We start from the raw sequence: 112,778 nt of genomic DNA, 5'->3' as shown, positions 1-112,778 counted from the left end.
GCGTACTTCGCTGCGCGGCCTCTATTTCCAGTACCTCGGCTATGGCCGTGGCCGGGCCAAGAATGTGCTGAAACACCGGGTGATCCCGAAGGTTCGGCAGATGGTGCCGTTGGCGGTCTTCCCGGTGGTTCTGTTGGCGGCCTTCTCCTTCGTGCACTGGATTGCGGCGCTGCCGCTGTTGCTGTGGGTGGCGGTGTGCTTGGGCTACGGCCTGGTGACGGCCATCAGTCAGCGCAATGCCGATATCGCGCTTGCAGGCGTCTCGGCGATGGTCATGCATTTCGGCTGGTCCGTCGGCTTCTGGCTGCAGCTTCTCGGCCTCGGCGCGTGGCGGAGGGCGGCGTGATGGCGGTTGGGGCCAGGAACCGCAGCATCGACATCGGCGTGTGCACGTTCCGGCGGCCGGAACTGGCCGACACGCTGCGCTCGCTCGCCGCGCTTGCCATGCCTGACGGCTTCGAGGTCGGCGTCATCGTCGCCGACAATGACGACACGCCAAGCGCCAGGGCGTTGGTGACGGCGCTGTCGCAGGAATTGAAGCTGCCGGTCCGCTACCGGCATTGCCCGGCGCGCAACATCTCGATTGCCCGCAACGCTTGCCTCGACGCCAGCGAGGCGGATTTCCTGGCCTTCATCGACGACGATGAGACCGCCACCGCCCACTGGCTCGCCGAACTGGTGACAATGGCTGAACAGAGCGGCGCCGCCGCGGTTCTCGGCCCGGTGCGCGCGCTCTATCGCCCGGATGCGCCGGACTGGATGCGCCGCGGCGATTTCCATTCCACCTTGCCGGTTCGCGTGCGCGGCGAAATCCGCACCGGCTACACCTGCAACGTCCTGCTGCGCATGGGATCGGACAGCCTGCGCGACCGCCGCTTCAGCCTGGCGCGCGGCCAGACCGGCGGTGAGGACACCGAATTCTTCGACCAGATGCACAAGGCAGGCGGCCGGATCGCCTTTGCGCCGGAAGCATGGGTGGACGAGGCGGTGCCGAGGGCCAGAGCCGCTTTCGACTGGCTCAGCCGCCGCCGTTTCCGGGTCGGCCAGACGCACGGCCATCTCCTGGGCCGCAATGCCAGCGGCATCGCGCGGGTGAAGCAGGCGGGCCTTGCCGCGGCAAAGGCCGCTTATTGCTTTGCCGCCGCACTTCCGGTTGCCGCCAGCCCGATGCGCAGGAACCGCAGCGTACTGCGCGGCATCATGCATGTCGGCGTCGTCAGCGGCCTTGTCGGTGTGCGCGAACTGCGCCTCTACGGCCAGCCTTCACCAGGGGAAGGGGGCAAGCATGCAGCCTGATGGTGCCTTCGTCCCCGACGTTTCTTTTGTGATTGCGGCCTTCAACGCCGAGGCAACCCTTGATCGGGCGATCGCCAGCGCCATCGCCCAGAAGGGTGTCAGCCTCGAAATCATCGTCGTCGACGACAAATCGCGTGACGGCACACTCGATGTGGCGCGAGCCTATCCCGAGCACATCGTACGCGTCGTGGCGCTCGAAAAGAACAAGGGCCCCGGTGGGGCCAGGAATGCTGGGCTCGACGCCGCGCGCGGCAGGTGGATCGCGGTTCTCGATTCCGACGACGCCGTCTTTCCCGGCCGCATCGCCGCCATGACAGGCCGCGCCGAAAAGGCGGACGCCGAGATCGCCGTCGACAATCTCCAGGTCGTCCGTGAGGACGGTGTGGTCGAGGACGCGATGTTCCCGCACCAGTATCTGGAAGGTCTGCGCGAGATAACGCTCGCCACCTACATCGCCGGCAACGTCGTCTTCGAATCGAAATTCAATTTCGGCTACCTCAAGCCGATCTTCCTGCGCAGTTTCCTCGACGAGAACCAGCTGCGCTATGATGAGAAACTGAGGATCGGCGAGGACTACATCCTGTTTGCCGACGCCCTGGCCAAGGGCGGCAGATGCGTGGTCGAGCCTACTATCGGCTATGCCTATCACATTCGCAGCGGCTCCATCTCCCGTGTGCTCGAGCTTCATCACGTCGAAGCGATGCGCAAAGCAGATGCGGTATTCGCTCAAACCCACCAGATGGATGAGGCTGCGCAGGCGGCGTTCGCCCGGCGCGGCCGTAGCCTGCGCAAGGCAGCCTCGTTCCTGGCGATGGTTCAGCACATCAAGGCGCGGTCCCCGCTCAAGGCGATACGGACTGCGCTCAGCGACCCCGCGGCGGTCGGGCATATGGGCATGCCGATCGCCGTGCGGTTGCGAAGAGTAGCGGCACAGTTTGCCGTTGGGGTGGGGAGGTGAAGATGCAGGCACATGGAGGGATTTTTCGTGGCCTGTGAATGGACTGAAGTCGATCTCCTCAGAAGGAATTTGCGATGAAGAAAATCAGGAAGGCCGTGATACCGGTGGCGGGGCTTGGAACAAGGTTCCTGCCGGCGACCAAGTCGATGCCGAAGGAAATGCTTCCCGTCGTCGACAGGCCCGTCGTGCAATATGCGGTGGACGAGGCCTTCGAGGCCGGCATCGAGCACATCGTGTTCGTGACGGGCCGCAACAAGGCGGTCATCGAGGACTATTTCGACCTCCATCCGGAATTGATCGGGACCCTGGAGCAGACCGGCAAGAAGGCGCAATTGCAGTCGCTGGAAAGCCTGCTTCCGGTGGCTGGCGCCACCTCCTTCATCCGCCAGCAATCGCCGCAAGGCCTCGGCCATGCCGTCTGGTGCGCGCGCGAGGTCATCGGCAACGAGCCCTTCGCCCTGCTTTTGCCTGACATGGTCTCCTTCGGAGGGCGCGGATGCCTGGCCGAGATCACCGATCTCTATGCCGAGACCGGCGGCAACGTCATCGCCGTCGAGCGCTGCGATCCGACCGAGACCAACAAATATGGCATCGTCGGCCGTGGCGCCGACATTGGCGGCGGCTTCGAGGTGACGGCCATGGTCGAAAAGCCGGCGCCAGCCAACGCGCCGTCGAACTTCTACATCAACGGCCGCTACATCCTGCAGCCCGAGATCTTCCAGCTTCTGGGCAACCAGCAACGCGGCGCCGGCAATGAGATCCAGCTGACCGACGCCATGGTCCGCCTGTCGCAGGAGCAGCCATTCTTTGCCCAGCCCTTCAAGGGCCGCATGTTCGACTGCGGTTCCAAGGAAGGGTTCATCCAGGCCAATATCGCCTTCGCGCTGGCGCGCGACGACATGAAGGGCCCGGTTTTCGAGATGCTCCGGGAGTTCGTCCGGACGCATGAACGCCAGGAAGAAGCCGCATAATGCCCATCTTTCGGGAGCATTGTCGGATGGCTGACGGCGGAGGGGCCGGTTGGCTCCTCGCTGTCCGGCACCAAGCGTGTGTCGCGTCCGCCAATGCTCCCGATCTTTCTGGGGCCCGCGAGCGAGACAAGCCAGAATTGGACCGAAGATGAATTATGCCAATTTTCCTCTCGACAAGAGGATGCCATTGCCGAATTCGGACGCAGGAGACGGCGACGACTTCATCGATATCGAGCGGCTGCTTGGCATGGCCGCACGGCAGGCCAAGGTGGTTGGCGTGTGCGCCATCATCGGTCTTTTCCTGGGCTTGCTCTATCTGCAGACGACGCCGCCAAAATTTGTGTCGGTCTCCAGCGTGCTGATCGATGAGGGCCTGAACAAGATCGTCGACGACATCTCGGCGACATCGACAACCATGCAGACCGATTCGGCCATCCTGAGCCAGATCGAGATCCTGACCTCGACCCGGCTCGCCGCCGTGGTCGTCGACAAGCTCAAGCTCGACCAGAACGACGCGTTCATGAACCCGCCCCAGTCGGCGCTTGCCCAGGGCGTCGGCATGATCCGCGGTCTGATCCAGTATGTCCATCCGAGCCAGTCCACGCCGGGCGCCGGCGATATCTCCAAGCTCGACCCCGCCGCGCGCGATGCGTTGATCGCCACGTCGCGACGCGACTATGCCATCCTCAAGCTGCAGAACGAGATCCGGGCCGATCGCGTCGGGCGAAGCTACGTCATCGCGCTCGGCTATCAGGCGACGGATCCGGGTTTGGCGAAAGCCATCACCAAGGCCTATGCCGACGCCTATCTCGCCGATCAGCTCGATGCCAGCTTCGACGCCACCGAGCGCGCGGCGGTCTGGCTGCAGGGCCGGCTGACCGAACTGCGCGAAAGCTCGCAGCAGGCATCGCTGGCGGTCGAGAAATTCAGGGCCGAACATGGCCTGTCCGCCAACAGCGACGGCCAGCTGATGAGCGACAAGCAGCTCGCCGACCTGAACGCCCAGCTCATCGTGGCGCAGGCCGACACGGCACGTGCCAGCGCCCGCTACCAGCAATACAAGTCGATCGTCGACAGCGGTTCGGACAACGCTTTCAAGGACGCCGCCATATCCAGCGACCAGCCAAGCAGCGCAGTCATCGCGGCGCTGAAGACGCGCTACCTCACCGTCGCCAAGCGGCAGCAGGATGTGGAGGCGAATTTCGGCCCGCAGCATCCGCAGGCGGTGGCGCTCGCCAAGGAGAAGGCCGACATATCGGCGCAGATCTTCGGCGAACTGAAGCAGCTGACCCAAAACTATCGCAACGAGTATGAGGTGGCGCTGGCGCGCGAGACCGCGCTCAGGGCCAATGTCGCCGCCGCGCAAGGCAAGAGCTCCATCGACAACCAGTCGCAGGTGAAGCTGCGCGACCTCGACCAGAAGGCGACGGCGCTGACCACACTCTACCAGACGTTCCTCGGCCGCTACGAGGAAGCCGCGCAGCAGCAATCCTTCCCGGTCGGCAAGATCCGCATCATCTCGGATGCGTCGACGCCGCTTGCCGCCTCGAGCCCGCGCACGGTCATCGTGCTCGGCCTTTCGCTGGTGCTCGGCGTTCTGATGGGCGCCGGCTTCGGCGGGCTCAACGAGTTCAACGAGCGGTTCTTCAGGACCGGCGAGGAGGTGCGCGACCGCGTTGGCCTCAAATTCCTCGGTTACCTGCCTACCATCGGCAGCAAGCCGACGAAGGAAGACAAACCGGACGAGCCCGATCTCAAGGTCGCCAGATCGCCGGCCGCCATTGAAAGGCGCGCGCGAATGCGGGTGAGCATCGACGCTCCGGCGTCGATGTTCTCCGAAACGCTGCGCAGCGCCAAGATCGCTTTCGATGTCGTCATGGAAGGGCAGGCCAGCCGCGTCATCGGCGTGGTCTCGGTCCTGCCCGGCGAAGGCAAGTCGACGGTCGCGGCCAATCTCGCAGGTCTGCTCGCCGCCAACGGCGCCAGGACGCTGCTCATCGACGGCGACCTGCGCAATCCGGGCCTCAGCCGCAGCCTCGGCATGGAAGCCGAGCAAGGGTTGATGGAAGCCGTGGTGAGCGGCCAAACCTGGCAGTCCGTCGGCAAGATCGACAGGCAGACCAAGCTGGCGATCATTCCGGCGGTGTCGCGTGGGCATTTCTCGCACACCAGCGAGCTTCTCTCCTCGGCCGGCATGCGGCGCTTCATCGAGAACGCCAAGGAGACGTTCGAATACATCGTCGTCGATCTGCCGCCGCTGGGGCCGGTGGTCGACGCCAAGGCCTTCGCGCCGCTCGTCGACGGCTTCGTTCTGGTCGCCGAATGGGGCCGCACGCCGCGCGCCATGGTGCGCTCGATGCTGGAATCCGAACCCTATGTCGCCAACAAGATCGTCGGCGCGGTGCTGAACAAGGTCGATCTGAAGAAGCTGGCCAAATACGGATCGTTCGGCGCGTCGGAGAAATTCTTCGACAAGTACTCGAGCTACTATCTCGACAAGTCGGAAGTGCGGTCGAAGACAGCGGCCTGAGATAGGCCGCCGCTCCCATTTCGAGATTGCGCAGAGTTTCGGCCGTCCCGCCCTGCGGCCGTCAGAAAGTTCGCGGCGCCGCGACATCGCGGAACGGCAGCGCCACCCAGATGCCGGCAGTGCTCCCTACACGCCGATGCCACGCGCCTTCAGCGCCGCCGTGATTTCCTCGAGGATGGCGGGGTCGTCGATGGTCGCCGGCATCGTCCACGCTTCCTTGTCGGCGATCTTCTGCATGGTGCCGCGCAGGATCTTGCCGGACCGCGTCTTGGGCAGCCGCTTGATGGTCACCACCGTCTTGAAGGCGGCGACCGGGCCGATACGCTCGCGCACCAGCGCGACGACCTCTTTCTCGATGGCGCCGCCTTCGCGCGCGACACCGGCGTTCAGCACCACGAAGCCCAGCGGAATCTGGCCCTTCATCGCATCGGCGATGCCGACGACGGCGCATTCGGCGACGTCGGGATGGGCGGCCAGCACTTCTTCCATCGCGCCGGTCGACAGCCGATGCCCGGCGACGTTGATGATGTCGTCGGTGCGGGCCATCACGTAGAGATAGCCGTCCTCGTCGATCATGCCGGCATCGGCCGTCTTGTAGAAGCCGGGGAACTCATTGAGATAGGCCTGGCGGAAGCGGGCATCGGCGTTCCACAGCGTCGGCAGGCAGCCCGCCGGAAGCGGCAGCTTGACCACGACATTGCCCAGTGTGCCGCGCGGCACCTCATCGCCGGCATCGTCGAGCACGCGGATGTCGTAGCCCGGCATCGGCACACCGGGCGAGCCGTATTTCACCGGCAACAGGCCGAGCCCGGCGGGATTGATCGTCATCGGCGAGCCGGTCTCGGTCTGCCACCAATGATCGATCACCGGCACGTTGAGCTTCTGTTCCGCCCATTTGATGGTTTCGGGGTCGGCGCGCTCGCCGGCGAGGAACAGCGTGCGGAATTTGGACAGATCGTATTTCGGCACGAACTCGCCCTTGGGGTCCTGCCCCTTGATGGCGCGGAAGGCGGTCGGCGCGGTGAACAACGCGACCACGCCATGCTCCGAGATCACCCGCCAGTAGGTGCCGGCATCGGGCGTTCCGATCGGCTTGCCTTCGAACAGCACGCTGGTACAGCCATGCAGCAGCGGTCCGTAGACGATGTAGGAATGGCCGACCACCCAGCCGACGTCGGACGCCGCCCAGAACACTTCTCCCGGCTTGACGCCGAACTCGTTGTCCATCGTCCATTTCAGCGCGACCATGTGGCCGCCATTGTCGCGCACGATGCCCTTGGGCTGGCCGGTCGTGCCCGACGTGTAGATGATGTAGAGCGGGTCGGTCGCCAGCACCGGCACGCAGTCGACATTGGCGCCGGCCGCCCGTTCTCGGGCGACGGCGTCGGCATAGTCGATGTCCAAATGGTCCTTCAAATCGCAGCGCAACTGGTCGCGCTGCAGGATCAGGCAGGCGTCCGGCTTGTGGCGGGACATCTCGATCGCCTTGTCGAGCAGCGGCTTGTAGGCGACCACCCGGCCCGGCTCCAGGCCGCAGGAGGCCGAGATGATCAGTTTCGGTTTTGCGTCGTCGATGCGGGTGGCAAGCTCATGCGAGGCAAAGCCGCCGAACACGACCGAATGCACGGCGCCGATGCGGGCGCAGGCGAGCATGGCGATGGCCGCTTCGGCCACCATCGGCATGTAGATGATGACGCGGTCGCCTTTGCCGACGCCGCGGTTCTTGAGCACCGAGGTCAGCGCCACCACGTCGCGTTTCAACTCGGCATAGGTGAACTTCTTCACCGTTCCGGTGATGGCGCTGTCATGGATCAGTGCGATCTGGTCGGCCCGCCCGCCGGCGACATGCCGGTCAAGGGCGTTGTAGCAGGTGTTGCAGGTCGCGCCGGTGAACCAGCGGCCATAGACGCCGGCGGCGGCATCGAACACCTTGTCCCAGGGCGAATACCAGTCGATGGCCTCGGCCGCCTCCGCCCAGAATTTTTCCGGGTCGCGTTTCCAGCCGTCATAGACCTCGTGATAGCGTGAAGCCATCCGTAACCTCCCCAGGAACGATTTGCGGTCCTCGGCAATAGCCTATGTTGTTTCTTCGGGCGATGTCTCCCTGCATTTTCGTCTCAGTCGGCCGCGTCTTGACCTGACACGCGCGGTGTCGTGAAGTGGCGGCTATCGAGGGGGGTGAACGAATGCACCATCGGTGGTCTATCGCGGCAAGGCCGGCGATTGGGCTGGCAATTGGCGTGGCACTGGCGGTTTCAGCCGGGACCGCCCATGCCGGAGATGCCGCGGCACGGCGTATCATCGGCTTCTCGCCCGATGGCGTCTATTTCGCCTTCGAACAATATGGAACGCTCGACGCCGGTGCCTCGGCCTCCGGCTATTCCGAGATTGATATCATTGATATCAGAACCGACGAGTTCGTCGGTGGCAAGCCGATCCTGATCGTCGACGAATCCGAGGAGTCGACGCTGACCCTCGATCAGGCAAGGGCGCAAGCGACCGCCAAGGCAGGACCCACTCTTGCCAAATATGCCATCGCATCGCGCGGCAAGCAGACGGCTTCCGACAAGTTCACCTTTCCCGGTGAGATGGTCGCCTACAACGACATTCCCCGCCTTGAGCAGGTGTCACAGAAATGGCTTTCGCCGCTCTATGACGAAACCGGGGCTTCGACGATCCAGTTGGAACAGATTCTGGCCGGCAGCACGGCCGATTGTTCGGCGAGCTTCGATGACACCCAGCAAGGCGACTCATCGGGCAAGGCGCTCGGTTTCCGGCTGACGCTGCAAGGCCAGGACGGCAAGCCTTTCAGGACCTTGCATGAGGACAAGGCCGTGCCGGGCTCGAGGAACTGCCCGAGCTCCTACAGCCTGTCGGAATCCTATGAATACACACCGGCTGGCAATCCGGCGGTGATCGTCGTGCTGGTGCAGCGCTTCAGCCAAGGCTTTGAAGGGCGTGATCGCCGCTTCATCGCCGTGACCGGACAGCTCCGCTGAGCTATCCATCGATAGCCGTCTAACGAACCGGATTCGCTGGACAAATGTGGATTGCACTAGATCGGCAAGGCCATCAGCATGAGGCCGACACCGCCGAAGATCAAAATGGCTGTCGCAAGAGCTTTTCGATGACGTTCGAAAGTCGTTGGAGCCCGCTCCCAATTGTAACGCATACGCTTATCCCCCAAGTCCCGGGAGTTCTTACCTTACCCAAGGGAAGAAAAGCAACGGTCTTGCCGGTCAACGCACTCGCCTGCCGCGTCATTCCGACGACTATTTCTGGGACGATTTCGGCAGTGGATGGACGTTGCGGCCTGACGAGAGCCTGTCGCAAACACAGAGCTGCGCGGGCCATCCCCCGGACGGCCGATAGACAGCGCCCTACCACCGCGCTATCTCATTTCGGGGTTTTGCTTGGCTTTTGGGGCTCGCGATGGAAATTGCCTCTGGAACGGTTCTGCGGCTGGCGGACGATGCCTCGGTTCAGCATGTCGGCGACGGCGCGGTCGTGCTTTTGGCGCGCAGCGGCCAGCTCTATACCTGCAACGGCACGACCGAAGCTTTTCTCGACAAGGTGGATGGCGCGCGCAGCCTCGGCCAGATCGTCGGCCTGCTTTGCGAGGAGTTCGAGGTCGACAAAGGCACGCTTGACGAGGACATGGCGGCGCTGGCGACCGATCTGGTCTCGGAAGGCATCCTCGCCGCTCCAGATAGCTGAAGGGCTGCTTGATGGCGGACAGTCCCCTCCTGCGCGCCTTGTTCCGCTGCCATCTCTGGGCAAGCGCGCGGCTGATGCCGGTCCTCATTGCCAACCGCAGCTTCGAGGAGGTGCTGAAATGGGCGCCGCTCGCCTCGCCGACGCCCTATCGCGGCTTGCCAGCCGCCTACATTATCGCCCGCGTCAACCGTGCCGTGCGCCGTCCCTGGCTGATGCGCGACCGCAGATGCCTGCGGGAAGGACTGCTCGGCCATCGTTTCCTGCGCCTTGCCGGCTTCGATCCGGAGTTGCGCTTCGGCGTCGATCCGAAGTCGCTGCAAACGTCGCGGCTGTCGGCGCATTGCTGGGTCTGCCTCGACGGCAGGCCGGTGGTCAGCTACAGCCTTCCTGGCATGGTCGAGATCTATCGCCACCATGACCGCGCCTCGAAAGTGCGCGCCGCTTGACCAGACCTTGCGCCTTCTATGATCTCAACGGCCATGTCCTCGGCATTTCGGCCGACCGTGCCGAGCTATGGCGGGACTTCGACAGGATGCTCGCCAGCCTGCGCGTCGAAGGTTCGACCGAAGCGGATTTTCATCTCGACATCGTCGAGGCGGAAGCATTGGACGAGACACCCGCCGGATCCCTGGTCTTCGACGGGGAGATCCCGGACGACGGCTACTGCCGGATGATCACGGACGGCGCCAGCGTGCATCTCGTCCTGCCGGGACGCCAGACCGTCGAGATCAACGAGAAGGGCTGGGCTCGACTCCGCATCGTGCCCGACAGCAAGGCCGCCTGGACGCCATCGATGCTGATGCTGGACGCAGCACTTGATGCCGGCGGCCAACATATGCTGCACACCGCGGGCCTGACGCTGCCGGGCCGCGACGCCGTCGTGCTGGTCCATGCCCCGAGCGGTACCGGCAAGACCACCACATCGCTGGCCTTGGCCACGCAAGGATTCGGCCTGTGCTCCGACGATGCCATGATCCTGAATGTCGCTTCCGCCACGCCTGTTGCCTGGGGTTTGCCCCGCCTCGTCAAGATCCATGAGAAGACAGCGCGGATGATCCCGCTTGTGGCGCCATGTCTCGGGCCGTCCTGGGACCGTAACGGCGAACAGGCTGTTTCGCTGGAAAAGCTGGGCCGGATCATAAAAATCGAAAACCCGACCGCCCGTCCGGTAGCAGCACTCCTGCACCTCGCGCGATCGGCCGACGAAGAAACCCGGCTCGCGCCCATGGCCCGGACCGACGCGATGGTGGCGCTGGCGATGGACAATGTCCGCACCGGCATGACCGGCCTGCTGCCGCTGCAGAAGCGCCGGCTGGCGACGATCGGCAAGCTGGTCTCCTCGGTGCCGACCTTCACCCTGGAAGTGGGCGCGCGTCCGGCCGATGCGGCGGCGCTGATAAGCGCCACATTGACGTCACGGGGCTGACGGCCACTTCAAGCCGCGTATGGCCTGGCTTTGGCCAGCCGCTGGATCCAGCGGAACGCATCGCGACGCAGGCGCGAGCCGATCTTCTCCCGGGAATTGACCCTGAGCAGCGTGTTCGTCGTGATCAGCTTTTTGGCCAGCCGTATCGACAGGTCGGGCTTGATCCGCTCTGCCAGTTCGAACGCATGCGGTTCGTCGAACAACTGGCCGGTCACGTTGAGCACGATCGCCAGTTCGAGTTCGGTGCCGGTCATGCGGGCGGCATCGAGCAGGCGTTGCTCTGCTTTCGGCGACTGTAGCGCCCGTACGCCTTGCAGCACGTCGACACAAAGCTGCAGCCGGTGGAATTTATGCCCCCCTGCCGCATGCACGATGGCGATCGTCAAAAGGGCTGCCGGCGTGTCCGTCGCCTCGCCGTCAATGATGCCCAACTCGTGAAAGCCCAGGGACAGGCGCCGCCGCATGCCGGTATCGTGCACAAGGTCGCCATGCAGCTCGACCAGCAGGCTGGAGTTCTCCTTCTCCTGCCATTTGAACTCCTGCAGCTGGTAGGATTCGGCTTCGTTGCTGCCAAGCTCGAAGCCTGACGCCGCGATCACCTGGTTTGCTCGCGCAAGGTTGGCGGGCTCGACGAGGATGTCGATGTCGGTGAACGGCCGGTCGGAAATGTTGCGGTAGAGTTTTCGCGCGAAGACCGGTCCCTTGACGATCCGTGCCGGAATGCCTTCCGCCGCCATCCCCTTCATGATGCGGTCGCCATGATACTGCAGCAGCATCGACTGGCCGGTGGCGATCGTCGCCTTCTGGCGCAGATCATCCAGCTTGGATTGCAGGCCTGAATCTTCAGGCAGGCCCGCGTCGCCGCGCTCCCTGAGCTTACGCAGCATGATCGGCAGAACGCCGTGGAATTCGGCATTGTCGAGCAGCGCCGACAGTGCCTTCGCCGACAAATTGTCCTCGACCGCCGCGGCCTCCGGATCGGCCAAGCGCAGCAGCAGTCTTTCTTCTGCGAAGGTGAGGGAGGGCAGCATCAACCCGGGCAAATCCATGGCTAAGTGGATTGTCCAGAATGGTTGCAGAAAAGCGCGGCCGAAGCCAGCCTTATAGGCCCCAGCGCAGCGCGGCCGTGTGGACAGGTGCGTCCCACCAGCCCGTCAGTTCGTCGTCGAGCAGGGCCAGCGTGATCGAGCAGCCGGCCATGTCGAGCGAGGTGACATAGGTGCCGACCAGCGAGCGGGTTACCGTCACGCCATGTTTCTCGAAAATCCGGCGAGCGCTGTTGTACATCAAGTAGAGCTCCATCAGCGGCGTGCCGCCGAAACCGTTGACGAACAGCAGCGCCGGGCCTTTCGCCTTGCCATCCAGATCCCCAAGGATCGCGGCACAGATCTCCTGCGCGATCGCATCGGCGCTCTTCAAGGTGTCGCGGCGGCGGCCGGGCTCGCCATGGATACCGACGCCGAATTCCATCTCGCCATCGCCGATATCGAAGGTCGGTTTGCCGGCCGCCGGCACGGTGCCGCTGGTCAACGCCACACCCATCGAGCGGGTCGCGTCGTTGACGCGCTCGCCCAGCGCCTTCAACGCCGGCAACCCCAGCCCGTGCTCGGCGGCCGCGCCGACGATCTTCTCAACCACCAGCGTGCCGGCGACGCCGCGCCGTCCGGTCGTGTAGGACGAATTCTCGACAGCGACATCGTCATTGGTCACCACCTGAAGCACGCCTTCCGACATTTCCGCTGCCATGTCGAAGTTCATCACGTCGCCCTCATAGTTCTTGACGATGAACAGGCAGCCGGCGCCGGTGTCGACAGCTTGCGCGGCGGCCAGCATCTGGTCCGGCGTCGGCGAGGTGAACACCTGGCCGGGGCAGGCGGCGTCCAGCATGCCATGGCCGACAAAGCCGCCATGCAGCGGCTCGTGGCCGGAGCCGCCGCCGGAGATCAGCGCCACCTTGCCCGGCTTGAGCATCTTGCGGCGGATGAATTTGTGCTCCTCGCCAAGCACCAGGATGTCGGCATGAGCGGCCACGAAACCGTCGAGGCTCTCGGTCAGCACCGTGTCCACCGAGTTCATGAATTTCTTCATGGCCGTCTCCTCCCGAAATAGCCTGACATCAAGGGGCAATCAGCCACTCTTGCCGGTGATGCTGGTGACCTTCTGGATGAATTCGTTGATCGCGCGGTCGAGCGCCGCATTCTGCTTGTCGTCGCCGAAATCCGGCACGATGAGCGAAACATGCCTTGTCTTGCGCGCGCCCGCGGCGACCGAGATCTTCCCTGGATGCGCCTGATGATAGGCAGCAAGGAACTGGTCCCGCTCGGCCTGGCTGAAATGGCAGACGGAAAAGATGGCGGGCAGATGCTTGGACGGGATCGGGATCGAATAGGTGGGGCTCGAAATCTGCGTGACGAAACTGCGGTGCTTGCCAAGCGCGTCGGCAAGGCGCTGGCGCATGCCGGACGGGCGCTGGTCGATGACCTGTGACAGGATCGTCTTGTAGGCGCGGATCGCTTCTTCGGAACCGGGTTCGAGTTTGATATCGATCATGCCTACCGCCTAGACCGGGACGTCCGCGATGGCCGCCTTGGCCATGGCGAGTTGCGCCGGCGCGACCGAGAGATCGCGCAGGCCGACCTCCAGCAGCGACGGGATCGAGGCGGGGTCGCCGCCGGCATCCCCGCACAGGCTGACCGGAATCCCGTTTTCCCGTCCGAAGGCCGAGACCGAACCGATCAGCCTCAGCACCGCGGGATGACGAACAGAATTCAGGTGGGCCACAGCGGCATTGTCGCGCGCGGCCGCCATCACATATTGCGTCAGATCGTTGGAACCGATCGACAGGAAGGCGACGCCGGCGAACGCCTCCGGCGCGATGGCCACCGAAGGCACTTCGACCATGATGCCGAGCGGCGGCATTTCTTGCGCGATGCCGCGCGCGGCAAGGGCTGCCCGTTCCTCGGCGAACAGGGCGGCGGCGCGTTCATACTCTTCTGACGTGGCGATCATCGGAAACATGACTTTGAGATTGCCGTGTGGTGCGGCGCGCAGCAATGCCCTGATTTGAACACGGAATATGTCGAGCCTGGCCAGCGACAGCCTGATGCCGCGCAGGCCAAGGAACGGATTGCCTTCCTCGACGGTGAAGCCCGGCACCGGCTTGTCGCCTCCGGCATCGACGGTACGGATCGTCACTGGTTTTTCGCCGGCCCATTCCAGCACTTTGCGATAGGCGCGATACTGGGTCTCTTCATCCGGCAGCGTCTTGCCGAACAGGAATTCCGTGCGCATCAGGCCGACACCGTCGCAGGTTTCGATATCGATGGCGTCGACATCCCTGGGGTCGGCGATGTTGACCTGCACGCGCACGGCGGTACCGTACTTCGTCGCCGCCGGTCGTGCCAGAAAGGTCCGCGCGTCGCCTTGGCGGGCGGTGAAGGCGGAGGATGCCTGCCGGAACGAGCCGATCTCCGCGGGCGAGGGCGCCAGAACGATATTGCCGTGCTCCGCGTCGAGCAGCGCGATGCCGGCAACAGCGGTGAGCGGCTCGCGCAGACCCACGACCATCGGCACGCCACGCGAGCGCGCCAGCATGGCGACATGACTGGCGGTGCTGCCTGCCTTCAGCGCGATGCCGCCGCCATGGCTCCAGTCGGTTTCGAGAAACCGCGTCGGCGCGATGTCCTCGCCGTGGAGGATGGCGCCGGCCGGTGCCGTGCTGCCACCGTCCTCGGTCAGGGCGCGCAGCACCTGGTCCCTGATGTCGCGCAGGTCCGTGGCGCGGGCGCGGAAATAATCCTGGTCCGAGGCGTCGTAGCCGGCGATCTCGGCATCGAGTGCCTGCCGCCAAGCCGCGTCGGCGGGTTCTCCGGAAGCGATCGACGCGAAGGCCGGTCCGCTCAGCGCGTCGTCTTCCAGCATGGCGAGGTGGAATTCGAGTATGCCGGCGGCATCGCTGTCGGCGGTTTCGATCATGGCCACGAGCCGGTTCGCCGCCGTGCTGATCGCGGCCTCCAACGATGTCTTCTCTTCCGCGGCGCTTGCCTTGCTCGCGTAGATGCTTGCAGGCCGGCCGAGGTCGAACAGAGGCCCCTCGGCATAGCCGGCCGAGGCTGGAACACCCTCAATGCGCATGGCCCGCATTCCCAGCGGGTAGGCCACGGCATGGATCGACCTCAAGCCGAGCGGACATGGCCGGCATCCTCGTCGAAATCGCGCTGCACCAGTTCGATCAGCGAGCGGACAGCATCATCGGCACCATCGCCATTGGCCCTGATGTGCAGCACCGTGCCCTTCGGCGCCTTGGCCGCCATCACCTTGACGATGCTCTTGGCATCGAACCATGGGCCGTTGGCGGCGAGTGCAATTTCCACGTCGGCGGCAAAGCTCTTGGCCAGCTTGGTCAACTTCACCGAAGGACGCGCATGCAGGCCCACATCATGGGTGATCAGGACGGTCGCTTCGGCGGTTTCTGACATGTCTTCAAAAATCCCGTTCACTCACGACGGCGACAGTTCGTGCGCCGTCGCGACCACTTCCCGCAGCGAGGCGCCGCCGGATGCCTCGGTCGCCGCCATCACCGCGCCCTCGACGATCGGCGCGTTGCAGACGATGATTTTGTGCGCCCGCGGCTCGCCGATCATCTCGACCGCCATTTCACTGTTGGTCTCGGCGCCGCCGAGATCGACAAGGACGGCAACGCCGGCTTCCGACCAGGCCCTGTCGATGGCGCCCATGATCGCCTCGACATTGGTGCCGAGCCCGCCATGGCCATTTCCACCGCACCACGCAAGCGGCACTTCGTCGCCCACCATCTGGCGTACCATGTCGGCCGTGCCCTCCGCGACCAGCGGTGAATGCGACACGATCACGATCCCGACATTGCTCATGCTTTGTCCCCGATGATTTGCGCGACCGTGCGCACCAGCAGCGCTGTCGAGCGCGCGCCGGCATCCATATGGCCGATGGAGCGGTCGCCGAGGAACGAGGCACGGCCGCGCAGCGCCTTCATCGGCACGGTCGCTTCGGCGGCGGCGTCCGCGATGTCGGCTATTTCAGCCGCCGTCTTTCCCCCGGCCAACGCGTCATGCACCGGCTGCAGCACATCGAGCATGGTTTTCTGGCCGACTTGTGACTTGCCGCGCGCGGCCACCGCTTCGATCGCCTTGCCGAAGGCAGCCGTCAAATTGGCATGGTCGGGCTCCGCCGAAATCTCCTTGCCGAGCGCCATGAACAGCGTGCCGAAGAGCGGGCCGGAGGCACCGCCCACCGTCATCACCAGCTTGGTGCCGATCGCCTTCAGGGCGTCGGGCAGCGGCTTTGCCGCGAACGCATCGGCCTCGGCGCGCACGGCTTCGAAGCCGCGCTTCATGTTCAGCCCATGGTCGCCGTCGCCGATCGCCTGGTCGAGCGCCGTCAATTCCTCGGCGTGAGCGGCAATCGTGTCCGCGGCCGCGGTGATCAGCCTCGAAAGGTCCAGCGCCGTCATGTCGCCCGAATTCCCGGTTTCCACCTTGCCCGCAGTAGCGAAAGAACGGTCGTTCGACAACTGGTGCATGCGTCAGGCCGTGACAAGCAGCGTAGCAGCAGCCGCGAACACTTCGGCCACGGCATGGGCGCCGGGGTCGATTACGCCGTGCAATTTGGCGCCGACATAGGCGGACCGGCCGGCCTTCGCCTTCTCCATCTCGGCCGTTGCCTCGGCGCCGCGCTGGGCCGCTATCGCGGCTTCCTCCAGGCCCTGGCCGTCGAGCGCCTTCAAGGCCGGCTCCAGCGCGTCGACCATGGTGCGATCGCCCGGTCTGGCTCCGCCGTAGAAGGTCATTCGTTCAAGGCCGGCGAGCAGCCCATTGGATAGCTTCGCACCGCTGTCCATTGCCTGCGCAGCCGCCGTGAAGAAGATCGACAGCAGCACGCCGCTGGAGCCGCCCATCGAGGCGCTCAGGATATCGCCCATCGCGCCAAGGGTCGCGGCCGGCCCGGCAAGCGGCAGCGTATCGAGCCGTTCGAGGATGCTGCGCGCGCCGGTCGCCACGGTCGAGCCGGTGTCACCGTCGCCCGCCTTGGCGTCCAGCCCGTTCAATGTCGCTTCGAGCGAAATCAGCCTTTCGCAGACAGTGGCGATCAAGCGCCTGGTGCCTGCATCCTGGCTGGCCTTGCGCGCCGCGCCTTGTCCGGCTGCCTTGGTCATAGGTACGACAGCAGGCGCAACGACCGGCTTTGCCGGCATCCAGGCATGCGGGCCGACCGGTGCCAGCAAGGCAGCCTTTCGCGCCGCATCGAGCTTGATCAGCGACAGTGAGAAACCGTTCATGTTGAGCGCCGTCATCAGCGGCCCGGGGCCGATCGTCAGCTTGACGGTCTTGGCGAGCGGCGAGGCAAGCACCGCATTGGCAACCAGCGACATTTCGAGCGGAGGCACCGAGCCCAGATTGTTGATCAGCAAGGCATAGGTGGCCTTCGGGTCGAGCCGCTCCGCAAGGCGCTCCGCCATAATGGCTACCAGCCGGTCGGCGCTTTGCACCGCGATGCGCTCGACGCCGGGCTCGCCATGGATGCCAAGGCCGAGCTCGCCATCGTCGGCGCCGAACCTGTCTTCATGCGGCTGGCCTGGGATCGAACAGGACGACAGCGACATGCCGAGCGAGACGATATCCTTCGCAGCAGCACGCGCGGTTGACGCGATCTCGGCCAGATCGCGGCCGGCTTCCGACAGATGGCCTGATATCTTGTGCACGAACAATGTGCCGGCAACACCCCGCGGCTGGGCGATATCGGGCAGCGCGATGTCGTCGGCGACGATCACCATATCGACCCGGAAACCTTCGGCGCGCGCCTTCTCGGCCGCCAGGCCGAAATTGAGCCGGTCGCCGGTGTAGTTCTTGACGATCAGCAGGCAACCCGCAGGACCGGTGACCGCGCGAATGGCCGCCATCACGGCCTCGACGCTCGGCGAGGCAAAGATTTCGCCCGAGACGGCAGCCGTCAGCATGCCCTTGCCGACAAAGCCGGCATGCGACGGCTCGTGCCCGGCGCCGCCACCGGAGACGACGGCAACCTTGGACTTGTCCCAATCGGCGCGCAGCACGACCTTGATCTCGGGATAGCCGTCGAGGCGCGCGAGGTCGCCTGAGCCAATGGTGCGCAACAATCCGTCCAGCGCCTCGGTGACGATCGTTTCCCTGCGGTTGAAAAAGTGCTTCATCGAATTCGTCCCGTATTTCGCAATCGTCAATCAGAAGCCGGCATAACCTTGGCGGGGATGCCGAAAATCATTCACATCAGTCGTTGTCCGTCGGCGCCGAAATAGAGCGGCGACCGGTAACGGATTATCACTTTGTCGCCCTGCGCGAGATCGGTGTCGGGATCGGTCAGCGTCACCAGTTTCTTCGGCCCTACCGTCACATGCAGATGGTTCTGGTCGCCGAGATGCTCGACCCAGTCGACAACGCCGTCGGCATGGCCGTTCATGGCTTTCTCGATCGCCAGATGCTCGGTGCGGGCGCCGATCGTCCTGGTGCCGACCGGCGCGCCGCCGTCAGGCAGCAGCCCCGTCGGCAGGAGATTGATCGCGGGCTGGCCGAGCCGTGCCGCCACATGCAGGTTTGCCGGTTCGGAATAGATGGTTCGTGGTGAGCCGATCTGCACCAGCACGCCGTCGGCGAGAATGCCGATCCGATCGGCCATGGTCATGGCCTCGATCTGGTCGTGCGTGACGTAGAGCATGGTGGCGCCGAGTTCGGACTGGATGCGCTTCAGTTCGAGCCTGAGATCCGCGCGCAGCTTGGCGTCCAGCGACGACAGCGGCTCGTCCATCAGATAGATGGACGGCTTGCGCACCAGCGCGCGGCCGATGGCGACGCGCTGCATCTCGCCGCCCGACAATTTCGTCGAACGGTTGGCGAGCTTGTGATGGATGCGCACCATCTTCGCCACCTCCTCGATCCGCCGGCGGATCTGGTCTTCCGGTATTTTCCGCGCCGGCGAGCGCAGGGGGAAGGCGAGGTTGTCGAACACCGACAAATGCGGATAGAGCGAATATTGCTGGAAGACGAAAGCGGTGTCGCGCTCGGCCGGCGACAGGTTCGTGGCATTGTGGCCGCCGATCTCGATCGTTCCGGCATCCGGCCGCTCCAGCCCAGCGATCAGCCGCAGCGTCGTCGTCTTGCCGGCGCCGGTCGGTCCCAGCAGCACGACGAATTCGCCGTCAGCTATATGCAGGTCGAGACCGTTGACGGCGACATGCTCGCCAAAATTCTTGGTCACGCCCTTGATGCGCACATCAGCCATGCTGCACTCTCCGCTCCGAGGCAGTATCGTGGATCGCGGTTCTCACCGCGCGCCCGGAGCCCTTGTCGAACAGGGACAGCCGCGCGCTGTTCAGCGTCAGGCCGACATGGTCGCCGGTGTTGAGCCGAATTTCGGCCGGCACCCGCGCCTTGATGATGCCGTCCGCCGTCTCCACCGCCACGATCTGCGTGGTGCCAAGATATTCGGTGCCGTAGATGGCGCCGCGCAGCTTGGAGGCATCGTCGAAGCGGATGTGCTCGGGCCGGATGCCGAGCGCCATGTCGGCCGGCGCGATGTCCTCGCGCACTTCCGGTACCGCGACCCTGGCACCCTGGACGACGATCTCCTTTACACCCTTGGCGAGCCCGCCGCCGAAGCCCAGAAAATTCATCGGCGGCGAGCCGATGAAGTCGGCGACGAACATGGTAGCGGGGCGGTCGTAGATCTCGCGCGGTGTGCCGAACTGCTCGATGACGCCATGGTTCATGACGGCGATCTTGTCGGCCATCGACATCGCTTCCATCTGGTCATGTGTGACGTACACAGTCGTCGCGTGGATACGGTTGTGCAGCTCGCGCAACTCATGGACCATCAAATCGCGGAATTCGGTGTCGAGGGTCCCCAGGGGTTCGTCCATCAGGAAGCATTTCGGCCGCCGCACGATGGCGCGGCCAAGCGCGACGCGCTGGCGGTCACCGCCCGCCAGTCCCGAGACCGATTTGTTGAGCAGATGGTCGATGCGCAGAAGCTTCGCGGTCTGCTCGACGCGGGTGCGGATCTCGGCCGACGGCATGCCTTGCGCCAGCAGCGGAAAACCGATGTTCTTGCGCACATTCATGTGCGGATAGAGCGCGAACAGCTGGAAGACGAAGGCAATGTCGCGCTCGCGTGCCCTGAGCATGGTGACATCGTCGCCGCCGAGCAGGATCTGGCCACCGGTCGGCAATTCCAGCCCGGCGATCATGCGCAAGGTGGTGGTCTTGCCGCAGCCCGATGGCCCGAGCATGACGAAGAACTCGCCGTCCTCGACGACGAAGTTGGAGTCCTGCACCGCGACGAAATCGCCGAAGGCCTTTCTCAGATGTTGGACGCGGATCTCGGCCATGATTATTCCGGGAACTTCGAGACAATGATGAACATCACCGTGCCGGCGAGCATGGTGATGAAGGAATAGGTGTAGAGCGACAGCGCGAAGGGCTGGAACAGCATCAGGAAGCCGATGGCGATCAGTGCGGTCGCGATGTTTTCCATCAGCCCGCGCCTTGCCCAGCGTGGCCAGCGAGACTTGCGTTTGATGGGCTTGGTCATGCTCATTTGCGCACCGCGCCGAAGGTGATGCCGCGCAGCAATTGCTTGCGGAGCAGGATGGTGAAGACAAGGATCGGAACCAGGAAGATCGTCGTGCCGGCCGCGACCGCCGGCCAGTCCTGCCCGCCTTCGCCGATGATGGTCGGGATGAAGGGCGGCGCCGTCTGCGCCGTGCCCGAGGTCAGAAGAGCGGCGAAGGCGTATTCGTTCCAGGCGAAGATCAGGCAGAAGATGGCGGTCGCGGCAATGCCGGTGGTCGCCTGCGGCAGCACGGTGCGCCAGAAGGCCTGCAGCCGCGTATAGCCGTCGATCATGGCGGCTTCCTCGTATTCGCGCGGAATCTCGTCGATGAAGCCTTTGAGCAGCCATACCGCCAGCGATACGTTGACCGCAGTGTAGAGCAGGATCATGCCGAGCGCGGTGTCCGACAGCCCAAGCTCGCGGTACATCAGGTAGATGGGGATGGCGACCGCGATCGGCGGCATGAAGCGTGTCGACAGGATGAAGAACAGAAGGTCGTCGGCGAGCGGCACCTTGAAGCGCGAGAAGCCATAGGCCGACAGCGTGCCTAGGAAGACGGCGCAGAAGGTCGAGCCAAAGGCGATGACAAGCGAATTGATGAAGCGCGGCAGGAAGTTGGATGGTCCGGCGATCACCATGTTGCGCTTGCGCACCGTCTCGTCGCAGAAGCCGGTCGCCGGTCCGAGCGAGTTGATGTAGTCCGGCGTCTGCCTGGTCCGCGTCGTGAACAAATTGCAGTAGCCCTCGATGCTCGGCTGGAACACGATCTTCGGCGGATAGGCGATCGAGTCCGGCGGCGTCTTGAAGCTGGTGGCGAAGATCCACAACAGCGGCACGATCGAGATCAATGCGTAGGCGATGATGATGGCGCCGGCGATGCGCTTCGAACCTGCCGAGGGGGCGACGACCGAATGGGCAGTGGTCAGGCTCATCTCTGTTTCACCTTGTTGAGCGCCTTGACGTAGATGTTGGCGAGACCGAACACCGCGACGAACAGGATGATGGCGAAGGCTGACGAATAGCCGGTGCGCCAGCTTTCGAAGGCCTGCCGCTTCAGCGTGATCGAGGCCACCTCGGTGGTCGAGCCCGGTCCGCCGCCGGTCAGCAGATTGACCATGTCGAACATCTTGAAGTTCTCGATGCCGCGAAACAGCACCGCCAGCATGATGAAGGGCAGCGCCATCGGCAGGGTGATCGACCAGAACTGTCGCCAGTTCGAGGCACGGTCGACCTCGGCCGCCTCATAGATGTATTCAGGGATGGAACGCAGGCCCGCGAGGCAGATCAGCATCACATATGGCGTCCACATCCAGGTGTCGACGATGATGATCGACCACGGTGCCAGCGACACGTTGGACAGCATCTGGATGCTTGTCGGCGGAATGCCCGAGACGAACGAGATGACGTAGGAAAACAGCCCGATCTGAGGCTCGTAGAGGAAGCGCCAGAAATTGCCGACCACCGCCGGCGACAGCATCATCGGCACCAGGATCAGCGTCGTCCAGAAGGCGTGGCCGCGGAACTTCCTGTCGATCAGCCAGGCCAGCGTGAAGCCGATCAGCGTCTGCAAGAGGATGGTCCAGAACACGAAATGCGCCGTCGTCTGCATGGCGATCCAGATGTCCTGGTCGCCGAGGATGCGCTGGTAGTTGGCGAAACCGAGGTTCTTCACCACCTCGTTGGGGCGGTTGGCGCGGAAATTGGTGAACGACAGGTAGATCGCCCAGAACAGCGGAAAGATATTGATGGCGAGCAGCAACAGGATCGTCGGCGAGATGAACAGCCAGGCGAGGCCCTTGTCGCTGATGCCCCGGACCTTGCGCGCCAACGGTTCCGGGGTTGCCCGGGCAACGTTCTCCGCGGTCCGATTGAGCATGGCAAGTCCTGCTTCGGTCACTTGGCGTCTCTGTGATGGAATTTATCTGAACCGCGTCCCGTGCCAAGGGCGGCACGGGACGCGGCGGTCACAGCTCGGGAGGAGCCTTGGATATTGCCTCGCGGCTACATCTTGCCATCGTCCTGGAAGACCTGCGTCCAATCCTTGACCAGCCCGTCGAGCGCATCCTTGGCCGAACCCTGGCCGGCGACGACATAGTCGTGGAAGCGCTTCTGCGAGGCCTGCAGCAGCGGTGCGTAGCTCGGCTCGGCCCAGAAGTCCTTCACAATGGCCATCGAGTCGAGGAACGTTTGAGCATAGGGCTGGCTGGCCGGGAATTTCGGATCCTTGACCACCGCGTTCAGGCAGGAATAGCCACCGAGCGACCACCACTTGGACTGCACGTCCTTGTTGGCGAACCACTTGATGTATTTCAGCGCCGCTTCCTGCTTGTCGGAATAGGACACCACCGAAATGCCCTGGCCGCCGAGCTGGGCGAACTGGCCGCCGTCCGGCCCCTTGGGATTGACGAAATAGCCGATCTTGTCGCCGCCGACATTCTCGTCCTTCTGCAGGCCCGGCCATGTGAAGGCGAAGTTCATGTGCATCGCCACCTGGCCGGATTTGAAGGCATCGACGCCTTCACCCATGTAGCTGTTCGAGGCGCCGGGAGGGGTGCAGCAGTCGTAGAGCGCCTTGTAGAACTCCAGCCCCTTCACCGATTTCTCGGAGTTGACGAAGCCTTCCATCTCGTAGGGCTTCTTCGGGTTTTCGTACTGGAAGCCATAGCTGTAGAGCACGTCCATGGCGCCCATGGTGATGCCTTCGGAGCCGCGCTCGGTGTAGATCGAGGCGCCGTAGACGGTCTTGCCGTCGACCTGCCGCTTCTGGAAGAATTCGGCGATCTGCTTCAGCTGGTCGAAGGTGGTAGGCGGGCCGAGGTCCCAGCCATACTTCTCCTTGAACTCCTTCTGCAGCTCGGGCTTGGAGAACCAGTCCTTGCGGTAGGTCCAGCCGACGACGTCGCCCATGGCCGGCAGCGCCCAGTAATTGGGCGTGTTCTTCGGCCATTCCGAATAGCCGACGACGGTCGCCGGCACGAAGTCGTCCATGCTGATCTTCTCCTTGTCGAAGAAGTCGTTCAGCTTGACGTAGTGGCCGTTCTCGGCCGCGCCGCCGATCCACTGGCTGTCGCCGATGATCAGGTCGCAGAGCTTGCCGTGCGAGTTCAGCTCATTGAGGAAACGGTCGGCATAGTTGGTCCACGGCACGAATTCGAATTTCATGCCGATGCCGGTTTCCTTGGTGAAATCCTTGGACAGTTCGACAAGCGCGTTGGCCGGGTCCCAGGCGGCCCAGCACAGCGTCAGGTCTTCAGCGTGCGCGGCGTTCGAGACGGCTGTCGACGCTGCGATCGCCGAGGTCAGTCCCAACGCCAGTTTCAAGCTCGATTTCATGCCTTCCTCCCATTTGTGAAACACGCCCGGATGGCGGTCTCAAGAACCTCAACCTCTCTCCTCAGAGTCCCAAACATGGCGGCATCGTTGCGCCGCGGGATGTTTAGTAATTTGTTTAGTGATGCAATTTTTACTAAACAAGGCAAGCGAATTCGTTGCTGCGCCGCAACATGCTGAAGTCGGTCTCTGAAAACGTTGGGAAAAGCGCCGAGGGCCCGGCCGGACGAGCGCGGATTGTGGACGCGGTCCGGAAGGTCAGTCGACCCGCTTGGTGCTCACCATCACCGTCCTGATCGGCGGGGGTGGCGGAAGCAGCGCACGGATGTCGCCGAATGGAAACGTCGGCTCGAAGCGGAAGGCTTCGGCCAGCGAGCCTTGCGCGCCATTGCATTGGCCCGAGCGAAAAAGGTTCTGCGTCAGCGCGATATCGACGAAGCGATCCGGGTCCTGCGACTGGTGCATGCGGATCGCCAGGGCCTTGATGTCGGCATGAGCGGAAATATCGACATAGTGGGTCGGCGAGAACCCGGTGCCGCCCATCGTGTCGGCATGCAGCACGGGGACGCCGAACGACGCAGCGATGCGCACGCCGTCCGACAGCGCGCGATGGTCGGCGTGATAGTCGTTGGGCGCGTGCGTGATCACAAGATCCGGCCCGATGTCGCTGATCAGCGTTTTCAGCGCATCGATCAGTGCGGCGTCCGCCGCCAGCCCGCCGTCGGGAAAGTCGAGGAAGCGCGGCGCCGCCCCGAGCAGCGCGGCCGCGGCCAGCGCTTCCTCACGGCGGACACGAGCCAGAACAGCGGGATCGCTCTTGCCGCCCCTGGCACCATCGGTGGCCACGGCAAAACTGAGTTCCGCGCCTTGCGCGGCATAGGCGGCCATCGTACCGAACATGAAGATCTCGATGTCGTCCGCATGCGCACCGAGCGCCAGTATTTTCAACTTTCTCTCCCCGGAAATGAAAACGTGCCGAACGGTATCCTGCTCGCCATGATCGCCTATGCAAGCTAATCGGGCAGCGATGCCGTTATCAAGAGCCTGGGGGCAATTCACGGTGTTCGAGATCGGCTTCTTCTCGACCCTGTTTGCCGCTGCTTGGTGCGCGAGGAAGCGCGGCTGGGTAAGGTGCGCTGGAATCCCTTTTCGCGCACCCGGCTTTGAACCGGCGCGACTTTCACGAGTTGCACGGCGCCCGCGACCGCTGATATGCGATCGCAATGACGACCAGACCCTTGCCGGAGCTTCCGGTATCCGCCGTGCTGCCGGCGCTGAGCGAGACGCTCGGCTCCGACAACAGCGCCGTGCTGGTGGCACCGCCCGGTGCCGGCAAGACCACGCTGGTGCCGCTGGCGCTGCTAGATGCGCCCTGGCTGGGCACGGGCAAGATCGTGTTGCTCGAACCGCGCCGGCTTGCCGCCCGCGCCGCGGGGCGCCGCATGGCCGAACTGCTGGGGGAAGAGCCCGGCGCCACGGTGGGCTATGCCATGCGTATGGAAAACCGCACCTCGGCGCGGACGAAAATCCTGGTCGTCACCGAGGGCGTGCTTGCGCGCATGATCCTTGACGACCCTGAACTGCCCGGCGTTTCGGCCGTCATTTTCGACGAATTCCACGAGCGCTCGCTCGACGGCGATTTCGGTCTCGCTCTCGCCCTCGATGTACAAGGCGCGCTGCGGCCGGATCTGCGTTTGCTGGTGATGTCGGCAACGCTCGACGGCGCACGGGTCGCAAAACTCCTGTCGGGCGCGCGGGTGATCGAAAGCCAGGGCCGCGCCTTCCCTGTCGATGTCAGGTATGACGAACGGCCGGCCGGGATGCCGATCGAGGACGCCATGGCCAAGGCAATCCGCTCCGCGCTTGCCGACGAGAGCGGCAGCGTGCTTGCCTTCCTTCCCGGCCAGCGCGAGATCGAGCGCACCGCCGAGCGGTTGGCCGGCAAGGTCGGCGCCGACACCGATATCGTCCCGCTCTATGGCCAGCTCGACGGCAAGGCGCAGGACGCGGCGATCAAGCCGGCGCCGGCGGGCCGCCGCAAGGTGGTGCTGGCGACCTCGATCGCCGAAACCTCCATCACCATCGACGGCGTGCGCGTCGTCATCGACTCCGGTCTGTCGCGGCTGCCGCGCTATGAGCCGGCCAGCGGCCTGACACGGCTGGAGACAGTTCGCGTCAGCAAGGCTTCCGCCGAGCAGCGCGCCGGCCGCGCCGGCCGTACGCAGGCCGGCGTCGCCATCCGGCTGTGGCGGGCTGAGCAGACGGCGGCACTTCCCGCCTTCACGCCGCCGGAAATCCTCGAGGCGGACCTATCCGGCCTGCTGCTGGACTGCGCCACCTTCGGTGTCTCCGATCCCGGGACGCTCGCTTTCCTCGATCCGCCGCCGGCTCCAGCGCTCCATGAAGCAAGGGCGCTGTTGCGCGCACTCGATGCCATCGACGAGGCAGGCCGGTTGACGGACGCGGGCGCTTCGATGCGCAAGCTCGCTCTGCCGGTACGGCTGGCGCATATGGTCGCCGAGGCGGCGAAGGCCGGAGAGGCGCAGGAAGCGGCCATGCTCGCCGTGCTGCTCACCGAGCGTGGCCTCGGCGGCGACGGTGCCGATCTCGAACGGCGGCTGATGCGCTTTCGCGGCGAGAAATCGCCGCGTGCCACGTCGGCGCGCCAGCTTGCCGAGCGCCTGGCCAGGCAGGCAGGTGGTGCGAAGACCAGCGGAGCTGTTCCAGCCGGAACCCTGCTCATCCATGCCTGGCCGGACCGCGTCGCCAAGGCGCGCGGCGAGCGCGGCCGTTTCGTGCTGGCCAATGGCTCCGGCGCCATGCTCGATGCCGCCGATCCGCTGGCGGGCGAACCCTTTCTGGTCGTCGCCGACCTGCAGGGCAAGGCGCAGAATGCCCGCATCACGGCGGCGGCGGCGATCAGCGAGGAGGACATCCGGTCAACGCTTGCCGGCAAGATCGAAACGCGCAGGCAGACGAGCTTCGACCGCGAGCGCCGCGCCGTGCGGGTGCGCGAAACCGTGCGCCTCGGTGCCATCACGCTCGCCGAACGCATGCTGCCGGCGCCGGCCGGCGCCGATGCCGACCGCGCCATCATCGAGGCCTTGCGCGAGCATGGGCTTTCCCTTTTGACCTGGAGCAAGGAGGCCCAGACGCTGCGCCAGCGGCTGTCCTGGCTGCACAAAGGCTTAGGCGCGCCCTGGCCGGACATGTCGGATGAAGCACTCATCGGACGCCTCGACGACTGGCTGCTGCCGTTTCTGTCCGGTGCGGCATCCCTGGCCGCCATCGACGCCGGCACTGTCCCGGCCGGGCTGGCGTCGCTCGTGCCGCACGACCTGCAGCGCAAGGTCGAGACGCTGGCCCCGACCCATTTCGACGCTCCGTCGGGCAGCCACGTGCCGATCCGCTATGACGGCGAATGGCCGGTGCTGGCGGTCCGCGTCCAGGAACTGTTCGGCCTCGACCGCCATCCTTCGATCGCCAACGGTACCGTGCCCTTGACGCTCGAATTGTTGTCGCCGGCACACCGGCCGATCCAGACGACGCGCGACCTGCCCGGCTTCTGGCGCGGCTCCTGGGCCGACGTGCGCGCCGACATGCGCGGCCGCTATCCCAAACATGTCTGGCCGGAAAACCCGCTACTCGCCGCCGCCACCGCCCGCGCCAAACCGCGAGGGACCTAGCCTTGGGGATAACGCACGCCTTGGCGATTGGCGCTCATCATTTCGTCATCCCAGGGTCTCCGCGACGGAGCTTCGCTCCTGCTTCGCCCAGGGATGACAAAGTTGGGGAGGCCTCGGGCTGACAGCGCTGCTGGCGCTATTCCTCCCACGGCTGTAATCCATTGCCATGATCAACATCCTGAACACGCCCGATTTCCAGCAGAGCCAGCGACTGCGCCTCAACACGCTGATCCGGCTGCGCTGGCTGGCCATTGTCGGACAGAGCGTGACGGTGCTCGTCGTCGCCTACGGCCTGAAATTCCCGCTGCCGGTCAGCCTGTGTTTTGCCCTGATCGCCTGTTCGGCCTGGATGAACCTGTTTCTGGCCTTCCGGTTTCCGGCCGCGCACCGGCTCACTCCGTTCGCAGCCTTCGGCATCCTGATCTTCGACAGCCTGCAGCTAGCCGGGCTGCTCTATATGACCGGCGGCCTGACCAATCCGTTCTCGCTGCTGATGACCGTGCCCGTCGTCATTTCGGCGACCTCGCTGCCCCTTCGCCTCACCGCCATCCTTGGCGGGCTGGTGATGATAGCGGCGACCTTGCTGGTCTTCCGCCATCTGCCGCTGCCCTGGCATGAGGACGCGCCGCTGGCGATGCCCTTCGTGTATGTCGCCGGCATGTGGATGGCGGTGCTGTCGTCCATCGCCTTCACCGCCATGTACGCCTTCCGGGTGGCCGCGGAAGCCCGGCTTCTGGCCAACGCGCTCGCCGCCACCGAACTGGTGCTGCAGCGCGAGCAGCATCTTTCGGCGCTCGACGGGCTGGCCGCCGCCGCCGCGCACGAACTCGGCACGCCCCTCGCCACCATCACGCTGGTCGTCAAGGAAATGGAGAAGGCGCTCGGCACCGATCCGAAATACGGGGAAGACGTGAAGCTGCTGCGCTCGCAGAGCGAGCGCTGCCGCGAAATCCTGAAGCGCCTGACCAGCCTGTCGTCCGAAGGCGAGGCGCATCTGTCCCGCCTGCCGCTGACCTCGCTGGTCGAGGAGGTCACCGCGCCACATCGCGACTTCGGCATCTCGATCAAGCTTCGTCCGGGCGAGCGGTCCGGACCGGAGCCGGTCGGGCGGCGCAATCCGGGTGTCATCTACGGCCTTGGCAACCTGGTCGAGAACGCCGTCGATTTCGCCCGCAAGAGCGTCACCATACGCTGGAGCTGGGACGAGGCGATGGTCTCCTTCTCGATCACCGATGATGGCCCGGGTTTTCCGCCCGAGATCATCGACCGCATTGGCGAGCCCTATATGTCGACACGCCAGGGCAATGAAGCCGGAGGCGGCCTCGGGCTCGGCCTGTTCATCGCCAAGACATTGCTCGAACGGTCTGGCGCCACGCTCGATTTTCGCAATTCGAGCGGCCTCGGCGAAGGGGCCGTGGTGCGGATTTCCTGGCCGAGGAGCGTCTTCCTGAACCCGGAAACGGCCCCGGCGACCATGTTTGACACTGCGTAATTGGACAATAGCCCCGCAAAACTATATCTGCGTAAAAATAAGGCAGCAGGAATTTTCGAGACGATGACAGGCGATGAAAACAGTGGGCCTATGGTTGAAGGCGAGGACACCTCGCTTCTGATCGTCGACGACGACAAGCCGTTCCTGACCCGTCTGGCCCGTGCCATGGAAACCAGGGGTTTCGTGGTCGAGACGGCGGAGAGCGTCGAGGAGGCCGTGGGCAAGGCCCGCGCCAATCCACCCGCCTATGCGGTGGTCGACATGCGGCTCGGCGACGGCAATGGCCTCGACGTGGTCGCCGCCATCCGCGAGAAGCGCGAGGATTCCCGCACCATCATCCTGACCGGTTACGGCAACATCGCCACCGCGGTGACCGCCGTAAAGCTCGGCGCCGTCGACTATCTGTCGAAGCCCGCCGATGCCGACGATGTCTTTGCGGCACTGACCCGCACCACCGGCGAGCGCGCCGCCCCGCCCGAAAACCCGATGTCGGCCGACCGCGTACGCTGGGAGCATATCCAGCGCGTCTACGAGATGTGCGAACGCAACGTCTCCGAGACCGCGCGCCGGCTCAACATGCATCGCCGCACGCTGCAGCGGATCCTCGCCAAGCGCGCACCGCGTTAGGATCGCTGGCTGCCGCCTGGGATCGATGAAAATTTACAGCCTGCGGTGGAGACGACCCAATCGCCGAAGTCAGCGCTGCCCATCATCGCCCTGCCGGGTACTTCTCCCCGTATAGTGACGGGGAGAAGGGGCTAGCGGCAATGGCGACGCTCTTCTGGCGACGTCGACGATTGGCGAAACCGGTTGCGAGAGCGCCCCTCTCCCCGTCACTATACGGGGAGAGGATGCCGGCAGGCAGGTGAGGGGCGGCGCCGGCGCCTGGACAATGAAGCCCGCCGAGCAGGCGACATGACGGAGGCAAAATGCAGGATTTGAAGCAACGGCCGGTTTCCGTCTTCCGCGAGTTCCTGGACAGCGAGGCGGCTGGCGGCATTGTCCTGATGGTGGCGGCGGCCCTTGCCCTGATCGTCGCCAATTCGCCGCTTGCCGAAACCTATTTCGCCGTTCTCCACGCCTATCTCGGCCCGCTCAGCGTCTCGCATTGGGTCAATGACGGGCTGATGGCGGTGTTCTTCCTGCTCGTCGGGCTGGAGATCAAGCGCGAGATGCTGGATGGCCAGCTCTCGACCTGGCCGCGCAGGGTGCTGCCCGGCATCGCCGCGGCCGGCGGCATGGTGGTGCCGGCTCTGGTCTATGTCGCCATCAACAGCAGCAATCCGGCCGCACTGTCCGGCTGGGCGATCCCGACCGCCACCGACATCGCCTTCGCCCTCGGCGTCCTGTCGCTGCTCGGCAGCCGCGTGCCGGCCTCGCTGAAGGTCTTCCTGACCGCGCTTGCCATCATCGATGACCTCGGCGCCGTCATCATCATCGCCATCTTCTACACCAGCGGTCTGTCGCTGGCCTATCTCGGCGCGGCCTTCGCCGTCATTGCCGCGCTTGTCGTGCTCAACCGCATGCGGGTGATGACCCTGGTGCCTTACCTCGTGCTTGGCGCCATCCTGTGGGTGCTGGTGCTGAAGTCGGGCGTCCATGCCACGCTGGCCGGCGTAGCACTTGCGCTCACCATTCCGCTCGAACGCTCCGCCGGGATCGGCCACGATCTCGACCATTCGCCGCTGCACCGGCTCGAGCATGGCCTGCACAAGCTGGTGGCGTTCATCGTCGTTCCGATCTTCGGCTTCGCCAATGCCGGCGTTTCGCTTGCCGGCCTGAGTTTCGGCGCCTTGATCGAGCCGCTGACGCTGGGCGTCGCGGCCGGTCTCGTCGTCGGCAAGTTGGTCGGCGTGTTCGGCTCCTCCGCGCTCGCCATCCGCTTCGGCCTCGCCGACCTGCCGGCCCATGCCGGCTGGTCGCACATGGTCGGCATTTCGCTGCTGTGCGGCATCGGCTTCACCATGAGCCTGTTCATAGGCCTGCTCGCCTTCGCCGGCGATGTGGCGCTGCAGGACGCGGTCAAGGTCGGCATTCTCGCGGGTTCCTTCATCGCCGCGCTGCTCGGTGCCGCGGTGCTGCTGATGGCGCCGGCTGCGAGTGGCGTGGAAGGGACGGAGGAGTAGCAGTTCCGGGCTGAATCATCTGCTGGCAACGCCGCGCCGCCAACATCGGAAGATTGCGGACGCCGTCCCGGCGTCAATTTCAGGGCCGCGATTACTCGCTCTCCCCCTCCAGCGCCGGTACCGCCACCCCCGCAAGCTCCGCCGCGAGCAGCCGTGCTGCGCCCGCACGCGCGATGCGCAGCATCAGCGCCTTGCGCGTTGCCGCCACCATGCGGTGCTCCGGCGCGTCGCGCAAAATCTCGGCGCCATATCCGTCGGAGAGGATGAAGCCGCACTCTTCCGGAAAAATCTCCGCCGGCACACCGGGATGGGTGGCAAAGAAAAAACGGTCGGAATGCAGGCGATAGTCCGGCCACTTGCGGTCGACGCGAAAATCCTCGATCGAGGATTTGATCTCGATGATCCAGATATCGCCCTGCCGTGTCAGCGCCACGAGATCGGCGCGGCGGCCGGTGGCCAGCGACAGTTCAGGCAGCACATGCGCGCCCATTTGCATCAGCAGTCGCTGCACGCCCCGCCGCACCAGCATGGCGCGCTCGGACTGGCGACCGTCGATCAGAGGGTTCAGGGGAATCGGGGAGATGATTGGCATGGCAGGCACCATGCCAGATTTTGTTCACGGTTTGAACCTGTGAAAATGAGTTGCGAGCGCAGCTAGGCCAATTGGGTGCGCGAGTTGCCGAGCTTAAGGCTGCGCGGCAACCTCGGCCCGAGTGGGCACATATTGAGGGCGGCCCGCTTGGTCCGACAGACCCGCTGGAGACGGAATTCTTGCAAAGGACGGGGGTGCGGTTGTTCCCCCAGGGTGGTTTTGCCCTTGGCGCCCTTATAGTCTTTATCCAGTCGTTGCGTCGAACCACCAAATAGGTTGCCGGCCTGTCGAACGGCTAGAGGTCCTTATCAGTCGGATTAAAGACCTTCCGGGCTTTCAAATCGCCCCAGTATAAGGTCAAGGCCAGCAACGCGGGATAACCAATGCCGCCGACAATGACGACCGCGATGAGGCCAAACCACCTGTACGCGAGAATGCCGATCACAATAAGGATCATGCTTCCAACAAAACTACTAAAGGGCGCGACATGGCTGATTTGCATCAGAGCTTCCACAGCGGAGCCATTCCCCCTACGGCTGGGTAGCCCCAGCCCACTTAGTGTTACCTTCAAAGGTACGGCCTGTCGAGGACCATATTCCTATTTCACTTTGGGTTTGTCAGCCAGATAATCGCCTTTGGGCGGGTGATTATATATTTGATAGACCCACAGCCGAACCGGGGTTCATCCAAATGTCATGATGGGGCGGTACATTAGTCATGCCGAATATCCCATCCGGCTCCATCATTCAGCCCGGTCCCAACCCGGGCTTTCTTTTTAGGTCTCGACGGTTTCCAGCCTGGACCGTATGGATCCGATGGCGCTTACGATGGCCTCTGCGGTTTCTCTGTCCAGCGCGATATCCAAGGTACCCTCGGTCGTCTGTATCGACAGGATGCCGAGGGCGCCTTGGTCGTCATTGACTGTGCAGACGTGGATTTCGGTCGGCACGAAAGGCGGTGACTTTTCCCTGCGGTCCATCGTTCACCTGATGTCAGCGGGGCGAACGACAATCGCGCAACCCCGCGACATATTCAAGCGGGCTAAGGTTGTAACTCCTAGCTAGGCCGGCCGCCCCTCCACAAGGCAGGCCGTGGGGAAAGCGGGGATTGGCGCTCGCGAAGAACCACTACCGCTGCCAGAAGCCACGGTGCACCGAGACCAGCTCGTCCGCGATTTCGGGGAAGGGGCCGTGAACCGCGATCTTCTTCTGTCCAGAGCCGAGCACAACGCGCGAGGACAGGCTCATCGTCGGGTTTTCGGGATGGTCGCCAGTCAGCGCGAGAAGCTCTGTCTCCTCGAAGCCATAGACCAGCCGGCCGATATTCGCCCAGTAGAGCGTTCCGGTGCACATCGCACAGGGCTCGCCGGTTGAGACCAGCGTGCATGTCCACAGAAACTCCGGCGAATAGGCTGCCGCCGCGCGCCGGGCAAGTTCGGTCTCGGCGTGATGAACGGTGTCGATATTGCCTTGGCGCATGAGGATCACGTCGTCGGGGCCGACCAGCACAGCACCGAACGGATGATGGCCGTGCGCGGCAGCCTCGCGAGCGACCGCATCGGCGGCGCGAAGGTGGGCGAGCATCTGGTCGCGGGTCATGCAGTCTCTCCGGTTTGGGGTCACCGACCGGCGGGACCAACGGCAGTGCCTATACCCTACGCTCATATTGGAGCGTGCAATATGCCACACGACCAACGCTAGCGGCGTTCACGAGCGTGTGGCAAGGCGGCTGGCGCCGCCTTCGCCCAGGCCACCTTCCTCGATACGAGGTCTATCGCTCCTGCGGTGAGGTTTGTCGCTGACTAACGCCGCCCCCGCCATATCATCCAGGATCGGGCAGTCCGGCCGCTCGTCGCCATGGCAGGCGTGAACGAGCTTCTGCAGCGTCGAGCGCATCGACTGCAGCTCGCGCACCTTCTCCTCGATGGCCATGACATGAGCGGCGGCGATCGCGCGCACGTCCTGGCTGGCGCGGCCACGATCCCTGTAGAGCGCCATCAACTGGCGGCAATCGTCTATGGAAAAGCCGAGGTTGCGCGCGCGGCGCAGGAAGGCCAGCCGGTGGATGTCGTCGCCCGAATAGTCGCGGTAGCCATTGGCGGCGCGCGCGGGCGCGATCAGGCCGATTTCCTCGTAGTAGCGGATGGTCTTGGCCGGCAGGCCTGAGCGGCGGGCGGCGTCGCCGACATTCATGGCGGGTCCTCGATTTTGCGGGCCTGCGATTCAGGCCCATTGAATTTCCTTGACAATCCGGCGAGGTATGTTGCCGAAATGCCATAGTGATACGCATACCAGCATGTAAGTCCCCGCATATAGGCATCGTGTGCTTGGCAAGCAAAGCAAATGCCAGCATGAATGATGATGAGAAAGCGGCCGACTCGTGCCGCTCTGGTTTAGGCGGGGCACCGGATCACCACATGCGCATGAAGTCGCTTGCAATAATCGCCGCACTGGCGCTGTCCACCGCTATTGCCGGTTGCAGCACCATCGGCGGGCAGATCTTCTCCAACGACTATGGCGCGGTGACCGATGCCGGTTACCAGCTGCCGCGGATCCCGATCGAGAAAGTGCCTTCGAAGTACCATCGCCAGGAAGTCAATTACGACACCAAGGAAAAGCCGGGCACCATCATCGTCGATACGCAGAACAAGTTCCTGTACTTCGTCGAGGGCGGCGGCCGGGCCATCCGCTACGGTATCGGCGTCGGCCGCGAAGGCTTTGAATGGCACGGCACCGCCCATATCGCCATCAAGCGCGAATGGCCGACCTGGACACCGCCCTCGCAGATGATCAAGCGCCAGCCCGAACTCGCCAAGTTCGCCGGCGGCATGGATCCGGGCCTGAAGAACCCGCTCGGCGCGCGCGCCATGTACCTGTTCAACAAGGGCGGTGACATGGGCTACCGCCTGCACGGCAGCCCGGAATGGAACTCGATTGGCAAGGCCATGTCGTCGGGCTGCATCCGGCTGATGAACCAGGATGTCATCGACCTCTACGATCGCGCCGAGGTCGGCGCCAAGGTCATCGTTCTTTAGGGCATGATGCCGGAAAAGCCCGTCCGCTTTTTCGGCATATCGTGGTTAAACTGGAAGTCGCCTTTCATACGCGGACCGTCTAGGCAACAACGGACGTCCCAAACAGAAAACCGGGCAATTCGGCCCGGTTTTTTGTTGTCTATCGGCAGGGAACTGGCGGTCAGGAGACCTGTTCGACCTGCTGCACTTCCGGCACGAAATGGCGAAGCAGGTTCTGGATGCCGTGCTTCAACGTCGCCGTCGACGACGGGCAACCGGCGCAGGCACCTTTCATGTGCAGGAACACGGTGCCGTTCTCAAAGCCGCGGAAGGTGATGTCGCCGCCGTCCTGGGCCACCGCCGGGCGCACGCGCGTGTCGAGCAACTCCTTGATGGTGATGACGAGCTCCTCGTCGGCCTTGTCGTAGAATTCGCCCGTCTGGCTGGTCTCGGCGGCGGGGCCGGCCTTGGCCATGACAGGTGCGCCGGACATGAAGTGCTCCATGATGGCGCCGAGGATCGCCGGCTTCAGGTGCTGCCAGTCCGGGCCGTCCTTGGACACGGTGATGAAATCATAGCCGAAGAACACGCCGGTGACGCCGGGGATTTCGAACAGCCGGCCAGCCAGCGGCGAGGCCGTCGCCGCACTGTCGGCATCGCGGAAATCGGCGGTGCCTTCGAGCAGCACTTCCTTGCCGGGCAGGAATTTCAGCGTCGCCGGATTGGGCGTCGACTCGGTCTGGATGAACATGGCCGTCTCCATGCCCGTTTTGGGCAACTAGTTTGGAATAGTTCTAAATAGGCTCTATCGGCTGGACATTCAAGCGAAACGCATCGCCGGAACGTCTGGCTGGCGGAATGTTTTTTCGAGCCTGGCGCCGACTTGAGATGTGTTGAGATTCAGGTCAGGCCGAGTCGAAAATGCTTGATACCGAGAACCGGAGCGGAACGTACTTGAAGTACGTGAGCACCGGAAGCGCAGGTATCATGTATTTGCAGACCGGCCTCACATGAATATCAACATATCTCAGGCGAGGCTGTCGATCTCCTCATCCGACAGGTTCTGCGGCACCACGGTCACCGGGATCGGAAAGGCCGCGCCTTTGCCGGCCACGGCACCGACCAGCGGTCCGGGACCTTCCTTGCCGGCGCCGGCCGCCAGCACCAGGATGGCGATATCCTGGTCTTCCTCGATCAGTTTGTGGATCTCTTCCGTCGGCTTGCCTTCGCGCACGACCATCTCCGGTTCGATGCCGAGCTTCTGGCGCACCTTGTTGGCGTAGCCGTCGAGCGCCGCGCGCGCCGTGGCGTTCGCCTCCTCGCGCATGATCTTCTCGACGCCCAGCCAGTGCTGGAAATCGTCCGGTACGATGACATAGAGCAGCACCAGCGTGCCGCTGGTGCTCTGCGCCCGCTTCGAGGCGTAGGCGACGGCGCGTTCGCATTCCGGCGTGTCATCGATGATCGTCAGGAATTTCCTGCGATGACCGGCTTCGCGGCTGAGACGTTTGGAGACCATGTCTACCTACTCGGTAACTTTTCGGCCGCAATCTGCCACCGCGGCAGGCCGGCGGCAAGCCGCCGGCCACAGGCCAGTATGTCTTGGCCGGTATGAGGCGGCGTGTTGACGATCGGGCTCAGCCCTGCAGCAGCCCGACAATGTCGCGCACCGTCTTCATTGTCGTCTCGGCAAGCGCGCCGGCGCGTTCGCCGCCGTCCCGGAGCACGGCGTCGACATAGGCGCGGTCGCCCTGGATGCGGCGCATCTCGCTGGCGATCGGCGCCAGTTTCTCCACAGCGAGATCGGCCAGCGCCGGCTTGAAGACGGAGAATTGCTGGCCGCCGAACTCCTTCAGCACGTCAGCCTTCGACATCTCGGCGAGGCCCGCATAGATGCCGACCAGGTTTTCCGCCTCGGGCCGGCTTTCCAGCCCGTCGATCTCGCTCGGCAGGGCCTCCGGGTCGGTCTTGGCCTTGCGGATTTTTTTCGAGATGGTGTCGGCATCGTCGGTCAGGTTGATGCGCGACAGGTCCGATGGGTCCGACTTCGACATTTTCTTCGATCCGTCGCGCAGGCTCATGATGCGCGCCGCCGGCCCGCCGATGACCGGCTCGGTGATCGGGAAGAAGCCGTTCACCGTCTCATCGCCGACCTGCATCTCGACGCCGACGCCAAGACCGGCAATGCGGTCGGAGAAATCGTTGTTGAATTTCTGGGCGATGTCGCGGGTCAGTTCCAGGTGCTGCTTCTGGTCCTCGCCCACCGGCACGTGGGTGGCGCGGTAGAGCAGGATGTCGGCCGCCATCAGCGAGGGATAGGCGAGCAGGCCCAGCGAGGCATTCTCGCGGTCCTTGCCGGCCTTGTCCTTGAACTGCGTCATCTTGTTCATCCAGCCGATGCGCGCGACGCAATTGAAGATCCAGGCAAGCTCCGCATGCTGCATCACCCGCGACTGGTTGAAGACGATGTGCTTCTTCGGATCGATGCCGGAGGCGAGGAACGCCGCGGTGATCGACCGCGTCTGGTCGGCAAGATCGTCATAGACGAGCTGGGCGGTCAGCGAATGCAGGTCGACGACGCAATAGATGCAGTCGGACGTATCCTGCAGGGCGACGAATTTCTTGATGGCGCCGAGATAGTTGCCGAGATGCAGATTGCCGGTCGGCTGGACACCGGAGAAGACGAGTGGCTTGAAGGCAGACATGGTTTCCTCATGGCTTGTGGAGGGCCGTATAAGCGTGATTCCGAAAAGTTGCAGACTTCTCGGAGCCAATCACGCGGCTGGAAACCGCGCGCGGCGAAAGCCTTGCGACGGCGCGCTTATGGACGAGAGTGGGGAGAGGATCAAGAGGCGTAAGATCGATCCGCGATCATGTTGATTTATTTTTGTAGTGTGCTACGTATCAATAACTATACAAATGAATGTAGGTACTGCGATGACCATCAACATCAATAACAAGGAGGCGGACAGCTTGACGCGCGCGTTCGCCAAGGTCGAGGGAGTCGGCATCACCGAGGCGATCGTCATCGCCATGCGCGAAGCCCTGGAGCGTCGGCGTAACCGAGAGACACCTCTTGAGACGGCTGCACGACTCCGCGCCGAATTCGGGATCGAGCTGAGCGAGCAGGCACGCAATCCGCTGCCGCGCTCGGTCTACGACGAATTGTCCGGCGAACACTGATGTTCGTCGACGCAGCCGCTATCGTCTCGATGCTGAGCCAAGAGGCCGAAGCTCAACGCTGCTCGCAAGCGATCATGGAGGCGCCGGCTCCTTTCACGTCGGCGATCGCCGTCTGGGAAGCCTCGATGGCGCTTTCGCGATCAGAAAAATTGGCAGTGCCCGTCGAAGTAAGCCTGAGGATAGTCAGTCGTTTTCTTGAAGAGCGAGCTATAGCCTTGCGGGAGCTTCCGCCTGCCTCCGAGGCAACGTCATTGTCCATCGAGGCCGCGTCACGGTTTCGCAACAACGCCATTCGCCTGAATTTGGCGGACTGTTTTCACTACGCTTGCGCGCGTTACTACGCCGTTTCGATACTTTCGACGGCAGACGAATTCCGGCTTACGGATCTGGAGACTGTTCCTTAGTCGCTGGCGATCCCCTGCGCCCGACATTGCGCCGGATCATGCTGAAATCGGCACCGCCGGTGGCGAACGCGGTGACGAAATAGAGCGTCGCCCCGCCCGACACCAGCGCGAGTACCGTCGTCGCCTTAATGACCAGCGGCGAGCCGGGTCCGAGCCTGACGGCGAAATAATGCTCGGCGAAATAGAGGGCGACCCCCATTACCACCGCCGACAGCACCAGCCGCGGAATGCGCTTCAGGAGCGGCACGTCGCGGCCCCAATGGCCGCGCCGGATCAGCACGGCAAGCAGCATCAGCGCGTTGACCCAGCCGGCGACGGCCGAAGCCACGGCAATACCGGGTGCGCCCATCCTCGGGAACAGCGTCAGCGCCGTGGCGACGTTCACCGCCACGGAGATTGCGGCGAAGATCATCGGCGTGCGCGTGTCTTCGCGGGCGAAATAGCCTGGGGTGAAGGCCTTGATCAGCACGAAGGCCGGCAGGCCGAGACCGAAGATCGCCAGGATCGCCGCCACGACAGGCGTTGAATGGTTGGCGGCGAATGCGCCGCGCTCATAGACCAGCCGTACGATCGGTTCCGACATGACCCAGAGTGCCGCCGCCGCCGGCAACGTCATGAACAGGGTGAATTCGACGGAGCGGTTCTGCAGATTGGCGGCCTCGATCAGGTTGCCTGACTTCAGCGCCCGCGACAGTTCGGGCAACAGCACGATCGCCACCGCGACGCCGACGACACCGAGCGGCAACTGGTAGACGCGGTCGGCATAGGCCAGCGAGGAGACGGCACTGTCCTGCGCCGAGGCGATGGCCGTTCCGATCAGCTGGTTGATCTGGGTGATGCCGCCGGTGATCGCCGCCGGCAGCGCCAGGATCAGGAGCCGCTTCACGTTCGGCGTCATCTTCGGCCGGCGGAAGCCGATCGAGATGCCGGCATTGCGTACCGCCACCCAGACGATGGCAAGCTGCACCACGCCCGCCGCCAGCACGCCCCAGGACAGGGCGAAGCCGACAGCATGTGCATCCAGTCCCTGGTACCAGGCGTAGCCAAGCACGCTGATCAGGATGATGTTGAGGAAAGCCGGCGCGATCGCCGCCGCGAAATAGCGCCGCAGCGAGTTCAGCATGCCCGCCATCATGGCTGCGAGCGACATGCAGATCAGATACGGGAACATGATCGTCGCAAGCGTGACGGTCGTCTCGAACTTGCCCGGCGTGTCGGCAAAGCCCGGCGCCACCAGATAGCGCACGATCAGCGGCATCGCCAGTTCCATGGCAATGGTCAGCGCCAGGAGCGCGGTGAACAGGACGCCGAACACCTCTTCCGAGAAACGCTTGGCTCCGTCGGTGCCGTGCGTCTCGATCTCCTTGGCGAACAGCGGCACGAAGGCGGCATTGAAAGCGCCCTCGGCGAACAGCCGGCGAAACGTGTTGGGAAACTGGAACGCGGCGTTGAAGGCGTCCGCGACCGGTCCGGTGCCGAGTGCGGCTGCCATCAGCATCTCGCGGCCGAAACCGAGCGCACGGCTCATCAACGTGCCGGAAGCGACGGTAGCAAATTTCTTGACGAGACTCATGCGTTCGCAAACTGCCTGTGGGATTGGGAGAAGGGGATGATGGCCGTCACTCGGCGGCTGCCTTGGCCCTGCCGCCGCGTTCCGGCACGATGCCTTCGAGCGTCGCGATCAGCCGGTTGCGGATGGTGGCGATGCGGGCTGGGCTGTCGATCTTCTGGCCGGTGAGGTCGGTGACGTAGAAGGTGTCGATGACCTTCTCGCCGAAAGTGGTGATATGCGCCGAGGCAATGTCGAGCGACAGGTCGGACAGCGTCCCGGTGATCTCCGACAAAAGGCCAGGGCGGTCGAGCCCCTCGACCTCGATGACCGAAAACCGGTTCGACAGCGCGTTGCGGATTTCGGCGCGCGGCGGGATCTTGAACACCTTGGATCCGCGCCTTGGCTTGGTGCGTTTCTCGATCATCTCCGGCAGCCAGCTCTTGCCCGACAGCACGTCCTCGATCAGCCTGCCGACACGCTCGGCGCGCCGGCGCTCGTCCTCGTCGCGGTCGAACTCCCTCGATATCAGGATCGTGTCCAGCGCGCGGCCATCCGATGTCGTGAATATCTGCGCGTCGACGATGTTGCCGCCGGCCCCGGCGCATGCCCCGGCAATGACCGAGAGAAGGCGGGGATGGTCCTGCGCCAGCACGGTGATTTCGGTCACCGCCTCGAATTGGTGGGTCTTGACCATGGTGGCGAGCTTATTGCCCGCCGCATCCGTCTCGCGAATGAATTCGGCGTGGCGGAGCTGGTCCGGCAGGTCCACGGTCAGGAGATAGTTTTCATAATGCAGCCTGACATAGCGCTTGCGCGCCTTGTCGGGCCAGTCGGCGAGCGCCTCCGCCAAGCGTTCGCGCGCTGCCGCCGTGCGCTGGGCGCGCGAGACTTCCGAAAAGCCACCGGTCAGCAGCAGTTCGGTCTCATAGTAGAGTGTGCGCAGCAACTGGCCCTTCCAGCCATTCCACACGCCCGGTCCGACGCCCCTGATGTCGCAGACGGTCAGGATCAACAGCATCTTCAGCCTCTCGACCGACTGCACGATCGAGGCGAAGTCCTCGATCGTCTTGCGGTCGTTGAGGTCGCGGGTCTGCGCCGTCATCGACATGACGAGGTGGTTCTCGACCAGCCAGGCGACGGTTTCCGTGTCGGCCGGCGAAAGCCCCATATGCGGGCAGATCCGCCTTGCGATCCTGGCGCCGGCCTCGGAATGGTCTTCAGGCCTGCCCTTGGCGATGTCGTGCAGCAGCACGGCGACATAGAGCGCCTCGCGGCTCTTCTTCAGGCCCGGCATCAGCGAATGCGACAGCGGGTGCACCTTCTCGCCGTCGCCGCGCTCGATCTCGGCCAGCACGCCGATGCAGCGGATCAGGTGCTCGTCGATCGTGTAGTGGTGGTACATCGAGAACTGCATCATGGCGACGATCTTGCCGAAATCCGGGATCAGCCGGCCGAGCAGCCCCGCCTCGTTCATGCGCCGCAGGTTGAGTTCGGCGTTGCGGTCCGAGGTCAATATGTCGAGGAACAGCCGGTTAGCTTCCTCGTCGCGCCTGAGCGACTTGTTGACCAGGCCGAGCGAACGGGTGAGTAGTTTCAGTGCATCGGGATGGAATTCCAGCCCGTGCTTGTCGGCGAACCAGAACAGCCTGAGAAGATTGACCGGGTCGCGCTCGAAGACGCCGTCGTCGGCGATGTTGATGCGATGGTTGTCGACGATGAAGTCGGACGTGCCGGCAAGCTTGCGCTTGCGGCGCTGGAAGGTGAGGAAGATGCGGTTGAAGCCGGGAACGTGCTTGGCCTGCTCCTCCTCCAGCGCGGCGCAGAAGATGCGGGTCAGGTCGCCAACATCCTTGGCGACGAGGAAATAGTGCTTCATGAAGCGTTCGACAGCCGACAGGCCGGGATGGGTCGTATAGCCGAGCCGTTCGGCGATCTCTCGCTGGATGTCGAAATGCAGCCGCTCCTCGGCCTTCCCCATGAGGAAATGCATGTGGCAGCGCACCGCCCACAGGAAATCCTCGGCCTTCTGGAACTCACGATACTCGGCCTCGGTGAAGACGCCTTTCTCGACCAGTTCCTCGCCGGTGCGCACGCGGTAAAAATACTTGCCGATCCAGAACAGCGTCTGCAGATCGCGCAACCCACCCTTGCCGTCCTTGACGTTGGGTTCGACCAGATAGCGGCTTTCGCCGGCCTTGGCATGGCGCTCGTCGCGTTCGGCGAGCTTGGCCTGCACATATTCCGGGCCGGTCGTGCGCACCACCTCATGGTCGAAGCGCAGCATCAGCTCGTCATAGAGTTTGCGTTCGCCCCACAGGAAACGGGCTTCCAGGATCGAGGTGCGGATGGTGATGTCGGTGCGCGACAGCCTGAGGCACTCATCGATGTTGCGGGTGGCATGGCCCACCTTCAGCCCCATGTCCCACAGCATGTAGAGCATGTACTCGACTGTTTGTTCGCCCCACGGCGTCTGCTTGTAGGGCAGCAGGAACAGGAGGTCGATGTCGGATCCCGGCGCCAGCGTGCCGCGGCCATAGCCTCCGACGGCAACGACCGCCATGCGTTCGGCCGAGGACCGGTTCTTCACCCGGTAGACATGCGTCGCGGCAAAGTCGTAGAGCGCACAGATCAGCTCGTCCATCAGGTGCGACAGCCGTTCGGCGCAAGCGTTGCCGCCGCCATCTTGCCTCAGCATGGCCTCGGCTGTCTTGCGGCCCTCGGCGAGGCGCCCCTTGAGAAGCTGAAGAACGGCAGCACGGATGGCCTGGCTGGAACCGTCGCCGGCACTGGCCGCGGTCAGCGCGGTCATCTCGCGGCGCAAAGCGTCGCCGTCGATCAATTCATCGAGCTTCAGGGAGATTTTCGCCATGGATACCGGTTGGCCCTGCCTTTTGGGCGGCGTCTATAGCGTGTTTTCGCGGCGCTGGGTATGGGCCTGCTGTCGATCCGGCAAACGCTCTAGTCGTTTGCCCGGGCTAACGCTCTAGTCGTTTGCCTCGACTGGAGCGAGCGGTACGACAATCTGCCGCCGCAGCCTGCAGAGATCGGTGATCTGCCGCGCTGCCCGCCGGGCCTCCCTGCGGATCCGCGCGAGAGCCGGCATCCTGTGTCCGTCGGCGACCCCGCTTGCGACCCACTCGGCCTCCCGTCCCGGTTCAACCAGGCTCGGCAACCTGTTGCCCACGAACTGCTCCTGCGCACAGAGCGCCGGGACCAGCTGGTAGATCGTCTTGCCGCTCGACGTAGCGAACGCAGGGTCGAAGATGAGACTGTCCACCGCCACATTGACGTCGGCGGTCGCCTCGAGAAGGGCACGTGCCATTTGCCGGGAGAGCAGGTAACCGCCAGTTCCGATGTGGTTCTTGCGGAGCCTGAACAGCGAAAAACCGCCGCCGACGGAAAACCTCTCCCTCTGGATCACGGTTGTGTGGAAGAATGTCTCGAGCTTGACGACATCGGCATCGGCCGGAATCCAGCTCGTATCGGCAAGCAGCGCACCGGCTTTCGCGGAAAACACGATGTCGTCCTCGAAGATGGCGCCATAGGGCGCGTCGTCTTGCGCGATAATGGTCCAGCAGGCGCGATGGCTGTGCAGGCATGCGATCTCGCTGCCGGACAGGCGCCGCACCGCATACAGTGGATGCTGGCGCTGCAGCATGAGATCTGGGTGGTCCCTTGCATCGATTGCGGCAACCCGCTCGAATCCAAGGCCGATGCGCGCAAATTCCGCCGTCGTATGGGCAAGCCGGTCGGGAGATCGATCGAGGTTGATGACCAGGCGCTTCATTCGTCAACGAAACTTATTTTTTCTTGTGATGGCAGGCTCTATAGCACATGTGGAGCCGACGTCTCCTATTTTCTTGCGAGAGGTTTTGCGTTGTAACCAAACGAAAGGACAATAGGGCTATTTGCTCCTCAATTGGCCGGAATCACTGTGGATTTCTAGGGGAGGTGTGGGTTTCAATTTCTGCCTCCGCTCGCCGCATGGGCGGGTCCAAGCAATACTGAAACCTATACTTACCTTGGGGAGTGTTGGGGATTTCCGCCGCGGTGCCGGCGGGCTTTCTTCCCGCGACGCCCAAGCGCATTCCTGCGCCGTAGGATGTGGACCTGTCGGCGGTCACGCAAGCTTAGGCCCCGGTCGAATCGAACGGGACGATAATGTGTCGCCGACCTCTGCAGAATTCGATGATCCACTGCACGGTTCGTCCGCCTTCCCTCATCATTCTTTCGGCGATCGGCTTCCTGCATTTTGCGACAAGCCCATTCGCCGTCCCTGTGGCGTCCCGCTCTTGGGCGAGCAGGCTTGGCAATCGGTCGCCGACGAACTGGTCCTGCGCGCACAGGGCAGGGACGAGCTGGTAGATCGTCTTGCTGGACGAGGTCGCGAACGCCGGAGTGAAAATTAGATCGTCGGCGGTGATATTGATCGTTTCGGTCGCTTCGAGGAGATCGCACGCGACCTGTCTGGAGATGATGTAGCCCCCGGTCCCCGGATGGTTCTTGTACAGCCTGAACGCGGAAAAATCATGCCCGGCGGCGGTCCTTCTCCGGTGGATGAGGGTCTTCTTGAAGTACGTCTCCAATTTGACAATGTCGGCATCGGGCGGAATCCAGCCGTCGTCGGCAAGCAACGGACCGGCATTTGCTGAAAAAACCACGTCGTCCTCGAAGATGGCGCCGTAGGGGGCCTCTTCCTGCGCCAGGATCGCCCAGCAGAGGCGGTGGCTGTGCAGGCAAGCGATCTCGCTGCCCAACAAACGCCGGGGCGCATACATCGGATGTTGCGGTTGCTGCCCGAGTTCGGGGTGGCTGCGTGCATCGATCGCCGCAACGCGTTGGAACGTGGTGCCGATCCGGGCGAACTCTGCACTTATGTGAGCAAGTCGGTCCGGGGACCGATCGAGATTTATGACCAGGCACTTCATTGTCGACCGAAATCTAGCGGGATGAATGGGATGCGGAGAATATTAGCAAGAAAAGCTTTAGCACGAGCTCGGCCTTTGTGCAGGGGGGCGATCGATTTCACGGGGCCTGAAATGCGGAAAACCAAAACGGCCCTTGACCTTCCAGTTACTGGAAGCACTACCTCGGGTTTTGAAGCAGTGAAAATCAAGGCATTTTAGAATGACGCATTCAGAACACGATCATCACACGAACGGCTCGCATGGCGGCTGTTGCGCGCCGAAAGGCGCTGTCTCGGATGCGGTTCTGCGCGACCCGGTCTGCGGCATGACCGTGGATCCGGCCGCCGGCAAACCGACATTCGAGCATGGCGGCCGCCTCTATCATTTCTGCAGCGAGCGCTGCCGTTCGAAGTTTCAGGCCGAGCCGGAAAGCTACCTGACGGCGACCGACCCTGTCTGCAGCATGAGCGTCGACCGCGCGACGGCGAAACATTTTGTCCGCCATGAAGGCCAAGGCTTTTATTTCTGCTCCGCCGGCTGCAAGGCGAAGTTCGAGGCGGCGCCGCAAACCTATCTCGGCGGCAGGCCGGCGCCGGCGCCGATGCCCAAGGGCACGCAATACACCTGCCCGATGCATCCGCAGATCATCCGCGACAAGCCCGGCTCCTGCCCGATCTGCGGCATGGCGCTCGAGCCAATGGGCGTGCCAACCGGCGATGAAGGGCCAAATCCCGAACTGGTTGATTTCACCAGGCGGCTCTGGGTGAGCGCGGTGCTGTCGGTCCCGCTGCTGATCATCGCCATGGCGCCGATGGTAGGCCTGTCGCTGGAGGGCCTGGTCGAGGATCGCGCAAAGGTCTGGATCGAACTGGTCCTGGCGAGCCCGGTGGTGCTCTGGGCCGCCTTCCCGTTTTTCCATCGCGGCTGGGACTCGATCCTCAACCGCAGCCCCAACATGTGGACGCTGATTTCGCTCGGCGTCGGCGCCGCCTATCTCTACAGCGTCGCCGCCGCGCTCTTTCCGGACATCTTTCCGCATCAGTTTCGCGGCCATGGCGGTGCGGTGCCGGTTTATTTCGAGGCAGCCGCAGTCATCGTGGCGCTGGTCTTCCTCGGCCAGGTACTGGAACTGCGCGCCCGCGAAAAGACCGGATCGGCGATCCGGGCTCTGCTTGACCTCGCGCCGAAGACCGCACGGCGGATCGCCGAGGACGGTTCCGAGAGCGATGTGCCGCTGGACGACGTCAAGGCCGGCGAGCGCCTGCGCATCAGGCCCGGCGATGCCGTGCCGGTCGACGGCACGGTACTCGAAGGCCGCTCCTCCATCGACGAATCGATGATCACGGGCGAACCCTTGCCGGTCGAGAAAGCCGAAGGCGATGCCTTGACCGGCGGCACGCTCAACAAGAACGGCTCGCTGATCATGCGCGCCGAACGGATCGGCGCCGAGACCACGCTGTCGCGCATCGTCGAACTCGTCGCCAAGGCACAGCGCTCGCGCGCGCCGATCCAGGGCTTGGCCGACCGAGTTTCCTTCTACTTTGTCCCGGCCGTCGTCATGGTCGCCATCGCCGCGTTCATCGCCTGGGCGGTCTTCGGCCCCGAGCCCAGCCTGATCTTTGCCATCGTCTCGGCGGTTTCGGTGCTGATCATCGCCTGTCCCTGTGCGCTGGGTCTCGCCACGCCGATGTCGATCATGACCGCTACCGGGCGCGGCGCGCATGCTGGCGTGCTGATCAAGGAAGCCGCCGCGCTTGAACGCTTCGCCGCTGTCGACACCTTGATCGTCGACAAGACCGGCACGCTGACCGAGGGCCGGCCGAAATTGACCGATGTCGTGGCTGCCAGTGGCTTTTCCGAGGACGAATTGCTGGTATACGCCGCGACCCTGGAAAAAGGCTCGGAGCATCCGCTGGCCGAGGCCATCGTCGACGGGGCGGGCCAGCGCGGCGTGAAGATCGCCGAGGCCGGCAGCTTCGAAGCGGTTACCGGCAAGGGCGTTTCCGGCACGGTATCGGGCAAGAGTGTCGCGCTCGGCAATGCCGCGATGATGGCCGATCTCGCCATCGACGTTTCCGCAATCCTGGCCAGCGTGGAAGCGTTGCAGGGCGATGGCAAGACGGCGATGTTCGTCGCTGTCGACGGCAAGCTGGCCGGCATCGTTGCCGTCGCCGATCCGGTCAAGGCGACCACGGCCGAGGCGATCAAGGCACTGCATGACAGCGGGCTGAGGATCATCATGGCGACCGGCGACAATGAGCGCACCGCCAAGGCGATCGCTGGACGTCTCGGCATCGATGAGGTTCGGGCAGGTCTGTTGCCGGAACAGAAGGCAGCGCTCGTCGACGAACTGCGCGGCAGGGGTGCCGGCGTTGCCATGGCCGGCGACGGCGTCAACGACGCGCCGGCGCTTGCCGCCGCCGATGTCGGCATCGCCATGGGAACGGGCGCCGATGTCGCGGTCGAGAGTGCCGGCATCACTTTGGTCAAGGGCGACCTGAACGGCATCGTCCGCGCCCGCACCCTGGCCCAGGCGACCATCGGTAACATCCGGCAGAACCTGTTCTTCGCCTTCCTCTACAATGTGCTCGGCGTGCCGGTTGCCGCCGGCGTGCTCTATCCGCTCACCGGCACGCTTTTGTCGCCGATGCTGGCGGCGGCGGCGATGAGCCTGTCCTCCGTCTCGGTGATCGCAAACGCATTGCGGCTCAGAACGTTGAAACTCTGAGATCAACTCCCAGATACGAAACCCAACCAACAGGAGACCATGAATGACCTTGGCTAAAAAACTCGTGCTGCTGCTGATGGCCGCCGGAATGCTGCTTGCCGTCTTCCTCGAAAGCGTGCCGGCGCAGAGCGAGGAGATGAAGCACGACATGGGCGCCATGGCCATGGGGGCGGAAGGCCCTTCGACGGCGGGCTACAAGGCGGCTATGGACAAGATGCATACCGACATGATGGCCTCGGAATATACCGGCAATGCCGATGTCGATTTTGTCCGCGGCATGATTCCGCATCATCAGGGCGCGATCGACATGGCCAAGGTCGAGCTGGCCAACGGCAAGGATCCGGAAATCCGCAAGCTCGCCGAAGGCGTCATCGCCGCGCAGGAAGCCGAAATCAAGCAGATGCAGGACTGGCTCGCCGCCCATCCGGTGAAGTAAGCTTCCGGCATCGCTAAGCAGGGCCCGGCGAGAACTCCTTCCGGAGTCTCGTCGCGGCTCGATGCGATCGGGTACCACGGAGCCAGCCATGGAATCGAGCGTCAGGACCACCACGCTGCCCTGCGGCGAGGCCATACCCGTTCTCGGCCAGGGTACGTGGAAGATGGGCGAGGATTCGCGCCGGCGCTCCGAGGAGGTAGATGCGCTCAAGCTCGGTCTCGATCTCGGCGTCACGCTGATCGACACCGCCGAAATGTATGCCGGCGGCGGTGCGGAAGAAGTGGTGGCCAAAGCCATCGCCGGGCGCCGCGCCGAGGTCTTCCTGGTCTCGAAGGTCCTGCCTTCCAACGCTTCGCGGGCCGGCGTGCAGCGCGCCTGTGAGAACAGCCTTAGACGCCTCGCGACCGACCGCATCGATCTCTATCTTCTGCATTGGCCGGGCAGCGTGCCCCTGTCGGAAACGGTCGAAGCCTTCGAGGCGCTGAAAAAAGCCGGCAAGATCCGGCATTGGGGCGTCAGCAATTTCGACACCGGCGAGATGCGGGAATTGGCGCTCCTGTCCGACGGCGACAAGGTACAGACCAACCAGGTGCTTTACAATCTGGTCCGCCGCGGCCCGGAATTCGATCTCACGCCCTGGATGAGGAAACGCGGCATCCCGCTGATGGCCTATTCGCCGGTGGAGCAGGGCGCGCTGGCACATAATGCCAGGCTCGCCGCAGTCGCAGCCCGTCACGGCGCAACCGCGGCGCAAATCGCCTTGGCCTGGGTGATGCGGCAGGACGGCGTCATCGCCATTCCCAAGGCCGGCAGCCAGGCGCACGTCCGCCAGAATTTTGCCGCGCTGGACATAAAGCTTACGCCGCAGGACATCGCCGATCTCGACCGTGCGTTCCCGCCGCCCAGCCGGAAGAGTGGGCTGGAGATGATCTGACTACTTCCCCGCCAGCCCTTTCAGCCGGTAAAGCGCCTCCAGCGCTTCCTTTGGCGTCATCTCGTCGGGGTTGATGTCACCGAGTGCGGCGCCCAGCGCGTCGCTCTTCATCGGCCTTGGCGCTTCCCGCTTTACCGCCACCGAAAACAGCGGCAGGTCGTCGACCAGCCGGTTGGTCTTGCCGGAGACCTCGCCTTCCTCCAACTGGTGCAGCACCGCCTTGGCCCGGTCGACCACCGCTTCCGGCAAGCCGGCGAGCCGCGCCACCTGCACGCCGTAGGAGCGGTCGGCGGCGCCCTTGCCGACCTCGTGCAGGAAAACGACGTCGCCTTCCCATTCCTTGACCCGCATGGTGACGTTGGAAAGCCGCGCCAGCTTGCCTGCGAGCGAGGTCATTTCGTGGAAATGGGTAGCGAAGATCGCCCGGCAGCGGTTCTTCTCGTGCAGATATTCGACCGCCGCCCAGGCGATCGACAGGCCGTCGAACGTCGCGGTGCCGCGGCCGATTTCGTCGAGGATCACCAGCGCGCGTTCGCCTGCCTGGTTGAGGATCGCCGCCGTCTCGACCATTTCGACCATGAAGGTCGAACGGCCGCGCGCCAGATCGTCCGACGCGCCGACGCGCGAGAACAGCCGGTCGACGACGCCGATATGGGCAGACGCCGCCGGCACGAAGGAGCCGGTCTGGGCCAGGATCGCGATCAGCGCGTTTTGCCGCAGGAACGTCGACTTACCACCCATGTTCGGGCCGGTCAGCAGCCAGATCGCGCCGTTCTTGGCATTCCCCTCCGGAGAGAGGTCGCAATCATTGGCGACGAACGGACCTTCGCCCGAACGGCGCAGGGCCTGTTCGACCACCGGATGCCGGCCGCCGGAAATCTCGAAGGCAAGGCTGGAATCCACCACCGGCCGGCACCAGGCTTCGCTTTCCGACAAAAGCGCAAGTGCCGCCGACACGTCGAGCACGGCGAGCGCATCGGCGCCGGCGCGGATCGCCTCGGCCTGGCCGACGGCTTCGGCCGTCAGCGCATCGAAGGCAGCCAGTTCGATGCTCAGCGCACGGTCGGCGGCATTGGCGATCTTGGTCTCCAGTTCGGCGAGTTCGGTCGTGGTGAAGCGCATGGCATTGGCCATGGTCTGGCGGTGGATGAAGCGCGCCTTGGCGCCATCGCTGCCGGTCATGACGGCATGATGGTTGGCCGTCACTTCGATGTAGTAACCGAGCACGTTGTTGTGCCGGATCTTCAGCGAACGGATGCCGGTCTCCTCGATCAGGGAGCGCTCCAGCCCGGCGATCACTTTGCGCGACTCGTCGCGCAGCGCCCGCATCTCGTCGAGTTCGGCATGGTAGCCGCCGCGAACGAAACCGCCGTCGCGTTTGAGCAGCGGCAGTTCCTCGCCGAGCGCCTGGGTGAGATGCTGGGCAAGCGTCTTGGGCAGCGCCTGAATCGCGGCCATCGCGCCGGCCAATTCCTGGGGCAGGGCGATCGCGGCAAAGGTTTCGGCGATGGCGCCCGCCGCCTCGAAGCCGGCGCGGAGCGCCCCGAGATCGCGCGGGCCACCCCGGTTGAGCGCCAGCCTGGACAGGGCACGCGGCATATCGGCGACACTCTTCAGCCTCATCCGCACTGCCTGGCAAAGCCGCACTTCGGAACGGAAGAACGACACCGAATCCAGCCGTGCGCCGATGGCCGCCGGGTCGGTGAGCGGCGCCATCAGCCGGTCGGCGAGCAGCCTTGCGCCGCCGCCGGTCACCGTGCGATCGATCGCCTTGAACAGCGAACCCTCGCGGCTGCCGGACAGCGTGCGCAGCAGTTCGAGATTGCCGCGCGTCGCGGGGTCGATGAACAGGGTCGAGCCCTGCTCCTCGCGCTCGGGCCGCGACAGCGGCGGCCGTTCGGCCTTCTGCGTCTTCTCGACATAGGCGATGGCGCCCGAGATCGCCGACAGTTCGGCCCGCGAAAACGTGCCGAAACTGTCTGGTGTCGCCACTTCGAAGAAGCGCGCGATCCGTCCCGTGGCCGAGGCCGAATCGAACAACGAAGGCGGCTGTGGGCTGGCGACACGTCCGAGCACGTCGAAAACCGGCTTCAGCTCGGGATCGTGGAACACCGGCTCGGCGACGATCAGCTCACGCGGATCGACACGGAAGATGTCGGCGAGGAGCCGGTCGGCGGTGGTCTCCGCGACCCGGAAGGCGCCGGTCGAGATGTCGATCCAGGCAATTGCAAAGCTTCCTTGGTGCCCTGTCGTGCTGCCGCGCTCCCCGCCTCGTGGCTCCGCTCCGCCCTTCACCCTGCCCAGCGCCATCAGGAAACTCGATTCCGAGGGTGCCAGCAATTTGTCCTCGGTGATGGTGCCCGGCGTCACCAGCCGCACCACATCGCGGCGCACCACCGATTTGGAGCCGCGTTTCTTGGCCTCGGCCGGATCCTCGATCTGCTCGCAGACGGCAACGCGGAATCCCTGGCCGATCAGCTTCTGCAGGTAATCGTCGGCCGCATGCACCGGCACGCCGCACATCGGAATGTCGTGGCCCTGATGCTTGCCGCGTTTGGTCAAGACGATGCCCAGCGCGCGGCTCGCCTTCTCGGCATCGTCGAAGAACAGCTCGTAGAAATCGCCCATGCGGTAGAACAGCAGCGAATCCGGGTTAGCCGCCTTGATCTCGATGAATTGCTCCATCATCGGCGTGACGGCGGCAGCGCCGGGCTGCGGCGGCGTCATCACCTCGGGGGCGGCGTCGGGCTCGTTCGGGCTGTGCATGTTCATGGCGCGGCACGCTAGCAGATGTGGTGGCGGGGTTTAATGCCGGGGGCTTAGAAAGCAGGGGAAGACCGCGAGCCATCTTTCCATGGAAGGGCTATTCAGCCTGCATTGCTCGATGGTGTGATCGCGAATATCTGTCGTCTTGGAGTATAGCGGCGGGGCATCATGGACAGGGACGGGCACGAAACGTTCGAGGAGATGGTGGGACCGATCGGCTCGGTACTCGAACGGCTCTGGCTCATGACGGCCCGGCACGCCAGCCAACAATTGGACGGGCTTAAGGTGTTGGCGGCCAAGCGCCTTCCTTTCGCGCTGCCGCTCAGCGGTCCGTTGTCCCACCTGGACGGCGGCATTTGGCTCGCGGTTTACGTACTCAACTACGATCCACTGCTGATCTACACGCCGGTCGGCGGCGCGCGCCCACTCAACTCAATCGTGGCAATCGGCCGTCGCCTAGCCTCGCGGCGCTCCGTGTTCCTGCTGATGCCGAGTTGGACGCTCGAGCGGCCGCACGTCGTCGCAAAGCTTGGCCGGGATCTCGCCTGGTACCGTGAGAACTTCCCGCTCCACGAATTGATTTTTCTTTGCAATACGCAAGAGGAGCGTCGTCTGGTCGCCGCTGTGGGAGGAACCGCGATCTTCTCCAACCACAATTTGATGGTCAGCGAGGACATCTTTCGACCATTGCCAGGTGTCCCCGTCGAATTCGACGCAGTCTATAATGGTCGCATCTCGCACACCAAGCGCCACTACCTCGCCTTCGACATCGAAAGGCTTGTCCACATCACCTTTTCGATCGGCGAACTGCCCCGGGCCGGTGACCGTGCCTTCATCCGCCGCTTGCAGGCGCAATCGCCGCTGCATCGTATCGCCAACCCGATCATTAATGGCCTGACTGGCTGGCTGGCGCCGCAGGAGGTCAATCGCGTCTACAACCAGGCCGCGGTCGGGCTCTGTCTGTCGGCGGCGGAAGGGGCAATGTGCTCCAGCATGGAATATCTGATGGCCGGGTTGCCGGTGGTGAGCACACCTAGTCTTGGCGGCCGGGACGTCTTTTTCGATCCGGACTATTGCATCATCGCCGAGCCCGATCCGGCGGCGATCCGGCGCGCCGTCGAGACGTTGCGCCACCGCGCCATTCCGCGCGAGGAGATTCGCAACCGCACGCTGGCCAAGGTGCGGGCTCAACGGCAGGACCTCACAGTATTCCTGTCCGACCTGCTGAAGAGACTGGGAAGCAGCCAACCGCCGCTATCGCAATGGCCGTTCCCCGGAACCAGGACGCTGCGGCGATGGGCAACGGCCCGCCAGCATGCCCATGAAATCATGGCATCCAGGGTGGCGCGGAACGGCTCCTGACCGAGCGTGTCCGCTTTGAAGCAGCTTTGCAGAGCTTCGTGGTTTACACGCGGCGGCCCGTGGTCTTAATTCGCAAGCGCACAGGCACCCGCTTCAAGGAGGTGTCCCACCGGCGAGGAAATCAAAAGCATCATGGCCAGGAAAACCGAGAACAACGGTCCGTCCGTCAGCGCGCAGGAAGCGCTCGAATTCCATGCCATGGGCAGGCCCGGCAAGCTGGAGATCGTCGCCACCAAGCCGATGACGACGCAGCGCGATCTGAGCCTCGCTTATTCGCCTGGTGTCGCCGTGCCCGTGCGCGCCATCGCCGAGGATCCATCGAGAGCCTTCGACTACACGACGCGCGGCAACATGGTCGCCGTCATCTCCAACGGCACCGCCATCCTTGGCCTCGGCAATCTCGGCGCGCTGGCCTCCAAACCGGTGATGGAAGGCAAGGCGGTGCTGTTCAAGCGCTTCGCCGACGTCGATTCCATCGACCTCGAGGTCGATACCGAGGATGCCGACGAGTTCATCAACTGCGTGCGCTTCCTCGGTCCCTCCTTCGGCGGCATCAACCTGGAAGACATCAAGGCGCCGGAATGCTTCATCATCGAGCAGCGCCTGCGCGAACTGATGGACATCCCGGTCTTCCACGACGACCAGCACGGCACGGCCATCATCTCGGCCGCCGGCCTGATCAACGCGCTGGAGGTAACCGGCCGCGACATGAAGACCACGAAGCTGGTCTGCAATGGCGCGGGCGCCGCCGGCATCGCCTGCATCGAGCTGATGAAGGCGATGGGTTTTTCACCCGAAAACATCACCTTGTGCGATACCAAGGGCGTGGTCTTCCAGGGCCGCACCGAGGGCATGAACCAGTGGAAGTCGGCGCATGCGATCAAGACCGATGCGCGCAGCCTGGCCGAAGCGCTCGACGGCGCCGATGTCTTCCTCGGCCTTTCCGCCAAGGGGGCGCTGACCACCGCCATGGTGCAGTCGATGGCCAAGAACCCGATCATCTTCGCCATGGCCAATCCCGATCCCGAGATCACCCCGGAGGAAGTGGCCGAGATCCGCACTGACGCCATCATGGCCACCGGGCGCTCGGACTACGCCAATCAGGTCAACAACGTACTCGGCTTCCCCTACATCTTCCGCGGCGCGCTGGATGTCAGGGCCACCACCATCAATGACGACATGAAGATCGCCGCCGCTCGCGCGCTCGCCGAACTGGCGCGCCAGGACGTGCCCGACGACGTCGCCGCCGCCTATCAGGGCAACCGGCCGAAATTCGGTCCCAACTACATCATTCCGGTGCCGTTCGACCCGCGCCTGATCTCCGCCATTCCGATCGCCGTGGCCAAGGCGGCAATGGATTCGGGCGTCGCCCGCAAGCCTATTCTCGATCTCGACCGTTATGCGCAGGAGCTTTCCGCCCGCCGCGACCCGATCGCCTCGACCCTGCAGCGTATCTATGACCGCGTGCGCCGCCAGCCCAAGCGCATCGTCTTCGCCGAGGGCGAGGAGGAGCAGGTGATGCGCGCCGCCGTCTCCTATGTGAACCAGCGGCTCGGCACGGCTATCCTGCTTGGCCGCGACGATGTCATCAAGGAGAACGCTAGGCTCGCCGGCATCGACTTGAACAAACAAGGCATCGAGATCATCAATGCGCGTCTGTCGCGCCGCAATTCGATCTACACCGACTATCTCTACGAACGCATGCAGCGCAAAGGCTTCCTGTTTCGTGACTGCCAGCGGCTGATCAACAACGACCGCAACCATTTCGCCGCCTGCATGGTGGCGCTGGGCGACGCCGACGGCATCGTCACCGGCGTCACCCGCAACTACTCCACCGCGCTCGACGATATCAGGCGCGTCATCGACGCCAAGCCCGGCCACCGCGTCATCGGCGTCTCGATCGTGCTGGCGCGCGGCCGCACGGTGATCGTCGCCGACACCGCCGTCCACGACATGCCCAACGCCGAGCAGATCGCCGACATCGCCGAGGAGGCCGCCGGATTTGCCCGCCGCATGGGCTATGAGCCAAGGCTCGCCATGCTCGCCTATTCCACCTTCGGCCATCCGCAGGGCGAGCGTTCCGAGCGCATCCAGGAAGCCGTGCGCATCCTCGACAAGCGCCGCGTCGATTTCGAATATGACGGCGAGATGGCAGCCGACGTGGCGCTCAACGCCCGGGCCATGGCGCAATACCCGTTCATAAGGCTCACCGGCCCTGCCAATGTGCTGATCATGCCGGCGTTCCACTCGGCCTCGATCTCAACCAAGATGCTGCAGGAACTCGGCGGTTCGACCGTCATCGGCCCGCTGCTGGTCGGCCTGAACAAGCCGGTGCAGATCGTCTCGCTGAACGCCAAGGACTCAGACATCGTGAACATGGCGGCGATCGCGGCGTATACGGCGGGGACCTGAGGAGCGGTCGGCGTGGCGGACGAAAGCTGGCGATCAGACTGGGTCTCTCACCCCGGCGCGAACACCCGCGCGGCCTCCACCACCTCCTCCGCCCGGTCCTGGCGCAACAGGTCGATCGGAATGCGGCCGTCGAGCCGTGCCGCTGGGCGGGTCAGCCACAGCCATGCGAGCCTTGGATTGCCGATGAGCTCCAGCACATCGCTTATGCCGGCCACCGGCCTGCCGTCGACGAACTGCGCCAGCGGGAAGACGTGCTTGCGACCGCCCTTGCGCAGCGCGATGACGTCGCCCCGTCTCTGCCAGCGGTGCAGGGTCGAGCGGGCGATGCGCAGGTTTTCCTCGAGGTAGGTCGAGCCGGCGACGCGGCCGGCCCAGTCCTCGATCAGCATCGATTCTAGGTCGTCGGACTGGGGAAGCGCGGGATGCGTTTCGGCCTCTGCCGACAGCGTCGTCGTTCCCACCGTGCCGGCTTCGCTGCGGCGCGCGGCTTCCGCCGCGAGCGCGCGCACGAATTTCGAGGCAAGGCCGGGAAGGTCGGCATGGATCGCGTCGATGGCGCGCTGGTGCTTGGGCGACAGCAAGGTGACCGCGGACGCTATGCTGCCGGCGATCTTGCCGACCGAGATCATTGTCGGGCCGTTGATGGCTTCGTCATAGTGGGCAAGCGCACGCTCGACTTTTTCCGCCACCATGTCGGCGAAATCGTCCTGCGTGATGCCGGTCGTCTTGGTCTGAAATCTGGTCATGCATCTGTCTTCTGGGCCGCGCGCGCTCCTCCCTCGGCCGCGGCCGGTTGTAGAACGGTTACGGCGGAAAATGGAAAGCGCGACGGCAACAGATACAGCGACCCGACAGATTGCTGTCCTGCATTGCTCCACACCCTGATTAGCGTGCCGAAATGTCAGTCACGGCACGCTCGCATTTGCGTTTAGGAGGGGTCTGTGACAATTGCGCGACGGTGAGCCAGACGGCGAAGCTGCCAATCTCCCCCCTCGTGAGGGAGATGCCCGGCAGGGCAGAGGAGGGCGCGAAGGATCGCTACGCAGCAATACTTGTGTTCACGCACGCGGCCGCTCGGCGTCACCCGTGGGCATGCCGTCGGCGGCAGGGAAAACCTCGAGATGTTGGCGGGACAGCGCCCCCCTCTGGCCTGCCGGCCATCTCCCCCACGAGGGGGGAGATCGGCAGCTTCACCCTACAGCAACCCCGCTTGCTCTGCCTCTTTGCGCAGGTTCTGCCGTGGCCTTGGGCCGATCTGCTGGATCACCAATCCGGCCGCCAGTGAGCCAAGATCGCCGCAGGTCTGGAGGTCGCGGCCCTGTGTATAGCCATGCAGGAAACCGGCGGCGTAGAGGTCGCCGGCGCCTGTCGTGTCGACCAGTTCCTTGATGGCGGTTGCCTTTATGATCACTGTCTCGTCGCCGCGTACGATGACCGAGCCCTTTTCGGAACGGGTCACCGCCGCGATCCTGCAATCCTTGCGGATCTGCGCCAGCGCCTCGTCGAACGACGAAGTCTGGTAAAGTGACTTGATCTCGTGGCTGTTGGCAAAAACAATGTCGACCATGCCTGAACGCATCAGGTCGAGGAATTCGTCGCGGTAGCGGTCGACGCAGAACGGGTCCGACAAGGTCATCGAGACTTCGCGACCTGCCGCGTGCGCAAGTTTCGCCGTCTGCCGGATGGCTTCCTTGGCGCGCGGCGGGTCCCACAGATAACCTTCGAAATAGGTGACCTTGGCGCCCGACGCCTTGTCGGCCTCGACATCTTCCGGCCCGAGTTCGACGCAGGCGCCGAGATAGGTGTTCATCGAGCGCTCGCCATCGGGGGTGACGAAGATCATCGAGCGCGCCGTCGGCGGCTCGCCCTCGAGCGGCCTGGTGTCGAAGGCGACGCCCTGCGCGTGGATGTCGTGCGCGTAGATCTCGCCCAGCGCATCGTTGGAGACCTTGCCGAAGAAGGCGGCGCGTCCGCCGAAGGAGGCGACACCGGCCGCCGTGTTGCCGGCACTGCCGCCGGAGGCCTCGATCGCCGGGCCCATGCGGCTGTAGAGCAATTCGGCGCGGTGGGTGTCGATGAGGTTCATCGCGCCCTTGATGATGCCGTTGGTCTCGAGGAAGTCCTCCTCGCACTGGGCGATGATGTCGACAATCGCATTGCCGATGCAAAGCACGTCATAATCCGGCATCAATGTCTCCGCCAAAAACCCGAGCCGGCTTCTTGCCATGCCCGCGCGGGTCTACAGCATGACCCTGAAAACTGGCAACCGATTTTCTGTCGTTGCCGGCGCAGCGGCGAGGCACGTCCTTTGCCGAAGAAGCCCGCGACTGCGCGCCTGCAAGACAGTTCTGCAGTTGGTTTTTGTTGTACCCAGGCGTTACGACAATTCGATCGTGGCCGAAGCATTTCGCCGTGACGTTGCCTAAAAGGGCTTGTTCGATCCGATCCGAAGGCGGCAAGCCCATGTCTGCAAAGAGCGATACGACCGCGGACCTGGCGTTGCTCGGCGTGCTGGCGGTGCTGTGGGGCGCGTCCTACACTTTCATCAAGATCGGCGTCGAGACCATCCCGCCCATCACCTTCATCGCCGCCCGCACCCTGATCGCCGGCGCCATCCTGTTCGCCATCATCCGCTGGCGCGGGCTTGCCATGCCGGGCGACGCGGCAAGCTGGCGCCGCTTCGCCTTCCAGGCCTGCCTCAACAGCGTCGTCCCGTTCACGCTGATCGCCGCCGCCGAGCGTTCGGTCGACGCCGGCCTTGCCACCATCCTCAACGCCACCTCGCCGATCTTCACCTTCCTGCTGACGGCGCTCATCACCCGCCATGAGCCGGTGACGGCGCGCAAGCTGGTCGGCGTCGGCGCCGGCATTGCCGGCATCTGCCTGATCGTCGGCACGCAGGCGCTTGGCGGCATCGGCCACCAGCTCTGGGCACAGCTAGCCATCGTCGCGGCGACCGTGTGCTATGCGGGCGCCGCGATCTTCGGCCGTGGCTTCAAGGGCCTCGATCCGATGCTTCCCGCCGCCGGTTCGATGCTGTGCGGCGCCGTCATGCTGGTGCCGCTCAGTCTGGCGGTTGACCAGCCGTGGACGCTGGCGCCTTCGGCGGCTTCCATCCTCGCTTTGCTCGGCCTGTCCGTGTTTTCGACGGCACTGGCTTTCGTCATCTACTTCCGTCTGATCCACACGCTGGGGTCGGTCGGCACCACGTCTCAGGCCTATCTGCGCGTGCCGATCGGTGTCGGCATCGGCGCCGTGTTCCTCGGTGAAAGCCTGGGCCCCACGGCCTGGTTCGGGATGGGTTTTGTCGTTGTCGGCGTGGCTGCCATGACCATACCGGTCCGCAAGCCAGGCTTTGCCCGATAGGCGGACCTTTGGAGCATACGATGGCCGGCTACGGCCCGCGCTTGTGCTCGCGGGCCGCACTGCCTATCTCGGGAGCGTCCTGCCTTGTGGCTGTGTCCGCTGACCTGGGGGTGAAGCACGGTGATTTTCGACGCTGCCCGCACCGCGGCCCTGGAGTTGCTCTCGCCTCCGTTTCGTTCCGTGTTCATCAAGACGCTTGGCCTGACCCTGCTGGCGCTGGTCGCCCTGTGGTTCGGCCTGACCAGCCTTGTCGAATGGCTGGCCCTGCCGTGGCTCCAGACATTGTTGCCCGGCATGCCGTCCTGGGCCGGTTGGCTGGGCGGATTAATCGCCGCCATCGCGTTGGCCTTCGGCATGGCGCTGCTGGTCGCGCCGGTCACGGCCGTCATCGCCGGCCTGTTCCTCGACGATGTCGCCGAAGTGGTCGAGCGCACCGACTACCCCGGCTACCCGGCCGGACGCGCCATGCCGGCATTGCGCTCGCTGGTGCTGGCGATAAAATTCTTTGGCGTCGTCATCCTGGGTAACATTGTCGCCTTGCTGCTTCTGCTGGTGCCGGGCATCAACATCGCCGCTTTCTTCATCGTCAACGGCTACCTGCTCGGACGCGAATTCTTCGAATTCGCCGCCATGCGCTTTCGCCCCGAGGAAGATGCGAGGGCCCTGCGCAGGCAGTATGCCGGCACAGTGTTCCTTGCCGGGCTTGTGATCGCGGCCTTCCTCGCCGTGCCGGTGCTCAACCTGCTGACGCCGCTCTTCGCCGCCGCCATGATGGTGCATCTGCACAAGGCGGTCTCGGCACGGGAGGCGGGCCGTCCCGCACGCGGTTGAGCCTTCAGCGCAAGAGAAAGCCGCGCCCCAGCTCGTCATCCGGTTCGACAATGAATTCGGCTCGTCCGGAATAATAGGCATGGCCGTCGACGCGGGCGACAATCGCTTCGTGCGGGCCGGCCTTCGCCGTTCGCGCCACCACCCCGGAAAAGCGCGAGCCGGCGATGCTCTCGAAAATGCGCGTCTGCCCGATGGCGATCTCGCCCTTGGCATGCATGGCCGCCAGCCGGGCGGTGACGCCGGAACCGGTCGGCGAACGGTCGACCTCCGCCTCGGCGAAGACGCAGACATTTCTGGTGACTTCCCCGGAAAAGGCGTCCTTTCCATCGGTCAGGATGGTGCCATAGAGGAAGGCGAGATCATCATGATCGGGATGCGACAGCGGAAGCTCGGCCTTGAGCCGGTTCGTCAGCGCGGTTGCCGCGTCGACGAAATCGCGTACGCGATCGCGGCCGAATTCCAGCCCGAACTGATGGCAGTCGGCCAGCGCGTAAAAAGCCCCGCCATAGGCTATATCGAAACCGATCTTGCCATATTCCGTCAGCTCGATCTGTTGGTCGCCGGCAAACAGGAAGGCCGGCACGCTTTCGAACGACACCGAACCGGCCTTGCCGTCGCTGACCGCGACCGAGGCGACGACCAGGCCGCACGGCGCCTCGATGTTCACGGTGGTGAACGGCTCCTGTTTCGCCACCAGCCCTTGATCGATCGCGTAGCGGCCGAGCGCGACGATGGCGTGGCCGCACATGGTCGAATAACCTTCATTGTGCATGAACAGCACGGCGAGGTCGGCGCCGGGCAGGTCGGGCTCGACCAGCAGGGCGCCATACATGTCGTAATGGCCGCGCGGTTCGAAGATCAGCAGTTTGCGCAAATGATCGAGATGGTCGCGCACATAGGCGCGCTTCTCCAGGATGGTGCCCTTGGGAATACTGGGATAACCGCCCGTGACGATCCGGAGAGGCTCGCCGCCCGTATGCATGTCGACGACAGTAAAGTTCATGGGGCCGGCCTGTCCTAACCCTGGGATTTGCCGTACAGCGCCTGCAGCTTGCCGAAGGGCATGGCGGCGCGGGTGAAGCCGAACGTGCCGTCCTGCTGGATTTCGCGCGCCGCCGTCTCAAGCATGCCGTAGGCGAAATTGGTCAGCCACGGCCCTAGCGAAATCCGCTTGACGCCGGCCATGGCAAGGTCGGCGATGGTGAAGCCGGGCTTCGCCATGACATTGACCGGCTTGCCGACCGCCGAGCACAAGGTCCGTACCATCTCGACGTCGCCGATGCCCGGTGCATAGAGCACGTCGGCGCCGGCCTTCTCGAAGGCCTGCAGCCGCTTGATCGTGTCGTCGAGATCGGACTTGCCCCAGAGGAAATTCTCGGCCCGCGCCGTGAAGACAAAGTCGCGCTTCAGCGCCCGCGCCGCCTCCACCGCGGCGGCGACACGCTCGACCGCGTGCGAAAATTCATAGATGGGCTTCTCCGGAACGCCGGTGTGGTCCTCGATCGAGCAGCCGGCAAGCCCGGCGGCCTCCGCCGCGAAAATGGTCTCGGCGGCCTGCTCGGCGCTGTCGCCCTTGCTCTTCTCGAGATCGGCCGAAACCGGCAGTTCGGTCGCGGCCGTCACCTCGCGGCAATGATGGATCATCTGGTCGAAGCTCACGGCTCCGTCCGGCAGGCCGCGCGAAAAAGCAAAGCCGGCGCTGGTCGTGGCCAGCGCCTTGAAGCCGAAGGAGCCAAGCAGCTTCGTCGTGCCCGGATCCCAGGGATTGGGCATGACGAAGGTCGAGGCATGCAGGTCGCGAAAAATCTTGCCCTTGTCCATGAATGCTCCCCCATGATGAGTGTCGGGGCGGATGCTACCGCGCTGTTCGTGGCCGGGCAAACGAATGCGGTTGGTTCAGAAGCGTTTCTCGTTGTCAGCTGCCAATTTCTCGAAAGCGTCGGAATCGGCGACATAGCGCGCCGTTTTCTTGTCCCAGCGGTAGGTTACGGAGATGTCGTTCGAGACGGCCTTCGGCGCCGGTTCGTCGCAAGTCTCTTCGCCAGGCACTGTCTTGTCGGTTATCGTCGCCTTGATCGCTGCGTAGGGCGAGCCATCGCTCAAAGCCTGGAAGGTCAGGTCCTGGGAGCGCCGGTAGGAACAGACATTTTCGTCGAACGTGTTGATGAGGTCGATCCGCTCAAAACGGTCGTCTCGCACCAGGACAAGCGGCGTCGACATGTAGCCCTGGTTCGAATTGAAATGCGTGCTGGAGATCATCAGCGCATCGTCGCTGGCGCCGAGCGAAAGTTTACCGGGGTGGCGAAAGAAGGTGAAACGGTCGGTCGCCACGTTGACGGCATCGAGCAGCTTCGGTTTGCCGGTGAGGTCATAAAGCGCCAGCACCGCATAGCCCTCCGTGCTGTCGGGCGACTCGCCAAGGTCGAACAGCATGGCCAGCCGGTCCTTGCCGCCGGCTTTGATGCCAAGCACGCCGGCGCTGAAAACACTCGGTGCCTCTGGTGGCGAGCTGTCATTGTCGGGACCGGCAATGTGCCGCATCTCGATCGGCGAGGAGCCGACATAATAATCGCCCTTCGCCGTCAGATTCGGAACGACCATCCTGATGAGATCGGCATAGGTCGTGTCGGCGTGGCCGGCGATGGGTTTGCCGAGGTCCGGGCTGGCGGCATCCTGGGCGCCGGCCGCGCCGCACAGCAATGGCAGCAACAGGCAGGCAAGGACGAGCCGATGCAAAAATCCTGACATGCTTAATATCGTCCCCTAACCGCAAGCACCGCGAAGCTAACATGGCTTGCCGGGCCGCGCAGCTACAGCATGTCGCGGCGAATAGGATTCGCCCGACCTGCTGTAAGCTTCTGATTTTATGCATGTCGTTATCCCGGCCTATTCAGCCGGCGAAATCAGTGGATCGGCACCAGCCCGGCGAGTTCGCGCATATCATCGAACAGGATGCCGCCGGCCTGGATCAGGCCGTCGCGGTCGGAATAGGGGTCGCCATGATAGGAAAACACCCGCATGCCGGCGGCGATGCCGGCCTGCGTGCCGGCGACGCTGTCCTCGACGACGATGCAGTCGGCGGGCGCGAAGCCCATGGTCCTGGCGGCGTGCAGGAACAGGTCGGGGAACGGCTTGCCGCGCGATACCATGGTGGCGCTGAACATGGCATGTTCGAACAGCGGCAACAGCCCGGTCTGGCCAAGGGTTATGTGCATCTTGGAGATCCTGGCCGAGGTGGCGACGCAATAGGCGATGCCGGCCGCTCGGACCGCCTCGATGAACTCCCGGACATAAGGGATCGCCTCGACGCCATGGGCGAACAGATCCGGCAGGCCTGCATTCCAGCGCTCGACGAAATCGGCGCCGAGCCTGACGTCGGTCGTCTCTTCGATCTCCTTCTGCACCGAGACCATGCTTCGGCCGGAGAAGTTCTTGCGGCAATATTCGAAGGTCGTTGGATAGCCAGTCGCGCTAAGCCATTCGGCCAGGCGCCGGTTGGCCAGGTTCTCGGTATCGACCAGGATCCCGTCGCAGTCGAAGATGACGAGCTTTGGCAGCGGCCGTGTTTCAGTCATATTGGATCAGTCTACGCGACAAATCGGTTCGATATGCCGAAACACAGCCATGCATCAGGCGGTGCCGGTCGATCCGAATCCGCCCGAGCCGCGCGCCGTGCCGCCGGCCAGCGAACGCTCTTCCACCGCCACCTGCGTCACGGCGGCGAAAACGATTTGGGCGATCCGCATGCCGCGCGTCACGGCGAAGTCCTCGTCGCCGAGATTGACCAGCAGCACCTTCACCTCGCCGCGATAGTCGCTGTCGACCGTGCCGGGTGAATTGAGGACGGTGAGGCCATGTTTGAAGGCAAGGCCCGAGCGTGGCCGCACCTGGCCCTCCATGCCCTCGGGAATTTCCAGGATCAGCCCGGTCGGCACCAAGGCGCGCTTGCCCGGCAGGATCAGAAGCGGCCGGTCTTCGGGCACCGCCGCGCGCAAATCCATGCCGGCGGCGCCGGCGCTTTCATAAGCGGGAAGCGGAAGACCCTCACCATGCGGCAACCTGACGAAGCCGACGGTCGGACCGATGACGGAAGGTGTTTGAAGGGCTGCGCGCATAAAATCGATCCTATCGGCGCGATTGCCGATTCGGTCAACTCGACCGCAGGGCTATCAACGGCTTTCTTTCGGGCATCACTGTGGCCTGAGGACGGCTCAACGCACTTCCATCGGAACCACCGTCGTCTCCTTGATCTCCTCCATGACGAAGGAGGCGGAAACATCCGACAATGCCACCTTGGCGATCAGCCGCTGGTAGAGCCGGTCATAGGCTTTCACGTCGGCGACGCGGGCGCGCAGCACATAGTCGAGATCGCCGGACATGCGGTAGACGCCGATGATCTCGGGCAAACCCGCCACCGCGGCGCGGAATTTCTGCAGCCAGTCCGGGTCGTGGTTCGATGTGCGGATCAGGATGAACACCGAAAGGCCAAGTCCGAGCTTCTCGGCATCGACCAGCGCCACGCGGCCGGTGATGACGCCAGCTTCCTCCAGCCGCTTGACGCGCCGCCAGCAGGCATTGCGCGACAAGGCCACCCGCTCCGACAGCTGGTCGACCGACAAGGTGCCGTCGCGTTGCAGTTCGGCGAGCAACTTCCGATCAATTTCGTCGATCGCCAGTGTCATGTGGGATATTTGTCCCATGAAGTCGCAAAATACAAGGATATTTTGGGACCAATGAACCGGTGAGGCGTGTCAGGATACTCATATCGGAACGCAAGCGCTGAAGGGGAACCAGCATGTCGGTCGCAAGGATTTTCACCTCTCATCCGGCCAAGGTCGGCGAAACCTATTTCGGCCATATGGCCTTCGCCGCATGGTTTTCGTCGCGCCTGCTGATGGCGGCGGCAGCAGCATTTGTTCACGCTTTCTTGCCATTTCTCTTTGAGACTACCGCCAGCCGAATCATTCGCGAGCTCTACGAGCGGACGCACAACAGAGGCACACACGCGATCAACGAGCCCGCTGCTCTTCCGGATCGCGCCTAAAGGAAGACGGAAGCGATGTGCCGGTGGGCGGCCTATCTCGGTGAAGCGGTCTTTCTCGAAGACATCCTCACGGCGCCCTGTCACTCGCTGATCGCCCAGAGCCACTGCGCCCAGGAAGCGAAGTCGCCGACCAATGGCGATGGTTTCGGCCTTGCCTGGTACGGCGACCGGCCGGAGCCCGGTCTCTACCGCGACATCCTGCCGGCGTGGTCCGATCCCAACCTGAAGAGCCTGTGCCGGCAGATCAAATCCGGCCTGTTTCTCGCCCATGTGCGGGCCTCGACCGGCGGCGCCACCAGCCGCATGAATTGCCATCCGTTCATCTCCGGCCGCTGGTCGTTCATGCACAATGGCCAGATCGGCGGTTTCGAGAAGATCCGCCGCGCGCTGGAGAACTCGCTGTCCGACGCTGTCTTCGACCAGCGCGAAGGCACCACCGATTCCGAACTGTTTTTTCTGCTCATGATCGACGAAGGGCTTTCGTCCGACCCGCAAGGCGCCGTTTCCCGCGCCACCTCCCGCGTGCTGGAAGCCTCGCGCCGCGCTGGTCTCGAGCCGGCGCTGAAATTGACCGCCGCCTTCTCCGACGGACAGGCGCTGCATGCGGTGCGCTATGCCTCCGACGCCCAGGCGCCGACGCTCTACACGTCCATCTTCCGCAAGGGCGCTGGCCGCTGCATCGTTTCCGAACCCTTCGATCGCGAGGGCGGCGACTGGCAGGCGATCCCGCCATCGAGCTTCGTCACCATGACAAGGGACGGCATCGACATTCGCCCGTTCGCTCCGGTCGCGGCGAAGCTGGCGCTGGCCGGGTAAGTCTTCTTCGCCGGTGTCTCAAATCGGCAATGCTGGCAGGACAGCGCCCCCCTCTGTCCTGCCGGACATCTCCCCCACGAGGGGGGAGATCGGATATCACGACGGCTTTCGCCAATTTTCAGCGTTGGAGAAAAAAGCGCCGGAGCCGACGCTGCCAATCTCCCCACCCGTGGGGGAGATGTCCGGCAGGACAGAGGGGGGCGCCGTAGAGTGCCGACCTCAACGCAATCCCAATCAAGCGCGGGCCTCCAATGAATGCTCAACTCCGCTTGAAGCCACGCCGCTGTCCGCCATGTTGACGGGCAGGCGGCAGCAAGCCGGAGCCTTGATCATGGACCTCGCCTTTTCCACAGCCACCGATCTCGCGGCCGCCATCGCCGCGCGCAAAATCTCCGCCGTCGAAGCGCTTGACGCCCACCTCGCGCAGATCGACAGGCACAACCCTGCCGTCAACGCCGTCATCTCGCTCGACAGGGACGGGGCTCGCGAGCGTGCCGGGAAGGCCGACGCGGCACTGGCGCGCGGTGCCACACCTGGGCCGCTGCACGGCGTTCCCTTCACGCTGAAGGACATGCACGAGACATCTGGCATGAAAACCACGGTAGGCTTCCCGCCCTTCGCCGACTATGTGGCGAAAGAGGACAGCCCGGTCGTTACCAGGTTGAAGGCAGCCGGCGGTGTGCTGATGGCCAAGACCAATGTCGCCACCATGCTCTCCGACTGGCAATCGGACAATCCGCTGTTCGGCCGCACCAGCAATCCCTGGAATCTCCAGCGCACCCCGGGCGGATCCAGCGGCGGCGCCGCTGCCGCCGTCTGCACAGGCATGACACCGTTCGACGTCGGCACCGACATGCAGGACTCGATCCGCCTTCCCGCGGCGTTCTGCGGCGTCTACGGCCTGAAGCCGACGGAACATCGCGTTTCGCTGGCCGGAGCCTTTCCGGATCCAGGCGGTGCGGCGCGTAGCGTGCGGCTGATGTCCTGTCTCGGCCCACTGGCGCGCAGCATCGACGATTTGGCGTTGATCTATCGGATCATCGCCGGCCCAGACGACCGCGACACCGACCTTGCGCCGATGCCGGTCGAGGCCATGCCGAAGCTCGACCTCCAAACTTTGCGCATCGCTTTCGCGCCCTCCTTTCCCGGGTTCCCAGTGGCCGGCGGCATCAGTGCCGCGGTCGAAAATCTCGCAAGACGACTGCAAGACGCCGGCGCCATCATCGAGGAAGCGAAACTGCCCAAGCTCGACCTGCACGACGATCTTGCCCAGGGCGGCGCGCTGATCGGCATGATGATGGAGGCGGCGCAGCAGGAACCGTCGGAGGAGCCGACATCGGTCTCGCGCTGGTTCGAGGCGCTGGCCCGCCGCGACAAATCAATTCTCGCCTGGGACCGGTTCTTCGAGGATTGGGACGCGCTGCTCTGCCCGGTCGCCATGATCACGGCATTCCCGCATTGTGCGCCGGGCACCGCGATCAAAGTCGACGGCAAGGACCAGAGCTACTGGATGTTGCCGGCCTACGGCGCCGTCTTCAACTACAGCGGCCACCCGGCGCTTTCGATACCTTGCGGGCAGGACAGCGACGGCCTGCCGATCGGCCTGCAGCTTGTCGGCGGACGCTGGTCGGAGGCGTGGCTGCTCGCCGTCGCCAAGGCGATGGAACCGCTGGCCGGCGGCTTTCGCCGGCCGCGCGCCACTGCTGGCTAGTCATTTCAGGGGTTTTGCCCGGCACTCGAATGCGTCAGCCAATGGCGGTCGAAGACGTCGAGGATGGCGCGGAACTCGGTCGGTGGGACCTGGTGGACGCCGCCGTCGCTGCCTCCAACGAGGAACCGGGTGAGCTGCATGTCGATCTGCTCCGGGTGCTCGATGGACATGCCGAGCGAGGCCAAATCGCCTGAAATCGATTGATCCAGTTGCAAATATCCGCCCCGTGAGGTGGCGCCGGGTGCCGGATCGCGCAGCCGCACGATGAGGATCCTCGTCGTCGACGGCTGCGCTTCCGGGCCAATGATGGCGGTTCCGCACATATAGCCGCCAAGCACACTTCCAGGCTGCGACTGCGGGAACAGGCTGATGAAGAACTGGGCGTCGCCACCGGCTTCCTTGAGATGCACGTAAAGCGCGCGCTTGGCCGGTGTAACCGGACCGCCAAGAACCAATTGCCCCGTCGGCAAGGTCTCGCGATAGGTAGCGGTCAGACCATGCAGGCCAGGACCCGCCTCGACCGATAGGATACCCCTGATCAACTGGTCGCGGTGATAGGGAGACCAGGCGCGCGAATAGCACGCGTAGGTGCCGGCGAGCGTGAAGGCGAAGCTGCGCTCGTCGTGACCGGACGAGGTCTCGAACTGGGCGCCAACGCGGCGGTCGAGCTCTGCCTTGTCGATGTTGTGACGGGCCGCGATGGCGGCCGTGAAGCCTGAAAGATCGCAGTCGGCGATCCATGCGCCCTGCTGTTCCAGGCCAAGCAGCTTCGCCCAATCGTCATAGACGCTGTGTTCGCGCGGTTGGGCGCGGCCCTGCAACCATTTGTCGGCGCGTCCGAGATCGAAAGCAGTCTTTGGATTGACGGTCCGGAAAGCCGCCGCCAAATCCTTGCGGGTTACGGTCCCCAACAACGCCGAAGTCAGCCGTAATTTCTGCGCAATGTGCTGTGCCATGCGGCGGCTGCCTTTTGCTGCTCGTTTTCAGCCATAACACGCCGTGGCCAGACGTCCATCGTTACTTTTCCATTTGCTAATATTCCAGCAATTCCAGAGAATTCCACCGCGTTCCGCGCGTGCTCCCTTTCCGCTCCTTGGGCCGGCGCTAAGCTGGCGGAGGGCAAGGGGCAAATCGTCAGCAAACATTCTGAGCGTTAGCTGAGAACGTAGTCCTTTCCTTTGCAGGGCTGTGACTCGCTCCGATCGAGCAACGGCGAAACCAGGCTGAGAAGCCTTGGGCAACCGAACCGTAACGCCACCTCAATTGAAGGAATGACCGGATGACCGCAAACGCCTCTTCCAGACTGACGTTCATTGTATTTACCGCGGGCTGCATCGCATTGGCGCTGCTTTTCCGATACGCGCCGGCCGGCGATTTCCCCTCGAAATATACCAAGGGCGCAACGGCGATCGCTGCAAAGCCGACGCGCATTGACGTCGACAATGAAGCGCACGCCATCCGTTTCTATGTCGATGGCAAGCAGGTCGCTTTGCTCGACCAATCCGGTTTCAGGCCATGAGCCGCCAAGCCGCACGGTGTCGTGATGACTTGCATGAAGACGTGGGCTTGGACGCAACGCACGAATGCGGCGCGCCTTGAAGCCAGAGAGGAAATCGCCATGAAAACCGTTCTGTCCGCGCTGCTCGTGCTGCTTGCCCTGTCACAGGCCGCGGAAGCCAAGAAAAAAATTCCGGTGACGCAGGACAATGCCGCCAAGGTGGAGGCGACCCGCCCGCCGCTTGACGACAGGTCGACAGGCGGGATCGTGCCGGCCGCGGGCACAAAGGCGCCGGCCACCGACGGGATGCAATACCCGCCGGCGCTGTATCTCAACTTCCAGTAATCAGTTGCTGCAGCGCCGGTCGACGGTCATTGACTGGCGGCCATGCCGCCCGGCTATTGAGCGAAGCGCGAGAGTCCGTAAGGCGCCAGCAGCGGGTCGCGCTCGCCGCCAAAGATTTCGCGCGTGGCGAACAGGCCGACGGCCGGCGCCAGCGTGATGCCGGAATGCATGACCGCTATGTAGACGCCATCCATGCCCTCGGCGCGGCCGATGATCGGAAAGCCGTCGATCGGTGTCGGCCGGTAGCCGACCGTGTGGAAATCCAGCTCAAGTCCGTCGCTGTCGCGCAACATGGCTGTCGTGGCCGCGAACAACGCGCGGGCGGTGGCTTTGGCATCCATCCCCGGATCGGCGCCGCCGAAGTCCGAGCCGGCGATGATGCGGCCCTCCGCCGTCTGGCGCATGTGCAGCCGCTCAGCCAGCACCAGTCCGTTGAGCAGCTTCTTGCATGGCCGCGAATGGACGATCAGGCCGGGCGGCGTCTCGATCGGCAGGTTGATGCCGGCGGTCGCGGCAATGTCCGGCGAGCCGACGCCTGCCGCGATCACCACCTCGTCGGCGGCAATCAGCCCATGCGATGTGCCCACGCCGGTTATCCTGCCATTGGTCTGGATCAGCGCCGTGACCGTACTGGAACGGATGCGCGCGCCGCGCTGTTCGGCATCGGCCAGCAGGGCCTTGGTGGCTGCGACCGGCTCGGCAACACCTTCCTTGGCGACATGCAAAGCGAAATCCGGCGGTTCGGCGAGATTCGGCTCGATGCGCGCCGCGCCTGTACGGTCGACGCGCTCGATGCCGTAGCCCCAGGCTGAGTGCTCCGCGGCATAGGTTTCCATATCCGCCGCCGATAGATCCCAGCATAGGCCGCCGCACCAGTTGAGCGGCAGGCCGGGCAGGTCTCTCGCCAACCGCGACCATTCGGCCATGGCGCGGCTGCGCAGCCGGAAATAAGGCTCCGGATTGCCCCAGCTGGCATTGATCCAGGCAAAGGAATTGGGCGTCGCGACACCCCCGGCCTTGCTGTCGGCGACGACCGTTACCTGGGCGCCCGCTTTGGTCAGGTGCCAGGCGATCGACGCACCGATAATGCCGGCGCCGATGACGATCACTTGTTTGCCGGCGCTCATGTTCGTTTCTGATCCCAAGGTGACATGTCATCCAAGTGCCATCCTGTCCGCCGCTTGCCAACATCGAATGCCATAAAAAACGCAACTTGACATCAATACGTACGTACGTATTATATGGCCATGGCTAGACAATCACTCCGCGAAAAACTCCTCGACGCCGGTTTCCAGACCATCTGGGACTCGGGCTATGCCGCCGCCGGCGTGCGCGACATCGTCGCCGCGGCTGACGCCCGGCCGGGCTCCTTCACAAACCATTTTGCCTCCAAGGAGCAATTTGTTGGCGAAGTGGTGGACCGCTATTTCGCCTATGTCAGCGGACTGGTCGAAACAGCGCTGGCGCAGGATGGGACCCCGCCTGTCGGCAGGCTGCGCCGTTATCTCGATCTCATCACCTCGAAGCTTGAAGCGCATGATTGGGCGCGCGGCTGCATGATCGGCAATCTCAGTCTTGAGACCGCCGTGCACAGCGAACCGCTGCGCCTGCGATTGGTCGCTATCTTCGAGCGCTGGCGTCAGCCCTTCGCGGCCTGCATCGCCGAAGGCCAGGCGACCGGTGACATCACGAGAGCCTTCGACGCCGAGGACCTTGCCGACTTCCTGCTGTCGTCCTGGCAAGGCGCCATGCTGCGTATGAAAGTCGAGCGTAGCCCCGAGCCGCTCGAGCGGTTCAAGAAGATCATCTTCAGCACAGTCTTTGGAAAGGAGCCGATCCCATGACTTCGAAAGCCGACATGCCTCAGGCGGGCGTCGCCGCACCGAGACGTTCGCAAATCGCCGTCCTCGATTCGACCATGTCCTTTGTCGAGGCCGGCGCGTCCGGTCCGACTGTGCTGTTCCTGCATGGCAATCCGACCTCGTCGCATATCTGGCGCAACATCATCCCGCACGTGGCGCCGTTCGGGCGCTGTATCGCGCCCGACCTGATCGGCTATGGCCAATCCGGCAAGCCCGATATCGACTATCGCTTCTTCGACCAGGTCCGCTACCTCGACGCCTTTCTCGACGCGCTCGACATCAGGGACATGGTTCTGGTCGCCCAGGATTGGGGCACTGCCCTGGCCTTCCATCTCGCGGCGCGGTGGCCGCGCCGCGTCCTCGGCCTCGCCTTCATGGAGTTCATCCGGCCCTTCGAGCGTTGGGAGGACTTTCACCAGCGTCCGCAAGCTCGCGAAATGTTCAAGGCGTTGCGTACGCCCGATGTCGGCGAGAAGCTGGTCCTGGAAGACAATGTCTTCGTCGAAAAATTGCTGCCGGCCTCGGTGCTGCGCACAATGAGCGACGAAGAGATGGCCGTCTACCGGGCGCCGTTCCCGACGCCGCGATCGCGCAGGCCGGTGCTGCGTTTGCCCCGGGAATTGCCGATCGAGGGCCAGCCCGCCGACGTCGCCGCCATCAGCGAACACGACCATCGGGCGCTGCGGCTGTCCACCTATCCGAAATTGCTGTTCGCCGGCGATCCAGGCGCGCTTATCTCACCGCAGGCCGCACGCGAATTCGCGGCCAACTTGAAGAACTGCCGTTTCATCGATCTCGGGCCTGGCGCGCACTACCTGCAGGAGGATCATGCCGACACGATCGGCAGCGCTATCGCCGGCTGGCTTCCGGGGGTCGTTCAGGCGGGCCGCATGAACGAACCCGCCTGAAGCAAGCCATGCAACCGGCGGCGTTCACGCCGCCGGACCGGTCGACAGCCCGGCGCTGCGCTGCTAGAAGCCCGGCCTGTCACACGGAAATCCCAAGAGAATGCCCGAAATTATTCCAGAGGAAGTGGCGCGCCGCCGCACTTTCGCGATCATCGCCCATCCCGACGCCGGCAAGACGACGCTGACCGAAAAGCTGCTGCTGTTCGGTGGCGCCATCCAGCTTGCCGGCGAGGTCAAGGCCAAGAAGGACCGCATCCAGACGCGTTCCGACTGGATGAAGATCGAGCGCGAGCGCGGCATTTCGGTCGTCACCTCGGTGATGACGTTCGAATATGAGGACAATGTCTTCAACCTGCTCGACACGCCGGGCCACGAGGATTTCGCCGACGACACCTATCGCACGCTGTCGGCGGTCGACTCGGCCGTCATGGTCATCGACGCCGCCAAGGGCATCGAGCCGCGCACGCTGAAGCTGTTCGAGGTCTGCCGGCTGCGCGACATCCCGATCATCACCTTCGTCAACAAGATGGACCGTGAAAGCCGCGATCCGTTCGAGATTTTGGACGAGATCGAGCAGAAGCTGGCGCTGGACACCGCGCCCATCACCTGGCCGATTGGCCGTGGCAAGACTTTTTCCGGCACCTATCACCTGGCGCTGAACGCCGTGCGCAAGGGCGACGACGAGAAGGAACGCACGCCGGTCAACGGTCCCGATTCCAACCGCGTTGCCGGCCTGCTGCCGGAAAACGAGCGCGAGGCCTTCATCGAGGAACTGGAACTCGCGCGCGAAGCCTGCCGACCGCTCGACATCGACGCTTTTCGCGAGGGCCATCTGACGCCGGTCTATTTCGGCTCGGCGCTGCGCAATTATGGCGTGCGCGACCTGATCGAGGCGCTTGGCGCCTTTGGCCCGCCACCGCGCGCGCAGGAGGCCGACACCCGCACCATCGAGGCGACGGAGGAAAAAATGACCTCCTTCGTCTTCAAGATACAGGCCAACATGGATCCCAACCACCGCGACCGCATCGCCTTCGTGCGCGTCTGCTCGGGCAAGCTCGAGCGCGGCATGAAGGCCAAGCTGGTGCGCACGGGAAAGCCGATGAGCCTCTCGGCGCCGCAATTCTTCTTCGCCCGCACCCGCGTCACCGCCGACGAAGCCTTCGCCGGCGATGTCGTCGGCATCCCCAACCACGGCACGCTGCGCATCGGCGACACCCTGACCGAGGGCGAGGAAATCCTGTTTCGCGGCGTGCCGAACTTCGCCCCCGAAATCCTGCGTCGTGTCCGCCTCGGCGACGCGATGAAAGCGAAAAAACTCAAGGAAGCGCTGCACCAGATGGCCGAGGAAGGCGTCGTGCAGCTGTTCTCGCCAGAGGACGGCTCACCGGCCATCGTCGGCGTCGTCGGCGCCCTGCAGCTCGACGTGCTGAAAGAGCGTCTGAATTTCGAATACACGCTGCCCGTCGAATTCGAAATGTCGCGCTTTTCGGTCTGCCGCTGGATCTCGGCCGACGACAAGGCCGAGGTGCTTCGCTTCATCGAGGCGCATCGCGGTGACATCGCCCGCGACCTCGACAACGACCCGGTCTTCCTCGCCCAGCACGCCTTCTCGCTGAACTACGAAGCCGAGCGCTGGAAAGCGATCCGCTTCGCCACGATCAAGGATTATCAGGTGAGAGACAAGGCGGCTTGAGGCCCGCGGCCTTTCCCTTCTCCCCCTGTGGGAGAAGGTGCCCGAAGGGCGGATGAGGGGTGTTCCAGGGAATGCCAGCGTCTCACTCCGCTGGAACACCCCTCAACCGTCTCGGCGCTGCGCGCCGATCCACCTTCTCCCACAAGGGGAGAAGGGAATCGCGCCTCTCACCCTTTCGCCGCCGCCTCCAGTTTGGCGATATCGATCTTACCCATCTGCATCATCGCCGACATCACCCGGCCGGCCTTGGCCCTGTCCGGATCCAGGAGCAGGCGCGGCAACTGTTCCGGCACGACCTGCCAGGAAACACCGAACTTGTCCTTCAACCAGCTGCAGGGGCCGGGCTCCCCGCCCTCGGTGAGCTTCTCCCAGAAGTAATCGACTTCTTCCTGCGTCTTGCAGTCGATCGACTGCGACATCGCCTCGTTGAACTTGAAGTTGGGGCCGCCATTGAGCGCCTGGAACGGCACGCCGTCGAGCTCGAACGTGGTCAGCAGCACTTTGCCCTCATCGGCGTGACCCTTGGGCCAACGCAGCACGCTCAGCACCTTCGAATTCTTGAAGATGGAGACGTAGTGGTTCATCGCTTCTTCGGCCTGGCCGTCGAACCACAGGCAGGTGGTGATCTTTTGCATGTCGTGTTCCTCGGTTGCTTCTTGCTGCTACAATGAAACGGCCGACTCCAGCATTTGGCGCCATTTGTTGCCGTCTGCCCAAGGACGGCCATGAGACGCCCGATCCGACAGTGGCATCGAATTTTCCCGGAGAATCTGGCGCATTGCAAAATTGTGGCCAGACCATAGTTGCGCGTCTATAACCCCTGCGATCAAAATTCAGCGCCGCCGCGCCCGGCGCGGCCAGCCACCAAGGAAAAGACATGCCCGCCTATCGCTCCCGCACCACCACCCATGGCCGCAACATGGCCGGCGCCCGCGGCCTGTGGCGTGCCACCGGCATGAAGGACAGTGATTTCGGCAAGCCGATCATCGCGGTGGTCAATTCCTTCACCCAGTTCGTGCCCGGTCACGTCCATCTGAAGGACCTCGGTCAGCTGGTCGCGCGCGAGATCGAGAAGGCCGGCGGTGTCGCCAAGGAATTCAACACCATCGCGGTCGACGACGGCATCGCCATGGGCCATGACGGCATGCTCTATTCGCTGCCGTCGCGCGAGCTGATCGCCGATTCCGTCGAATACATGGTCAACGCGCATTGCGCCGACGCCATGGTCTGCATCTCCAATTGCGACAAGATCACCCCCGGCATGCTGATGGCCTCGCTGCGCCTCAACATCCCGACCGTCTTCGTCTCGGGCGGGCCGATGGAAGCCGGCAAGGTCGTGCTGGCCGGCAAGACGCAGGCGCTCGATCTGGTCGATGCCATGGTGGCCGCTGCCGACGACAAGATCTCCGACGAAGACGTCAAAGTCATCGAGCGCTCGGCCTGCCCGACCTGCGGCTCCTGCTCGGGCATGTTCACCGCCAACTCGATGAACTGCCTGACCGAGGCACTCGGCCTGTCGCTGCCCGGCAACGGCTCGACGCTGGCCACACATGCCGACCGCAAGCGTCTGTTCGTCGAGGCCGGCCATCTCGTCGTCGATCTCGCCCAGCGCTACTACGAGCAGGATGACGAGAGCGCACTGCCGCGCAGCATCGCCTCGAAGGGCGCCTTCGAAAACGCCATGACCCTCGACATCGCCATGGGCGGCTCGACCAACACGGTGCTGCACATCCTGGCCGCCGCCCATGAGGGCGAGCTCGACTTCACCATGGAGGACATCGACCGGCTGTCGCGGCGGGTGCCTGTCCTTTGCAAGGTGGCGCCGGCCAAGTCCGACGTGCACATGGAAGACGTCCATCGCGCCGGCGGCATCATGGCCATCCTCGGCCAACTCGACGAGGCCGGACTGATCAATCGCGATCTGCCGACGGTGCATACCGCCAGCCTCGGCGAAGCGCTCGACCATTGGGATATTTCGCGCACCTCGAGCCAGAGTGTGCGCGACTTCTTCCTCGCCGCTCCCGGCGGCGTGCCGACGCAGGTCGCCTTTAGCCAGGACCGCCGCTGGGACGATCTCGACACGAACCGCGAGACCGGCGTCATCCGCTCGGCGAAGACGCCTTTCTCGAAAGATGGCGGCCTAGCCGTGCTGAAAGGCAATCTGGCGCTCGACGGCTGCATCGTGAAGACGGCCGGCGTCGACGAGTCGATCCTGAAATTCACCGGTCCGGCCCGCGTCTTCGAAAGCCAGGACGCTTCGGTCAAGGCGATCCTTGCCAATGAGATCAAGGCTGGCGATGTCGTCGTCATCCGCTATGAGGGACCGCGCGGCGGCCCCGGCATGCAGGAAATGCTCTATCCGACCAGCTATCTGAAGTCGAAGGGCTTGGGGAAGGCATGCGCGCTGGTCACCGATGGCCGCTTCTCCGGTGGTACGTCAGGCCTGTCCATCGGCCATGCTTCGCCTGAAGCGGCGGAAGGCGGACTGATCGGTCTGGTGCAGGAGGGCGATACGATCGAGATCGATATCCCGAACCGCACCATCCGCCTCGCCGTGGACGACGCGGAACTCGATGCGCGCCGGGCGGCCATGGAGGCCAAGGGCGCGGACGCCTGGAAGCCGCAGGAAAAGCGCAAGCGCAAGGTGACGACCGCGCTGCGCGCCTACGCTGCCTTCGCCACCAGCGCCGACAAGGGGGCCGTGAGGCACGTGCCGGAGTAAGGGCGGTTCTTCCTTCTCCCCTTGTGGGAGAAGGAAAAAACCTCACGGCATCAGCTGATACTCATAAAGCTTCTGGTAAAGCCCGCCTTGCCCCAGCAGGGTCTTGTGCGGGCCGCTTTCCACCACCTTGCCGGCTTCCAGCACCACGATCGTGTCGGCCTGGTGCACGGTCGACAAGCGGTGGGCGATGACGATCGTGGTGCGCCCCTCCGTCAGCTGTTGCAGCGCATCGCGGAACAGCGCCTCGGATTCGGCGTCGAGCGCGCTGGTCGCTTCGTCCAGCAGCAGGATTTCGGCATTGCGCAGCATGGCGCGGGCGATCGAGATGCGCTGGCGCTGGCCGCCCGACAAAAGGCCGCCATTCTCGCCGACATCCGTCTCGTAGCCTTTCGCCTGCGCGATGATGAAGTCATGCGCGTTGGCCGCCTTGGCCGCTGCGATCACCTCGTCGTCGGTCGCATCCTGCCGCCCAAGCCGGATGTTGTGCATGATCGTGCCGGCAAACAGGAACGTGTCCTGGCTGACATAGGCGATCTTTTCCCTAAGCGAGGCAAGCGTGGCGTGGGAGATGTCCTGTCCGTCAAGCAGCACCCTGCCGCTCTTCGGGTCATATAGGCGCATGATCAGGTTCAGGATCGTCGACTTGCCGCCGCCGGAGGGGCCGACCAGCGCCGTCATCTTGCCGGCCGCGAGAGCCAGGTCGAACCGGTCAAGCACTGGCGGGCCATTCTGATAGGCGAAGCTGACGGCGTCGAACCGGATCTCGCCAGGTCCGGCATGAAGCGGCCTTGCATCCGGCTTCTCGGCCAGCGTCAGCGGCTGGTCGGCGAGTTCGAACATCATGCGCACGCCGACAATGCCGCTTTCCAGGGAGATACGGACGCGCGCGAGGCGCTTTGCCGGTTCATAGGCAAGCAGCAGCGCCGCGATGAAGGCCATGATGTTGCCAGGCATCTGGCCGCCCTTCAGAACCAGTAAGCCGCTGACCATGACGGCGCCGGCGATCGCCAGGCCGGCCAGCGTTTCCATCACCGGATTGGTCACCGCTTCCAGCGCGGCGATGTTGTTGGCCCGGTCCTCGACATCGGACACCGCCCTGTACATGCGCTTGCGCATCAAGCCTTCGAGGTTGAAGGATTTGACCACGCGCACGCCGATCGCGGTTTCCTGCATCACCTGGACGATCTGGCCGACCGAGCGGAACTCCATGGCGGCGAACTTGCGCACACGCTTCAGGATGCGGTTGACGCCATAGATGGCCAGCGGACCGACGACGAAGCAGATCAGCGACAGCGCCGGCTGCTGCCAGACCATGACCCCGATCAAGGCAGCCAGCGTCACCAGGTCGCGCACATAGGAGGTGACGATGAGGTCAAGCACGTTGCGCGCCGCCTGGGCATTGTTGGTCATGCGGGTGATCAGGTCGGACGACGAGGTCGAGTGGTAGAATTCGATGCCTTGCGCCAGGATGCGGTCATAGATCTTGCGCTGCCGTTCGGCGATGATGGCGTTGCCGACCCGGCTCATGAAGTAGGCCTGGACGAAGTTGGCGATGCCCTTGACGATGAAGATCGCGGCGACTGCCACGGCAATCATGTTGACGCGATCGACCCTTTTGTCGATCACGAATTCATTGGTGATTTCGCGCAGGATCCAGGCGCTGGCGGCCGTCATGCCGGCCACCACCAGCATCGACAGGATGGCGGCGGCGTAGCCGGCCCTGTGCTGCCGGAACGATTCCCGGAGCAGCCTTGCGACGAGGCGCTGGTTTTCCGTCGAGCGGAAGAAGCGGAACAACGGCTGATCCTTGATGCCGGGACGACGAAGGCGGCTTATAGAGGGAGTTGCCGCCGGAGGGAACCTTTGCCGCCATGGAAAGAAACCGCTGCGGCAGGCTGTCTTTTGAGACACGATGCAACTGTGATTCTTCAAGCGGGATGATGAGAGATGGATTTCGACCTAATCGTTCGTGGCGGCACGCTTCCGGATGGCGGCATAGCCGACATCGGTATCAGCGGCGAGACGATCGCGGCGATCGAGCCGAGGCTCGAGGGTTCCGCGCGGACCGAGGTCGACGCCCGTGGCAATCTGGTCTCGCCTCCTTTCGTCGATCCCCATTTCCATATGGACGCCACACTCTCCTATGGTCTTCCGCGCATCAACGCGTCGGGCACGCTGCTCGAGGGCATTGCGCTGTGGGGCGAACTGAAGCCGCTCCTGACGCACGAAGCGGTGCGCGATCGCGCGCTCGCCTATTGCGACTGGGCGGTGTCGATGGGGCTGCTGGCCATCCGCACCCATGTCGACGTCTGCGACGACAGACTGCTGGCGGTCGAGGCGCTGCTGGAGGTCAAGAAGGCCGTCGCCCCCTATATCGATCTGCAACTGGTGGCCTTCCCGCAGGACGGGTTCTATCGCTCGCCGACGGCGCGCCAAAACACCATTCGCGCGCTGGACATGGGGGTCAACATCGTCGGCGGTATTCCGCATTTCGAGCGCACCATGGCCGACGGCACCCGCTCGGTGACGGAATTGTGCGAGATCGCGGCGAAACGCGGCCTCATGGTCGACCTGCATTGCGACGAAACCGACGACCCGCTGTCGCGTCATATTGAACAACTGGCCAATGAAACGCAGCGGCTGGGCCTGCAGGGCAGGGTGGCCGGTTCGCACCTTACCTCCATGCATTCGATGGACAATTACTACGTCTCGAAACTGTTGCCGCTGATCGCCGAGGCCGGGGTTTCGGCGATCCCCAACCCGCTGATCAACATCATGCTGCAGGGCCGTCACGACACGTTCCCGAAGCGGCGTGGCATGACGCGGGTCAAGGAAATGCAGGCGCTGGGCATCCGTGTCGGCTGGGGTCAGGATTGCGTGCTCGATCCCTGGTATTCGCTGGGCACCGCCGACATGCTCGACGTCGCCTTCATGGGCCTGCATGTCGCCCAGATGTCGAGCCCCGCCGACATGGCGCGCTGCTTCGACATGGTCACCACCGTCAACGCCGCGATCATGGGCCTCGATCATCTTGGCCTGGCTGTCGGCAAGCGCGCCAGCCTGGTGATCCTCGATGCCGGCAATCCGATCGAGGCCCTGCGCCTGCGCGCCGAGCGCATCTGCGTCATCGCCAGGGGCAAGGTGGTGGCGGAGCGGACAAGGCAGGATACCAGGCTTTCGATCTCCGGCAGGCCGCCGCAGGTGAACCGGCGGCACAAATCCGGGTAGATACAGCCGATTCCCGCGGCTGGTCTTACCGTTTCTTCGATTCCCACTCGTCAAAGTTGGCGCTTGCGTCTAGGAGCCGGGCATGGTTGAGCCCGTCGCCCGGAATTCGATGGTCAAGAATGTGCTTCTGGCCGGCATCCTGCTGATGCTGGCGGGCGACTTTCTGTTTGCGCTGAACGACGCGATGGGCAAATGGCTGGTCGCCAGCTTTTCCGTCGGCCAGGTGGTGCTGATCCGCTCTATCGGCGCCTTCATCGTGCTCGGCCCGATGATCGCCAACCAGGGCGCTGGCAGACTGTTCCAGATGGAACGGCCCGGGCTGCAGGTCCTGCGCGTGGTGGCGACGACGCTGGACACCGCTTTGTTCTACGCCGCCGTCGTCTTTCTGCCGCTTGCCGATGTGATGAGCTTCTACATGGCTGGCCCGATCTATGTGGCGGCGCTATCGCATTTCCTGCTTGGCGAAAAGGTCGGCTGGCGCCGCTGGGTGGCGATCCTGCTTGGCTTCTGCGGCGTGGTGATCATGCTGAAACCGTCCTCTGCCGCGTTTTCGCTGTCGTCGGGTTTCGCGCTTATCGGCAGCCTTGCCTTCGCCTTCGCCATCATCCTCAACCGGCGCCTGCGCGGCACCAGCGACACCAATCTGGTGACATGGCAGACGATCGGCACGCTGTTGGTTGGCGGCGTGCTGACCATCGGTGCCTGGCAGACGCCGTCGGCTCTTGATTTCGGCGCCATGCTGCTGCTCGGCATCGTCTCCTGCGGCGCGCATCTGATGATCACGCGGGCGCTGAAACTGGCACCGGCCTCGACGCTGGCGCCGCTGCATTACACGCTGCTCCTGTGGGCGGTGGTGTTCGGGCTGGTGTTCTTCGGCGACGCCCCCGGCCCGCGCATCCTGATCGGCTCCGGCATCATCGTTCTGGCCGGTCTGTTCATCTTCCATCGCCAGAAAGTGGTCGACACCACGGTGCCGCCGGAGAACGTGCCGAAAGGTGTGAACTAATGCATGTCGCCCGGAAGTGTCCTCGGTTCCGGGACAACGACATGCATAAAACCAGAAGCCTACAGCATGTCGCGGCGAATCCCGTTCGCCGCGACATGCTGTAGGGCCCGGATTTCGGGTGCCCAATGCCGCGCTTTAGCCCTGGCGTACGGCAGCAAGGTGCCGCAAAAATTCCTCTGTCTCCATGAGCGCCTTGCAGCGCGCGAAGCGGCCGTCGGCATAGGCGCGGAAATCGTCGGCCGGATTGTTGTTGGCGAGCTGGATCAGCCCCCATAGCGTCCACAACAGGTCGCACATCGCCTTGTAGATGACGACGCGGCCGCGCTCCGCCGGCTTCGCCTCGCCACCGAAATAGGCGCGCATCAACTCCTCGTCCTGGGCCGCGTCGAACTTGCCTTCGACGCTGAGATCGCCGAGATCCCAGAGAGGGTCGTTCATCCCGGAATATTCCCAGTCGACGATCCACATCCGCTCGCCCGTATCGAGAAAATTTTCGCATAGCGGATCGCAATGGCAGGCGACGAGGGGCAAGGCGTGGACGGCCAGGGCCGAGCGCACGCTGCCGGCCGCGCGCACCACGTCATGATAGCCGGCGGGCAGGGCGACATCCCTGGTCGACAGCACCTTGAGATAGTCGTCGATCATCGAAAACAGCTCGAAGCGGAAGGGGAACATCGCGCCGGACGCGTGCAGCTTGTGGAAGGCCTCGGCCGCCCGGGCCGGACTGCCCTGCCGCTCCCTGAATTTCTCCGGCGACATCGTCTCGGCATCGGCGATGTAGCGCGTCACCATCAGGCCCGTGGCGGCATCGGCGTGCAGCACCTCGGGACTGACGCCGGCCTTTGCCGCCTCGCGCGCCGCCACCGCTTCGTTGGCGCGGTTGATGTATTCCTCGGTGCCCTTGCCCGGAATGCGCAGGCAGTAATCGCCGGCCTTGAAGACGAGGTTGGTCAGGCCGCCGAGCCGTTCCAGCGGCCCGGTGTAGCCGCCCAGCATCGGAATGGCGGCAAGTTTTGCCCGCGCCTCGTCTGTCGCCATGCCTGCGTCCCCACGCGCTATTTCTTTGCGACAACGGTTCCACAATTTTCGCCGTTTGGCTATCATCCCGGCAAGACGAGGGATTGGTCGACACGTGACGGAAAGCAAACATCAAGGCGCGCTCGGCGAGGCCTACGCGGCCAAGCGCCCGGAAGAGGTGGCGGCACTCTATGACCGCTGGTCGCAAACCTATGACGCCGACATGTCGGCCGCGGGTTACCGTCATCCAACGATCTGCCTTGCCTTGCTGACGCGCCATCTGCCGCGCGGTTCGGCCCCGCTGCTCGACGCCGGGGCAGGTACCGGGCTGATCGGCGAATGGCTCGATATTGCCGGCTATCCCCAGGTCGAGGCGCTCGACATCTCACAGGGCATGCTGGATCAGGCCGCGCGCAAGGGCGTCTATTCGGCGCTGCATTGCCTGGCACTCGGCGGTGACCTGCCTTTTGCCAAGGATACCTATGCCGGCATCATCTCGGCCGGTGTGTTCACCTTGGGTCATGTCGGCGCTGACGGCTTGGACGAACTGATCCGCATCTGCCGGCCGGGCGGATTGATCGTGCTGACGGTCAAGAACACATTGTGGGATCAGGGTTTTGCCGCGCGCATCGCCGAACTCGAGGCGCAAGGCCTAGTCGTCCGCATTGAGGAAACACGTCCCTACGTCTCGATGCCTGGCGAGGCCGATACCGTTCCCAGCCGTGGCCTCGCTTTGCGCGTGAGTTAAGCCTTCACGCGCTCCATTGCCGGGTCGTATAGCGGCTCAAGACAGATTTGAGCCGGCGTCCGCTGCATCGCGACCACCAGTTCATAGCTGCCCGAGGCGAGGAAATCATCGCTCACCCCGTCGGCATTGCGCACATAGCCGTAGCCGATGTTCTTGCCCACCGTGTAGCCATAGCCGCCGCTGGTCAGATAACCGACCGGCTCGCCATCGCGCAGTATGGTCTCGCGGCCGAGCAGCACGGTTTCCGGATCGTCGACCGTGAAGCCGGCAAAGCGCTTCGTCAGGGACGCGCCGCCAACTTTCTCAAGTGCGCGTCGTCCGACGAAGTCAGTGTTCTTGCGCAGCTTGACCGCCCAGCCCAGCCCGGCCTCCAGCGGTGTGTCATTGGGCGTGATGTCGGAGCCCCAGGCGCGATAGCCCTTTTCCAGCCGCAGCGATTCCAGCGCGCGGTAGCCGATCGGCCGGATGTCGTGCTTCCCGCCGGCCACCATCAGCGCGTCGAAGACTTCGCCGGTGGCGGCAATCGGCACATGCAGCTCCCAGCCCAGTTCGCCGACATAGGTGACACGCAGCGCCCGGACCGTGTGACCCGCGATGACGATTTCCCGCACATGGCCGAACGGGAAGCCGGCATTCGACACATCCGCATTGGTCACGGCCGAAAGCACATCGCGGGCGCGCGGCCCCATCAGCGACAGCGTGCCGAAATCCTCGGTGACATCGGCGAGCTGGGCATCGAGGCCTCCGCCAATATGGTCGCTGATCCACGCGGCGTCATGGGTGCGGAAACCGGTGCCGGTGACGATGTAGAATTTTTCCTCGGCCAGCCGCGACACGGTCAGGTCGGCCTCGATGCCGCCGCGCGTGTTAAGGAGTTGCGTGTAGGTCAGTCGGCCGACCGGCTTGCTGACGTCGTTGGCGCAGATCCAGTCAAGGGCCTTGGCCGCCTCGGGGCCGCTCAGCTCATATTTGGCGAAGGACGACTGGTCGAAGATGCCGACCTGCTCGCGCACGTGCCGGTGCTCGTCGCCGACGGCGGCAAACCAGTTCTGCCGGCCCATCGAATAGAGGTCCTTTGGCTCGACGCCCTTCGGCGCGAACCAGTTCGGCCGCTCCCAACCGAGCTTCGAGCCGAACACGGCGCGTCGCTGCTTCAACCGCTCATACAGCGGCGAGACGATGCGCGGCCGGCCGCTGACGTACTCCTCGTGCGGGAAGCCGATCGTGTAGTGCTTGCCATAGGCTTCCAGCGTGCGCTCGCACACCCATTGCCGGTCGCGGTGCAGGTTGGAAAAGCGCCTGATGTCGACCACCCACAGGTCGAGCGGCGCCTCGCCCTCGACCACCCATTGCGCCAGCACCCAGCCGGCGCCGCCGCCCGAGGCGATACCGAAAGCGTTGAAGCCGGCACCGACGAACATGTTGGCGCATTCGGGCGCCACGCCGAGGATGAAATTGCCGTCGGGCGTGAAGCTTTCCGGCCCGTTGATCATCTGCTTCACGCCGACCGTCTCCAGCGCCGGCACGCGCGCGATCGCCTGAGCCATGTGCTGCTCGAAATGATCGTAATCGTCGTCGAACAGCCGGAACTCCCAGTCGTCGGGCACGTCGCCTCCGGGGAGACCGGTTGTCCAGGCCTGCGGATTCGGCTCATAGCCGCCCATCACCAGCCCGCCGACCTCTTCCTTGAAATAGGTGCGCCGATCGGGGTCGCGCAGCGTCGGCGCGTCAGTCGCCAGCCCCGCGATTTTCTCGGTGATGATGTACTGGTGCTTCACCGGCTGCAGCGGCACGTTGATGCCGGCCATGGCGCCGACCTGCCGCGCCCATTGCCCAGCGCAGTTCACCACCTTGTCGCATGCGATGTCGCCTTGATTGGTCTTCACCGCCGTGATGCGGTCGCCCTTCATCTCGAAGCCGGTGACACACACCCCCTCGTAGAGCTTGGCGCCATGCATGCGCGCGCCCTTGGCCAGCGACTGCGTGATGTCGGAAGGGCTCGCCTGGCCGTCGGTCGGCAGCCAGGACGCGCCGACCAGATCGCCGGTCTCCATCAGCGGCCACATCGGCTTGACCTCCGCGGGCGACAGAAGTTGCATGTCCATGCCGAAGCTTCTCGCCGTCGTCGCCAGCCTTTTGTACTCGGTCCAGCGGTCGGCATTGGTGGCGAGCCTGAGGCAGCCGGTCATTTTCCAGCCGGTGGCGAGCCCGGTCTCGGCTTCCAGCCCCTTGTAGAGGTCGACGGAGTATTTCAGTACCCGCGTGATCGACGCCGACGAGCGCAATTGCCCGACCAGGCCGGCCGCATGCCAGGTCGAGCCCGAGGTCAGCTTGCCCTGTTCGAGCAGCACCACGTCGGCCTTGTGGTCGCGCGCCAGATGATAGGCCGTCGAACAGCCGATGATGCCGCCGCCGATGACGACGATCGCGGCCTGGCTAGGCAAGGTCATGATTTCAGGATCCCGTATTTTGTCCGGTAGCTTTCCAGTGCCGCGTCGAGCCTCACCAGGTTTTCCTCGGTGTAGGCGACGTAGTCGATGCCGGGCGCGTCGAGATAGAGTTCCGACACCATGCTCCACATCGCTTCGCGCAGCAGCGAGGCGCATTGCATGGCGGAGTGCGAGCGGCGGATCGCCTCATCCGGTTCCTTCATGAAATAGGCGGTCAGGAAGGCGAAGGATTCCTCATCGCTCATGCCCGCGTTCGAAGCGACGCCGGCGAGGTCGAACATCGCCGTGTTGAAGCCGGCATATTCGAAATCGATCAGCCACAGCCTGCTGCCGTCGTCGAGAATATTGGCAGGCAGAAGATCATTGTGGCCGAAGACGATCGGCAGCAATTTCTGGGCGCGCTCCAGTTCGTCGGCCAGCGCCAGAAAGCGCGGCAGGTCACCACGCTTGCGGCTGTCGCCTTCTTCAAGCGTGCGCGCGTAGTCGCGGATGACGTGGAACACCCAGAACATGAAGCCGGCGCCGGAGATATGGTTGGGCATCTCCCGATGGAAGCCGCGCATCAGCGCCGCGACGCGTCCGAGATTGGCGCGCACGTCCTCGGCCAGATAGGTTTTGGCGCCAAGAAACGCCGTCACCAGGATTCCTGGTTCGGCATAGTGGACCGCCGGCGCGAACCCGGCGGCGTGAGCCGCCCGCGCGGTCATCACCTCGCGTTCGCGGAAGACATGGTGGAACGGATAATCCTGGCCGAAGCGCACGACATGTTTGCCGGCCGTGTCGGTGACCACATAATTCGCGTTGCTCAAGCCGCCGGGCAGCGGCGCGATCTCGATGGCGCCCGTCCAGCAGGGCAGGGCGCGGATGCGGTCTTCGGCAATCACGGGATCATCCCTGGTTTGCTGGACTGGTTTGCCGGGTTTCGCCAAGGCGCCCTGGGCAGCGCAACGACGTCGGGGAGAGACGCAAACAATCTCGTCGGTGCGGGACGCCAGGATCGGTATCCCGCACCGCACCGACGAGCCCCTTGGCCAGGTTTTTGAGCCCGGCATCCGCCCCCGCGGATCTGAAAATTCCTTGCGCCAGACACATTGCAGGCTGCCTGGTCAATGAGTTGCGGCTCTGCCAATCATCCTCCCGCTGCAGCTCCGAACCCCTGTTGAGGTTGGATTTCACGCCAGGGTTGCTCTTCTGTCAATAAAAAGATGTGACTTTTTTTGGGTATTTTGCCCGAAAGCATGGGAAATTCCTTAAAAAGCGTTAGGAATGCCTTGGAAGCGGGCAAATTCCGGGACGCGCACATATGATCCACTCGAAACGGCATGGCGAGATCCTGCGGCTGCTGCAGGAAGAGGGAACCGTCACCATCGCCAGTCTGGCCGACCGGTTGGGCGTTTCCCTCGAAACCGTGCGGCGGGACGTCAAGCCGCTCACCGGCGACGGCTCGGTTCTGAAGATGCATGGCGCCATTGGCCTGCCGTCGATGATCGGCGAAGCGCCATTCGAACGGCGCATGCGCGAGCATGCCGACGCCAAGCGCGTCATCGCGCGCATGGTCGCCGCCACCATCCGCGACGGCGAATCGATCATGCTCGACACCGGCACCACGACTTCGTTCCTGGCGCGCGAACTGCTCGGTCACCGGCGCCTGACGGTCGTCACCAACTCGTCTGATATCGCCCGCACGCTGGCCACCATCAACGGCAACAAGGTCTATATGGCCGGCGGCGAGCTGCGCAGCGATTCAGGAGCCGCGTTCGGGACGTCGGCGATCGAGTTCGTCAGCCGCTTCTCGGTCAGCCACGCCATCATTTCCACCGGCGCCGTGGATGCGGTGACGGGTGTCATGGACTTTGATCTGGACGAGGCGGAATTCGCCCGCATGGTGCTGTCGCGCGGCCAGCGCTCGCTCGTCGTCACCGATCATACGAAGTTCGGCCGCCAGGGCCTGGTCCAGGTCTGCGGCTTCGACGGCTTTTCCGAACTCGCCACCGATCGCGCGCCGCCGCATGACATTGCTGCCGCCCTCGCACAGGCCGGCGCGCGGCTCAGCATTGCCGGCGGCGAAGCGGGAATTTAGCCGAAGGCGATGGTGTGCATCAGGCCTGCCGCGTCTCCGGGGGCATAGACGCCGGAATTCGTTGTCTGCTGTCTGTCATCGACTGATGTCATCGCCAGCGTCCTTGGGAACTCGCGGCGATACTATGCCGCCAATGCGCGAAAACTCATCCTGAAGCAGGCGCCGCTGGGCTTGCCGTCAAGGATTTCGATGCGCCCGCCATGAAGATGCATGATCTCCTGCACGAGGTTGAGGCCGAGTCCGGCGCCATGATCCTGCGGGCGCAACCGGTAGAAGGGTTCGAAGATGCGCTCCCGCTCCCCCAGCGGCACGCCGTCGCCTTCGTCCCGCACCTCGATGATGGCGGGCGTTGTGACGCTGACGGTGATTTTGCCGGCGCGGCCGCCATGCTCGATGGCGTTCTGCACGATGTTGGTCACCGCACGTTCGATCGCGGTGCGGTCGCCGGTGGCAAAAAGCGTGTCCCTCTCCGGCTCGAACGACATCTCGTATCCGGCCGAGAATGCCATCGGCGCGAGGTCGACGATGACGCCTCGCGCAATCGCCACGAGATCGACCCTTTCGAAAGGCGATGTCTGCCGGTCGAGACGCTGCAGGTCGAGCAACTGGTCGGTCAGCGTCGAGAGCCGTGCTGCATCCTGCAGCAGCCGTGCCCGTTCAGGTGTCGCCGGCAGCGAGGCGAGGCGCGTGTTGAGGATGGCGACCGGTGTCCTGAGCTCATGGGCGGCGTCGGTGAGGAAACGTTTGTGGCGCTCATAGCCCCTGTCGAGCCGCGCAAGGGCCGCATTCACCGCCTTGACCAGCGGTGTCACCTCTGTCGGTACGTCCTTCAGCGGCAGCTGGACACCGCGCTGGTCGATGTCGATGCGTTCGGCCTCGGCGGCTGCATGGCCCAGGCCCGAAAGGGCGCCACGCACCACCCAGGGCGTCGCGAACAGCGTGGCCAGCGCCATCAGCCCGGCGAGCGGCAATATGCCTTGCAGGAAGAATTGCGGCGCCTGGTCGAGCAGGCGCAACAGCGAAAGCCCGCCCTTGGTGCCGGTGAAGATCTGGACATTGCCGGCCGCCGTATCGGTCCAGCGAATCTTCCCCTCGGGCGGCGCGGTTTGTCCGATTGCGTGGTCGATACGGGCGTCGCTGATAGTGTCCAGCAATCCGGCGAAAGGCTGGAAGATGGGCGGCATGGTGCCCTCCTGCAGCCGCTGGCCCTGCTTGTCTCGGATGATGAACCAGAGATCGGGGACCTCGGATCGCAGCTTCGTCAGGTCCGAGGTCTCGCGCAGGATGACTTTGCCGCCTGCGTCACGCGCCACCGCATCCGCCAGCACATCCATTGTGCCGTCCTCATAATCGTGCGGAATGAGCCCGGTGGCGAGCAATGCGACGAGAATGCCGACGATGATCAGCGTCAGCATCGCGCATTGCAGCAAGGCGATGCGCAGCACCAGGCTCCATTTCAGCGAACGCGGGCGCTTGAGGCTCATTGCTTTGGCGCTCATGTCGTCTCGCGCAGGAGATAGCCGACGCCGCGAATGCCGTTGATCGTCACGCCGGCATCGGCATCGGCGAGCTTGCGGCGCAGGCGCGAGACATGGGTGTCGAGGGCGTTGGACTGGATCTCGTCATCGAGGCCGAACACCGCCTCCATCAGCACCTCGCGTTGCACCATGCGGCCGGTGCGCCGCATCAGCGCCTCCAGCACCAGGAGTTCACGGCGCGGCAGGCTGAGCGGTTCGGCACGGATCGACGCTTCGCGATGCCCGACGTCGAGCACCAGATCGCCGGCACGGATGAATTGCGACTGCATCGGCGCCGGGCGCCTGAGCAGCGCGCGCAGGCGAGCCAGCAGTTCCTCGAAGGCGAATGGTTTCGCCAGATAGTCGTCCGCGCCCATGTCCAGCCCATCGACCTTGTCCGATGTGTCGCCTCTCGCCGTCAGCATCAGCACTGGCGTGGCGTTCTTGGCCGAACGCAATCTGGGCACCAGCGACAACCCGTCGCCATCCGGCAACTGGCGGTCGAGGAGGATCGCGTCGTAGCTGTCGGCGGCAACGAAGCCTTCCGCCTCGATGAGCGAACCGGCGTGATCGACCACCATGTCGTGGCGTTTCAGCGCGGCACGCAACGCAGAGACCATTTCAGGCTCGTCCTCGACCAGCAAGATTCGCATCGACAATTCTCCAGCTACAGCTTCGGGCGCTACCGCGCCAACATTGCGCAAACATGGCAAAGCCGAACGGCCCGGGTCGACAAACGCTTTCTTTGCCTTCGCGAGATCGCGCAATGTCTATGCAACCCAGTCGCGGCAAACAGCACCGGTCGGCACGAATCGCCCATGCCGGCGTGAAGGCGTCGGGCCCGAATATGCAACAGGTCGGGCCCGACGTTGAAACGAAATGGCGCTGAAACGAATCAGTTGGCCACACAATCTGGCGTGCTGTTGTCCGGGATTAAGGTTACCATGCCTGCAAATGATGCTCTGTCTTTCCTTGTGGCGTGGACCGTGGCGCCGTTCAGGGTCGGCTCCGTCACGCCGTCCAGCTCCAGCCTGGCGGCATTGATGACGCGCGACATCGGACCCGAGACGGGTCCCGTGCTGGAGCTCGGTCCAGGAACCGGCCCATTCACGCGAGCGCTGCTGTCGCGCGGGGTTAAGGAGGAAGATTTGACGCTGATCGAATCCGATCCGGATTTCGCCGCACTGCTCAAGCGTCGCTTTCCGGCCGCGCGGATATTCGAGATGGATGCTGTCGGTCTGCGCCATCTGTCGCTCTTTCACCGGCCGGTGGTTGGTGCTGCCGTCAGCGGCTTGCCTTTCCGGCTGATCTCGCCGCGCAGGACGCTCGCCATTCTCGAAGGTGTTTTCGCGAACCTTCGCCCGGGCGGAGCGCTCTATCAGTTCACGCTTGGACGGCGCTGCCCGTTCGACCCGTCGCTGCTCGACAGGCTCGATCTCGAGGTCACGCGGGTTGGCCATACCTTTCGCAACTTCCCGCCGGCGACGGTCTATCGCATCGCCAGGATCAAGACGTCAGAAACATATGACTGGCGCTTCGCATGACGGGACCGTTGTCGGTCATTCTCGGCTTCGGCCTGTTCGGCGTCTTCTGCCTCGCCTTCACCGAAAAGATCCTGCCGATTCCGCCCTCGCATGTGTTGCTGCTGTTCCTCGGTATGACGGCAGCGCCTGACCATGCGACGCTGGCGATCCTGCTGGCGGTGACGACTTCCGCCTCCTTCGCCGGCTGCCTTGTCTGGTATGCGGTCGGCCGCCGGATCGGCTTCGACCGTGCCGACAGGCTGATCGGACGAGCCGGCAGATATGTCTTCCTGCGCCCCGAAACCTATCGCAAGCTTGGCCAGGCCTATCGCCGCAATCATGTCAGGGTATCCTTGCTGGCACAGTTCATCCCGACCGTGCGCAATTACCTGCCGATCGCTGCTGGCGCGCTTTACCTACCTGCCTTGCCCTTCGCGGCCGCGACACTACTTGGCGCCACCATATGGAATGCGGGCTTTCTCCTGACCGGTTACCTCATGCGCGGCAGTGGCCAGGATTCCTTCGCGGTGGGCCTGCGCATCATCGTCATCGTCGTGGCGCTTGAGACGGCCTTCCTGCTTGCGTTGCGCTATAGCCCGACATGGCGACGCCGCATCAGGCTGATGCTCGGCTGACCGCGCTGCACCAATCTCCGGTCACGGGATAAGCTCCGCAGCCGGCTTTCCTTCGCTTGCCTGCCGGTGTTTAGTCGGCCATGGCCTTCACCATCCGCCAGTTGCAGTTCTTCATCGCCGTTGCCGAACAAGGTACGGTGTCGCGCGCGGCGCAAAACCTCTCCATTTCGCAATCGTCGGTCACCGAGGCGATCAAGGAACTTGAAAGCGATCTTGGTGTCGAACTGTTCGAGCGCCATCCGCGCGGCCTCAACATCACCCACAAGGGGCACCAGTTCCTGCGTCATGCGACAAAGATTCTCGCCGACGTGTCCGACGCGCGCCGCTCTTTTTCCGGCGAACAGGCCGTGGCGGGCGGGCGGCTGCAACTCGGCGTCACCTCGCTGGTCGCCGGCTATGTGCTGTCGGATCTGCTTTCACGCTACCGCCGCGCCTATCCGGGCGTCGAGGTCTCGGCCATAGAGGACAATGGCGACTACCTCGAACACCTGCTGATCGGTGGCAAGCTCGACATTGCCGTCATGGTCACCTCCAATTTGCGCGACCGCACTGCCCTGCAATCGGAGATCCTCGAAGTCTCGGCCTACCGGCTGTGGCTGCCGCTCGGCCATCCCTTGGCTGGCGCCGACATTATCGGCATCGGCGATATCGCCTCCGAACCGCTGATCATGCTGACCGTCGACGAGATCGAGGAGAACACCGGCAAGCTGCTGACGGCGATCGGCGCCAGGCCGCATGTCGCCTTCCGCACCCGTTCCGTGGAAGCCGTGCGCAGCCTGGTCGCCACCGGCGCCGGCGTGGCACTGCTGCCCGACCTTGTCTACCGGCCCTGGTCGCTGGAAGGCGACCGCATCGAATCGCGCGACATTTCGGGCTCCTTGCCGGTGGTGCAGGTCGGCATGGTCTGGCGGCGAGGCTCCGGCCTGGCCGCTGCAGCGCGCGACTTCATCGGCCTTGCCCAGTCGCAGCGGATGGTGCGCCAGCGTCTGTGATAGAGCTATCGGAAAAATCGATATCGGCCTTCTGATAAATGAATTTGCGAAACCGGAATTTTCAAAGCACCTTCCGTTTCAGGGACCCAAGCTGCCATCAGAGCGGCGTCAAGTCCAACGGACGAGCTGACAAGTTTTTCAGTCCGCGCGTGATCCAGCGAAAACCGGAGCGGTTTCAGGGTCACGCGCAAAAATGGGAGTCGACAATGAATTCATTCCTGAAGTCGTGCACTGCGTTGACGGTCGCGCTGACCTTCTCCGGTCAGGCCATCGCCCAGGTCAAGGAACTCGGCAAGGGCGAAGGCGAGGTCAACATCGTTGCCTGGCCGGGCTATATCGAGCGCGGCGAGACCGACAAGGGCTATGACTGGGTCACCGCCTTCGAGAAGGAGAGCGGCTGCAAAGTCAACGTCAAGACCGCCAACACCTCGGATGAGATGGTGTCGCTGATGAACGAGGGCGGCTTCGACCTCGTCACCGCGTCGGGCGATGCCTCGCTGCGTCTCGTCGCCGGCAAGCGCGTGCAGCCGATCAACACCGATCTCATCCCGGGCTGGAAAACGGTCGACGACCGGCTGAAGGACGCGCCCTGGTTTACTGTCGGCGGCGTTCATTACGGCGTGCCCTATCAGTGGGGCCCGAACATCCTGATGTACAACACCGAGGTGTTCAAGGAAGCGCCGAAGAGCTGGAACGTCGTCTTCGAGGAGATGAAGCTGCCGGACGGCAAGTCCAACAAGGGTCGCGTCCAGGCCTATGACGGACCGATCCACATCGCCGACGCCGCCAACTACCTGATGTTCCACAAGCCGGAACTCGGCATCAAGGACCCATACGAATTGAACGAGGACCAGTACAAGGCGGCGCTCGAATTGCTGCGCGTCCAGCGCACGCTGGTTGGCCGCTACTGGCATGATGCCGCCATCCAGGTCGACGATTTCCAGAATGAAGGCGTGGTTGCTTCGGGCTCGTGGCCCTATCAGGTCAACACGCTGGTCGCCGCCAAGAAGCCGGTCGCCTCGACCGTACCCGAAGAAGGCGTCACCGGCTGGGCCGACACCACCATGATGGAAGCCGACGCGGCGCACCCGAACTGCGCCTACATGTGGCTCGAGCATTCGCTGGCGCCGAAGGTGCAGGGCGATGTCTCCGCCTGGTTCGGCTCGCTGCCGGTCGTGCCCGCTGCTTGCAAGGGCAACGAGCTGCTCGGCGAGGAAGGCTGCAAGACCAACGGCTACGACAATTTCGACAAGATCAGGTTCTGGAAGACGCCGGTCTCGAAATGCGCCACCCAGAACGACCAGTGCGTGCCCTACTATCGCTGGGTGTCGGATTATATCGGCGTCATCGGCGGACGGTGATCTCTCTTACCCTCCCCCTCGTGGGGAGGGTCGACGCGCAGCGTCGGGGTGGGGGCTGCTCGGCCGTCTGTGCAGGTCACCCCCACCTGCGGCTTCGCCGCGACCTCCCATCGAGGGGGAGGTGAAGCGGCGTGCTATGGCAATCCGACAGAACCAACCGGCAACAGACTGACACCCCATGACCCCAGCCGTTTCCTTTCAAAGAGTCTCGCGCCATTTCGGCAGCATTCGCGCCGTCGACGCGGTCGACCTCGACATTGTGCCGGGCGAATTCTTCGCCATGCTCGGGCCGTCCGGGTCCGGCAAGACCACGTGTCTGCGCCTGATCGCCGGCTTTGAGCAGCCGACGGCGGGTTCGATCTCGATCTTTGGCGAGCGTGCCGCCCTACCGCCGGAACGTCAACACCGTGTTCCAGGACTACGCGCTGTTCCCGCATCTCAATGTGCTCGACAACGTCGCCTACGGGCTGATGGTCAAGCGCGTCGGCAAGGCCGAGCGGCACAAGGCGGCGGAGGAAGCGCTGTCGCTGGTGCGCCTGCCCGGCTACGGCGCCCGGCGGCCCGGCCAGCTCTCCGGCGGCCAGCGCCAGCGTGTCGCGCTCGCCCGCGCGCTGGTCAACCAGCCCAAGGTGCTGCTGCTCGACGAGCCGCTCGGCGCGCTCGACCTCAAGCTGCGTGAAAACATGCAGGAGGAGCTGAAATCGCTGCAGAAGGCGCTCGGCATCACCTTCGTCTTCGTCACCCACGACCAGGGCGAAGCGCTGTCGATGGCCGACCGCGTCGCCGTCTTCAACGATGGCAAGATCATGCAGATCGGCACGCCGGAGGACATCTATCAGCGGCCGAGCACGCGCTTTGTCGCTGATTTCGTCGGTTCCTCGAACGTGCTGCCGCCGGATTTCGTCCAGCGTTATTCAGGCCAGAGCCGCTGGGGCAGCCTGCGGCCTGAATCCATTCGCGTCGGCCGCGCCGCGAGCGGCGAGGGCGTCGCCGCGCGTCTCGTCTCAACCAATTATCTCGGCGCCACCACCCGGCTGGCGCTCGATGCAGACGGGTTGAAACTGCACGCCGTGGTGCCGGCCGGCACCGCCCTGCCGGCGGAGGGCGAGGCGGTGGTGCTGACGTTCAATCGCGAGCACCTGCATCTTATGGACGAGCCGGCATGACGACGTTTGGGGCAATTGTGACCAACGGGCGAGAGAAGGTGCTCTACGGCGCCCCCCTCTGTCCTGCCGGACATCTCCCCCACAAGGGGGGAGATGTGCAGCTTCGCCCGCGGCGCCTCCTCCGCAACGTTGGCGATTGGCGAAAGCGTCCGCGACAGCCGATCTCCCCCCTCGTGGGGGAGATGTCCGGCAGGACAGAGGGGGGCGCGAAGGATCGCGGCCTCTCATATCTCTTCCGAGAGGGCAGGGTGGCGTCATGACCATCGCCGCCCTCAACGCCAATCCCGCACCCGCCATCCTGCCCGGCAGCGGCGGTCTGCGCGGTGCGCTCTCCGACCTTTTCTGGCGCCGGCCAAAAGTCCTGCTGCTCCTCATGCTGCTGCCGCCGGTTCTGTGGCTCGGCATCGTCTATATCGGCTCGCTGTTCGCGCTTTTGGCGCAGAGCTTTTTCTCCATCGACGAGTTCTCCGGCCTCATCAACCGCCAGTTCACGCTGAAGACCTATGGCGACCTGTTACAGGCCGCCAATCTCGACATCATCCTGCGTACGGTGACGATGGCGGCCCTGGTCACGCTGGCTTCGGCCATCGTCGCCTTCCCCATTGCCTACTACGCGGCGCGCTATGCACGCGGCCGCTGGAAGGCACTGTTCTATCTCGGCGTCATGCTCCCGCTGTGGTCGAGCTATCTGGTCAAGATCTATGCCTGGAAGCTGATCCTGGCCAAGGAAGGCATTTTGACCTGGCTGCTCACCAAGCTGCAGTTGTTGTGGCTGCTCGACGCCTGGCTGGCGCTGCCCGTGGTCGGGGGCAATTCGCTCTCGGTCTCGTTCACCGGCACCTTCATCGTCTTCGTCTATGTCTGGCTGCCTTTCATGATCCTGCCCGTTCAGGCGGCCCTCGAGCGCGTGCCCGGCAATCTGGTCGAGGCGTCGTCGGATCTCGGCGCCTCGCCCGGCCAGACCTTCCGCAACGTGCTGTTTCCGCTGGCCCTGCCTGGCATCGTCGCCGGCTCGATCTTCACCTTCTCGCTGACATTGGGCGATTACATCATCCCGCAGATCATCGGGACGTCGCGCCTGTTCATCGGCCAGGCCGTCTATTCGCAGCAAGGCACGGCCGGCAACATTCCGCTGGCCGCCGCCTTCACCGTAGTGCCCATCGTCATCATGGGCTTCTATCTCTGGGGCGCCAAGCGCATGGGGGCCTTCGATGCGCTCTGACCGTGGTCAATCCGCTCCGCTAGGCCTGAAGGCCGCCGCTGCCTGCGGCCTACTCTTCCTGCATTTGCCGATCCTGCTGATCTTCGTCTACGCCTTCACCACCGAGGAGAAGAGTTTCGTCTGGCCGCCGCCCGGGCTGACCACGCAATGGTTCGCCGTCACCTGGAACCGGCCCGATGTCTGGGAAGCGCTGTCGCTGTCGGTCCGCGTCGCCGCCATCTCGACCACGATCGCGCTGGTGCTCGGCACGCTATGCGCCGCCGCCGTTTCGCGGACGAAATTCTTCGGCCGCGAAACCATCTCGCTGCTGGTTATCCTGCCGATCGCGTTGCCCGGCATCATCACCGGCATCGCGCTGCGTTCGGCCTTCGCGCTGGCAGACATCCCGTTCTCGTTCTGGACGATCGCGCTTGGCCACGCCACTTTCTGCGTGGTCGTGGTCTACAACAACGCCGTCGCTCGTTTCCGCCGCACCTCGGGCTCGATGATCGAGGCCTCGATGGATCTCGGCGCCGACGGCTTCCAGACCTTTCGCCATGTCGTGCTGCCCAATATCGCAACCGCATTGCTCGCCGGCGGCATGCTGGCTTTTGCCCTTTCCTTCGACGAGGTCATCGTCACCACCTTCACCGCCGGCCAGCAGCAGACGGTGCCGATCTGGATGCTGGAGGAACTGATCCGTCCGCGCCAGCGTCCGGTCACCAACGTCGTGGCCATGGTCGTCGTCCTGGTGACGCTGCTGCCGATCCTGTTTGCCTATTACCTGACCCGCGACGGCGACCAGATCGCCGGAAGCGGGAAATGAAAAACAGCGAATAGGGAGTAGCGAGTAGCGAGTAGGGAAAATCGACAGCCAAACCCTACTCGCTATTCGCTACTCCCTATTCGCTCCTTTCAAGGGAGAACCCAATGGACACCCAGATGCTGATCGGCTCCAAATTCGAGAAGGGCGCCGAGACCGAGGAGCCGATCCTCAATCCGAAGACCGGGGCGACCATTCTCAACCTGCCCGAGGCCAGCCAGGCACAGATCGAGGCCGCCGTGGCGGCAGCGGGACAAGCGTTCGTCTTGTGGTCTCGCACAACGCCGGCGCAACGCTCCGGCTACCTGCTCAAAATTGCCGACCGCATCGAGGCCGAGGCCAAGGAATTTGCCACGCTCGAGGCGCTGAACTGCGGCAAGCCGATCAACGCCGTGCTCAATGACGAAATCCCGGCCATCGTCGACTGCTACCGCTTCTTCGCCGGCGCGGTCCGCTCCATGCCGGGTGTGGTCGCGGGCGAATACCTGCCCGGCCACACCTCGATGGTGCGGCGCGATCCGATCGGCATCGTCGCTTCGATCGCGCCATGGAACTATCCGCTGATGATGATGGCCTGGAAGCTGGCGCCGGCGATCGCCGGCGGCAACACCGTCGTCTTCAAGCCGTCGGAGCAGACGCCGCTGACGGCGCTGAAGCTGGCAAGGATTCTGGCCGAAGTGCTGCCCGAGGGCGTCGTCAATGTCGTGCTTGGCCGGGGCGACAGCGTCGGCAACACGCTGATCAACCATCCCAAGGTCAATATGATCTCGATCACCGGTGACGTCGCCACCGGCAAGAAGGTGCTGCAGGCCGCCGCCAAATCGGTCAAGCGCACGCATCTCGAACTTGGTGGCAAGGCGCCGGTCATCGTCTTCGACGACGCCGACCTCGGCGCCGTCGTCAAGGGCTTGCGCGCCTTCGGCTATTACAATGCCGGCCAGGACTGCACCGCCGCCTGCCGCATCTATGCCGGCAAGAAGATCTACGACAAGCTTGTCGCCGATCTGTCCTCGGCCGTCTCGACCATCAAATACAACCAGCCCGACGATACCGAGAACGAAATCGGGCCGTTGATCTCGCGCCGCCAGCGCGATCGCGTCTCGAGCTTTGTCGAGCGTGCCTCGGAGCTGAAGCACATCGAGATCACCACCGGCGGCAAGCCGGGCGAGGGCACTGGCTTCTACTATCAGCCGACCGTCGTCGCCGGTGCGCTGCAGGAGGACGAGATCGTGCGCCGCGAAGTGTTCGGTCCGGTCGTCTCGATCACGCGTTTCACGGAAGTCGACGAGGCGGTGAGCTGGGCCAACGACAGCGATTACGGCCTGGCGTCATCGGTGTGGACCAGGGACGTCTCGCGCGCCATGGCGACCGCCGCCCGCCTGCAATATGGCTGCACCTGGATCAACACCCACTTCATGCTGACCAACGAGATGCCGCATGGCGGGCTGAAGCAGTCCGGCTACGGCAAGGACATGTCGCTCTACGCGCTGGAGGACTACACCGCCGTGCGCCACGTGATGGTTGCGCATGGGTGAGAAGCGGTGGGCGAAGCGGACGAAAAGCCAATTGCTTGGCTTTTCGAGCTTCGAACGCCCTGAGCCTGCGAAGAGCCGGGACGCCGCCCGTCCTTCTCCCCTTGTGGGGCCCGAAGGGCGGGCCACAAGGGGAAAGGTAAGTTGCACAGCCGCTACTCCACGATGCGATAGATGTTCCACAGGCTGGTGCCCGACACGACATAGGGCTCCATCTCCTTACCCCATTTGGCGTGCGCGTCGATCTTGCCGATCTTGGCAAACATCGCCTCCAACTGTGCCAGGCTTTCGACCTCGTGATGCGACTCGACTGTCGCTTCACGGGCGCCGATCGATCCGGTCATGATCTGGAACTTGAGGTCGGCGAGGCCGACCTGCGAGCCGATCTCGCGTTCCCATTTCCGCATCAGCTCGAGCACGGTCTGCTTGTGCCCGAACCTGGCGTCGATCTGCCATCTGGCGCTGAACATGTCGATCCTCCTCCATCACTTGCGGTTGAGCCCGCGGTTGATCTACTCGTCCCAGGCCTGCACGACGGTCTGCCGTGCGATCTGCCCGTTCTTCAGCTCCAGCATTGCCGCGGCGAACACTTTCGTGCCGTCCGGATAGGCGCAGGCCTGGGTGAAGGCGAGGCAGTCGCCGTTGGCGATGGTGGTGTCGACCTTGTGGGTCATCGCCCGGCTGCAGATATCGTCCCAGAACGTCGTGATCGCCGCGCGCCCGCGGATTTCGCGTGGCTTGCTCGGCGGGTTGTTGCGGTCGATCACCCGCACCAGCGCATCGTCGGCATAGAAGCTCGACAGCATCTTTCCATCACGCCCTTCGATCGCCTTCTTGATCGCCGCGCCGTCCACTGTTTGGGTCTTGGTCAGCATTTTATCCTCCATATGCCCGTCTTCACGATCGGGCGGTTGATGCTTTGTGGTGTCGCCCGGCACTCATCGCCGGGCCGGGGTCTTCACTGCGACTTCGCCTTCACGGCAGCGAATACGCCGTCGGTCTGTTTCTTGAAGGTCGCGAGATCGACCTGGCTGCCGTTGAGGATCGTCGACCAATGGCGAACGATTGCCGCCATCGCTATCGTCTCCTTGATCTCCTCGTCGCTCGCGCCGTTGAGCTTGGCGGCCTCTGTGTGGAAATAGATGCAATACTGGCACGGGATCTGCGACGCGACCGCGAGCCCCATCAACTCCTTGGTCTTGCCGTCAAGCGCGGTCTTGGGGTTGAGCTGGACGCCCTTGATCTCGGCCCAGGCGCCGGCGATGGCGACGTCAGGCAGTGTCTTGAACATATCCGGCACGGAGCCGAGCGTCGCCTCGATGTCCTTGTAGGCCGCCGTCGCCGACGCATCCTCGGCCTTCGCCGGAGTGATCGTGAACAGCGCGCCAATGCCCGCCGCGATTACAAATGACCTGACATTCAGTTTTGACTTGGGCATTTCATCCTCCGTTCGCAGCGCCTTTCCCGGCGATATCCGCCTTGGCCTGCATGGGGAATTGATAGCGCCTACATCGGTGTCCCCGCTTCGCCCGAAAGCGCCATGGCTCTCATGGCCCGTCCGGGCCAGTCTGCCTGGCGGAAAATGCCGCCGCCGCCGCTCGCGATGGCAGGTCGAGCTTGAGCAATATGTTGGCGACGTGGCGCTTGACCGTGTGCTCGCTCAGCCTGAGTTCGGCGGCGATCGCCGCATTGCTCTTGCCATCGGCGATCAAATTCACGACTTCGCTCTCGCGCGCGGTCAGGCAAGCCGGTTCGGTCGCCCTGGTCTTGGGCCGGCAGGCCGGTTCCAGGTGCTGTTCGGACATCGCAAGCACAAGCGCCAGCGGCTCGTCCATTTCGTCGATGGCGATAGGCCCGCGATCGACGAAATGAAGTCCCGAGCCGACTGCCAGATCGGCGACCAGCCTCGACGCCAGTATCTCGCCGCGCCCGGCGAGAGCGGCGAGTTGTATCGCAACGCGGCCCGTCAATCCTGCAGGGGGGCCGCGCAACTCGATCTCGCCGACATGTGCCCCTTGCGCGCTTGCCACCCCGATTTGCTGCGCCGCGTCGCGCAACGCCGCCGCGCAGCGTAAGGCCCGTCCCGGGCCGTCGAAGCGCGAAATCATCATTTCGCCATGCATATCCGCGCAGCGCCCGCCGTGGCGCGTCACAAGTGCCCGCCATGTTTCGTGGAAATGCTCGCTGCGTTCACTCCACATCCTGTCGCCAAGCCGTGCCGTGTCGTAGATGCGTGTCACCAGAAGCGCCGCCAGAACGCGTTCGGCTTCCGCCACGGCGCGCTCGCCGGTCAGGAATTCCTCGATCAGGTCGGCCACCCGGTCGACATCGCCGGTCCAGATCGGATGGTCGCGCCCCGGGATTTCGACCAGCCGCGCGTTGGGGATCTTCCTGGCCAGAAAGCGGCTGGCGTCGGGATCGACCCGCACGTCGTTGCGGCGATGGATCAGCAGCGTCGGCGCGTCGATCACCGCCAGGATACCGCGTACATCGATCTCCGCGTTCATCCGCGCCAGCGCCGCCGCTGCCGTCGGGCTGGCCGAGAGCCGTTCGAACCGCGCCCACCAGGTTGAAAATCGGGCGTCATCGACCCTGCCCGGCGCGAAATTGGGCAAGGTGGCGCCTGTCCCCCAGGCCGTCTCGGCCGTCGCGATGAAGGCTTCCAGACGCTCCGGCGGCATCACCCATTTGTGGAAATGGGCATAGCCGCCATAGAGCGCCAGCGCCCGCGCCCGCTCCGGATAGGTGGCGGCGAACAGCATCGCCATCGGCGCGCCTTCGGAAGCGCCAAGCAGGGCGGCACGGCCGCTGCCGGCCGCATCCATCACCGCGCGCACATCGTCCATGCGGGTCTCGAGGCTGGGCAGGTGATGGACGTCGACGCGGTCGGAGAGACCCGTGCCGCGCTTGTCGAACAGGATCAGCCGTGAGAACGCCGAAAGCCGCCTCAGGAGTCTGGTATAGCCCTCGTCTTCCCAGTGCAGGTCGAGATTGGAGATGAAGCCCGGCACGAAGACAAGATCGAACGATCCCTGGCCGATCACCTGATAGGCGATCCGCACCTCGCCGCTAAGGGCGTATCGGGTCTCGATCGGCCTCACGAGGGTGTCCGCCCGGCCTGACGATTTCTGATCGCCAACCATAGCAGAGCCGCGTCGGTTGCGGCAGTTTATATTTTAGCGGAAGTGAATGTGCGGCCGCCGCGGCTATTCTTGCGGTGCCGTGACGTCACCCGGAAAAGCCTCGAGCCCGAGCTTGAGATCGGCCTCCGCCGGCGTGATCGGCCGCTTGATCCTGGCCGAAGCGACCACAACCAGTTCGTCGAAGCCTTCGCCGCCGCTGTCCAGCATCTCGAAAAACTGGCGCCGCATCCTCGGCTCCCAGAACTTGTTGATATGTTCGGCGACTCCGGCAACACCTTCCTCGCGTGGTCTGGAGTGGAAAAAGGCGGCGATCTGGTTGGCCATGCGCACCAGCTTTTCCCGTGTGCTCATGATGTGCTCTTCGTCATGCGACATGCTGGGTAACTCCGCAGATCACCCGGTCAGGGTGCGTAAAAACATCGAAATCATCGCCGCGCACCAACGCCACCAGCGTCATGCCGGCTTCCTGCGCCGTGCGGATGGCAAGGGCGGTGGGAGCGGAAACGGCGATGATGAAGGCCGAACCGATCGCTGCCGTCTTCTGCACCATCTCAACCGAAACACGGCTGGTCACCACGACCGCGCCCGATGCGCCATCGATATTGGCCTTGGCCAGCGCCCCAGCCAGCTTGTCGAGCGCATTGTGGCGGCCGACATCCTCGCGCGCCATGACGACGCCCTTGCCAGGCACGTAGAAGCCGGCTGCATGCACGGCGCCCGTCTCGGTATGCAGCGGCTGCACCTTCGACAGCAATTTGACCGAGCGGATGATGTCGTCGGCCTCAAGCGTAAGTTTCGACGCACCGACCGCATCGACCGAGCGCATCGCTTCCTCAATGGATTCGATGCCGCAGAGCCCGCAGCCGACCGGTCCGGCAAGCCGCCGCCGCCGCGCCTCGAAACGCGTATTGGCCTGGTCCTTCAGCCGGATCTGAATATCGATGCCGGCACCATGATCTTCCACTTCGATGGCTTCGATTTCGTCAGGCGCGGCGATGATGCCCTCGGTCAGCGAGAAGCCGAGCGCGAAATCCTCGAAATCGGCGGGGCTAGCCATCATCACCGCATGCGTGGTGCCGGCAAAGGAGAACGCCACCGGCGTCTCCTCAGGCACCATGCGGTCGGCCGCAGCCGTGCCGCCGGCGCGGTGCGCCAGCCTGGAGATTTGAGATATGGGAGGGCGGGTCACGAGGCGCCAACCTCTGGCCTGCCGGCCATTTCGCTTAGGAAGCGCTGAAGGTTTCTTGCTTCAATTGGCGATTGCTCTCGCAGGCTATCCCCCACTCCGTCGCTGCTGCGCAGCGCCACCTCTCCCCCCTCCGGAGGGAGAGGAAGGGTGTTTCCCGGCAAAGGCCCGCGCCTTTCCTCTCCCCCGTCGATCGGGGGAGAGGTGTCGAGCGAAGCTCGACGGAGTGGGGGTCGATCAGCCGTCAAGATTGAAGCTCTTGTTGTCGAATGTCTCGACACAGCTACTCCGCCGCCTGCAGCGGAGCGATGCGGCGGCTCTGCTTGGCCTGCTCGTCATAGTCGCGCTGCCATTCCGACGGGCCGTTGGAAGCGCCGACCTGCACCGCGGTCACCTTGTATTCCGGACAATTGGTCGCCCAGTCGGAGAAGTCGGTGGTGATGACGTTGGCTTGCGTGTCGGGATGGTGGAAGGTGGTGTAGACCACGCCCGGCGACACCCGGTCGGTGATCAGCGCGCGCAGCGTCGTCTCGCCCGAACGGCTGGTCAGCCGGACCCAGTCGCCATCGCGCAGGCCACGGTTTTCTGCGTCGTGCGGATGGATTTCCAGCCGATCCTCGGCGTGCCACATGACGTTTTCGGTGCGCCGTGTCTGCGCGCCGACATTGTACTGCGACAGGATACGGCCGGTGGTCAGCAGCAGCGGGAAGCGCGGTCCGGTCCTCTCGTCCGTTGCCACATATTCGGTACGGATGAACTTGCCCTTGCCGCGCACGAAGCCGTCGACATGCATGATCGGCGTGCCGAGCGGCGCCTTGTCGTTGCAGGGCCATTGCACGGAGCCGACGCGGTCGAGCAGGTCGAACGAGACGTTGGCGAAGCTTGGCGTCGTCTTGGCGATTTCGTCCATGATTTCGGACGGATGCGTATAGTTCCAGTCGAGACCGATCGCGCGGGCGAGCTCCTGCGTCGCCTCCCAATCGGCGTAGCGCGCCTTCGGTTCCAGCACCTTGCGCACCATGTTGATGCGGCGCTCGGCATTGGTGAAGGTGCCGTCCTTCTCGAGGAAGGTCGAGCCCGGCAGGAAGACGTGCGCGTAGTTCGCCGTCTCGTTGAGGAAGAGGTCGTGTACGACCACGCATTCCATCGCGGCAAGGCCGGCGGCGACATGCTTGGTGTCGGGATCGGACTGCAGGATGTCCTCCCCCTGGATGTAGATGCCCTTGAACGATCCGTCGACGGCGGCATCCAGCATGTTGGGAATACGCAGGCCGGGTTCGTCGTCCAGCTTCACGCCCCACAGGCTCTCATAGATGTCGCGCACCGCGTCGCCCGAAATGTGCCGGTAGCCCGGCAGCTCATGCGGGAACGAGCCCATGTCGCACGAGCCCTGCACGTTGTTCTGGCCGCGCAGCGGGTTCACGCCGACGCCCGGGCGGCCGATATTGCCGGTGGCCATTGCGAGGTTGGCGATCGCCATCACCGTGGTCGAGCCCTGGCTGTGTTCGGTGACGCCGAGGCCGTAGTAGATCGCACCATTGCCCCCCTTGGCGTAGAGGCGTGCGGCACCGCGGATCAGCTCGGGATCGACGCCGGACAGCTTGCCCACGGTTTCGGGGCTGTTTTCCGGCAGGGCGACGAAGGACGCCCAATCCTGGAATTCCGCCCAGTCGCAGCGCTCGCGGATAAAGGCTTCGTCGAAAAGGCCTTCGGTCACGATGACATTTGCCAGCGACGTCAGCACGGCGACATTGGTGCCGGGCTTCAGCGGCAAATGGTAGTCCGCCTCGACGTGGGCCGACTTGACCATCTCGGTGCGGCGCGGATCGAGCACGATCAGCTTGGCGCCCTGGCGCAGCCGCTTCTTCAGCCGCGAGGCGAACACCGGGTGCGCGGATGCCGGATTGGCGCCGATGATGACGGCGACGTCGGTGAATTCGACGGAATCGAAATCCTGCGTGCCGGCCGAGGTGCCGTAGGTCTGGCCGAGCCCATAGCCGGTCGGCGAATGGCAGACGCGCGCGCAGGTGTCGACATTGTTGTTGCGGAAGCCCTGCCGCACCAGCTTCTGGACGAGATAGGTCTCCTCATTCGTGCAGCGCGAGGAGGTGATGCCGCCGATGGCGGTGCGGCCGTACTGGTACTGGATACGGCGGAATTCCTTGGCCGTGTGGGCGATCGCCTCTTCCCAGCTCACCTCCCGCCACGGATCGCTGACCTTTTCGCGGATCATCGGCGACAGGATGCGGTCCTTGTGGGTGGCGTAGCCATAGGCGAAACGGCCCTTCACGCAGGAATGGCCGTGGTTGGCCATGCCCTCCTTGTAGGGCATCATGCGGATGACCTCGTCGCCCTTCACTTCGGCCTTGAACGAGCAGCCGACGCCACAATAGGCGCAGGTGGTGACGGCGGAGCGCTCCGGCAGGCCCTTTTCGAGCACGGTCTTCTCGCGCAGCGCATCGGTCGGGCAGGCCTGCACGCAGGCGCCGCAGGACACGCATTCGGAAGCGATGAAATCCTCGTGCATGCCGGCGACCATGCGCGATTCGAAGCCGCGACCCTCGATGGTCAGCGCGAAAGTGCCTTGCACCTCCTCGCAGGCGCGCACGCAGCGCGAGCAGACGATGCACTGCGCCGGATCGTAGGTGAAATAGGGGTTGGACTCATCGCGCGCGATGTAGTCGACCGCGAGCGAGCCATGGCCGGGCGCAACGCCGCCTTCTTCCCTGACGTGGTTGCGGCCCTCGACGCCGTAGCGATTTTCGGTCAGGCCGACGGACTTCGCCACCACATCGAACTCGCTGGCGCCGGTTCCGGCCTTCTCGTTCCAGCCGGTCGGATGATCGGAGACGTAGAGTTCCATGACGCCGCGGCGGATGGCATCGAGCCTGTCCGACTGCGTGCGCACCACCATGCCTTCGCCGACAGGCGTCGTGCAGGAAGCCGGCGTGCCGCCGCGCCCTTCGATCTCGACGAGGCAGACGCGGCAGGAACCGAAGGAGTCCAACATGTCGGTGGCGCAGAGTTTCGGGATCTCCACTCCGCCTTCCATCGCCGCACGCATGATCGACGTGCCTTCCGGCACGCTGATGCTGCGGCCATCGACGGTCAGCGTGACCTGCTTCTCAGCCTTCGATCGCGGGGTTCCGTAATCGAGTTCTTCGATGAGCGTCGGGAAGTCGGCCTTGATGTTCATCTGCCAGCTCCTATTCAGCAGCCACGCGCGCTGGCGCGGGCTTGAAATCCTCAGGGAAATGCGTGATCGAGCTCATCACCGGGTAGGGCGTGAAGCCGCCCAGCGCGCAGAGCGAACCGAATTTCATCGTGTTGCAGAGGTCCGTGACCAGAGCCAGGTTCTTCTCCGGCTCGATCCCGGCGGCGAGCCTGTCGATGGTTTCCACGCCCCGCGTCGAGCCGATGCGGCAAGGCGTGCACTTGCCGCAGCTTTCGATGGCGCAGAACTCCATGGCGAAGCGTGCCTGCTTCAGCATGTCGGCGGTGTCGTCGAAAACCGTGATGCCGGCGTGGCCGATCAGTCCATCGCGCTTGGCGAATTCTTCGTAGTCGAACGGCGTGTCGAACAAGGCGCGCGGGAAATAGGCGCCGAGCGGGCCGCCGACCTGCACCGCCTTCACCGGGCGCCCGGTGGACGTGCCGCCGCCGATCTCATCGACGATCTCGCCCAGCGTCAGGCCGAAAGCGGTTTCGAACAGGCCGCCTTGCTTGACGTTGCCGGCGATCTGGATCGGGATCGTGCCACGTGAGCGGCCCATGCCGAAATCCTTGTAGAAGGCGGCACCCTTGTCCATGATAACAGGAACAGAAGCCAGCGAGATGACGTTGTTGATCACCGTCGGCTTGCCGAACAACCCTTGTATCGCGGGCAGCGGCGGCTTGGCGCGCACCACCCCGCGCTTGCCTTCCAGGCTGTTGAGCAACGAGGTTTCCTCGCCGCAGACATAGGCACCGGCACCGACACGGATTTCCATGTCGAAGGCGTTGGGCGAACCCAGCACATTGACGCCGAGCACACCGGCCTTGCGGGCGATCTCGACGGCCTTGTTCATGACAGCCACCGCGTGCGGATATTCCGAGCGGATGTAGACGAAGCCCTTGGTCGCGCCGGTGGCGATGCCGGCGATTGCCATCCCTTCGATGAGCACGAAGGGGTCGCCTTCCATGATCATGCGGTCGGCGAAGGTGGCGCTGTCGCCTTCATCGGCGTTGCAGACAATGTATTTGCGCTCCGATGTCGTATCGAGCACCGTCTTCCATTTGATGCCGGTCGGAAAGCCCGCGCCGCCACGGCCGCGCAGGCCGGATTCGGTCACCTGCTTGACGATGTCGGTGGGCGCCATGGCCACCGCATTCTGCAGGCCCTTCAATCCGCCGAGCGATTTGTAGGCATCGAGCGACAGCGGGTCGTTGATGCCGCAGCGCGCGAAGGTCAGCCGCGTCTGCTTGGCGAGGAACGGGATCTTGTCGGGCGCGCCGAGCCAGCGCTTGTGATGCCCGCCCTTGAGGAAGCCGCTGTCGAAAAGGCTCTTCACGTCCGACGGCTTCACCGGCCCGTAGGCGACACGGCCATTGGCTGTCGCCACTTCGACCATCGGTTCGAGGAAATAGGCGCCGCGCGAGCCGTTGCGCACGATCTTGGCCTCGATGCCGCGCTCGGCAAGTTCATTTGCGATCGCCTTGGCGACCTTTTCCGCGCCCAGCGCCAGCGCGCCGGTATCGCCGGGAATGTAGATGCGGGGGGTCATGAGCGCACCTCGGCGACGATCTCGTCGATCTTGTCATCATCGAGCCGTCCGATCACCTCGCCGTCCAGCATCGCCGACGGCGAACAGGCGCACAGGCCGAGACAATAGACCGGCTCAAGCGTAACCGATCCGTCACGCGTGGTCTCATGGAAATCGATGCCGAGCAACTGCTTGACCCTGGCGGCGACCGCGTCCGAACCCATCGACTGGCAGGCTTCCGCCTGGCAGAGCTTGAGCACGTGCCGGCCGGCCGGCCGAGCGCGGAAATCATGATAGAAGGTGACGACACCGTGCACCTCGGCCCTGGAGAGGTTCAGCCCATCGGCGATGACCGGCACGGCGTCCTGCGGGACGTGGCCGAATTCTTCCTGGATACCGTGGAGGATCGGCAGCAGCGGACCTTCGAGATCCTTCAACTCCTGGATAATCGCCGCCGTGCGGGATGCGATCTCGGTACTTGCTGGCTGCATCGTCACGCAGCGCCCTCCCTGGTCGATGGCCTTATCGCTAAGTCTTTACAAAATCAGAGGAAACCCCTGAAATCAATAAAGCTGATCCGTTGCTCGATAGAAATTTTCTATCAAGCTCTTCCGCCTCAATTCTCTAACCTAGCGGTGGGCGCGGAAATCGTCTGCCAGCGCCATCGCCTCGTCCAGCAGCGCCTGCACCAGCGGCGTATGCGGCTCACGCGGCGCGGCGACCAGCCCGACCGTGTGGCTGGCATCGGGATCGACGATCGGAATGGCACGGATCGGTTCGGAAAAGCCGAATGTTTCCGCAAGGTTGAGCGGCATGATCGACGACCATTTGCCGGTCCGGATGTGCGAGAACAGCACGATCATCGAGTTCGATTCCAGCGTCGGCCGCACCTGCACGCCGGCTTCCGCAAGGTGCTGGTCGATGATGCGGCGGTTCTGCATGTCCGGCGTCAACAGGCACAGCGGCAAATGGCTGATCTCCGCCCATGTCACTTTGTCGCGGTCGGAATAGGGATTGCCGATAGCGGTGATCAACTGGTAGCGCTCGTCATAAAGCGGCACGCTGGTCACCCGTCCGAGCGGCTCGTTGTCAAGATAGGTGATGCCGGCATCGACATCGAAATTGCCGAGCAGCGACAGCACTTCGATCGAGGTTCGCGACAGCACCGAAAAGGTGACACCGGGGTGCTTGTCTCGAAAGGGCGTCGTCAATCGGGCCACCATGGCCAACGCTGTCGGGATGGCGGCAATGCGGATGCGGCCGGAAAGGCCGTGGCGGGCGGCGCGCATCTCCTCGCGCATGGTCCTGGAGTCGCCGACGATGCGGCGCGCCCAGACCAACACCTGCTTGCCCTCCGGCGTCAGCCCCTGAAAGCGAGAGCCGCGATTGACCAGCATGACGCCGAGCTGGCCCTCGAGCTGTTTGATCCCGGCCGACAGGGTCGGCTGCGTAACCCCGCACGCTTCAGCCGCCCGGCCGAAATGCTCCTCCTTGGCCAGTGCGATGAAGAATTCCAGCTTGTCGATCATAGGTGAAGCTAACCGGCGCAGCCGCACCGCGCCAGATGGTTGCTGCTGCAGCTGACAATCGTGCCGCCCCCAGCCGTTGCGCAATCGCAAAAACTACCTGTCGACGAGATTCAGGATGTTGCCATCCGGATCCTTGAACCAAGCGACCTTCATACCTTGCCCGACATGGACATCGCCTTCCAGCGTCAAACCGGGCATCTCGTAGTGTTCAAAGACGACGCCCTTCGATTTCAGCGCGGCGACGACGGTGCCGATCGCGTCGCCGACCGTCCACGTCACCGCTGTCGCCTTGTTGGTTCCGGCGAACTGGGAGCGATAGACATTGATGGTGGTGTTGCCGCTTTTGTACACGATCAGTTCGCCGCCCTCATCGTGCACCTGTTTCAGGCCGAGCGTCCCCGCATAGAAAGCCTTTGCCCTGGCCAGGTCCCTGACCGCGAGATTGGCCGTTGCGTTGCTGTTTTCAAGCATGATCGTCTCCTTCCCTGATTGTTCCCTCGTCATTGAACCTGTCTGCGTCGAACGTTCCATTGCTGAAGTAGGGTCGCCCAGCCGCTTGACGAGCGTCAAGAACATGCGCCTTGCAGCAAATCGTGCCTTCAAACGGCCTGATCCACGTCTTTCAGCCGGCTTACTGTTTCCTGCGGGCGCGTGCGGCGCTATGTGGATGCAACTGGTGTGCAGGGAGGGACGAACATGCTGGGCTGGTTCCGCAAGCTGTTGCCGCGCGAAGATCGCTTCTTTGACCTGTTCGAACAGCATTCCCGTACCGTGGTCGCCGGCGCCGAGGCACTCCAGCTGCTTCTCCAGGGCAAGGATATCGAACGCAGGTGCCGGGAGATCATCGATCTCGAAAACGAGGCGGACGACATAACCGCGCAGGTGCTGCTTGCGGTGCGGCGTTCATTCATCACGCCTTTCGACCGCGGCGACATCAAGGATCTGATCCAGTCGATGGATGATGCCATCGACACGATGCACAAGACCGTCAAGACGGTGCGGCTGTTCGAAAAGCACGAATTCGATCCGCTGATGCAGGAAATGGGTGGCGTCATCGTCGACGCCGCCAAGCTGGTCGCGGAGGCGATCCCGCTGCTCGCCAAGGTCGGCGCCAACAGCGCACGCCTCAATGAACTCGCCGAGGAGGTCATGCGTGCCGAGGGCCGGGCCGACGACCTGCATGAGCAGGGTTTGAAGGACCTGTTCAAGCGCCACAATGGCGGCGACGCGATGGCCTATCTGATCGGCTCGGAGATCTATGGCCAGCTGGAGAAGGTGGTCGACCGTTTCGAGGACGTCGCCAACGAGATCAGCGGCATCGTCATCGAGAACGTCTAGGCGATGGAAGCGACCATCGCCTTTCCCCTGCTCGCCGGCCTCGTTGCCGTGGCGCTGTTCTTCGATTTTCTCAACGGCCTGCACGACGCCGCCAACTCCATCGCCACCATCGTCTCCACGCGGGTGCTGCGGCCGCATTATGCGGTGCTGTGGGCAGCCTTCTTCAATTTCATCGCCTTCCTGTTCTTCGGCCTTCATGTCGCCGAGACCGTCGGCAAGGGCATCGTCGACGTCAGCGTCGTCACGCCGGCGGTGATCTTCTCGGCGCTGGTCGGCGCCATTGTCTGGAACATCGTAACCTGGATCGCCGGTATTCCGTCGAGCAGCTCGCACGCGCTGATCGGCGGGCTGGTCGGGGCCGGGGTCGCGAAGGCGGGCTTCGGCGCCATCGTCTGGTCGGGCCTCGGCAAGACGGTCGCCGCGATCGTGCTGTCGCCGGCAACCGGTTTCGTCTTGGCGCTTCTCCTGGTCCTGGTGGTTTCATGGCTGTTCGTGCGCCAGACGCCATTCGCCGTCGACAGCACGTTTCGCGTCTTGCAGTTCTTTTCGGCCTCGCTCTATTCGCTCGGCCATGGCGGCAACGACGCCCAGAAAACCATGGGCATCATCGCCGTACTGCTCTATTCGCAGGGCATGCTCGGCACCTCGTTCTATGTACCGCTGTGGGTCGTCCTCACCTGCCAGTCGGCGCTGGCGCTGGGCACGCTTTTGGGCGGCTGGCGCATCGTCCACACAATGGGCTCGAAGATCACGCGCCTCAATCCGATGCAGGGCTTCTGCGCCGAGACCGGCGGCGCGATCACCCTGTTCGCCGCCACCTGGCTCGGCATCCCGGTTTCGACCACGCACACCATCACCGGTGCCATTATCGGTGTCGGCGCTGCCCGCCGGCTTTCCGCAGTCCGCTGGGGCATCGCCGGCAACATCGTCGTCGCCTGGGTCGTGACCTTGCCGGCGACGGCGGCGATTTCCGCTCTCACCTACCTGGCGCTCAGCCTGGCCCGGTGATGTCGCGGCGTGGCGCTTGGACCCGCCGCCGATCTGCACTATGTGAGCAGCACCTTAAGCCGAGGAAGAATTGTTATGGCCGTCACCAAGGAAATCGTCGTCGAGCGCCTGAAGACCGTCAACGGGCCGGACTTCACCGGCAACATCGTCGATCTCGGCATGGTTTCGGAGATTTTCATCGCCGATTCGAAGGTGTTCTTCTCAATCACCGTTCCCGCCGCGCGGGCCCAGGAGATGGAGCCGTTGCGCGCCGCCGCCGAGCGCGTGGTGAAGGCCATTCCCGGCGTCGCCGGTGCGGTCGTCGCGCTGACGGCTGAAAAGAAGGGCGGCGGCATGGAGGCGCCGGTTCCATCGCGGCCCGCACCCAGGCCGGCTCCGCCCGCCGCCGCACCGCGGGCGGCTCCGCATGCTCCCGCTTCTCAGAGCCACGGCAAGCGCGGCGTCCCCGGCATCGAGGCGATCATCGCGGTTGCTTCGGGCAAGGGCGGCGTCGGCAAGTCGACCACGGCCGTTAATCTGGCGCTCGGCCTTGCCGCCAACGGCTTGCGGGTTGGCGTGCTCGATGCCGACATCTATGGCCCGTCGATGCCCAGGCTGCTCAACATCCATGGCCGGCCGCAGACGGTCGACGGCAAGATCCTTAAACCCATGGAGAATTACGGCCTCAAGGTGATGTCGATGGGTTTCCTCGTCGACGAGGAGACGCCGATGATCTGGCGCGGGCCGATGGTGATGTCGGCGCTCACCCAGATGCTGCGCGAGGTCGAATGGGGGCGGCTCGACGTGCTTGTCGTCGACATGCCGCCCGGCACCGGCGATGCCCAGCTCACCATGGCCCAGCAGGTGCCGCTGGCCGGCGCGGTCATCGTCTCGACGCCACAGGACCTGGCGCTGATCGATGCCCGCAAAGGTCTCAATATGTTCAAGAAAGTTGATGTGCCGCTGCTCGGCATTGTCGAGAACATGAGCTACTTCCTCGCCCCTGACACCGGCAAGCGCTACGATATTTTCGGCCATGGCGGCGCGCGCCGCGAAGCCGAGAGGCTGGGCGTCACCTTCCTCGGCGAGGTGCCGCTGGAAATGGGCATTCGCGAAAGCTCGGACGCCGGCACGCCGGTGGTCGTCTCGAAACCGGATGGCGCCGAAGCGAAAATCTACCGCGATATCGCTTCCAAGGTCTGGGACAGGGTCAATGAGGAACGCGGCGCGGCCGAAGCGGCGGTGCCGAACATCGTGTTTGAGTAACCCCTCAAGGGAGCGATCAGCCGCCGACTTTCTCGCCGAATGCCGAAAAGAACTGTCCGGCCAGTTTCTTCGAGGTCGATTCGATCAGCCGGCTGCCGAGCTGCGCGATCTTGCCGCCGACTTCTGCCTTGGCCGCATATTTGAGGACCGTCGCGTCCGGCCCGTCGGCGGTGAGGGTGACGTCGGCACCGCCCTTGGCGAAGCCGGCAATGCCACCCTTGCCTTCGCCCTGGATGGTGTAGGCATGCGGCGGCTTGAGATTCTTGAGCGTCACTTCGCCGTTGAAGGTCGCCTTGATCGGACCGATCTTCAGCACCACCGTTGCCGCCATCTCGGTCGCCGATTTCATTTCCAGGCTCTGACAGCCCGGAATGGCGTCCTTCAGCACGGCCGGATCATTCAGCGCTTCCCACACTTTCTTTACGGGTGCGGCGATACGTTCCTCGCCCTCGATCACCAAAGCCATTTAAACCTCCCCCATCGCCGATGTCGGATTGGTCGTAGCGCGCGGTTCGATAGCTGTCTATCGCACCAAAGTCCGGATTCAGATCACGCGTGCCCCCTTGCCTGCATCCGCGCGTTGTCATATCGATTTGTCATACAAATACGGAGACCATGATGGCCGGCGCCCCCACGAAAAAGAAAAAGTTCCGCTCGCAGGAGTGGTTCGACAATCCCGACAATCCGGGAATGACGGCGCTCTATCTCGAGCGTTACCTGAACTACGGGCTGACACGCGCCGAGCTGACGTCGGGCAAACCGCTGATCGGCATCGCCCAGACCGGCTCTGATCTTTCGCCTTGCAACCGGCACCACATCGAGCTCGCCAAGCGCGTGCGCGAAGGCATCGTCTCGATGGGCGGCATTCCTTTCGAATTCCCCTGTCACCCGATCCAGGAGACCGGCAAGCGGCCGACCGCGGCGCTTGACCGCAACCTTGCCTATCTCGGCCTTGTCGAAGTGCTCTACGGCTACCCGCTCGACGGCGTCGTGCTGACCATCGGCTGCGACAAGACCACGCCTGCCTTGCTGATGGCGGCGGCGACCGTCAACATCCCGGCCATCGCGCTGTC

At 64.0% G+C, this 112,778-nt stretch carries 106 protein-coding genes and 1 pseudogene (2 of these 107 running past the window's edge); 49 read left to right on the top strand and 58 right to left on the bottom strand.

Going from position 1 to position 112,778, the window contains the following annotated elements; genetic code table 11:
* The 5 genes from O7B34_RS03700 to O7B34_RS03680 form a co-directional block, all read left to right on the top strand.
* A protein-coding gene (locus tag O7B34_RS03700) for a glycosyltransferase family 2 protein (protein WP_337144911.1) crosses the window boundary here: on the top strand, positions 1-346 show its end. The gene continues 644 nt to the left of window position 1, outside the view; 346 of the gene's 990 nt are visible here — the last part of the coding sequence; the start codon falls outside the window, past its left edge; it ends in the stop codon at positions 344-346.
* A complete protein-coding gene (locus O7B34_RS03695) occupies positions 346-1,296 on the top strand; it encodes a glycosyltransferase (protein ID WP_337144910.1) in 951 nt (316 codons plus the stop codon). The genes O7B34_RS03700 and O7B34_RS03695 overlap by 1 nt, the downstream gene beginning before the upstream one ends.
* Positions 1,286-2,254, top strand: a complete 969-nt coding sequence (locus tag O7B34_RS03690) for a glycosyltransferase family 2 protein (RefSeq protein WP_337144909.1) — start codon at positions 1,286-1,288, stop codon at positions 2,252-2,254. Before O7B34_RS03695 ends, O7B34_RS03690 begins: the two co-directional genes overlap by 11 nt.
* 74 nt (positions 2,255-2,328) lie before the next feature.
* Complete coding sequence (locus tag O7B34_RS03685) at positions 2,329-3,225, top strand: UTP--glucose-1-phosphate uridylyltransferase (protein ID WP_140746177.1); 897 nt, start codon at positions 2,329-2,331, stop codon at positions 3,223-3,225.
* Between the two features lie 148 nt (positions 3,226-3,373).
* Positions 3,374-5,755 (top strand): polysaccharide biosynthesis tyrosine autokinase, encoded by a 2,382-nt coding sequence (locus O7B34_RS03680; protein ID WP_027142875.1) that lies wholly within the window; start codon positions 3,374-3,376, stop codon positions 5,753-5,755.
* A gap of 126 nt (positions 5,756-5,881) precedes the next feature.
* On the opposite strand, the gene O7B34_RS03675 is transcribed toward O7B34_RS03680, so the two are convergent.
* Positions 5,882-7,789 carry a propionyl-CoA synthetase gene (locus O7B34_RS03675; protein WP_337144908.1) on the bottom strand — a complete coding sequence of 636 codons (1,908 nt, stop codon included), beginning with the start codon at positions 7,787-7,789 and terminating at the stop codon, positions 5,882-5,884.
* A gap of 152 nt (positions 7,790-7,941) precedes the next feature.
* Between O7B34_RS03675 and O7B34_RS03670 the strand changes: the two genes are divergently transcribed.
* From O7B34_RS03670 to O7B34_RS03655, 4 genes are all read left to right on the top strand, one after another.
* The gene (locus O7B34_RS03670; RefSeq protein ID WP_337144907.1) at positions 7,942-8,754 is read left to right on the top strand and encodes a DUF2259 domain-containing protein; all 813 of its coding nucleotides are present in this window, start codon (positions 7,942-7,944) and stop codon (positions 8,752-8,754) included.
* A 433-nt stretch (positions 8,755-9,187) separates the two neighbouring features.
* Entirely contained in the window at positions 9,188-9,472 is a 285-nt protein-coding gene (locus O7B34_RS03665) for a PqqD family protein (protein WP_337144906.1), read from the top strand.
* An 11-nt stretch (positions 9,473-9,483) separates the two neighbouring features.
* Positions 9,484-9,918 carry a lasso peptide biosynthesis B2 protein gene (locus tag O7B34_RS03660; RefSeq protein ID WP_337144905.1) on the top strand — a complete coding sequence of 145 codons (435 nt, stop codon included), beginning with the start codon at positions 9,484-9,486 and terminating at the stop codon, positions 9,916-9,918.
* Positions 9,915-10,898 (top strand): serine kinase, encoded by a 984-nt coding sequence (locus tag O7B34_RS03655; RefSeq protein WP_337144904.1) that lies wholly within the window; start codon positions 9,915-9,917, stop codon positions 10,896-10,898. The genes O7B34_RS03660 and O7B34_RS03655 overlap by 4 nt, the downstream gene beginning before the upstream one ends.
* An 8-nt stretch (positions 10,899-10,906) precedes the next feature.
* Here O7B34_RS03655 and O7B34_RS03650 read toward each other — a convergent pair whose 3' ends face one another.
* From O7B34_RS03650 to O7B34_RS03580, 15 genes are all read right to left on the bottom strand, one after another.
* Entirely contained in the window at positions 10,907-11,929 is a 1,023-nt protein-coding gene (locus O7B34_RS03650) for a nucleotidyltransferase family protein (protein WP_337144903.1), read from the bottom strand.
* A gap of 70 nt (positions 11,930-11,999) precedes the next feature.
* Complete coding sequence (dhaK, locus tag O7B34_RS03645) at positions 12,000-12,986, bottom strand: dihydroxyacetone kinase subunit DhaK (RefSeq protein ID WP_337144902.1); 987 nt, start codon at positions 12,984-12,986, stop codon at positions 12,000-12,002.
* A 39-nt stretch (positions 12,987-13,025) separates the two neighbouring features.
* Positions 13,026-13,448 (bottom strand): hypothetical protein, encoded by a 423-nt coding sequence (locus O7B34_RS03640; RefSeq protein ID WP_337144901.1) that lies wholly within the window; start codon positions 13,446-13,448, stop codon positions 13,026-13,028.
* A 9-nt stretch (positions 13,449-13,457) separates the two neighbouring features.
* The gene (gene ptsP, locus O7B34_RS03635; RefSeq protein WP_337144900.1) at positions 13,458-15,032 is read right to left on the bottom strand and encodes a phosphoenolpyruvate--protein phosphotransferase; all 1,575 of its coding nucleotides are present in this window, start codon (positions 15,030-15,032) and stop codon (positions 13,458-13,460) included.
* A 41-nt stretch (positions 15,033-15,073) separates the two neighbouring features.
* Positions 15,074-15,376 carry an HPr family phosphocarrier protein gene (locus O7B34_RS03630; RefSeq protein ID WP_337144899.1) on the bottom strand — a complete coding sequence of 101 codons (303 nt, stop codon included), beginning with the start codon at positions 15,374-15,376 and terminating at the stop codon, positions 15,074-15,076.
* 21 nt (positions 15,377-15,397) lie between these two features.
* Positions 15,398-15,787: a dihydroxyacetone kinase phosphoryl donor subunit DhaM gene (gene dhaM, locus O7B34_RS03625; RefSeq protein WP_140506598.1), complete on the bottom strand. Its 390-nt coding sequence runs from the start codon at positions 15,785-15,787 to the stop codon at positions 15,398-15,400.
* Positions 15,784-16,386, bottom strand: a complete 603-nt coding sequence (dhaL, locus tag O7B34_RS03620; protein ID WP_337145191.1) for a dihydroxyacetone kinase subunit DhaL — start codon at positions 16,384-16,386, stop codon at positions 15,784-15,786. The genes dhaM and dhaL overlap by 4 nt, the downstream gene beginning before the upstream one ends.
* Positions 16,387-16,458: 72 nt before the next feature.
* Positions 16,459-18,102 carry a dihydroxyacetone kinase subunit DhaK gene (locus tag O7B34_RS03615; protein ID WP_337144898.1) on the bottom strand — a complete coding sequence of 548 codons (1,644 nt, stop codon included), beginning with the start codon at positions 18,100-18,102 and terminating at the stop codon, positions 16,459-16,461.
* A gap of 71 nt (positions 18,103-18,173) precedes the next feature.
* Positions 18,174-19,187 carry an ABC transporter ATP-binding protein gene (locus O7B34_RS03610; RefSeq protein ID WP_337144897.1) on the bottom strand — a complete coding sequence of 338 codons (1,014 nt, stop codon included), beginning with the start codon at positions 19,185-19,187 and terminating at the stop codon, positions 18,174-18,176.
* A complete protein-coding gene (locus tag O7B34_RS03605) occupies positions 19,180-20,292 on the bottom strand; it encodes an ABC transporter ATP-binding protein (RefSeq protein ID WP_337144896.1) in 1,113 nt (370 codons plus the stop codon). The genes O7B34_RS03610 and O7B34_RS03605 overlap by 8 nt, the downstream gene beginning before the upstream one ends.
* Before the next feature lie 2 nt (positions 20,293-20,294).
* Positions 20,295-20,501, bottom strand: coding sequence for a hypothetical protein (locus O7B34_RS03600; protein WP_084636526.1), 207 nt, complete (start codon positions 20,499-20,501; stop codon positions 20,295-20,297).
* Positions 20,498-21,448: a carbohydrate ABC transporter permease gene (locus O7B34_RS03595; RefSeq protein WP_337144895.1), complete on the bottom strand. Its 951-nt coding sequence runs from the start codon at positions 21,446-21,448 to the stop codon at positions 20,498-20,500. The genes O7B34_RS03600 and O7B34_RS03595 overlap by 4 nt, the downstream gene beginning before the upstream one ends.
* The gene (locus O7B34_RS03590) at positions 21,445-22,392 is read right to left on the bottom strand and encodes a carbohydrate ABC transporter permease (protein ID WP_095771946.1); all 948 of its coding nucleotides are present in this window, start codon (positions 22,390-22,392) and stop codon (positions 21,445-21,447) included. Before O7B34_RS03590 ends, O7B34_RS03595 begins: the two co-directional genes overlap by 4 nt.
* Positions 22,393-22,517: 125 nt before the next feature.
* A complete protein-coding gene (locus O7B34_RS03585; RefSeq protein ID WP_337144894.1) occupies positions 22,518-23,849 on the bottom strand; it encodes an ABC transporter substrate-binding protein in 1,332 nt (443 codons plus the stop codon).
* Between the two features lie 255 nt (positions 23,850-24,104).
* Positions 24,105-24,794 carry a PIG-L deacetylase family protein gene (locus tag O7B34_RS03580; RefSeq protein WP_337144893.1) on the bottom strand — a complete coding sequence of 230 codons (690 nt, stop codon included), beginning with the start codon at positions 24,792-24,794 and terminating at the stop codon, positions 24,105-24,107.
* A gap of 275 nt (positions 24,795-25,069) precedes the next feature.
* Between O7B34_RS03580 and hrpB the strand changes: the two genes are divergently transcribed.
* The 4 genes from hrpB to nhaA all read left to right on the top strand — a co-directional run bounded on the left by hrpB (position 25,070) and on the right by nhaA (position 31,150).
* The gene (gene hrpB, locus O7B34_RS03575) at positions 25,070-27,532 is read left to right on the top strand and encodes an ATP-dependent helicase HrpB (protein WP_337144892.1); all 2,463 of its coding nucleotides are present in this window, start codon (positions 25,070-25,072) and stop codon (positions 27,530-27,532) included.
* Between the two features lie 166 nt (positions 27,533-27,698).
* Positions 27,699-29,024 carry an ActS/PrrB/RegB family redox-sensitive histidine kinase gene (locus tag O7B34_RS03570; protein ID WP_337144891.1) on the top strand — a complete coding sequence of 442 codons (1,326 nt, stop codon included), beginning with the start codon at positions 27,699-27,701 and terminating at the stop codon, positions 29,022-29,024.
* A 63-nt stretch (positions 29,025-29,087) separates the two neighbouring features.
* Positions 29,088-29,651, top strand: a complete 564-nt coding sequence (locus tag O7B34_RS03565; RefSeq protein ID WP_015314185.1) for an ActR/PrrA/RegA family redox response regulator transcription factor — start codon at positions 29,088-29,090, stop codon at positions 29,649-29,651.
* A 302-nt stretch (positions 29,652-29,953) separates the two neighbouring features.
* A complete protein-coding gene (nhaA, locus tag O7B34_RS03560; protein WP_337144890.1) occupies positions 29,954-31,150 on the top strand; it encodes a Na+/H+ antiporter NhaA in 1,197 nt (398 codons plus the stop codon).
* Positions 31,151-31,241: 91 nt separating this feature from the next.
* Here the strand turns inward: nhaA and O7B34_RS03555 are convergent, their stop codons facing one another.
* The 4 genes from O7B34_RS03555 to cueR form a co-directional block, all read right to left on the bottom strand.
* Positions 31,242-31,742 (bottom strand): MmcB family DNA repair protein, encoded by a 501-nt coding sequence (locus O7B34_RS03555; RefSeq protein ID WP_337129066.1) that lies wholly within the window; start codon positions 31,740-31,742, stop codon positions 31,242-31,244.
* A 295-nt stretch (positions 31,743-32,037) separates the two neighbouring features.
* Positions 32,038-32,244, bottom strand: coding sequence for a hypothetical protein (locus tag O7B34_RS03550; protein ID WP_337144889.1), 207 nt, complete (start codon positions 32,242-32,244; stop codon positions 32,038-32,040).
* A 625-nt stretch (positions 32,245-32,869) separates the two neighbouring features.
* Positions 32,870-33,340, bottom strand: a complete 471-nt coding sequence (locus O7B34_RS03545) for a nucleoside deaminase (protein WP_337144888.1) — start codon at positions 33,338-33,340, stop codon at positions 32,870-32,872.
* 108 nt (positions 33,341-33,448) lie between these two features.
* Positions 33,449-33,934, bottom strand: coding sequence for a Cu(I)-responsive transcriptional regulator (cueR, locus tag O7B34_RS03540; protein ID WP_337144887.1), 486 nt, complete (start codon positions 33,932-33,934; stop codon positions 33,449-33,451).
* A gap of 224 nt (positions 33,935-34,158) precedes the next feature.
* On the opposite strand from cueR, the gene O7B34_RS03535 reads away from it, so the two are divergent.
* Positions 34,159-34,776: a L,D-transpeptidase gene (locus tag O7B34_RS03535; RefSeq protein ID WP_027142903.1), complete on the top strand. Its 618-nt coding sequence runs from the start codon at positions 34,159-34,161 to the stop codon at positions 34,774-34,776.
* Between the two features lie 160 nt (positions 34,777-34,936).
* On the opposite strand, the gene O7B34_RS03530 is transcribed toward O7B34_RS03535, so the two are convergent.
* From O7B34_RS03530 to trpS, 3 genes are all read right to left on the bottom strand, one after another.
* Positions 34,937-35,506 (bottom strand): NifU family protein, encoded by a 570-nt coding sequence (locus tag O7B34_RS03530; protein WP_027142904.1) that lies wholly within the window; start codon positions 35,504-35,506, stop codon positions 34,937-34,939.
* 276 nt (positions 35,507-35,782) lie between these two features.
* A complete protein-coding gene (locus O7B34_RS03525; RefSeq protein WP_010913128.1) occupies positions 35,783-36,274 on the bottom strand; it encodes a universal stress protein in 492 nt (163 codons plus the stop codon).
* 118 nt (positions 36,275-36,392) lie between these two features.
* Positions 36,393-37,460, bottom strand: a complete 1,068-nt coding sequence (gene trpS, locus O7B34_RS03520) for a tryptophan--tRNA ligase (RefSeq protein ID WP_337144885.1) — start codon at positions 37,458-37,460, stop codon at positions 36,393-36,395.
* Between the two features lie 232 nt (positions 37,461-37,692).
* On the opposite strand from trpS, the gene O7B34_RS03515 reads away from it, so the two are divergent.
* Together O7B34_RS03515 and O7B34_RS03510 are read left to right on the top strand one after the other, a co-directional pair.
* Complete coding sequence (locus O7B34_RS03515) at positions 37,693-37,938, top strand: type II toxin-antitoxin system VapB family antitoxin (protein ID WP_337144883.1); 246 nt, start codon at positions 37,693-37,695, stop codon at positions 37,936-37,938.
* Positions 37,938-38,342 carry a type II toxin-antitoxin system VapC family toxin gene (locus O7B34_RS03510; protein ID WP_337144882.1) on the top strand — a complete coding sequence of 135 codons (405 nt, stop codon included), beginning with the start codon at positions 37,938-37,940 and terminating at the stop codon, positions 38,340-38,342. The genes O7B34_RS03515 and O7B34_RS03510 overlap by 1 nt, the downstream gene beginning before the upstream one ends.
* On the opposite strand, the gene murJ is transcribed toward O7B34_RS03510, so the two are convergent.
* From murJ to O7B34_RS03490, 4 genes are all read right to left on the bottom strand, one after another.
* Positions 38,317-39,915, bottom strand: a complete 1,599-nt coding sequence (gene murJ, locus O7B34_RS03505) for a murein biosynthesis integral membrane protein MurJ (protein ID WP_337144880.1) — start codon at positions 39,913-39,915, stop codon at positions 38,317-38,319. The two genes, O7B34_RS03510 and murJ, sit on opposite strands and share 26 nt — an antisense overlap.
* Positions 39,916-39,961: 46 nt before the next feature.
* Positions 39,962-42,763 carry a [protein-PII] uridylyltransferase gene (locus O7B34_RS03500; RefSeq protein ID WP_337144879.1) on the bottom strand — a complete coding sequence of 934 codons (2,802 nt, stop codon included), beginning with the start codon at positions 42,761-42,763 and terminating at the stop codon, positions 39,962-39,964.
* 114 nt (positions 42,764-42,877) lie between these two features.
* Complete coding sequence (locus O7B34_RS03495; protein WP_337144878.1) at positions 42,878-43,681, bottom strand: glycosyltransferase family 25 protein; 804 nt, start codon at positions 43,679-43,681, stop codon at positions 42,878-42,880.
* Between the two features lie 343 nt (positions 43,682-44,024).
* Complete coding sequence (locus tag O7B34_RS03490) at positions 44,025-44,822, bottom strand: glycosyltransferase family 25 protein (protein WP_337144877.1); 798 nt, start codon at positions 44,820-44,822, stop codon at positions 44,025-44,027.
* A gap of 199 nt (positions 44,823-45,021) precedes the next feature.
* On the opposite strand from O7B34_RS03490, the gene O7B34_RS03485 reads away from it, so the two are divergent.
* The 3 genes from O7B34_RS03485 (at position 45,022) to O7B34_RS03475 (ending at position 48,899) form a co-directional block, all read left to right on the top strand.
* Positions 45,022-47,529 (top strand): heavy metal translocating P-type ATPase, encoded by a 2,508-nt coding sequence (locus tag O7B34_RS03485; RefSeq protein WP_337144876.1) that lies wholly within the window; start codon positions 45,022-45,024, stop codon positions 47,527-47,529.
* Positions 47,530-47,572: 43 nt separating this feature from the next.
* Positions 47,573-47,965 carry a CopM family metallochaperone gene (gene copM / locus O7B34_RS03480; protein WP_337144874.1) on the top strand — a complete coding sequence of 131 codons (393 nt, stop codon included), beginning with the start codon at positions 47,573-47,575 and terminating at the stop codon, positions 47,963-47,965.
* A gap of 88 nt (positions 47,966-48,053) precedes the next feature.
* The gene (locus O7B34_RS03475; protein ID WP_337144872.1) at positions 48,054-48,899 is read left to right on the top strand and encodes an aldo/keto reductase; all 846 of its coding nucleotides are present in this window, start codon (positions 48,054-48,056) and stop codon (positions 48,897-48,899) included.
* Here the strand turns inward: O7B34_RS03475 and mutS are convergent, their stop codons facing one another.
* Positions 48,900-51,671, bottom strand: a complete 2,772-nt coding sequence (mutS, locus tag O7B34_RS03470; protein WP_337144871.1) for a DNA mismatch repair protein MutS — start codon at positions 51,669-51,671, stop codon at positions 48,900-48,902.
* Positions 51,672-51,833: 162 nt separating this feature from the next.
* Between mutS and O7B34_RS03465 the strand changes: the two genes are divergently transcribed.
* Together O7B34_RS03465 and O7B34_RS03460 are read left to right on the top strand one after the other, a co-directional pair.
* Entirely contained in the window at positions 51,834-53,027 is a 1,194-nt protein-coding gene (locus O7B34_RS03465) for a glycosyltransferase (protein WP_337144869.1), read from the top strand.
* Between the two features lie 132 nt (positions 53,028-53,159).
* A complete protein-coding gene (locus O7B34_RS03460) occupies positions 53,160-55,439 on the top strand; it encodes an NADP-dependent malic enzyme (RefSeq protein WP_337144868.1) in 2,280 nt (759 codons plus the stop codon).
* A 47-nt stretch (positions 55,440-55,486) separates the two neighbouring features.
* On the opposite strand, the gene O7B34_RS03455 is transcribed toward O7B34_RS03460, so the two are convergent.
* From O7B34_RS03455 to O7B34_RS03445, 3 genes are all read right to left on the bottom strand, one after another.
* Positions 55,487-56,185 carry an antitoxin Xre/MbcA/ParS-like domain-containing protein gene (locus O7B34_RS03455; protein ID WP_337144867.1) on the bottom strand — a complete coding sequence of 233 codons (699 nt, stop codon included), beginning with the start codon at positions 56,183-56,185 and terminating at the stop codon, positions 55,487-55,489.
* Positions 56,186-56,634: 449 nt separating this feature from the next.
* Positions 56,635-57,627 carry an adenosine kinase gene (locus O7B34_RS03450; RefSeq protein WP_337144866.1) on the bottom strand — a complete coding sequence of 331 codons (993 nt, stop codon included), beginning with the start codon at positions 57,625-57,627 and terminating at the stop codon, positions 56,635-56,637.
* Positions 57,614-57,898: a hypothetical protein gene (locus tag O7B34_RS03445; protein WP_337144865.1), complete on the bottom strand. Its 285-nt coding sequence runs from the start codon at positions 57,896-57,898 to the stop codon at positions 57,614-57,616. The genes O7B34_RS03450 and O7B34_RS03445 overlap by 14 nt, the downstream gene beginning before the upstream one ends.
* A gap of 4 nt (positions 57,899-57,902) precedes the next feature.
* Between O7B34_RS03445 and O7B34_RS03440 the strand changes: the two genes are divergently transcribed.
* Complete coding sequence (locus O7B34_RS03440; protein ID WP_337144864.1) at positions 57,903-58,805, top strand: DMT family transporter; 903 nt, start codon at positions 57,903-57,905, stop codon at positions 58,803-58,805.
* 120 nt (positions 58,806-58,925) lie between these two features.
* Complete coding sequence (locus O7B34_RS03435) at positions 58,926-59,636, top strand: sulfate transporter family protein (protein WP_337144863.1); 711 nt, start codon at positions 58,926-58,928, stop codon at positions 59,634-59,636.
* A 4-nt stretch (positions 59,637-59,640) separates the two neighbouring features.
* Here the strand turns inward: O7B34_RS03435 and O7B34_RS03430 are convergent, their stop codons facing one another.
* The 6 genes from O7B34_RS03430 to O7B34_RS03405 form a co-directional block, all read right to left on the bottom strand.
* Positions 59,641-60,639 carry a proline racemase family protein gene (locus O7B34_RS03430; RefSeq protein ID WP_337144862.1) on the bottom strand — a complete coding sequence of 333 codons (999 nt, stop codon included), beginning with the start codon at positions 60,637-60,639 and terminating at the stop codon, positions 59,641-59,643.
* A gap of 14 nt (positions 60,640-60,653) precedes the next feature.
* A complete protein-coding gene (locus tag O7B34_RS03425; RefSeq protein ID WP_337144861.1) occupies positions 60,654-61,457 on the bottom strand; it encodes an isocitrate lyase/PEP mutase family protein in 804 nt (267 codons plus the stop codon).
* Positions 61,458-61,532: 75 nt separating this feature from the next.
* Entirely contained in the window at positions 61,533-62,384 is an 852-nt protein-coding gene (locus O7B34_RS03420; protein WP_337144860.1) for a hypothetical protein, read from the bottom strand.
* Between the two features lie 155 nt (positions 62,385-62,539).
* Positions 62,540-63,211 carry an HAD family hydrolase gene (locus tag O7B34_RS03415; protein WP_027142190.1) on the bottom strand — a complete coding sequence of 224 codons (672 nt, stop codon included), beginning with the start codon at positions 63,209-63,211 and terminating at the stop codon, positions 62,540-62,542.
* A 54-nt stretch (positions 63,212-63,265) separates the two neighbouring features.
* Positions 63,266-63,751: a dUTP diphosphatase gene (gene dut / locus O7B34_RS03410; protein ID WP_140760788.1), complete on the bottom strand. Its 486-nt coding sequence runs from the start codon at positions 63,749-63,751 to the stop codon at positions 63,266-63,268.
* Positions 63,752-63,847: 96 nt separating this feature from the next.
* Positions 63,848-64,318, bottom strand: coding sequence for an Lrp/AsnC family transcriptional regulator (locus tag O7B34_RS03405; protein ID WP_337129262.1), 471 nt, complete (start codon positions 64,316-64,318; stop codon positions 63,848-63,850).
* Between the two features lie 113 nt (positions 64,319-64,431).
* Here O7B34_RS03405 and O7B34_RS03400 point away from each other — a divergent pair, with 113 nt between their 5' ends.
* The 3 genes from O7B34_RS03400 (at position 64,432) to O7B34_RS03390 (ending at position 67,207) form a co-directional block, all read left to right on the top strand.
* Positions 64,432-64,680, top strand: coding sequence for a DUF6356 family protein (locus O7B34_RS03400; RefSeq protein WP_337129261.1), 249 nt, complete (start codon positions 64,432-64,434; stop codon positions 64,678-64,680).
* Between the two features lie 15 nt (positions 64,681-64,695).
* Positions 64,696-65,496 (top strand): class II glutamine amidotransferase, encoded by an 801-nt coding sequence (locus tag O7B34_RS03395; protein ID WP_337144859.1) that lies wholly within the window; start codon positions 64,696-64,698, stop codon positions 65,494-65,496.
* 331 nt (positions 65,497-65,827) lie between these two features.
* A complete protein-coding gene (locus O7B34_RS03390) occupies positions 65,828-67,207 on the top strand; it encodes an amidase (RefSeq protein WP_337144858.1) in 1,380 nt (459 codons plus the stop codon).
* Positions 67,208-67,212: 5 nt separating this feature from the next.
* Here O7B34_RS03390 and O7B34_RS03385 read toward each other — a convergent pair whose 3' ends face one another.
* Positions 67,213-68,163 carry a hypothetical protein gene (locus O7B34_RS03385; protein WP_337144857.1) on the bottom strand — a complete coding sequence of 317 codons (951 nt, stop codon included), beginning with the start codon at positions 68,161-68,163 and terminating at the stop codon, positions 67,213-67,215.
* Between the two features lie 323 nt (positions 68,164-68,486).
* Between O7B34_RS03385 and O7B34_RS03380 the strand changes: the two genes are divergently transcribed.
* The gene (locus tag O7B34_RS03380; protein ID WP_337139066.1) at positions 68,487-68,726 is read left to right on the top strand and encodes a hypothetical protein; all 240 of its coding nucleotides are present in this window, start codon (positions 68,487-68,489) and stop codon (positions 68,724-68,726) included.
* A gap of 99 nt (positions 68,727-68,825) precedes the next feature.
* Positions 68,826-69,050 carry a hypothetical protein gene (locus O7B34_RS03375; RefSeq protein WP_337139067.1) on the top strand — a complete coding sequence of 75 codons (225 nt, stop codon included), beginning with the start codon at positions 68,826-68,828 and terminating at the stop codon, positions 69,048-69,050.
* Positions 69,051-69,103: 53 nt separating this feature from the next.
* Here O7B34_RS03375 and O7B34_RS03370 read toward each other — a convergent pair whose 3' ends face one another.
* Positions 69,104-70,177 (bottom strand): NAD(P)/FAD-dependent oxidoreductase, encoded by a 1,074-nt coding sequence (locus O7B34_RS03370; protein WP_337144856.1) that lies wholly within the window; start codon positions 70,175-70,177, stop codon positions 69,104-69,106.
* Positions 70,178-70,297: 120 nt separating this feature from the next.
* Between O7B34_RS03370 and O7B34_RS03365 the strand changes: the two genes are divergently transcribed.
* The 3 genes from O7B34_RS03365 to O7B34_RS03355 all read left to right on the top strand — a co-directional run bounded on the left by O7B34_RS03365 (position 70,298) and on the right by O7B34_RS03355 (position 73,513).
* Positions 70,298-70,894: a TetR/AcrR family transcriptional regulator gene (locus O7B34_RS03365; protein ID WP_337144855.1), complete on the top strand. Its 597-nt coding sequence runs from the start codon at positions 70,298-70,300 to the stop codon at positions 70,892-70,894.
* The gene (locus tag O7B34_RS03360) at positions 70,891-71,820 is read left to right on the top strand and encodes a haloalkane dehalogenase (RefSeq protein WP_337139071.1); all 930 of its coding nucleotides are present in this window, start codon (positions 70,891-70,893) and stop codon (positions 71,818-71,820) included. The genes O7B34_RS03365 and O7B34_RS03360 overlap by 4 nt, the downstream gene beginning before the upstream one ends.
* 100 nt (positions 71,821-71,920) lie before the next feature.
* Entirely contained in the window at positions 71,921-73,513 is a 1,593-nt protein-coding gene (locus O7B34_RS03355; protein ID WP_140509158.1) for a peptide chain release factor 3, read from the top strand.
* A gap of 167 nt (positions 73,514-73,680) precedes the next feature.
* Here the strand turns inward: O7B34_RS03355 and O7B34_RS03350 are convergent, their stop codons facing one another.
* On the bottom strand, positions 73,681-74,148 hold the full coding sequence (locus tag O7B34_RS03350) for a VOC family protein (RefSeq protein ID WP_337144854.1): 468 nt from the start codon (positions 74,146-74,148) through the stop codon (positions 73,681-73,683).
* 242 nt (positions 74,149-74,390) lie between these two features.
* Between O7B34_RS03350 and ilvD the strand changes: the two genes are divergently transcribed.
* Positions 74,391-76,235, top strand: a complete 1,845-nt coding sequence (gene ilvD, locus O7B34_RS03345; protein WP_337144853.1) for a dihydroxy-acid dehydratase — start codon at positions 74,391-74,393, stop codon at positions 76,233-76,235.
* A 42-nt stretch (positions 76,236-76,277) separates the two neighbouring features.
* Here the strand turns inward: ilvD and O7B34_RS03340 are convergent, their stop codons facing one another.
* Positions 76,278-78,032: an ABC transporter ATP-binding protein gene (locus O7B34_RS03340; RefSeq protein ID WP_337144852.1), complete on the bottom strand. Its 1,755-nt coding sequence runs from the start codon at positions 78,030-78,032 to the stop codon at positions 76,278-76,280.
* A gap of 150 nt (positions 78,033-78,182) precedes the next feature.
* Between O7B34_RS03340 and O7B34_RS03335 the strand changes: the two genes are divergently transcribed.
* Both O7B34_RS03335 and O7B34_RS03330 read left to right on the top strand, forming a co-directional pair.
* Positions 78,183-79,463, top strand: coding sequence for an amidohydrolase family protein (locus O7B34_RS03335; RefSeq protein WP_337144851.1), 1,281 nt, complete (start codon positions 78,183-78,185; stop codon positions 79,461-79,463).
* 82 nt (positions 79,464-79,545) lie between these two features.
* The gene (locus tag O7B34_RS03330) at positions 79,546-80,469 is read left to right on the top strand and encodes a DMT family transporter (RefSeq protein WP_337144850.1); all 924 of its coding nucleotides are present in this window, start codon (positions 79,546-79,548) and stop codon (positions 80,467-80,469) included.
* A gap of 135 nt (positions 80,470-80,604) precedes the next feature.
* Here O7B34_RS03330 and O7B34_RS03325 read toward each other — a convergent pair whose 3' ends face one another.
* The gene (locus O7B34_RS03325; protein ID WP_337144849.1) at positions 80,605-81,507 is read right to left on the bottom strand and encodes a phosphotransferase family protein; all 903 of its coding nucleotides are present in this window, start codon (positions 81,505-81,507) and stop codon (positions 80,605-80,607) included.
* A gap of 94 nt (positions 81,508-81,601) precedes the next feature.
* On the opposite strand from O7B34_RS03325, the gene O7B34_RS03320 reads away from it, so the two are divergent.
* Positions 81,602-82,234 (top strand): class I SAM-dependent DNA methyltransferase, encoded by a 633-nt coding sequence (locus O7B34_RS03320; RefSeq protein ID WP_337144848.1) that lies wholly within the window; start codon positions 81,602-81,604, stop codon positions 82,232-82,234.
* On the opposite strand, the gene O7B34_RS03315 is transcribed toward O7B34_RS03320, so the two are convergent.
* Positions 82,231-84,684 carry a GcvT family protein gene (locus O7B34_RS03315; protein ID WP_337144847.1) on the bottom strand — a complete coding sequence of 818 codons (2,454 nt, stop codon included), beginning with the start codon at positions 84,682-84,684 and terminating at the stop codon, positions 82,231-82,233. The genes O7B34_RS03320 and O7B34_RS03315 overlap by 4 nt on opposite strands.
* Positions 84,681-85,568: a phosphotransferase family protein gene (locus tag O7B34_RS03310; RefSeq protein ID WP_337144846.1), complete on the bottom strand. Its 888-nt coding sequence runs from the start codon at positions 85,566-85,568 to the stop codon at positions 84,681-84,683. The genes O7B34_RS03315 and O7B34_RS03310 overlap by 4 nt, the downstream gene beginning before the upstream one ends.
* A 419-nt stretch (positions 85,569-85,987) precedes the next feature.
* On the opposite strand from O7B34_RS03310, the gene O7B34_RS03305 reads away from it, so the two are divergent.
* Complete coding sequence (locus O7B34_RS03305) at positions 85,988-86,764, top strand: DeoR/GlpR family DNA-binding transcription regulator (protein ID WP_337144845.1); 777 nt, start codon at positions 85,988-85,990, stop codon at positions 86,762-86,764.
* A gap of 122 nt (positions 86,765-86,886) precedes the next feature.
* Here the strand turns inward: O7B34_RS03305 and O7B34_RS03300 are convergent, their stop codons facing one another.
* Together O7B34_RS03300 and O7B34_RS03295 are read right to left on the bottom strand one after the other, a co-directional pair.
* The gene (locus tag O7B34_RS03300) at positions 86,887-88,248 is read right to left on the bottom strand and encodes a sensor histidine kinase (protein WP_337145190.1); all 1,362 of its coding nucleotides are present in this window, start codon (positions 88,246-88,248) and stop codon (positions 86,887-86,889) included.
* Positions 88,249-88,259: 11 nt separating this feature from the next.
* Positions 88,260-88,934 (bottom strand): response regulator transcription factor, encoded by a 675-nt coding sequence (locus O7B34_RS03295; protein ID WP_337144844.1) that lies wholly within the window; start codon positions 88,932-88,934, stop codon positions 88,260-88,262.
* Positions 88,935-89,225: 291 nt separating this feature from the next.
* Here O7B34_RS03295 and O7B34_RS03290 point away from each other — a divergent pair, with 291 nt between their 5' ends.
* From O7B34_RS03290 to O7B34_RS03255, 9 genes and pseudogenes are all read left to right on the top strand, one after another.
* The gene (locus O7B34_RS03290) at positions 89,226-89,825 is read left to right on the top strand and encodes a class I SAM-dependent methyltransferase (protein ID WP_337144843.1); all 600 of its coding nucleotides are present in this window, start codon (positions 89,226-89,228) and stop codon (positions 89,823-89,825) included.
* On the top strand, positions 89,822-90,439 hold the full coding sequence (locus O7B34_RS03285) for a DedA family protein (RefSeq protein WP_337144842.1): 618 nt from the start codon (positions 89,822-89,824) through the stop codon (positions 90,437-90,439). Before O7B34_RS03290 ends, O7B34_RS03285 begins: the two co-directional genes overlap by 4 nt.
* Positions 90,440-90,519: 80 nt before the next feature.
* On the top strand, positions 90,520-91,431 hold the full coding sequence (locus tag O7B34_RS03280; protein WP_027142168.1) for a LysR substrate-binding domain-containing protein: 912 nt from the start codon (positions 90,520-90,522) through the stop codon (positions 91,429-91,431).
* 206 nt (positions 91,432-91,637) lie between these two features.
* The gene (locus tag O7B34_RS03275; protein WP_337144841.1) at positions 91,638-92,792 is read left to right on the top strand and encodes an ABC transporter substrate-binding protein; all 1,155 of its coding nucleotides are present in this window, start codon (positions 91,638-91,640) and stop codon (positions 92,790-92,792) included.
* 178 nt (positions 92,793-92,970) lie between these two features.
* Positions 92,971-93,385: pseudogene (locus O7B34_RS32150) on the top strand (ABC transporter ATP-binding protein); the annotation flags it as partial.
* A gap of 90 nt (positions 93,386-93,475) precedes the next feature.
* On the top strand, positions 93,476-93,958 hold the full coding sequence (locus tag O7B34_RS32145) for an ABC transporter ATP-binding protein (RefSeq protein WP_442920943.1): 483 nt from the start codon (positions 93,476-93,478) through the stop codon (positions 93,956-93,958).
* A 256-nt stretch (positions 93,959-94,214) separates the two neighbouring features.
* Positions 94,215-95,180 (top strand): ABC transporter permease, encoded by a 966-nt coding sequence (locus O7B34_RS03265; protein ID WP_337144840.1) that lies wholly within the window; start codon positions 94,215-94,217, stop codon positions 95,178-95,180.
* Entirely contained in the window at positions 95,170-95,985 is an 816-nt protein-coding gene (locus O7B34_RS03260) for an ABC transporter permease (RefSeq protein ID WP_337144839.1), read from the top strand. Before O7B34_RS03265 ends, O7B34_RS03260 begins: the two co-directional genes overlap by 11 nt.
* A 104-nt stretch (positions 95,986-96,089) precedes the next feature.
* The gene (locus O7B34_RS03255) at positions 96,090-97,517 is read left to right on the top strand and encodes a gamma-aminobutyraldehyde dehydrogenase (RefSeq protein WP_140746290.1); all 1,428 of its coding nucleotides are present in this window, start codon (positions 96,090-96,092) and stop codon (positions 97,515-97,517) included.
* A gap of 152 nt (positions 97,518-97,669) precedes the next feature.
* On the opposite strand, the gene O7B34_RS03250 is transcribed toward O7B34_RS03255, so the two are convergent.
* The 11 genes from O7B34_RS03250 to O7B34_RS03200 form a co-directional block, all read right to left on the bottom strand.
* Complete coding sequence (locus O7B34_RS03250) at positions 97,670-97,984, bottom strand: hypothetical protein (protein ID WP_027142162.1); 315 nt, start codon at positions 97,982-97,984, stop codon at positions 97,670-97,672.
* Positions 97,985-98,026: 42 nt separating this feature from the next.
* Entirely contained in the window at positions 98,027-98,389 is a 363-nt protein-coding gene (locus O7B34_RS03245) for a nuclear transport factor 2 family protein (RefSeq protein ID WP_337144838.1), read from the bottom strand.
* A gap of 83 nt (positions 98,390-98,472) precedes the next feature.
* Entirely contained in the window at positions 98,473-98,952 is a 480-nt protein-coding gene (locus tag O7B34_RS03240) for a carboxymuconolactone decarboxylase family protein (protein WP_337144837.1), read from the bottom strand.
* 109 nt (positions 98,953-99,061) lie between these two features.
* Positions 99,062-100,615, bottom strand: coding sequence for an alpha/beta fold hydrolase (locus tag O7B34_RS03235; protein ID WP_337144836.1), 1,554 nt, complete (start codon positions 100,613-100,615; stop codon positions 99,062-99,064).
* A 105-nt stretch (positions 100,616-100,720) separates the two neighbouring features.
* A complete protein-coding gene (locus tag O7B34_RS03230; protein ID WP_337144835.1) occupies positions 100,721-101,032 on the bottom strand; it encodes a formate dehydrogenase subunit delta in 312 nt (103 codons plus the stop codon).
* Complete coding sequence (fdhD, locus tag O7B34_RS03225) at positions 101,022-101,846, bottom strand: formate dehydrogenase accessory sulfurtransferase FdhD (protein WP_337144834.1); 825 nt, start codon at positions 101,844-101,846, stop codon at positions 101,022-101,024. The genes O7B34_RS03230 and fdhD overlap by 11 nt, the downstream gene beginning before the upstream one ends.
* 280 nt (positions 101,847-102,126) lie before the next feature.
* Positions 102,127-105,039, bottom strand: coding sequence for a formate dehydrogenase subunit alpha (gene fdhF / locus O7B34_RS03220; RefSeq protein WP_337144833.1), 2,913 nt, complete (start codon positions 105,037-105,039; stop codon positions 102,127-102,129).
* 10 nt (positions 105,040-105,049) lie between these two features.
* Positions 105,050-106,606, bottom strand: coding sequence for a formate dehydrogenase beta subunit (locus O7B34_RS03215; protein ID WP_337144832.1), 1,557 nt, complete (start codon positions 106,604-106,606; stop codon positions 105,050-105,052).
* Complete coding sequence (locus O7B34_RS03210) at positions 106,603-107,082, bottom strand: formate dehydrogenase subunit gamma (protein WP_337144831.1); 480 nt, start codon at positions 107,080-107,082, stop codon at positions 106,603-106,605. The genes O7B34_RS03215 and O7B34_RS03210 overlap by 4 nt, the downstream gene beginning before the upstream one ends.
* A 132-nt stretch (positions 107,083-107,214) precedes the next feature.
* Positions 107,215-108,114, bottom strand: a complete 900-nt coding sequence (locus O7B34_RS03205; RefSeq protein ID WP_337144830.1) for a LysR family transcriptional regulator — start codon at positions 108,112-108,114, stop codon at positions 107,215-107,217.
* A 93-nt stretch (positions 108,115-108,207) separates the two neighbouring features.
* Complete coding sequence (locus tag O7B34_RS03200; RefSeq protein ID WP_337144829.1) at positions 108,208-108,585, bottom strand: VOC family protein; 378 nt, start codon at positions 108,583-108,585, stop codon at positions 108,208-108,210.
* 225 nt (positions 108,586-108,810) lie between these two features.
* On the opposite strand from O7B34_RS03200, the gene O7B34_RS03195 reads away from it, so the two are divergent.
* The 3 genes from O7B34_RS03195 (at position 108,811) to O7B34_RS03185 (ending at position 111,705) form a co-directional block, all read left to right on the top strand.
* The gene (locus tag O7B34_RS03195) at positions 108,811-109,452 is read left to right on the top strand and encodes a DUF47 domain-containing protein (protein WP_027142151.1); all 642 of its coding nucleotides are present in this window, start codon (positions 108,811-108,813) and stop codon (positions 109,450-109,452) included.
* A 3-nt stretch (positions 109,453-109,455) separates the two neighbouring features.
* Positions 109,456-110,460 carry an inorganic phosphate transporter gene (locus tag O7B34_RS03190; RefSeq protein WP_337144828.1) on the top strand — a complete coding sequence of 335 codons (1,005 nt, stop codon included), beginning with the start codon at positions 109,456-109,458 and terminating at the stop codon, positions 110,458-110,460.
* 75 nt (positions 110,461-110,535) lie between these two features.
* Positions 110,536-111,705, top strand: a complete 1,170-nt coding sequence (locus tag O7B34_RS03185; protein WP_140509211.1) for an Mrp/NBP35 family ATP-binding protein — start codon at positions 110,536-110,538, stop codon at positions 111,703-111,705.
* A gap of 16 nt (positions 111,706-111,721) precedes the next feature.
* Here O7B34_RS03185 and O7B34_RS03180 read toward each other — a convergent pair whose 3' ends face one another.
* Entirely contained in the window at positions 111,722-112,171 is a 450-nt protein-coding gene (locus O7B34_RS03180; RefSeq protein WP_337139109.1) for an SRPBCC family protein, read from the bottom strand.
* A 152-nt stretch (positions 112,172-112,323) separates the two neighbouring features.
* Between O7B34_RS03180 and O7B34_RS03175 the strand changes: the two genes are divergently transcribed.
* Positions 112,324-112,778 carry the start of an IlvD/Edd family dehydratase gene (locus tag O7B34_RS03175; RefSeq protein WP_337144827.1) on the top strand. It continues 1,351 nt past the right edge of the window, so the window shows 455 of its 1,806 coding nt (coding positions 1-455); its start codon is at positions 112,324-112,326; its stop codon lies beyond the right edge, outside the window.

The sequence above is a fragment of the Mesorhizobium sp. Cs1299R1N3 genome (assembly GCF_037179625.1).
Classification (GTDB): domain Bacteria; phylum Pseudomonadota; class Alphaproteobacteria; order Rhizobiales; family Rhizobiaceae; genus Mesorhizobium; species Mesorhizobium salmacidum.
Note: the sequence above shows the minus strand (reverse complement) of the source record. Positions and strands in the feature narration are given on the sequence as shown.

What these genes read in the sequence shown, in the direction of transcription:
- O7B34_RS03205 (WP_337144830.1), bottom strand. Translation starts at nt 108,114, where the DNA reads ATGATCGACAAGCTGGAATTCTTCATCGCACTGGCCAAGGAGGAGCAT.
- O7B34_RS03535 (WP_027142903.1), top strand. Translation starts at nt 34,159, where the DNA reads ATGCGCATGAAGTCGCTTGCAATAATCGCCGCACTGGCGCTGTCCACC.
- O7B34_RS03315 (WP_337144847.1), bottom strand. Translation starts at nt 84,684, where the DNA reads ATGACCTTGCCTAGCCAGGCCGCGATCGTCGTCATCGGCGGCGGCATC.
- O7B34_RS03375 (WP_337139067.1), top strand. Translation starts at nt 68,826, where the DNA reads ATGAAAACCGTTCTGTCCGCGCTGCTCGTGCTGCTTGCCCTGTCACAG.
- O7B34_RS03570 (WP_337144891.1), top strand. Translation starts at nt 27,699, where the DNA reads ATGATCAACATCCTGAACACGCCCGATTTCCAGCAGAGCCAGCGACTG.
- O7B34_RS03665 (WP_337144906.1), top strand. Translation starts at nt 9,188, where the DNA reads ATGGAAATTGCCTCTGGAACGGTTCTGCGGCTGGCGGACGATGCCTCG.
- cueR (WP_337144887.1), bottom strand. Translation starts at nt 33,934, where the DNA reads ATGAATGTCGGCGACGCCGCCCGCCGCTCAGGCCTGCCGGCCAAGACC.
- O7B34_RS03670 (WP_337144907.1), top strand. Translation starts at nt 7,942, where the DNA reads ATGCACCATCGGTGGTCTATCGCGGCAAGGCCGGCGATTGGGCTGGCA.
- O7B34_RS03240 (WP_337144837.1), bottom strand. Translation starts at nt 98,952, where the DNA reads ATGCCCAAGTCAAAACTGAATGTCAGGTCATTTGTAATCGCGGCGGGC.
- O7B34_RS03350 (WP_337144854.1), bottom strand. Translation starts at nt 74,148, where the DNA reads ATGCAAAAGATCACCACCTGCCTGTGGTTCGACGGCCAGGCCGAAGAA.
- O7B34_RS03215 (WP_337144832.1), bottom strand. Translation starts at nt 106,606, where the DNA reads ATGACCCCCCGCATCTACATTCCCGGCGATACCGGCGCGCTGGCGCTG.
- O7B34_RS03420 (WP_337144860.1), bottom strand. Translation starts at nt 62,384, where the DNA reads ATGTCAGGATTTTTGCATCGGCTCGTCCTTGCCTGCCTGTTGCTGCCA.
- O7B34_RS03255 (WP_140746290.1), top strand. Translation starts at nt 96,090, where the DNA reads ATGGACACCCAGATGCTGATCGGCTCCAAATTCGAGAAGGGCGCCGAG.
- O7B34_RS03265 (WP_337144840.1), top strand. Translation starts at nt 94,215, where the DNA reads ATGACCATCGCCGCCCTCAACGCCAATCCCGCACCCGCCATCCTGCCC.
- O7B34_RS03415 (WP_027142190.1), bottom strand. Translation starts at nt 63,211, where the DNA reads ATGACTGAAACACGGCCGCTGCCAAAGCTCGTCATCTTCGACTGCGAC.
- dhaK (WP_337144902.1), bottom strand. Translation starts at nt 12,986, where the DNA reads ATGAAGAAATTCATGAACTCGGTGGACACGGTGCTGACCGAGAGCCTC.
- O7B34_RS03640 (WP_337144901.1), bottom strand. Translation starts at nt 13,448, where the DNA reads ATGATCGATATCAAACTCGAACCCGGTTCCGAAGAAGCGATCCGCGCC.
- O7B34_RS03285 (WP_337144842.1), top strand. Translation starts at nt 89,822, where the DNA reads ATGACGGGACCGTTGTCGGTCATTCTCGGCTTCGGCCTGTTCGGCGTC.
- O7B34_RS03610 (WP_337144897.1), bottom strand. Translation starts at nt 19,187, where the DNA reads ATGGCTGATGTGCGCATCAAGGGCGTGACCAAGAATTTTGGCGAGCAT.
- O7B34_RS03325 (WP_337144849.1), bottom strand. Translation starts at nt 81,507, where the DNA reads ATGGCGACAGACGAGGCGCGGGCAAAACTTGCCGCCATTCCGATGCTG.
- ilvD (WP_337144853.1), top strand. Translation starts at nt 74,391, where the DNA reads ATGCCCGCCTATCGCTCCCGCACCACCACCCATGGCCGCAACATGGCC.
- O7B34_RS03275 (WP_337144841.1), top strand. Translation starts at nt 91,638, where the DNA reads ATGAATTCATTCCTGAAGTCGTGCACTGCGTTGACGGTCGCGCTGACC.
- O7B34_RS03335 (WP_337144851.1), top strand. Translation starts at nt 78,183, where the DNA reads ATGGATTTCGACCTAATCGTTCGTGGCGGCACGCTTCCGGATGGCGGC.
- O7B34_RS03600 (WP_084636526.1), bottom strand. Translation starts at nt 20,501, where the DNA reads ATGAGCATGACCAAGCCCATCAAACGCAAGTCTCGCTGGCCACGCTGG.
- O7B34_RS03395 (WP_337144859.1), top strand. Translation starts at nt 64,696, where the DNA reads ATGTGCCGGTGGGCGGCCTATCTCGGTGAAGCGGTCTTTCTCGAAGAC.
- O7B34_RS03370 (WP_337144856.1), bottom strand. Translation starts at nt 70,177, where the DNA reads ATGAGCGCCGGCAAACAAGTGATCGTCATCGGCGCCGGCATTATCGGT.
- O7B34_RS03460 (WP_337144868.1), top strand. Translation starts at nt 53,160, where the DNA reads ATGGCCAGGAAAACCGAGAACAACGGTCCGTCCGTCAGCGCGCAGGAA.
- O7B34_RS03530 (WP_027142904.1), bottom strand. Translation starts at nt 35,506, where the DNA reads ATGTTCATCCAGACCGAGTCGACGCCCAATCCGGCGACGCTGAAATTC.
- O7B34_RS03550 (WP_337144889.1), bottom strand. Translation starts at nt 32,244, where the DNA reads ATGCAAATCAGCCATGTCGCGCCCTTTAGTAGTTTTGTTGGAAGCATG.
- O7B34_RS03390 (WP_337144858.1), top strand. Translation starts at nt 65,828, where the DNA reads ATGGACCTCGCCTTTTCCACAGCCACCGATCTCGCGGCCGCCATCGCC.
- nhaA (WP_337144890.1), top strand. Translation starts at nt 29,954, where the DNA reads ATGCAGGATTTGAAGCAACGGCCGGTTTCCGTCTTCCGCGAGTTCCTG.
- O7B34_RS03260 (WP_337144839.1), top strand. Translation starts at nt 95,170, where the DNA reads ATGCGCTCTGACCGTGGTCAATCCGCTCCGCTAGGCCTGAAGGCCGCC.
- murJ (WP_337144880.1), bottom strand. Translation starts at nt 39,915, where the DNA reads ATGAGTCTCGTCAAGAAATTTGCTACCGTCGCTTCCGGCACGTTGATG.
- O7B34_RS03595 (WP_337144895.1), bottom strand. Translation starts at nt 21,448, where the DNA reads ATGAGCCTGACCACTGCCCATTCGGTCGTCGCCCCCTCGGCAGGTTCG.
- O7B34_RS03230 (WP_337144835.1), bottom strand. Translation starts at nt 101,032, where the DNA reads ATGTCGCATGACGAAGAGCACATCATGAGCACACGGGAAAAGCTGGTG.
- O7B34_RS03440 (WP_337144864.1), top strand. Translation starts at nt 57,903, where the DNA reads ATGTCTGCAAAGAGCGATACGACCGCGGACCTGGCGTTGCTCGGCGTG.
- O7B34_RS03590 (WP_095771946.1), bottom strand. Translation starts at nt 22,392, where the DNA reads ATGCTCAATCGGACCGCGGAGAACGTTGCCCGGGCAACCCCGGAACCG.
- O7B34_RS03565 (WP_015314185.1), top strand. Translation starts at nt 29,088, where the DNA reads ATGACAGGCGATGAAAACAGTGGGCCTATGGTTGAAGGCGAGGACACC.
- mutS (WP_337144871.1), bottom strand. Translation starts at nt 51,671, where the DNA reads ATGAACATGCACAGCCCGAACGAGCCCGACGCCGCCCCCGAGGTGATG.
- O7B34_RS03695 (WP_337144910.1), top strand. Translation starts at nt 346, where the DNA reads ATGGCGGTTGGGGCCAGGAACCGCAGCATCGACATCGGCGTGTGCACG.
- O7B34_RS03380 (WP_337139066.1), top strand. Translation starts at nt 68,487, where the DNA reads ATGACCGCAAACGCCTCTTCCAGACTGACGTTCATTGTATTTACCGCG.
- O7B34_RS03280 (WP_027142168.1), top strand. Translation starts at nt 90,520, where the DNA reads ATGGCCTTCACCATCCGCCAGTTGCAGTTCTTCATCGCCGTTGCCGAA.
- O7B34_RS03330 (WP_337144850.1), top strand. Translation starts at nt 79,546, where the DNA reads ATGGTTGAGCCCGTCGCCCGGAATTCGATGGTCAAGAATGTGCTTCTG.
- O7B34_RS03660 (WP_337144905.1), top strand. Translation starts at nt 9,484, where the DNA reads ATGGCGGACAGTCCCCTCCTGCGCGCCTTGTTCCGCTGCCATCTCTGG.
- trpS (WP_337144885.1), bottom strand. Translation starts at nt 37,460, where the DNA reads ATGTCTGCCTTCAAGCCACTCGTCTTCTCCGGTGTCCAGCCGACCGGC.
- copM (WP_337144874.1), top strand. Translation starts at nt 47,573, where the DNA reads ATGACCTTGGCTAAAAAACTCGTGCTGCTGCTGATGGCCGCCGGAATG.
- dhaM (WP_140506598.1), bottom strand. Translation starts at nt 15,787, where the DNA reads ATGAGCAATGTCGGGATCGTGATCGTGTCGCATTCACCGCTGGTCGCG.
- dhaL (WP_337145191.1), bottom strand. Translation starts at nt 16,386, where the DNA reads ATGACGGCGCTGGACCTTTCGAGGCTGATCACCGCGGCCGCGGACACG.
- O7B34_RS03385 (WP_337144857.1), bottom strand. Translation starts at nt 68,163, where the DNA reads ATGGCACAGCACATTGCGCAGAAATTACGGCTGACTTCGGCGTTGTTG.
- O7B34_RS03545 (WP_337144888.1), bottom strand. Translation starts at nt 33,340, where the DNA reads ATGACCCGCGACCAGATGCTCGCCCACCTTCGCGCCGCCGATGCGGTC.
- O7B34_RS03245 (WP_337144838.1), bottom strand. Translation starts at nt 98,389, where the DNA reads ATGCTGACCAAGACCCAAACAGTGGACGGCGCGGCGATCAAGAAGGCG.
- O7B34_RS03295 (WP_337144844.1), bottom strand. Translation starts at nt 88,934, where the DNA reads ATGCGAATCTTGCTGGTCGAGGACGAGCCTGAAATGGTCTCTGCGTTG.
- ptsP (WP_337144900.1), bottom strand. Translation starts at nt 15,032, where the DNA reads ATGCGCATTGAGGGTGTTCCAGCCTCGGCCGGCTATGCCGAGGGGCCT.
- O7B34_RS03300 (WP_337145190.1), bottom strand. Translation starts at nt 88,248, where the DNA reads ATGAGCCTCAAGCGCCCGCGTTCGCTGAAATGGAGCCTGGTGCTGCGC.
- O7B34_RS03365 (WP_337144855.1), top strand. Translation starts at nt 70,298, where the DNA reads ATGGCTAGACAATCACTCCGCGAAAAACTCCTCGACGCCGGTTTCCAG.
- O7B34_RS03465 (WP_337144869.1), top strand. Translation starts at nt 51,834, where the DNA reads ATGGACAGGGACGGGCACGAAACGTTCGAGGAGATGGTGGGACCGATC.
- O7B34_RS03690 (WP_337144909.1), top strand. Translation starts at nt 1,286, where the DNA reads ATGCAGCCTGATGGTGCCTTCGTCCCCGACGTTTCTTTTGTGATTGCG.
- fdhF (WP_337144833.1), bottom strand. Translation starts at nt 105,039, where the DNA reads ATGAACATCAAGGCCGACTTCCCGACGCTCATCGAAGAACTCGATTAC.
- O7B34_RS03200 (WP_337144829.1), bottom strand. Translation starts at nt 108,585, where the DNA reads ATGCTTGAAAACAGCAACGCAACGGCCAATCTCGCGGTCAGGGACCTG.
- O7B34_RS03490 (WP_337144877.1), bottom strand. Translation starts at nt 44,822, where the DNA reads ATGAAGTGCCTGGTCATAAATCTCGATCGGTCCCCGGACCGACTTGCT.
- O7B34_RS03185 (WP_140509211.1), top strand. Translation starts at nt 110,536, where the DNA reads ATGGCCGTCACCAAGGAAATCGTCGTCGAGCGCCTGAAGACCGTCAAC.
- O7B34_RS03515 (WP_337144883.1), top strand. Translation starts at nt 37,693, where the DNA reads ATGACCATCAACATCAATAACAAGGAGGCGGACAGCTTGACGCGCGCG.
- O7B34_RS03475 (WP_337144872.1), top strand. Translation starts at nt 48,054, where the DNA reads ATGGAATCGAGCGTCAGGACCACCACGCTGCCCTGCGGCGAGGCCATA.
- O7B34_RS03355 (WP_140509158.1), top strand. Translation starts at nt 71,921, where the DNA reads ATGCCCGAAATTATTCCAGAGGAAGTGGCGCGCCGCCGCACTTTCGCG.
- dut (WP_140760788.1), bottom strand. Translation starts at nt 63,751, where the DNA reads ATGCGCGCAGCCCTTCAAACACCTTCCGTCATCGGTCCGACCGTCGGC.
- O7B34_RS03450 (WP_337144866.1), bottom strand. Translation starts at nt 57,627, where the DNA reads ATGCCGGATTATGACGTGCTTTGCATCGGCAATGCGATTGTCGACATC.
- O7B34_RS03290 (WP_337144843.1), top strand. Translation starts at nt 89,226, where the DNA reads ATGCCTGCAAATGATGCTCTGTCTTTCCTTGTGGCGTGGACCGTGGCG.
- O7B34_RS03685 (WP_140746177.1), top strand. Translation starts at nt 2,329, where the DNA reads ATGAAGAAAATCAGGAAGGCCGTGATACCGGTGGCGGGGCTTGGAACA.
- O7B34_RS03650 (WP_337144903.1), bottom strand. Translation starts at nt 11,929, where the DNA reads ATGCTGCCCTCCCTCACCTTCGCAGAAGAAAGACTGCTGCTGCGCTTG.
- O7B34_RS03500 (WP_337144879.1), bottom strand. Translation starts at nt 42,763, where the DNA reads ATGGCGAAAATCTCCCTGAAGCTCGATGAATTGATCGACGGCGACGCT.
- O7B34_RS03495 (WP_337144878.1), bottom strand. Translation starts at nt 43,681, where the DNA reads ATGAAGCGCCTGGTCATCAACCTCGATCGATCTCCCGACCGGCTTGCC.
- O7B34_RS03425 (WP_337144861.1), bottom strand. Translation starts at nt 61,457, where the DNA reads ATGGACAAGGGCAAGATTTTTCGCGACCTGCATGCCTCGACCTTCGTC.
- O7B34_RS03605 (WP_337144896.1), bottom strand. Translation starts at nt 20,292, where the DNA reads ATGGCCGAGATCCGCGTCCAACATCTGAGAAAGGCCTTCGGCGATTTC.
- O7B34_RS03250 (WP_027142162.1), bottom strand. Translation starts at nt 97,984, where the DNA reads ATGTTCAGCGCCAGATGGCAGATCGACGCCAGGTTCGGGCACAAGCAG.
- O7B34_RS03485 (WP_337144876.1), top strand. Translation starts at nt 45,022, where the DNA reads ATGACGCATTCAGAACACGATCATCACACGAACGGCTCGCATGGCGGC.
- O7B34_RS03190 (WP_337144828.1), top strand. Translation starts at nt 109,456, where the DNA reads ATGGAAGCGACCATCGCCTTTCCCCTGCTCGCCGGCCTCGTTGCCGTG.
- O7B34_RS03180 (WP_337139109.1), bottom strand. Translation starts at nt 112,171, where the DNA reads ATGGCTTTGGTGATCGAGGGCGAGGAACGTATCGCCGCACCCGTAAAG.
- O7B34_RS03510 (WP_337144882.1), top strand. Translation starts at nt 37,938, where the DNA reads ATGTTCGTCGACGCAGCCGCTATCGTCTCGATGCTGAGCCAAGAGGCC.
- O7B34_RS03400 (WP_337129261.1), top strand. Translation starts at nt 64,432, where the DNA reads ATGTCGGTCGCAAGGATTTTCACCTCTCATCCGGCCAAGGTCGGCGAA.
- O7B34_RS03430 (WP_337144862.1), bottom strand. Translation starts at nt 60,639, where the DNA reads ATGAACTTTACTGTCGTCGACATGCATACGGGCGGCGAGCCTCTCCGG.
- O7B34_RS03525 (WP_010913128.1), bottom strand. Translation starts at nt 36,274, where the DNA reads ATGGTCTCCAAACGTCTCAGCCGCGAAGCCGGTCATCGCAGGAAATTC.
- hrpB (WP_337144892.1), top strand. Translation starts at nt 25,070, where the DNA reads ATGACGACCAGACCCTTGCCGGAGCTTCCGGTATCCGCCGTGCTGCCG.
- O7B34_RS03675 (WP_337144908.1), bottom strand. Translation starts at nt 7,789, where the DNA reads ATGGCTTCACGCTATCACGAGGTCTATGACGGCTGGAAACGCGACCCG.
- O7B34_RS03680 (WP_027142875.1), top strand. Translation starts at nt 3,374, where the DNA reads ATGAATTATGCCAATTTTCCTCTCGACAAGAGGATGCCATTGCCGAAT.
- O7B34_RS03455 (WP_337144867.1), bottom strand. Translation starts at nt 56,185, where the DNA reads ATGACCAGATTTCAGACCAAGACGACCGGCATCACGCAGGACGATTTC.
- O7B34_RS03630 (WP_337144899.1), bottom strand. Translation starts at nt 15,376, where the DNA reads ATGTCAGAAACCGCCGAAGCGACCGTCCTGATCACCCATGATGTGGGC.
- O7B34_RS03195 (WP_027142151.1), top strand. Translation starts at nt 108,811, where the DNA reads ATGCTGGGCTGGTTCCGCAAGCTGTTGCCGCGCGAAGATCGCTTCTTT.
- O7B34_RS03360 (WP_337139071.1), top strand. Translation starts at nt 70,891, where the DNA reads ATGACTTCGAAAGCCGACATGCCTCAGGCGGGCGTCGCCGCACCGAGA.
- O7B34_RS03405 (WP_337129262.1), bottom strand. Translation starts at nt 64,318, where the DNA reads ATGACACTGGCGATCGACGAAATTGATCGGAAGTTGCTCGCCGAACTG.
- O7B34_RS03615 (WP_337144898.1), bottom strand. Translation starts at nt 18,102, where the DNA reads ATGAAGCACTTTTTCAACCGCAGGGAAACGATCGTCACCGAGGCGCTG.
- O7B34_RS03305 (WP_337144845.1), top strand. Translation starts at nt 85,988, where the DNA reads ATGATCCACTCGAAACGGCATGGCGAGATCCTGCGGCTGCTGCAGGAA.
- O7B34_RS03585 (WP_337144894.1), bottom strand. Translation starts at nt 23,849, where the DNA reads ATGAAATCGAGCTTGAAACTGGCGTTGGGACTGACCTCGGCGATCGCA.
- O7B34_RS03555 (WP_337129066.1), bottom strand. Translation starts at nt 31,742, where the DNA reads ATGCCAATCATCTCCCCGATTCCCCTGAACCCTCTGATCGACGGTCGC.
- O7B34_RS32145 (WP_442920943.1), top strand. Translation starts at nt 93,476, where the DNA reads ATGCAGGAGGAGCTGAAATCGCTGCAGAAGGCGCTCGGCATCACCTTC.